110 protein-coding genes and 1 pseudogene (1 of these 111 only partly in view) are annotated in these 110,688 nt (G+C 63.7%); 48 read left to right on the plus strand and 63 right to left on the minus strand.

Annotation, left to right across the window (positions count from 1 at the left end; all coding sequences use genetic code 11):
• Positions 1 to 103 (plus strand): formate--tetrahydrofolate ligase (locus tag PVV74_RS12515; RefSeq protein WP_274593577.1); only part of this gene is annotated, 103 nt, incomplete at its 5' end.
• 70 nt (positions 104 to 173) lie between these two features.
• On the plus strand, positions 174 to 1,064 hold the full coding sequence (gene folD, locus PVV74_RS12520) for a bifunctional methylenetetrahydrofolate dehydrogenase/methenyltetrahydrofolate cyclohydrolase FolD (RefSeq protein WP_103764810.1): 891 nt from the start codon (positions 174 to 176) through the stop codon (positions 1,062 to 1,064).
• Between the two features lie 128 nt (positions 1,065 to 1,192).
• Here folD and PVV74_RS12525 read toward each other — a convergent pair whose 3' ends face one another.
• The 16 genes from PVV74_RS12525 to PVV74_RS12600 form a co-directional block, all read right to left on the minus strand.
• A complete protein-coding gene (locus PVV74_RS12525; RefSeq protein WP_103764811.1) occupies positions 1,193 to 1,612 on the minus strand; it encodes a PaaI family thioesterase in 420 nt (139 codons plus the stop codon).
• Between the two features lie 68 nt (positions 1,613 to 1,680).
• Positions 1,681 to 2,355, minus strand: a complete 675-nt coding sequence (gene pdeM, locus PVV74_RS12530) for a ligase-associated DNA damage response endonuclease PdeM (RefSeq protein WP_103764812.1) — start codon at positions 2,353 to 2,355, stop codon at positions 1,681 to 1,683.
• A gap of 50 nt (positions 2,356 to 2,405) precedes the next feature.
• Positions 2,406 to 4,808 carry a ligase-associated DNA damage response DEXH box helicase gene (locus PVV74_RS12535; protein WP_274593428.1) on the minus strand — a complete coding sequence of 801 codons (2,403 nt, stop codon included), beginning with the start codon at positions 4,806 to 4,808 and terminating at the stop codon, positions 2,406 to 2,408.
• A 76-nt stretch (positions 4,809 to 4,884) separates the two neighbouring features.
• Entirely contained in the window at positions 4,885 to 6,195 is a 1,311-nt protein-coding gene (locus PVV74_RS12540) for an ATPase (RefSeq protein WP_103764814.1), read from the minus strand.
• A 131-nt stretch (positions 6,196 to 6,326) separates the two neighbouring features.
• The gene (locus PVV74_RS12545; RefSeq protein WP_103764815.1) at positions 6,327 to 6,833 is read right to left on the minus strand and encodes a prepilin peptidase; all 507 of its coding nucleotides are present in this window, start codon (positions 6,831 to 6,833) and stop codon (positions 6,327 to 6,329) included.
• A gap of 21 nt (positions 6,834 to 6,854) precedes the next feature.
• Positions 6,855 to 7,712: a tetratricopeptide repeat protein gene (locus tag PVV74_RS12550; RefSeq protein ID WP_274593429.1), complete on the minus strand. Its 858-nt coding sequence runs from the start codon at positions 7,710 to 7,712 to the stop codon at positions 6,855 to 6,857.
• A 27-nt stretch (positions 7,713 to 7,739) separates the two neighbouring features.
• Positions 7,740 to 8,300, minus strand: a complete 561-nt coding sequence (locus PVV74_RS12555; protein WP_103764817.1) for a tetratricopeptide repeat protein — start codon at positions 8,298 to 8,300, stop codon at positions 7,740 to 7,742.
• Between the two features lie 68 nt (positions 8,301 to 8,368).
• Positions 8,369 to 9,325: a type II secretion system F family protein gene (locus PVV74_RS12560; protein WP_274593430.1), complete on the minus strand. Its 957-nt coding sequence runs from the start codon at positions 9,323 to 9,325 to the stop codon at positions 8,369 to 8,371.
• Between the two features lie 35 nt (positions 9,326 to 9,360).
• The gene (locus tag PVV74_RS12565; RefSeq protein WP_274593431.1) at positions 9,361 to 10,329 is read right to left on the minus strand and encodes a type II secretion system F family protein; all 969 of its coding nucleotides are present in this window, start codon (positions 10,327 to 10,329) and stop codon (positions 9,361 to 9,363) included.
• Between the two features lie 5 nt (positions 10,330 to 10,334).
• Positions 10,335 to 11,780, minus strand: coding sequence for a CpaF family protein (locus tag PVV74_RS12570; protein WP_103764820.1), 1,446 nt, complete (start codon positions 11,778 to 11,780; stop codon positions 10,335 to 10,337).
• 13 nt (positions 11,781 to 11,793) lie between these two features.
• Complete coding sequence (locus PVV74_RS12575) at positions 11,794 to 13,032, minus strand: AAA family ATPase (protein WP_103764821.1); 1,239 nt, start codon at positions 13,030 to 13,032, stop codon at positions 11,794 to 11,796.
• A 248-nt stretch (positions 13,033 to 13,280) separates the two neighbouring features.
• Positions 13,281 to 13,946 (minus strand): OmpA family protein, encoded by a 666-nt coding sequence (locus tag PVV74_RS12580; protein WP_274593432.1) that lies wholly within the window; start codon positions 13,944 to 13,946, stop codon positions 13,281 to 13,283.
• 14 nt (positions 13,947 to 13,960) lie between these two features.
• The gene (locus PVV74_RS12585) at positions 13,961 to 15,382 is read right to left on the minus strand and encodes a type II and III secretion system protein family protein (RefSeq protein WP_274593433.1); all 1,422 of its coding nucleotides are present in this window, start codon (positions 15,380 to 15,382) and stop codon (positions 13,961 to 13,963) included.
• 199 nt (positions 15,383 to 15,581) lie between these two features.
• Positions 15,582 to 16,454, minus strand: a complete 873-nt coding sequence (gene cpaB / locus PVV74_RS12590) for a Flp pilus assembly protein CpaB (protein ID WP_274593434.1) — start codon at positions 16,452 to 16,454, stop codon at positions 15,582 to 15,584.
• A gap of 183 nt (positions 16,455 to 16,637) precedes the next feature.
• Positions 16,638 to 16,823, minus strand: a complete 186-nt coding sequence (locus PVV74_RS12595; protein WP_274593435.1) for a hypothetical protein — start codon at positions 16,821 to 16,823, stop codon at positions 16,638 to 16,640.
• Between the two features lie 160 nt (positions 16,824 to 16,983).
• Positions 16,984 to 17,172: a Flp family type IVb pilin gene (locus PVV74_RS12600; protein WP_274593436.1), complete on the minus strand. Its 189-nt coding sequence runs from the start codon at positions 17,170 to 17,172 to the stop codon at positions 16,984 to 16,986.
• 359 nt (positions 17,173 to 17,531) lie between these two features.
• Between PVV74_RS12600 and PVV74_RS12605 the strand changes: the two genes are divergently transcribed.
• On the plus strand, positions 17,532 to 18,368 hold the full coding sequence (locus tag PVV74_RS12605; RefSeq protein WP_274593437.1) for a lytic transglycosylase domain-containing protein: 837 nt from the start codon (positions 17,532 to 17,534) through the stop codon (positions 18,366 to 18,368).
• Positions 18,369 to 18,377: 9 nt separating this feature from the next.
• Here the strand turns inward: PVV74_RS12605 and topA are convergent, their stop codons facing one another.
• From topA to tldD, 4 genes are all read right to left on the minus strand, one after another.
• Entirely contained in the window at positions 18,378 to 20,909 is a 2,532-nt protein-coding gene (gene topA, locus PVV74_RS12610) for a type I DNA topoisomerase (RefSeq protein WP_103764826.1), read from the minus strand.
• A gap of 126 nt (positions 20,910 to 21,035) precedes the next feature.
• Complete coding sequence (gene dprA, locus PVV74_RS12615; protein ID WP_103764827.1) at positions 21,036 to 22,178, minus strand: DNA-processing protein DprA; 1,143 nt, start codon at positions 22,176 to 22,178, stop codon at positions 21,036 to 21,038.
• A 177-nt stretch (positions 22,179 to 22,355) separates the two neighbouring features.
• The gene (locus tag PVV74_RS12620) at positions 22,356 to 23,174 is read right to left on the minus strand and encodes a class I SAM-dependent methyltransferase (protein ID WP_274593438.1); all 819 of its coding nucleotides are present in this window, start codon (positions 23,172 to 23,174) and stop codon (positions 22,356 to 22,358) included.
• A gap of 95 nt (positions 23,175 to 23,269) precedes the next feature.
• Positions 23,270 to 24,697: a metalloprotease TldD gene (gene tldD, locus PVV74_RS12625; protein WP_274593439.1), complete on the minus strand. Its 1,428-nt coding sequence runs from the start codon at positions 24,695 to 24,697 to the stop codon at positions 23,270 to 23,272.
• A 193-nt stretch (positions 24,698 to 24,890) separates the two neighbouring features.
• Between tldD and coxB the strand changes: the two genes are divergently transcribed.
• From coxB to PVV74_RS12670, 9 genes are all read left to right on the plus strand, one after another.
• A complete protein-coding gene (gene coxB, locus PVV74_RS12630; RefSeq protein ID WP_103764830.1) occupies positions 24,891 to 25,790 on the plus strand; it encodes a cytochrome c oxidase subunit II in 900 nt (299 codons plus the stop codon).
• Between the two features lie 86 nt (positions 25,791 to 25,876).
• Positions 25,877 to 26,824: a heme o synthase gene (cyoE, locus tag PVV74_RS12635; RefSeq protein WP_274593440.1), complete on the plus strand. Its 948-nt coding sequence runs from the start codon at positions 25,877 to 25,879 to the stop codon at positions 26,822 to 26,824.
• Positions 26,825 to 26,827: 3 nt separating this feature from the next.
• A complete protein-coding gene (locus PVV74_RS12640; RefSeq protein ID WP_170067268.1) occupies positions 26,828 to 26,986 on the plus strand; it encodes a hypothetical protein in 159 nt (52 codons plus the stop codon).
• The gene (locus tag PVV74_RS12645; protein WP_103764832.1) at positions 26,986 to 27,573 is read left to right on the plus strand and encodes a cytochrome c oxidase assembly protein; all 588 of its coding nucleotides are present in this window, start codon (positions 26,986 to 26,988) and stop codon (positions 27,571 to 27,573) included. Before PVV74_RS12640 ends, PVV74_RS12645 begins: the two co-directional genes overlap by 1 nt.
• A gap of 26 nt (positions 27,574 to 27,599) precedes the next feature.
• Entirely contained in the window at positions 27,600 to 28,400 is an 801-nt protein-coding gene (locus PVV74_RS12650; protein WP_103764833.1) for a cytochrome c oxidase subunit 3, read from the plus strand.
• 102 nt (positions 28,401 to 28,502) lie between these two features.
• Positions 28,503 to 29,192 carry an SURF1 family protein gene (locus PVV74_RS12655; RefSeq protein WP_274593441.1) on the plus strand — a complete coding sequence of 230 codons (690 nt, stop codon included), beginning with the start codon at positions 28,503 to 28,505 and terminating at the stop codon, positions 29,190 to 29,192.
• Positions 29,189 to 30,577 (plus strand): threonine synthase, encoded by a 1,389-nt coding sequence (thrC, locus tag PVV74_RS12660; protein WP_274593442.1) that lies wholly within the window; start codon positions 29,189 to 29,191, stop codon positions 30,575 to 30,577. Before PVV74_RS12655 ends, thrC begins: the two co-directional genes overlap by 4 nt.
• Positions 30,574 to 31,836 carry a M16 family metallopeptidase gene (locus PVV74_RS12665; RefSeq protein WP_274593443.1) on the plus strand — a complete coding sequence of 421 codons (1,263 nt, stop codon included), beginning with the start codon at positions 30,574 to 30,576 and terminating at the stop codon, positions 31,834 to 31,836. Before thrC ends, PVV74_RS12665 begins: the two co-directional genes overlap by 4 nt.
• Positions 31,836 to 32,420 carry a GNAT family N-acetyltransferase gene (locus PVV74_RS12670; protein WP_103764837.1) on the plus strand — a complete coding sequence of 195 codons (585 nt, stop codon included), beginning with the start codon at positions 31,836 to 31,838 and terminating at the stop codon, positions 32,418 to 32,420. The genes PVV74_RS12665 and PVV74_RS12670 overlap by 1 nt, the downstream gene beginning before the upstream one ends.
• 303 nt (positions 32,421 to 32,723) lie before the next feature.
• On the opposite strand, the gene PVV74_RS12675 is transcribed toward PVV74_RS12670, so the two are convergent.
• Positions 32,724 to 33,575 carry a DUF4394 domain-containing protein gene (locus tag PVV74_RS12675; RefSeq protein ID WP_274593444.1) on the minus strand — a complete coding sequence of 284 codons (852 nt, stop codon included), beginning with the start codon at positions 33,573 to 33,575 and terminating at the stop codon, positions 32,724 to 32,726.
• Between the two features lie 210 nt (positions 33,576 to 33,785).
• On the opposite strand from PVV74_RS12675, the gene PVV74_RS12680 reads away from it, so the two are divergent.
• The 3 genes from PVV74_RS12680 to PVV74_RS12690 all read left to right on the plus strand — a co-directional run bounded on the left by PVV74_RS12680 (position 33,786) and on the right by PVV74_RS12690 (position 35,582).
• On the plus strand, positions 33,786 to 34,382 hold the full coding sequence (locus tag PVV74_RS12680) for a hypothetical protein (RefSeq protein WP_274593445.1): 597 nt from the start codon (positions 33,786 to 33,788) through the stop codon (positions 34,380 to 34,382).
• A 145-nt stretch (positions 34,383 to 34,527) separates the two neighbouring features.
• Complete coding sequence (locus PVV74_RS12685) at positions 34,528 to 34,878, plus strand: hypothetical protein (RefSeq protein ID WP_245890571.1); 351 nt, start codon at positions 34,528 to 34,530, stop codon at positions 34,876 to 34,878.
• Complete coding sequence (locus PVV74_RS12690) at positions 34,875 to 35,582, plus strand: class I SAM-dependent methyltransferase (RefSeq protein ID WP_274593446.1); 708 nt, start codon at positions 34,875 to 34,877, stop codon at positions 35,580 to 35,582. The genes PVV74_RS12685 and PVV74_RS12690 overlap by 4 nt, the downstream gene beginning before the upstream one ends.
• A 2-nt stretch (positions 35,583 to 35,584) precedes the next feature.
• On the opposite strand, the gene PVV74_RS12695 is transcribed toward PVV74_RS12690, so the two are convergent.
• Positions 35,585 to 36,388, minus strand: a complete 804-nt coding sequence (locus PVV74_RS12695; protein ID WP_103764841.1) for an ABC transporter permease — start codon at positions 36,386 to 36,388, stop codon at positions 35,585 to 35,587.
• Positions 36,389 to 36,513: 125 nt separating this feature from the next.
• Between PVV74_RS12695 and PVV74_RS12700 the strand changes: the two genes are divergently transcribed.
• A complete protein-coding gene (locus PVV74_RS12700; protein WP_103764842.1) occupies positions 36,514 to 37,101 on the plus strand; it encodes a GcrA family cell cycle regulator in 588 nt (195 codons plus the stop codon).
• A 3-nt stretch (positions 37,102 to 37,104) separates the two neighbouring features.
• Here PVV74_RS12700 and PVV74_RS12705 read toward each other — a convergent pair whose 3' ends face one another.
• Both PVV74_RS12705 and PVV74_RS12710 read right to left on the minus strand, forming a co-directional pair.
• Complete coding sequence (locus PVV74_RS12705) at positions 37,105 to 37,950, minus strand: MBL fold metallo-hydrolase (RefSeq protein WP_274593447.1); 846 nt, start codon at positions 37,948 to 37,950, stop codon at positions 37,105 to 37,107.
• A 191-nt stretch (positions 37,951 to 38,141) separates the two neighbouring features.
• On the minus strand, positions 38,142 to 38,423 hold the full coding sequence (locus PVV74_RS12710) for an acylphosphatase (RefSeq protein ID WP_103764844.1): 282 nt from the start codon (positions 38,421 to 38,423) through the stop codon (positions 38,142 to 38,144).
• A 102-nt stretch (positions 38,424 to 38,525) separates the two neighbouring features.
• Here PVV74_RS12710 and lepA point away from each other — a divergent pair, with 102 nt between their 5' ends.
• Entirely contained in the window at positions 38,526 to 40,325 is a 1,800-nt protein-coding gene (lepA, locus tag PVV74_RS12715; protein WP_274593448.1) for a translation elongation factor 4, read from the plus strand.
• An 87-nt stretch (positions 40,326 to 40,412) separates the two neighbouring features.
• Here lepA and PVV74_RS12720 read toward each other — a convergent pair whose 3' ends face one another.
• Both PVV74_RS12720 and PVV74_RS12725 read right to left on the minus strand, forming a co-directional pair.
• Entirely contained in the window at positions 40,413 to 40,889 is a 477-nt protein-coding gene (locus tag PVV74_RS12720) for an REP-associated tyrosine transposase (protein ID WP_338020423.1), read from the minus strand.
• A 144-nt stretch (positions 40,890 to 41,033) separates the two neighbouring features.
• Entirely contained in the window at positions 41,034 to 41,321 is a 288-nt protein-coding gene (locus PVV74_RS12725) for a hypothetical protein (RefSeq protein ID WP_146050097.1), read from the minus strand.
• A 977-nt stretch (positions 41,322 to 42,298) separates the two neighbouring features.
• Between PVV74_RS12725 and PVV74_RS12730 the strand changes: the two genes are divergently transcribed.
• Positions 42,299 to 42,484 (plus strand): CTP synthetase, encoded by a 186-nt coding sequence (locus PVV74_RS12730; protein WP_103764848.1) that lies wholly within the window; start codon positions 42,299 to 42,301, stop codon positions 42,482 to 42,484.
• Between the two features lie 44 nt (positions 42,485 to 42,528).
• Here the strand turns inward: PVV74_RS12730 and PVV74_RS12735 are convergent, their stop codons facing one another.
• On the minus strand, positions 42,529 to 43,302 hold the full coding sequence (locus tag PVV74_RS12735) for an alpha/beta fold hydrolase (RefSeq protein ID WP_103764849.1): 774 nt from the start codon (positions 43,300 to 43,302) through the stop codon (positions 42,529 to 42,531).
• A gap of 72 nt (positions 43,303 to 43,374) precedes the next feature.
• Here PVV74_RS12735 and PVV74_RS12740 point away from each other — a divergent pair, with 72 nt between their 5' ends.
• Positions 43,375 to 43,749, plus strand: coding sequence for a hypothetical protein (locus PVV74_RS12740; protein WP_274593450.1), 375 nt, complete (start codon positions 43,375 to 43,377; stop codon positions 43,747 to 43,749).
• 53 nt (positions 43,750 to 43,802) lie between these two features.
• On the opposite strand, the gene glyA is transcribed toward PVV74_RS12740, so the two are convergent.
• Complete coding sequence (gene glyA / locus PVV74_RS12745) at positions 43,803 to 45,110, minus strand: serine hydroxymethyltransferase (protein WP_103764851.1); 1,308 nt, start codon at positions 45,108 to 45,110, stop codon at positions 43,803 to 43,805.
• Positions 45,111 to 45,271: 161 nt separating this feature from the next.
• On the opposite strand from glyA, the gene PVV74_RS12750 reads away from it, so the two are divergent.
• A complete protein-coding gene (locus PVV74_RS12750) occupies positions 45,272 to 46,039 on the plus strand; it encodes an NAD kinase (protein ID WP_274593451.1) in 768 nt (255 codons plus the stop codon).
• 3 nt (positions 46,040 to 46,042) lie between these two features.
• On the opposite strand, the pseudogene prpE reads toward PVV74_RS12750, so the two are convergent.
• Positions 46,043 to 47,931: pseudogene (gene prpE / locus PVV74_RS12755) on the minus strand (propionate-CoA ligase PrpE).
• 122 nt (positions 47,932 to 48,053) lie between these two features.
• Positions 48,054 to 50,333, minus strand: a complete 2,280-nt coding sequence (locus PVV74_RS12760; RefSeq protein ID WP_274593452.1) for an NADP-dependent malic enzyme — start codon at positions 50,331 to 50,333, stop codon at positions 48,054 to 48,056.
• 140 nt (positions 50,334 to 50,473) lie between these two features.
• Between PVV74_RS12760 and PVV74_RS12765 the strand changes: the two genes are divergently transcribed.
• From PVV74_RS12765 to PVV74_RS12785, 5 genes are all read left to right on the plus strand, one after another.
• The gene (locus tag PVV74_RS12765) at positions 50,474 to 50,881 is read left to right on the plus strand and encodes a cytidine deaminase (RefSeq protein ID WP_274593453.1); all 408 of its coding nucleotides are present in this window, start codon (positions 50,474 to 50,476) and stop codon (positions 50,879 to 50,881) included.
• Positions 50,882 to 50,884: 3 nt separating this feature from the next.
• Positions 50,885 to 52,192 (plus strand): thymidine phosphorylase, encoded by a 1,308-nt coding sequence (locus PVV74_RS12770; protein ID WP_274593454.1) that lies wholly within the window; start codon positions 50,885 to 50,887, stop codon positions 52,190 to 52,192.
• On the plus strand, positions 52,189 to 53,376 hold the full coding sequence (locus tag PVV74_RS12775; RefSeq protein WP_274593455.1) for a phosphopentomutase: 1,188 nt from the start codon (positions 52,189 to 52,191) through the stop codon (positions 53,374 to 53,376). The genes PVV74_RS12770 and PVV74_RS12775 overlap by 4 nt, the downstream gene beginning before the upstream one ends.
• Positions 53,377 to 53,450: 74 nt before the next feature.
• Positions 53,451 to 54,083 carry a uracil phosphoribosyltransferase gene (gene upp / locus PVV74_RS12780; RefSeq protein ID WP_103764857.1) on the plus strand — a complete coding sequence of 211 codons (633 nt, stop codon included), beginning with the start codon at positions 53,451 to 53,453 and terminating at the stop codon, positions 54,081 to 54,083.
• A 64-nt stretch (positions 54,084 to 54,147) separates the two neighbouring features.
• Positions 54,148 to 55,602 carry an SPOR domain-containing protein gene (locus PVV74_RS12785; protein ID WP_274593456.1) on the plus strand — a complete coding sequence of 485 codons (1,455 nt, stop codon included), beginning with the start codon at positions 54,148 to 54,150 and terminating at the stop codon, positions 55,600 to 55,602.
• Positions 55,603 to 55,620: 18 nt separating this feature from the next.
• Here the strand turns inward: PVV74_RS12785 and PVV74_RS12790 are convergent, their stop codons facing one another.
• Both PVV74_RS12790 and PVV74_RS12795 read right to left on the minus strand, forming a co-directional pair.
• Complete coding sequence (locus PVV74_RS12790; protein ID WP_103764859.1) at positions 55,621 to 56,646, minus strand: hypothetical protein; 1,026 nt, start codon at positions 56,644 to 56,646, stop codon at positions 55,621 to 55,623.
• A 145-nt stretch (positions 56,647 to 56,791) separates the two neighbouring features.
• Positions 56,792 to 58,414, minus strand: a complete 1,623-nt coding sequence (locus tag PVV74_RS12795) for a long-chain-fatty-acid--CoA ligase (protein ID WP_274593457.1) — start codon at positions 58,412 to 58,414, stop codon at positions 56,792 to 56,794.
• Between the two features lie 131 nt (positions 58,415 to 58,545).
• On the opposite strand from PVV74_RS12795, the gene PVV74_RS12800 reads away from it, so the two are divergent.
• Both PVV74_RS12800 and PVV74_RS12805 read left to right on the plus strand, forming a co-directional pair.
• Positions 58,546 to 59,190, plus strand: a complete 645-nt coding sequence (locus tag PVV74_RS12800) for a sulfotransferase family 2 domain-containing protein (protein WP_274593458.1) — start codon at positions 58,546 to 58,548, stop codon at positions 59,188 to 59,190.
• A gap of 175 nt (positions 59,191 to 59,365) precedes the next feature.
• A complete protein-coding gene (locus tag PVV74_RS12805) occupies positions 59,366 to 60,028 on the plus strand; it encodes a Hint domain-containing protein (RefSeq protein WP_274593459.1) in 663 nt (220 codons plus the stop codon).
• An 85-nt stretch (positions 60,029 to 60,113) separates the two neighbouring features.
• On the opposite strand, the gene PVV74_RS12810 is transcribed toward PVV74_RS12805, so the two are convergent.
• The 8 genes from PVV74_RS12810 to PVV74_RS12845 all read right to left on the minus strand — a co-directional run bounded on the left by PVV74_RS12810 (position 60,114) and on the right by PVV74_RS12845 (position 68,592).
• A complete protein-coding gene (locus PVV74_RS12810) occupies positions 60,114 to 62,309 on the minus strand; it encodes a 3-hydroxyacyl-CoA dehydrogenase NAD-binding domain-containing protein (protein ID WP_274593460.1) in 2,196 nt (731 codons plus the stop codon).
• Between the two features lie 23 nt (positions 62,310 to 62,332).
• A complete protein-coding gene (locus tag PVV74_RS12815; protein WP_274593461.1) occupies positions 62,333 to 63,544 on the minus strand; it encodes an acetyl-CoA C-acetyltransferase in 1,212 nt (403 codons plus the stop codon).
• 62 nt (positions 63,545 to 63,606) lie between these two features.
• Entirely contained in the window at positions 63,607 to 64,245 is a 639-nt protein-coding gene (locus PVV74_RS12820) for a glutathione S-transferase family protein (protein WP_103764865.1), read from the minus strand.
• Between the two features lie 145 nt (positions 64,246 to 64,390).
• Positions 64,391 to 65,530 carry an acyl-CoA dehydrogenase family protein gene (locus PVV74_RS12825; protein WP_274593462.1) on the minus strand — a complete coding sequence of 380 codons (1,140 nt, stop codon included), beginning with the start codon at positions 65,528 to 65,530 and terminating at the stop codon, positions 64,391 to 64,393.
• An 11-nt stretch (positions 65,531 to 65,541) separates the two neighbouring features.
• Entirely contained in the window at positions 65,542 to 65,754 is a 213-nt protein-coding gene (locus PVV74_RS12830; RefSeq protein WP_274593463.1) for a hypothetical protein, read from the minus strand.
• Between the two features lie 59 nt (positions 65,755 to 65,813).
• A complete protein-coding gene (locus tag PVV74_RS12835; RefSeq protein ID WP_274593464.1) occupies positions 65,814 to 67,592 on the minus strand; it encodes an acyl-CoA dehydrogenase C-terminal domain-containing protein in 1,779 nt (592 codons plus the stop codon).
• Between the two features lie 40 nt (positions 67,593 to 67,632).
• Positions 67,633 to 68,034, minus strand: a complete 402-nt coding sequence (locus PVV74_RS12840; RefSeq protein WP_103764869.1) for a MerR family transcriptional regulator — start codon at positions 68,032 to 68,034, stop codon at positions 67,633 to 67,635.
• A 189-nt stretch (positions 68,035 to 68,223) separates the two neighbouring features.
• Positions 68,224 to 68,592: a MerR family transcriptional regulator gene (locus PVV74_RS12845; protein ID WP_103764870.1), complete on the minus strand. Its 369-nt coding sequence runs from the start codon at positions 68,590 to 68,592 to the stop codon at positions 68,224 to 68,226.
• A gap of 114 nt (positions 68,593 to 68,706) precedes the next feature.
• Here PVV74_RS12845 and PVV74_RS12850 point away from each other — a divergent pair, with 114 nt between their 5' ends.
• The 4 genes from PVV74_RS12850 to PVV74_RS12865 all read left to right on the plus strand — a co-directional run bounded on the left by PVV74_RS12850 (position 68,707) and on the right by PVV74_RS12865 (position 72,063).
• A complete protein-coding gene (locus PVV74_RS12850) occupies positions 68,707 to 69,129 on the plus strand; it encodes a PaaI family thioesterase (protein WP_103764871.1) in 423 nt (140 codons plus the stop codon).
• On the plus strand, positions 69,126 to 69,635 hold the full coding sequence (locus tag PVV74_RS12855; protein ID WP_103764872.1) for a PaaI family thioesterase: 510 nt from the start codon (positions 69,126 to 69,128) through the stop codon (positions 69,633 to 69,635). Before PVV74_RS12850 ends, PVV74_RS12855 begins: the two co-directional genes overlap by 4 nt.
• Positions 69,628 to 70,980 carry an MATE family efflux transporter gene (locus PVV74_RS12860; RefSeq protein ID WP_274593465.1) on the plus strand — a complete coding sequence of 451 codons (1,353 nt, stop codon included), beginning with the start codon at positions 69,628 to 69,630 and terminating at the stop codon, positions 70,978 to 70,980. The genes PVV74_RS12855 and PVV74_RS12860 overlap by 8 nt, the downstream gene beginning before the upstream one ends.
• 87 nt (positions 70,981 to 71,067) lie before the next feature.
• On the plus strand, positions 71,068 to 72,063 hold the full coding sequence (locus tag PVV74_RS12865) for a type I glyceraldehyde-3-phosphate dehydrogenase (protein WP_274593466.1): 996 nt from the start codon (positions 71,068 to 71,070) through the stop codon (positions 72,061 to 72,063).
• A gap of 72 nt (positions 72,064 to 72,135) precedes the next feature.
• On the opposite strand, the gene PVV74_RS12870 is transcribed toward PVV74_RS12865, so the two are convergent.
• The 3 genes from PVV74_RS12870 to PVV74_RS12880 are packed head-to-tail and all read right to left on the minus strand — an operon-like array spanning position 72,136 to position 75,609.
• Positions 72,136 to 72,801, minus strand: a complete 666-nt coding sequence (locus tag PVV74_RS12870) for an SOS response-associated peptidase (protein WP_274593467.1) — start codon at positions 72,799 to 72,801, stop codon at positions 72,136 to 72,138.
• 4 nt (positions 72,802 to 72,805) lie between these two features.
• Positions 72,806 to 73,993, minus strand: coding sequence for a class I SAM-dependent methyltransferase (locus tag PVV74_RS12875; protein WP_274593468.1), 1,188 nt, complete (start codon positions 73,991 to 73,993; stop codon positions 72,806 to 72,808).
• Positions 73,994 to 74,049: 56 nt separating this feature from the next.
• Complete coding sequence (locus tag PVV74_RS12880) at positions 74,050 to 75,609, minus strand: bifunctional metallophosphatase/5'-nucleotidase (RefSeq protein WP_274593469.1); 1,560 nt, start codon at positions 75,607 to 75,609, stop codon at positions 74,050 to 74,052.
• A gap of 101 nt (positions 75,610 to 75,710) precedes the next feature.
• Here PVV74_RS12880 and PVV74_RS12885 point away from each other — a divergent pair, with 101 nt between their 5' ends.
• Genes PVV74_RS12885 through arsC form a run of 3 tightly spaced genes read left to right on the plus strand, consistent with a single transcriptional unit; the run spans position 75,711 to position 77,442 of the window.
• Positions 75,711 to 76,049 carry a DUF952 domain-containing protein gene (locus tag PVV74_RS12885; RefSeq protein ID WP_103764889.1) on the plus strand — a complete coding sequence of 113 codons (339 nt, stop codon included), beginning with the start codon at positions 75,711 to 75,713 and terminating at the stop codon, positions 76,047 to 76,049.
• On the plus strand, positions 76,046 to 77,104 hold the full coding sequence (locus PVV74_RS12890; RefSeq protein WP_274593470.1) for a quinone-dependent dihydroorotate dehydrogenase: 1,059 nt from the start codon (positions 76,046 to 76,048) through the stop codon (positions 77,102 to 77,104). Before PVV74_RS12885 ends, PVV74_RS12890 begins: the two co-directional genes overlap by 4 nt.
• Positions 77,095 to 77,442, plus strand: a complete 348-nt coding sequence (arsC, locus tag PVV74_RS12895) for an arsenate reductase (glutaredoxin) (RefSeq protein WP_103764879.1) — start codon at positions 77,095 to 77,097, stop codon at positions 77,440 to 77,442. Before PVV74_RS12890 ends, arsC begins: the two co-directional genes overlap by 10 nt.
• Positions 77,443 to 77,687: 245 nt before the next feature.
• Here arsC and PVV74_RS12900 read toward each other — a convergent pair whose 3' ends face one another.
• The 3 genes from PVV74_RS12900 to PVV74_RS12910 form a co-directional block, all read right to left on the minus strand.
• Positions 77,688 to 78,284, minus strand: a complete 597-nt coding sequence (locus PVV74_RS12900; protein WP_274593471.1) for an outer membrane protein — start codon at positions 78,282 to 78,284, stop codon at positions 77,688 to 77,690.
• A 330-nt stretch (positions 78,285 to 78,614) separates the two neighbouring features.
• Positions 78,615 to 79,214, minus strand: a complete 600-nt coding sequence (locus PVV74_RS12905) for an outer membrane protein (protein ID WP_274593472.1) — start codon at positions 79,212 to 79,214, stop codon at positions 78,615 to 78,617.
• Between the two features lie 317 nt (positions 79,215 to 79,531).
• A complete protein-coding gene (locus PVV74_RS12910) occupies positions 79,532 to 79,957 on the minus strand; it encodes a DUF1489 family protein (protein ID WP_274593578.1) in 426 nt (141 codons plus the stop codon).
• 271 nt (positions 79,958 to 80,228) lie between these two features.
• Between PVV74_RS12910 and PVV74_RS12915 the strand changes: the two genes are divergently transcribed.
• Positions 80,229 to 82,487 (plus strand): adenosylcobalamin-dependent ribonucleoside-diphosphate reductase, encoded by a 2,259-nt coding sequence (locus tag PVV74_RS12915; protein ID WP_103764882.1) that lies wholly within the window; start codon positions 80,229 to 80,231, stop codon positions 82,485 to 82,487.
• A 328-nt stretch (positions 82,488 to 82,815) separates the two neighbouring features.
• Here PVV74_RS12915 and PVV74_RS12920 read toward each other — a convergent pair whose 3' ends face one another.
• Entirely contained in the window at positions 82,816 to 83,625 is an 810-nt protein-coding gene (locus tag PVV74_RS12920) for a metallophosphoesterase family protein (protein ID WP_103764428.1), read from the minus strand.
• Entirely contained in the window at positions 83,622 to 84,539 is a 918-nt protein-coding gene (locus PVV74_RS12925; protein ID WP_274593473.1) for a diacylglycerol/lipid kinase family protein, read from the minus strand. Before PVV74_RS12925 ends, PVV74_RS12920 begins: the two co-directional genes overlap by 4 nt.
• Before the next feature lie 377 nt (positions 84,540 to 84,916).
• Here PVV74_RS12925 and PVV74_RS12930 point away from each other — a divergent pair, with 377 nt between their 5' ends.
• Positions 84,917 to 85,057, plus strand: a complete 141-nt coding sequence (locus PVV74_RS12930; protein WP_274593474.1) for a PAS domain S-box protein — start codon at positions 84,917 to 84,919, stop codon at positions 85,055 to 85,057.
• Positions 85,058 to 85,633: 576 nt separating this feature from the next.
• Here the strand turns inward: PVV74_RS12930 and PVV74_RS12935 are convergent.
• The 11 genes from PVV74_RS12935 to PVV74_RS12985 are packed head-to-tail and all read right to left on the minus strand — an operon-like array spanning position 85,634 to position 95,217.
• A complete protein-coding gene (locus PVV74_RS12935) occupies positions 85,634 to 86,239 on the minus strand; it encodes a chemotaxis protein CheD (protein ID WP_103764425.1) in 606 nt (201 codons plus the stop codon).
• 36 nt (positions 86,240 to 86,275) lie between these two features.
• Positions 86,276 to 88,198 carry a methyl-accepting chemotaxis protein gene (locus PVV74_RS12940; protein ID WP_274593475.1) on the minus strand — a complete coding sequence of 641 codons (1,923 nt, stop codon included), beginning with the start codon at positions 88,196 to 88,198 and terminating at the stop codon, positions 86,276 to 86,278.
• Between the two features lie 25 nt (positions 88,199 to 88,223).
• A complete protein-coding gene (locus PVV74_RS12945; protein WP_146050067.1) occupies positions 88,224 to 88,835 on the minus strand; it encodes a PDC sensor domain-containing protein in 612 nt (203 codons plus the stop codon).
• 40 nt (positions 88,836 to 88,875) lie between these two features.
• Positions 88,876 to 90,093, minus strand: coding sequence for a hypothetical protein (locus PVV74_RS12950; protein ID WP_274593476.1), 1,218 nt, complete (start codon positions 90,091 to 90,093; stop codon positions 88,876 to 88,878).
• A gap of 47 nt (positions 90,094 to 90,140) precedes the next feature.
• Complete coding sequence (locus PVV74_RS12955) at positions 90,141 to 90,491, minus strand: hypothetical protein (RefSeq protein ID WP_274593477.1); 351 nt, start codon at positions 90,489 to 90,491, stop codon at positions 90,141 to 90,143.
• Between the two features lie 33 nt (positions 90,492 to 90,524).
• Positions 90,525 to 90,911 carry a response regulator gene (locus PVV74_RS12960; RefSeq protein WP_274593478.1) on the minus strand — a complete coding sequence of 129 codons (387 nt, stop codon included), beginning with the start codon at positions 90,909 to 90,911 and terminating at the stop codon, positions 90,525 to 90,527.
• Positions 90,908 to 91,888 (minus strand): CheR family methyltransferase, encoded by a 981-nt coding sequence (locus PVV74_RS12965; RefSeq protein ID WP_274593479.1) that lies wholly within the window; start codon positions 91,886 to 91,888, stop codon positions 90,908 to 90,910. Before PVV74_RS12965 ends, PVV74_RS12960 begins: the two co-directional genes overlap by 4 nt.
• A complete protein-coding gene (locus PVV74_RS12970; RefSeq protein WP_103764418.1) occupies positions 91,885 to 92,355 on the minus strand; it encodes a chemotaxis protein CheW in 471 nt (156 codons plus the stop codon). Before PVV74_RS12970 ends, PVV74_RS12965 begins: the two co-directional genes overlap by 4 nt.
• Entirely contained in the window at positions 92,348 to 94,540 is a 2,193-nt protein-coding gene (locus PVV74_RS12975) for a chemotaxis protein CheA (RefSeq protein ID WP_274593480.1), read from the minus strand. The genes PVV74_RS12970 and PVV74_RS12975 overlap by 8 nt, the downstream gene beginning before the upstream one ends.
• A 15-nt stretch (positions 94,541 to 94,555) precedes the next feature.
• Positions 94,556 to 94,918: a response regulator gene (locus tag PVV74_RS12980; RefSeq protein ID WP_103764416.1), complete on the minus strand. Its 363-nt coding sequence runs from the start codon at positions 94,916 to 94,918 to the stop codon at positions 94,556 to 94,558.
• Positions 94,915 to 95,217 carry an STAS domain-containing protein gene (locus PVV74_RS12985; protein WP_170067250.1) on the minus strand — a complete coding sequence of 101 codons (303 nt, stop codon included), beginning with the start codon at positions 95,215 to 95,217 and terminating at the stop codon, positions 94,915 to 94,917. The genes PVV74_RS12980 and PVV74_RS12985 overlap by 4 nt, the downstream gene beginning before the upstream one ends.
• A gap of 258 nt (positions 95,218 to 95,475) precedes the next feature.
• Between PVV74_RS12985 and PVV74_RS12990 the strand changes: the two genes are divergently transcribed.
• The 4 genes from PVV74_RS12990 to PVV74_RS13005 are packed head-to-tail and all read left to right on the plus strand — an operon-like array spanning position 95,476 to position 98,813.
• On the plus strand, positions 95,476 to 96,396 hold the full coding sequence (locus PVV74_RS12990; protein WP_274593481.1) for a branched-chain amino acid ABC transporter permease: 921 nt from the start codon (positions 95,476 to 95,478) through the stop codon (positions 96,394 to 96,396).
• 8 nt (positions 96,397 to 96,404) lie between these two features.
• Complete coding sequence (locus tag PVV74_RS12995; RefSeq protein ID WP_274593482.1) at positions 96,405 to 97,388, plus strand: branched-chain amino acid ABC transporter permease; 984 nt, start codon at positions 96,405 to 96,407, stop codon at positions 97,386 to 97,388.
• Positions 97,381 to 98,130 carry an ABC transporter ATP-binding protein gene (locus PVV74_RS13000; RefSeq protein WP_274593483.1) on the plus strand — a complete coding sequence of 250 codons (750 nt, stop codon included), beginning with the start codon at positions 97,381 to 97,383 and terminating at the stop codon, positions 98,128 to 98,130. Before PVV74_RS12995 ends, PVV74_RS13000 begins: the two co-directional genes overlap by 8 nt.
• The gene (locus tag PVV74_RS13005; protein WP_274593484.1) at positions 98,127 to 98,813 is read left to right on the plus strand and encodes an ABC transporter ATP-binding protein; all 687 of its coding nucleotides are present in this window, start codon (positions 98,127 to 98,129) and stop codon (positions 98,811 to 98,813) included. Before PVV74_RS13000 ends, PVV74_RS13005 begins: the two co-directional genes overlap by 4 nt.
• A 263-nt stretch (positions 98,814 to 99,076) precedes the next feature.
• On the opposite strand, the gene PVV74_RS13010 is transcribed toward PVV74_RS13005, so the two are convergent.
• Positions 99,077 to 99,931 carry a LysR family transcriptional regulator gene (locus tag PVV74_RS13010; protein WP_274593579.1) on the minus strand — a complete coding sequence of 285 codons (855 nt, stop codon included), beginning with the start codon at positions 99,929 to 99,931 and terminating at the stop codon, positions 99,077 to 99,079.
• A 105-nt stretch (positions 99,932 to 100,036) separates the two neighbouring features.
• On the opposite strand from PVV74_RS13010, the gene PVV74_RS13015 reads away from it, so the two are divergent.
• Genes PVV74_RS13015 through PVV74_RS13035 form a run of 5 tightly spaced genes read left to right on the plus strand, consistent with a single transcriptional unit; the run spans position 100,037 to position 104,829 of the window.
• Complete coding sequence (locus tag PVV74_RS13015) at positions 100,037 to 100,636, plus strand: amino acid synthesis family protein (RefSeq protein WP_274593485.1); 600 nt, start codon at positions 100,037 to 100,039, stop codon at positions 100,634 to 100,636.
• Entirely contained in the window at positions 100,608 to 101,396 is a 789-nt protein-coding gene (locus PVV74_RS13020) for an alpha/beta fold hydrolase (protein ID WP_103764409.1), read from the plus strand. The genes PVV74_RS13015 and PVV74_RS13020 overlap by 29 nt, the downstream gene beginning before the upstream one ends.
• Positions 101,393 to 102,304 carry a flavin reductase family protein gene (locus tag PVV74_RS13025; RefSeq protein WP_103764444.1) on the plus strand — a complete coding sequence of 304 codons (912 nt, stop codon included), beginning with the start codon at positions 101,393 to 101,395 and terminating at the stop codon, positions 102,302 to 102,304. The genes PVV74_RS13020 and PVV74_RS13025 overlap by 4 nt, the downstream gene beginning before the upstream one ends.
• Before the next feature lie 3 nt (positions 102,305 to 102,307).
• Positions 102,308 to 103,342 (plus strand): LLM class flavin-dependent oxidoreductase, encoded by a 1,035-nt coding sequence (locus PVV74_RS13030; RefSeq protein WP_274593486.1) that lies wholly within the window; start codon positions 102,308 to 102,310, stop codon positions 103,340 to 103,342.
• Between the two features lie 8 nt (positions 103,343 to 103,350).
• Complete coding sequence (locus tag PVV74_RS13035) at positions 103,351 to 104,829, plus strand: aldehyde dehydrogenase (protein WP_274593487.1); 1,479 nt, start codon at positions 103,351 to 103,353, stop codon at positions 104,827 to 104,829.
• 24 nt (positions 104,830 to 104,853) lie between these two features.
• On the opposite strand, the gene PVV74_RS13040 is transcribed toward PVV74_RS13035, so the two are convergent.
• Both PVV74_RS13040 and PVV74_RS13045 read right to left on the minus strand, forming a co-directional pair.
• Positions 104,854 to 105,846, minus strand: coding sequence for an NAD(P)H-quinone oxidoreductase (locus PVV74_RS13040; protein WP_274593488.1), 993 nt, complete (start codon positions 105,844 to 105,846; stop codon positions 104,854 to 104,856).
• Between the two features lie 9 nt (positions 105,847 to 105,855).
• Entirely contained in the window at positions 105,856 to 107,232 is a 1,377-nt protein-coding gene (locus PVV74_RS13045; protein ID WP_274593489.1) for a hypothetical protein, read from the minus strand.
• Between the two features lie 536 nt (positions 107,233 to 107,768).
• Between PVV74_RS13045 and PVV74_RS13050 the strand changes: the two genes are divergently transcribed.
• The 3 genes from PVV74_RS13050 to PVV74_RS13060 are packed head-to-tail and all read left to right on the plus strand — an operon-like array spanning position 107,769 to position 109,780.
• Positions 107,769 to 108,188, plus strand: a complete 420-nt coding sequence (locus PVV74_RS13050) for a methanogen output domain 1-containing protein (RefSeq protein WP_274593490.1) — start codon at positions 107,769 to 107,771, stop codon at positions 108,186 to 108,188.
• Positions 108,172 to 109,350 (plus strand): sensor histidine kinase, encoded by a 1,179-nt coding sequence (locus PVV74_RS13055; RefSeq protein WP_146050066.1) that lies wholly within the window; start codon positions 108,172 to 108,174, stop codon positions 109,348 to 109,350. The genes PVV74_RS13050 and PVV74_RS13055 overlap by 17 nt, the downstream gene beginning before the upstream one ends.
• Complete coding sequence (locus PVV74_RS13060) at positions 109,343 to 109,780, plus strand: response regulator (protein ID WP_274593491.1); 438 nt, start codon at positions 109,343 to 109,345, stop codon at positions 109,778 to 109,780. Before PVV74_RS13055 ends, PVV74_RS13060 begins: the two co-directional genes overlap by 8 nt.
• 297 nt (positions 109,781 to 110,077) lie before the next feature.
• Here the strand turns inward: PVV74_RS13060 and PVV74_RS13065 are convergent, their stop codons facing one another.
• On the minus strand, positions 110,078 to 110,688 hold the final stretch of the coding sequence (locus tag PVV74_RS13065) for a TRAP transporter large permease subunit (RefSeq protein WP_274593492.1). It continues 2,035 nt past the right edge of the window; 611 of the gene's 2,646 nt are visible here — the last part of the coding sequence; its start codon lies beyond the right edge, outside the window — the gene reads right to left on this strand; the stop codon is at positions 110,078 to 110,080.

Consider the following 110,688-nt stretch of genomic DNA (forward strand, 5'->3'; position numbering starts at 1 on the left):
CGTCGTCTGCGGCGAGATCATGACCATGCCGGGCCTGCCCAGCCGCCCCGCGTCCGAATCCATCCGCCTGAACGACCAGGGCGAAATCGAAGGATTGTTCTAAAGGACCGGTTTTCCCCACCCCATGCGAGCGGTATAGGGTGGGGGACCATTTTCGGGCCGGGAGGAAAGACATGACGGCAGAGATTATCGACGGCAAGGCGTTTGCCGCAAAAGTGCGCGAGAAGGTGGCGGGCCACGTGGACCGCCTGAAGGAAGAACACGGCATCACGCCGGGACTGGCCGTGGTGCTGGTGGGCGAGGACCCGGCAAGCCAGGTCTACGTCCGCTCGAAGGGCAAGCAGACCGTCGAGGTCGGCATGAATTCCTACGAGCACAAGCTGGAGGCGGACACCTCGGAAGAGGATCTGCTGGCGCTGATCGACAAGCTGAACAACGACAAGGACGTGCATGGCATCCTTGTGCAGCTGCCGTTGCCGGACCACCTGGATTCCGACCTGGTGATCAACTCGATCGACCCGGCGAAAGACGTGGACGGGTTTCACATCTCGAACGTGGGCCTGCTGGGCACGGGACAGAAAAGCATGGTGCCCTGCACGCCGCTGGGCTGTCTGATGATGCTGCGCGAACACCACGGGAGCCTTTCCGGCATGGACGCGGTGGTTGTCGGGCGGTCGAACATCGTGGGCAAGCCGATGGCGCAGCTTTTGCTGGGCGACAGCTGCACCGTGACCATCGCGCACAGCCGCACCAAGGACCTGCCCGAGGTCGTGCGCCGCGCCGATATCGTGGTGGCCGCCGTGGGCCGGCCCGAGATGGTGCCGGGTGACTGGATCAAGGAAGGGGCCACCGTGATCGACGTGGGCATCAACCGGGTCGAGCGCGACGGCAAGAACAAGCTGGTGGGCGATGCCGATTACGAGAGTTGCGCGGCGCGCGCGGGGGCGATTACGCCCGTTCCCGGCGGCGTCGGGCCGATGACCATCGCGTGCCTGCTGGCCAACACGGTGACGGCCTGCTGCCGTGCCAACGGGTTGTCGGAGCCGGAAGGCTTGACGGCGTAAGACCTCTTGCCCGGCGGCCTCCGCCGGGCAGCCCCCGACCGCCCCCGCGGGCGGGGGCTTCACCCCCACCCTCGGTCGGGGACTGCCCTCATTTCTTTTCGGCCTTGTCGCAGGTCTTGCGCACGTCGCTAAAGGTCCACCGGAATCATGGTGCCGACCATCATGGCGATGTGGCGTTCCGCACCGTCTGTCACGGCAAAAATATCCGATTGCACCACCATCAGGCGGCGGCCCGGCTTGATCACCCGGCCCCGGGCCACAAGGGTGTCGCCCGCGCCGGGAGCCAGCAGGTTGATCTTCATCTCAGTGGTCATCACCTCCATCCCCTCGGGGATCAGGGTCAGCGCGGAATAGCCCGCGGCACTGTCGCCGATGGCGAAGGTCAGGCCGGCATGGGCGACCCCCTGCTGCTGGCGGCTGCCCTCGAGGATGGGGGCGGTGATCTCGACCCGGCCCTCGGCGATGCCGGTGAGCGTGGCGCCCAGCGTCTGCATCATGGATTGCCGGGCAAAGCTGTCGCGGATGCGGGTCTCGAAGGGAGCAGACATGGGGCTGGGGTCTCCGTAGGGTGTCCGGACAGTCTAGGCCGTGCGCGTATGAATAGGAACCGCGCCGGTCATGCCTTTGCGCCGCGCGGCATGGGCGCGGGATGGGGGGTCTTGCCCGTCAGGATCGCCAGCGCCTCGGGGCGCATGAGATCGCAGAGCGCGGTGTCGTGGCTGCGCAGGCCGCCAGTATAGGTGCCGTAGGCGGGCATCACCAGCCGGTCGCTGTCGAGCAGGAAGGCGGGCCGGGTGATGGCGCGGCCCCGGACAGGCAGGGTGACCTTGGGGTGATAGTGCCCTGACACCTCGCCGGAAAAGCCCTGTTGCGCGATGTGGCGGAAGGTGAGCGGCGGGACGGGCAACTCGAACAGATGCGCGCCGCCAAGGTCGACGGGGCCGGGATCGTGGTTGCCCTCGATCCAGACCCAGCGGCGGCCGGCCTGAAGGCGGCTGATCCAGAGTTTTTCGGCATCGAGAAGGGCGCGGGCGGCCAGCGCGTCGTCGAAGCTGTCGCCAAGGCAGATGACGGTATGGGCGCCGGTGGCTTCCAAGTCGGCCTGCAGCCGCGATAAGGTGTCGTGGGTCTCGTAGGGGGGCAGTTGCGCCTCGCCCAGGCGGGCCCGGCGTTCGGTCTTGCCCAGGTGCATGTCCGACACGCAAAGCAGGTTCAGGTCACGCCAGAAAAGCGCGCCGGAGCCGAGGGCGGTGAGACGGGCGCCTGCCAATGTGAACTCGTAGCCGTTCATGCTTCGTTCATCACGCGGGGCGACTGATTTTGCAAGGGCTTTTCCGGGTGTCAGGCGAGACCGGCAGCCTGCATCAGGCGTTGGGTTTCTTCCTCAATCAGGCGGTCCTGTGCGCTGCCTTCGACGGGGGTGCGTCCGGCCTCGAGGAACAACGGCGCTGCAAAGGGCGTGACGCGGGGCAGGCGGACAAGGTCGACGCGGTTGCCGATGCGGTCGAGCATCTCCTCGATCCGGCCAAAGTCGATCAGGCCGCGCATTGCCTCTTGCCTTGTGATGTCCAGGAGCAGGTGATCGGGGTCGTATTTGGCCAGCGTGTCATAGAGGATATCGGAGGAAAATGTGGCCTGCCGCCCGGATTTGCGGACCTGGGGCAGGTTGCGCTGGATCAGGCCCGCGATGGTGGCGGAGGCGCGAAAGGTACGTTTTATCAGCTGGTTACCGGCCAGCCACTTGTCGAGGCCTTCGCGCAGGGCGGCGCGGTCCAGAAGGCCGGTGGCATCGGTCAGCGGTTCCAGCCCCCAGATGAGGGTGGCGTAATCGGTCGAGACGAAACCCATGGGGGCGAGGCCCATCTCCTCCATGCGTTTGCTGAGGATCAGGCCCAGCGTCTGTTGCGCGTTGCGGCCGGCGAAGCCGTAGATGCAGGCATGTTCGCGCCCGTCATGGGGAAAGCTTTCGATGAGCAGGCGACCCGCTTTGGGAAGTTGCGAGACGTCTTGCTGGAGCGCAATCCAGTCGGCGGTGTGGGCCGGAAGGGCGGAGTGGTCGCCGGAATGCAAGAGCGACAGGATGCGCTGGCTGAGCTGGGTGGAGGTGGCGAACTTCGTCCCGGCGAAAGTGGCGATCTTGGGTTTCTTCGCGGCGTCGCGGCTGACCTCGACCACGGTTTCGCGCAGGCCTTCGTATTTCACGATCTGCCCCCCGATCAGGAACGTGTCGCCGGGGGTGAGGGAGGCGGCGAAGCCTTCCTCGACCTCGCCCAGCGGCTTGCCGCCGCGGTTGCGGCGCATCCGGACCTTCAGCAGATCGGCGTCCTGGATGGTGCCTATGTTCATGCGGATCAGGCGGGCGCTGCGTGGATCGCGCAACTGCCACAGGCCGTCGCGATTGAGCAGGCGCTGCCATTGGTCATAGGCGCGCAGGGCATAGCCGCCGGTTGCGCAAAAATCGAGGCAGGCGTCGAACTGGGCGCGGGTGAGGGTGGCATAGGCGCCGACGGTTTGGACTTCCTCGAAAAATGCATCTGCATCGAACGGCCCGGCGCAGGCGCGGATGAGGATGTGCTGGCAGAGCACGTCGCGGGGGCCGGGGCCGCGTGGCTCGCCGTCGAGGTCGTGGTCACGGACGGCCTCCAACGCGGCATGGCATTCGATGACCTCGAACCGGTTGGCGGGGACCAGAAGCGCCTTTGATGGCGCGTTGTAACGGTGGTTGGCGCGGCCGATGCGCTGCACCAGGCGCTTGACGTTCTTGGGCGCGCCGACCTGGATCACGAGGTCCACATCGCCCCAGTCGATGCCGAGGTCCAGACTGCCGGTGCAGACCACGGCGCGCAGCTCGCCGCGCTGCATGGCGGCCTCGACCCGCTCGCGCTGTGCCCGGTCGAGTGAGCCGTGGTGGATGCCGATCGGCAGGGCCTCTTCATTGGCGAGCCAGAGGTTGTGAAAGAAGATCTCGGCCTGGGCGCGGGTGTTGTGGAAGATGAGGGTGATGCGGTGGCGTTTCACCTCTTCCAAAACGGCGGGGATCGAATAGGCTGCACCACCCCCGGACCAAGGTGGGGTGGCATCGGTTTGCAGCATTGCGATATCGGGCTCGGGGCCGGGATCGGCCATGAGGATTTCACAAGGGTCGGGGTGGCGGGCGAGCAGGCGCGCGATGGCGGCGGGGTCCTCGACCGTGGCCGAGAGGCCCACGCGGCGCAGGCCGGGACACATGGCCTTAAGGCGGCTGAGGGCGAGGAAAAGCTGGTCGCCGCGCTTCGACTCGGCCAGCGCGTGGATCTCGTCGACGACGATGCGTTTCAGCCCTGCAAAGATGCGCGGCGCATCCTCGTAGGACGTGAGGAGTGCCAGGCTTTCGGGCGTCGTCAGCAGGATATGCGGCGGGTCGGCGCGCTGGCGGCGCTTGGCCGACGAGGACGTGTCGCCGGTGCGGTCCTCGATGCGGATGGGCAGGTCCATGTCTGACACAGGCGTGGTGAGGTTGCGCTTGATGTCGGCCGCGAGCGCCTTGAGGGGCGAGATGTAGAGCGTGTGCAGCCCCTCGTGGCCGTGCTCGGCGATGTCCACCAGCGTGGGCAGGAAGCCCGCCAGTGTCTTGCCGCCGCCGGTGGGGGCGATGAGCAGCAGGGCGGGGTCATCGGCGCGGTCCAGCATCGCCTGCTGGTGCGGGTGGATGGACCAGCCGCGCGAGGCGAACCATTCAGTGAACACGGGGGGTAACGACGTCATCCGCCAGATGTAGGCGGAACCGCAAAACTTTTCAGGAAAAGTTTTGCCCGGAGTTTTCAAAAACTCCGGGCGGCGCTTACTTCACGATGGTCTCGTCCTTGACGAACATGTTCGCCCAGGCACGGTCCAAGAGATCGGGACGCATCTGGTAGGGAATGCCCTCGAATTCGCAGATCGAAATCATCTGGTCGATCAGGAAGATCGGCTGGTAGTTGGCGTAGACGTTGTTGATCGTCGGGTACTTGACCTTGAGCAGATGCAACAAGGTGTCCTCGTCCAGCGGCATGCCGCGTTTCTTGGCCACCATGGCGAAGATCTTGAGGAAGTCCTGCTGGTTCGGGCCGTCGATCTTGATCTTGAAGAAGATCCGGCGCAGGGCGGCCTGGTCGAAGATCTCGTTGGGGTGGAAGTTGGTCGAGAAGATCACCAGCGTGTCGAACGGCACCTCGAACTTTTCGCCCGATTGCAGCGCGAGGATGTCCTTGGATTCCTCGAGCGGGACGATCCAGCGGTTGACGAGGCTTTGCGGCGGCTCTGCCTGGCGGCCAAGGTCGTCGACGATGAAGATGCCGCCCGTCGATTTCAACTGCAGCGGTGCCTGGTAGGTCCGCGCGGTCGGGTTGTAGACCAGGTCGAGCATCGACAGGCTGAGCTCGCCCCCGGTGATGACCGTGGGCCGTTCGCAGCGCACGTAACGCGTGTCGAAGGTGCGCTTTCGGCGCAGGGAGTTGGGGTCGTCGACCTCGACCTCGGCCTTGGAATGGACGATCGGGTCGTAGACGGTGATGACTTGGCCCGCGTATTCGATGGCGCGGGGGACATAGATCTTGTCGCCCATGGCGTCGCGGATGCCGTTCGAGATCGAGGATTTCCCGTTGCCGGGCGGGCCGTACATCAGGATCGAGCGGCCGGCCGACACGGCAGGGCCGAGGTGATCGAGCAGATCGTTGGGCAGCACGAGGTGGCCCATGGCGCCGGTCAGCTCGTCCCGGGTGATCTGGATGTTGCGGATCGACTGGCGCTTGACCTGTTCACGGTAAACCGCCAGCGGCACGGGCATGGCGCCGAAATATTCCGATTGCGACAGCGCGTCGAGGGCGCGGGACTTGCCCGCGTCGGTCAGCTGAAAGCCCATCTCGCCGCCCGAATTGGCGTTGAGCGTGCCGGTCGCCTCGAGCAGGCGTTGCTGGCGCGCCATGTCCACCAGTTCCTGCGTGACGGCGCGAGGCAGGCAGATCGCCTCGGAGATTTCGCTGACCATGTCGAGGTTCTTGCGGAACATGGTCTTCAGCAGGATGTCCCGCATCATGACGATGGGGAGCTGCATTTCGTCGAGCCCGGAGGGTGGCGGGGGCGGCTGAACGCCGTTGGTCACTTGCATATTCATGGTTTTCTGCCCGTTTTCTTCGACAAGTTGACATGTCTCAGGCACCGCATACTGCGGCGCAATCCGGGGCAGGATGGCATCAAATCATGCGGAAATTGTGGTCGCGCGCGGGCGTGGTTGGGGCAGGCGCCTCAGGCGCCGTAGGCGGCGCCGAGGCCGAGATAAATCACGAGTGTCGCGCCCAGGGCGAAGCCCATGGGAAACTTCTTGCCGCGGTCCCAGCTGATCCAGTCGGGGGCGAGCCGGCGCAGCGGCGTGTGTTTCGCCAGCCGGTGCGTGACGAAACAGGCCAAAAGGTTGGCGGTAAAGAGAAACATGATGATCCGCCAGTCGGCTGGGGCGATGAAGGGCGCCGCGGCGGCGATGAACTTGCTGTCGCCCGCGCCCATCAGCCCGCCGGCATTGGCGATGAAGCCGATCACGAGGGCGATGAACATGATCGCGATGCGCCACGCATAATCGGGCCAGAAGGGGGTGACGGCCCAAAGGCCGACGATCACGAAGATCCCCGCCAGCGTCAGCACCGAGGTGTTGGGAATACGCATGGCCTTGAGGTCACTCCACATCACCCAGAGACAGACCGGGGTGACGAAAGGCAGGAACCAGAGCGCCGCCCAACTGGTGATTTCAAGGGGCATGACCCGCGCCTCGCACGTCTTTTATTCGACGTTGTTTTCCAGCGCATTCAGGCTGCGCGCGGCGGCCTCGAAATGCTGGGGATGCGTGTCGATGGCGTCGCGCAGAAGGCCCTTGCCGATATTGGTGTCGCCCTGCTTGATGGCCGAAAGACCCAGCGTGTAGAGCAGTTGCGCGCGCTCTTCCTGGCTGGTCTGCAGGACAGGCATGGAATATTTCTTTTGCGCGCCGCGCGCCAGGACAAGGTTGTTCTTGGCGGTGAACAGGCTGTCATCCTGTCGGATCGCGTCGGTGAACAGGCGCTCGGCGGCGGCGAAGTCGCCGCGGGTCAGCTTGGAATAGCCCCAGTTGTTCATGACGCTGGCGGGCTGGGTCGTGAGGCCGACGGCGGTCTCGTAGAAGCTGTCGGCTTTCTTCCAGTTCTGGTTGCTGTCGGCGATCATCGCCTCGAGCCGGTAGCGCTTGAAGGTCTCATGGGTCGGCGGGACGGAATCCAGCACCTCGTCGGCGCGTTTCCATTCGTTGTTGCGAATGAGCGCGTCGGCGTATTCCACCTGGTCGTCATTGGTGGACTTTTCATGCTCGACCACGTTTTGCCAGGCCGCGACGGCCTCGGTGTGGCGCTTGGCGCGAATGAGCGATAGCGCGAGGCCGCGGCGCACGTCGATGCGGTCGGGCTTTTCGCCCAGCGTGCGCTGGAAATATTTCACGGACTCGTTTGGGTCTGCCACGGTCAGCATGACATCGCCGAGGTTGCTTTCGTCGACGACGTTGAGATCGGACAAGGCCCGGTCCACATCGGCCTTGCCGGCCTTTTCATCACAAGCGGAAAGGGCAAATGCGCTGCCCACGCAGATGCACATAAGAATAGGGTGGCGCATTTTTTGCGTCCTTTTACTGCCTTTGCCTCAACCTGGTATACTGCGGATCAGGTAGTCGCTGCTCCCGCGCCGCACCAGTTTATAATCTTGCTCTAACTCTTCACTATAAAGAGAATTTTCCGATTTTGCGAGAACTAACCGCAAATTGTCTCGGATTGAGTCACTTTGGCCATTGTCGAGCGCGTAGGCCTTTTTGAACACCTGTTCGGCCTCGCCGTTTTCGCCCTTTTCCAGCAGGACAACGCCAAGGTTGTTCCAGACCTCGGGCGAGAATTCGTCTTTTTCGATGGCCTGTCGGAGCAGGCGTTCGGCGGTGTGCAGACGCCCCAGGCCGAGATTGGCGGTGCCCAGGCCGCCAAGCACATCGGCGCTCATGCCCTCGTCGAGGGCGGCGCGGGAAAAGGCGTCGATGGCCAGTTCGTACTCGCCGGCGGCCACGAGGCGGTGGCCGACCAGCTTGGAGTCGACGGCCTCGCCATCCTTTGCGACGCCGGGGGCGTAAGGGCTGTCGGGATCACGCGAAGCGCCTTCGCCGCAGCCCGCGACGAGAGCGAAGGAAACCAGAAGCCAGACACCTGCTCGTGCCATGCCGGTTATGTCGCCTCTTCGTTGTGGCGGCAGGCCCGCGCGGGACCTGCCTTTCGTTGGTCCGGCCGTTACTGGCCCGCCATCGTGAAGAGTTCCATGATCCCCAGCACCGACGGGCCGACCAGAATGATCAGCAATGGCGGCACTGTAAGCATCATCGTGGCCAATGTCATCTTCGTCGGCAGCTTGTTGGCCTTTTCTTCAGCCCGCATGACCCGTTTGTCACGCATCTCGCCGGCATAGACGCGCAGGGCGTCGGCGATCGAAGTGCCGAAGGATTGTGATTGCACCAGCACGGTCACGAAGCTGGAGATATCCTGCACGCCGCAGCGTTCGGCCATTTCGTTCAGGACCGAGGGTTTGTCCCGTCCGGCCTTGATCTGGTGGGAGACGATCTCGAATTCCTCGGACAACGCAGGATAGGAAGCGCGGATTTCCTTGGACACCCGGATGATTGCCTGGTCGAGCGACTGGCCCGCCTCGACGCAGGTCAGCATCATGTCGAGGCTGTCGGGGAAGCCTTCCTCGATTTCCTGCTGGCGCTGCTGCTGACGCTTGGTCACCCAGTATTTCGGTATCAGGTAGCCGATCCCGCCGGGGCCGAGGATATACATCATCGTTTGCGTCGTGGTCGTGTCCTCGGCACCCGCCAGGAACACCAGGAAGTACAGCACGCCCAGGATCAGGAAACCGATACCGAGCGCGAACTGCGCGAAGTGGAAATAGCGCACGGCGTCGCGGCTGCGATAGCCGGCCTGCATCAGGGTCAGGCGGATCTGGCTGAGTTGCTTTTCATCCTCGGGTTCGAGGAACTTCGCATACCTGTCCAGCTTCTCGTTGCGCTGGCCGGTGCGCAGCTTCTTCTTCTGGTCCTCGGTCGACAGGCCGCTGCGCGACTGCTTCTTGATCTTGTCCAGCGGGTCGTTCGACTCGCGGATCAGGATCGGGATCGTCAAGAGGACCAGAAGCAGGCCCAGTGTGCCCACCGCGATCAGCGGGCCGAACGGGCCCAGCGTATCGGTCATGAACTGTGAAATCCTGTCCAACATGGTCGTGGCCTTTACACTTTGATGTTCACGAGGGCGCGCATCACGAAGAGGTTCGCCACGAGGAAGAAGCCGACAGCGAGGCAGGCCGGTATGAAGTAGGGGTGTTCCATCGCCTCGTCGTAATAGTCGGGCTTGATCATCTGGATCGCGATCAGCGCGAGGATCGGGAAGGCGGACAGGAACTTGCCCGACCACTTGGCCTCGGCAGTGATGGCCTTGACGCGGCGGAACAGGCGGAAGCGGGCGCGGATCACCTTGGCCAGACCATCGAGGATCTCGGCCAGGTTACCACCCGATTGCTGCTGGATGGTCACGGCCACGGCGAGGAAGCGCAAATCCTGCATGTCCAGCCGTTCGGCCATGTCCTTGAGCGCCTCACCCATGTCGCGGCCATAGGCGGCCTCGTCGGCGATGACGCCGAATTCGGTGGCCAGCGGGTCGGCGACCTCGTTGGCGACGATGGAAATGGCCGAGCTGAACGGGTGGCCGACACGCAAACTGCGCACCATGAGTTCGATGGCGTCGGGCAGCTGTTCTTCCAGCATGGCCATGCGTTTGCTGGCCTTCATGTTGACCCAGACAAAGATGCCGCCCACGCCCATCGCGACGGAGACGAGAATGCGCACGGGCAAGGCGGTGCTGGTGCCGACCGACAGGCCGATAAAGGCGATGAAGCCGCAGGCCACCATCAGCATCATCAGCTGCTTGGGCGAGAACGCGATGGCCCCCATCTGGGCCTTGGTGGCGAGGATCGAGTAAAGCGGGATCTTGCGCGCCTTGAGATGCTGTTCCATCTCCTTGCGCAGCTTTTCCATCACCTCCTCGCGATTGCCGGTCTTGTCGAGCATCTCCAGCCGGCGGTTGACGCGGTTGTTGAGGCTGATGGAGCGTCCGAAGACGGTCAGGTAAAGACCCTGAACGAGGACCATGATCCCGATGAAAATCAGGCCGTAAATGATTGGCTCTGCACTGATAGACATAGCGTTTACTCTCCCACGGGTTCATAGATGCTGGGCGGCAGGTCATACCCCCACAAGCGGAACCGTTCTGAAAAATTCGACCGCACACCTGTGCCGGTGAAATGGCCGATGATCTTGTTGTCGGGCGACAGGCCGACGCGCTGGAAGCGGAAGATCTCCTGCATGGAAATCACGTCGCCCTCCATGCCGGTGATCTCGGTGATCGAGGTCATCCGGCGCGAGCCGTCTTGAAGGCGGCTGGCCTGCACCAGAAGGTTCACGGCCGACGCGATCTGCGAGCGCACCGCCTTGAGCGGCATCTCGATCCCGGCCATGGCGACCATGTTTTCCAGGCGGCTGATCCCGTCGCGCGGGTTGTTTGCGTGGATCGTGGTCATCGAGCCGTCGTGGCCGGTGTTCATGGCCTGCAGCATGTCGATCACTTCCTCGCCGCGCGTCTCGCCGACGATGATGCGGTCGGGGCGCATCCGCAGGGCGTTTTTCAGACAGTCGCGCGGGGAAACTTCGCCTTTGCCCTCGACGTTGGGCGGGCGGCTTTCCATTCGACCCACGTGGATCTGCTGCAGCTGAAGTTCCGCGGTATCCTCGATCGTCAGGATGCGTTCGGCATTGTCGATGAAGGACGACAGCGCGTTGAGCGTGGTCGTCTTGCCCGAACCCGTACCGCCCGAGACGATCACGTTGAGGCGCGTGGCAACGGCGGCCTGAAGATAGGCGGCCATTTCCTCGGAAAAGGCGCCGAAATTCACCAGGTCGTCGATGCCCAGCTTGTCCTTCTTGAACTTACGAATGGACACCAGGCTGCCATCCACCGCCACGGGCGGGACCATGGCGTTGAAACGCGAGCCATCCTGCAGGCGGGCGTCGACGTAGGGGTTGGATTCGTCGACGCGACGGCCCACGGCCGACACGATCTTGTCGATGATCCGCAGAAGGTGCTTTTCGTCCTTGAAGGTCGTGTCGGTCAGTTCCAGCCTGCCCGCACGTTCCACGAACACCTGCTGCGGGCCGTTGACCAGAATATCGTTGACGGTGTCGTCCTTCAGGAGCGGTTCCAGCGGGCCAAGGCCGCGCACCTCGTCATAGAGGTCCTGTGTCAGCGTGGACCGGTCCTCGCGATTCAGAACGATGCTGCGTTCTTCCAGCGCCTCGCCTGCAATCGACGCGATCTCCGCGCGCAGGTCAGCCTCCGTCGCACTTTCCAACGCGCCGAGGTTCAGGTTGTCCAGAAGCGCGCGGTGCAGTTCGATCTTGATCTCGGACAAACGTTCCTTGCGCTTGCGGTCCTTGTCCTGCGGCGACGTAGTTGCCGCCGCTTTCTGAAGCGGTTTGCGCAGCGAGACGCTTTGCGCCTCTTCCACGGGGGCGGTCCGGGGTGCTTCGGCGACGGGCGTCTTGTTGGCCTTGACCGGCTGGGCGCCTTCGGTCGTCTTCTTGTATCGCGAGAACATTGGTTAACTTCCTTTATGCGGCCTGATCGGCGTCGCTTTGGCCAAGCGCGTGCAGCGAGACCGCCAGCTTGGCGATTTCCTTGCGCAGCGGGTTCTTGCCGGCGGCGCTTGCCAGCGGCGTGCCGTGGTCGCCCGCCTGCATCACCGGCTTGCCGCCGTCGGGCAGCTGCACCTCGATGCTGATTTCCAGGCTTTCGGCCATGCGCTTGACCCGGCTTTTGCCGTTCAGGTCGGTGAACTTCGGCGCGCGGTTCAGGCAATAGCGCAGCTTCTCGACCGGCAGGTCCTCGGAGCGCAGCGCCCGCTTGAGGCGCAGGGCGTTCTGGGCCGAACGCATGTCGAGCTCCAGCGTGGTGAAGTAGATCTGCGCGGAATGCAGCACGGTTTCGGTCCACTGGACCAATGTGCCGGGCATGTCGACGATGACATAGTCGAACTTGGCACGGGCCATGTCCAGCACGCGCTGTACATCCTCGGGCGTGATCATGTCGAGCGGCAGGATGTCGGTGGGTGCGGTCAGAACCCAAAGCTTGTCCTCGTAGGAGACCAGCGCCTGCTTGAAGATATCCTCGTCCATCGAGTCGGTGTCGGCCCACATTTCATAGACGACATCCTTGCGCGGCAGGTCGAGATAGGTGGCGACCGAGCCGGTTTGCAGGCCGAGGTCCAGGATGCAGACGCGCGGGGCGTCGTTCTTGGTGACCGTGGCCAGTTCCCATGCAAGGTTCACCGCCAGGGTCGTGGCGCCGGTGCCGCCGGCAAGGCTCTGAACCGCCAGCAGAACACCGTCGCCCGGGCTGCTCGAATTGCCGAATGGGGCGGCGGCGGCGGCAGAGGCAGAGATGTCGGTGCGCTGCAGGCGGTCGATCGCGGCCTGCAGCTCGTTCTCGGGCAGAGGGTAGGGGACGAATTCATCCGCGCCCTGCCGCAAAAGCTGGTGCAGGGACGAGGGGCTGACATCCTCGGCGATCAGGATCACCTTGATCCCGCGTGCCTTGGCCATGGTGATGATTTCGCTGAGCAGGCCGATCTCGTCCTCGTCGCTGGCGTCGATCGCCAGCGCCACGAATTCCAGACCGTCGGCTTCGGGCTGGTTGAAGAAGGCCAGCGCCTCGGCAAAGCCAAGATCGCCCCAAGCCTCGCCCAGGGCGGTTTCCATGTCCTCGATCAACAGGTCGAAATCCTGCACGTCACGGCTGACGGTGCAGGCCGTGATCGGGCTGGACTCGGGTTGTTTTTGCACACTACTCATCTCAGGTCGGACCCATGCTTGTTGCGACGTCGATGCGTCGGAAACCGTTATCTTTCGGACTTCGGGACGATGCGCATACACGCACGGACCCATTGCCATGCGCTGAAACTGCTGGAAAATCTGGGCAATAATTGGGCCAAAAGATCGTAATTGTGCGATATCTCAGGACAAAAAAAACCCGCCCAACAGATTGTTTCGGGCGGGTTCTTGAGGTGGCCCGGCCTGTGGCCGGACAGGGAGAATTCAGATCATTCCGAACTACCGCTGGTGACTTCACCACCTTCTTGGACCATGATCAGTTCCGAGCGCGGTACGGCGCTGGCGACGTATTCGCGGTAGACCACCTCGGCATATTTGCCGTCCATCACGATGGGATGCGACGCGACAAAACCGGTGACCTCGGTCACGGTGCGGCGGTTGCGGCGTTCGCGGCCTTGCGTGACGACCAGCGGCTGTGCCTCACCGAAGGAGACGACGGCCTCGAGGCGGCTGCGGCTGATGCCCTGCGAAACAAGGAAGTTGACCACCGCGTTGGCGCGTTGCTGTCCGAGGCTCTTGTTATAGCCGGCGGACCCGACAAGGTCGGTGTGGCCGTAGACCCGGAAGCGGACCTCGGGGAACTGCCTGATCCAGCGGGCCTGCTCGCGCAGCGTGTCACGGGCGCCGGCATCGAGTTTTGCGCTGTTGAAGGCGAAGTTGACCGTGCTCAGAACCTCGTTAGAGAAGCGGTTGGCCAGATCGTAGACGTAGCCTTTCTCGCCGCGCATTACCAATTGGTTGTGGACGGTGGCATTGCCGAAGTTGCCGCCATCGACGAGGCCGCCCGCTTCGCCGAAGTAGGACTTGTAGACCTGCCCCTGCTGCGAACACCCGGCGAGGGCGAGAACCGACGCTGTTATAAGAAACTTTTTCATGGCCTTGTCTCTCCTCAGTCCATCACGTAGCCGTAGGACCCGTTGAAATCCTGCCGGGCGACTTCGCCAGTCGAGCCGCCTGACTGGCGCACGTCCTTGGCGACGCGACCGTTCAGGAACAGGTCTTTTTCCGTCGGCAGCTTGACCCGGTCGGTCGGCAGGGCAAGAACCGTGCCGCTGGTCGGGGTCACGAGATGCGCGGTGACGATGATCACCAGCTCGGTCTGGGCGCGTTCGTATTCCGCGCTGCGGAAAAGCGCGCCGAGGATCGGGATGTCACCCAGCCACGGGATCTGGCCCGCATTGTCGCGGAAGTCGTCCTGCAGCAGGCCCGCGATGGCAAAGCTTTGCCCGTCCCGCATGACAACGGTGGTCGAGGCGTCGCGGCGGCGGAAGGCGGAGACGTTCAGACCGTTTGTCGTCAGGCCGTTGGAGGGGTCGAGCGAGGAGACGGCGGCGGCCATTTCCAGGTTGATGACCTCGTCGTCCAGCACGCGCGGGGTGAAGTTGAGCTCGACGCCGAAGGGCTTGAACTCGATCGTGGTGGTGCCGTTTTCCTGGGCTACCGGGATCGGGAATTCGCCGCCTGCGAGGAACTTCGCCTCCTGGCCCGAAAGGGCGGTCAGGTTGGGTTCCGCAAGGGTGCGCACGACGCCTTTTTCTTCCAGTGCTTCCAACAGGATACCGACCTCGGTCGAGCCGATGTCGAAGCCGATGGCAAGCGCGCCGAAATTGTTCTGAACCGTCGGGATCGCGCCCGCCAGTGTGCCCAGGACGCCGCCCTGGGTGTTGGTGGTGCCCGAGCCGCCGATGAAGCCGGCGCTGCCCGCCGACCGAGCATCAAGGGACAGCGAGGTGCCCAGTGCCTTGGACACGGTGCGCTGCATCTCGGCAAAGCGGACTTTCAGCATGACCTGCTGTTTGCCCGAGACCGACATCAGGTTCGACACGCGCTCGGGCGCGTAGCGGTTGGCCAGTTCCAGCGCGCGGTCCATCTTGCCGGCGCTGGTGACGGTGCCCGACAGAACGATGCCGTCATTGGCCGACCGGACCTCGATCTTTTCGCCCGGCATGATCTGTTGCAGCCGTTCCTTGAACTCGGAGATATCGGGGCTGACATGCACCTCCACGTTGGTGATCAGCCGGCCCGTCGCATCCAGAAGGGTCAGGGTGGTGCGCCCGGGCGCCTTGCCCAGCACATATACGGTGCGGTCCGACAATGTCGAAAAGTCCGCGATGGAGGGGTTCGCGATGCTCAGTTCCGCGAAGGGCACGTCACTTTCTATGACGACGGCCCGGTTCATCGGGATGCTGAGATCACGGTTTGCGCCCTTGCGGATCACGGTGATGGATTCCGCCATGGCCATTTCCGCGAGGGGAGAAATCAATACAGCCAGCCCCAACAGGGCAGCCTTACACAAGCTCGAATTTTTCATGTGACCTGCCTTTCCGATCACGCCTCATTAATCGGGTCTTTTCGCCCGGAATTGGCAAGACTGTGGGCCAGTTCAAAAATTTTTTCAAGAATCAACCACTTTCGAGGCGCTGTTGCTGTGGATTTTTGGGGACAGTTGCCGGAAAGAAACGAGGCGCCCTGTGGTGGGGGCGCCTCGGGTATACAAGATGTTGTGTTGATCAGTTCGTGGCGCAGGGGATCGGTGTCGAGATCACTTCACCGCCGCGGCGGGTTTTGATCGTGCAGATCTCTTCCTTTACCTGCGGCGCGGGCGCGGCGGCCCGTTCGATGCCCAGCAGCATGTTCTGGTCGACTTCGATCGCCTGGGCCACGGTTTCGTCGTCTGCGCCCACCAGCGACAGCGACAGGCTGCCGGTGGATTGAGCCTGGGCGAGGGCGGCGACCTGTTGCGGTTTGATCGCCACGGTGACGGTGCGGGCGATGATCGCCTCGGTGGTGTCGCCATTGGCGACCTGATCGACAGCGATCAGACGCACACCGGTCTCGATCAGCTTGGTGACCTCGGTGCGGCTGCGGCTGCCGTCCATGCCCTGGGCCACGTTGGCAGAGCCGGTCCAGTAGATATCAACGCGGTCGCCCGGACGCAGAAAGCCCGACACGCCGCTGGACACGTCCACCTCGATCGCGAAGGCGCGCATGCCGCGCTTGAGCTGCGAGGTGATGCCGGCATCTTCACCCGGCCCGGTGACCTTGACATCAAGGATCGCTTCCTTGGGTTCCATCGCGCGCAGCACCGTGCGCGGTTCGTCCTCGCCTTCGGGGAACAGCTCTTCCATAGTGGAATAGGTGCCCTCGGGCAGTGAACCCACGGGGTAAGCCACCAGCGACACGTGATCCTTCAGCAGGCGCTGGCCGTATTCCAGCTTCTGCGTGGCCACGTAGACGTCGACCGTTTCAAAGGCAGGGGCGCTCTTGGCGCGTTCCTGTGCAAGCTGGGCCTGATAGCCCTGGATGTAGTTCTTGGCCATGTAGACGGCAAAACCTGCCAGACCTAGGCCGAGAATGAGTACAAGTCCAAACACCAAACGCATGGCGTGTCCTTTCAAGTTTTGCTGCTCTCGTGGCGCTTCGAGCGCCTTATGATTTCTAAGTACAATCCAATGTCTTCAAGCAAAGATCACAGGGTATAGCCTCACCGGATTGACGCCGGAAACGCTTTTGAACTGGAATTGCACACCCTCAGGCCACCGTACGTTCGTGCGCCTCTTCAAGCTTCATTCTTCACCGACTGACTGGGCGGCGACCTCATCGGAAACGGACGTTCCGAGCGCGTTGTTGGCGGCACCGATAGTTTGAATGGTCCCCACAGCCAAACCGACGATCGCGGCTGTCAGAACAACCCAGTCCACGCTGACAGCGCCGTCTTCCGAGTACGAGAAATGCTTCAGCATCTTCAACATTTTAGACCTCACTCGTTTGTTCGATAACCCGACACTGCTTAATGAATGTGACCTTAGTTAGGCCCAGGATTGACAATTTCGCCTGAATCCCCTGATCCAAAAGGAAAACGCCGCATACCCAAAGGTGTGCGGCGTTTTTATCAGTCAGCAGACTGATTGATTATCCGCCGGTGCCAACGCTTTGGCCTTCGACGCCGGACGAGATCTTGTCGGCCAGCAGGCCCACACCGTCGGAAACGCTGGCAACGCCAGCAACGCCCAGGCCCACGACAGCTGCGGTCAGCACGACCCAGTCAACAGTCACGGCACCTTCTTCGTCCTTGCGGAATTTTTTGATGAATTTGATCATGGTTGGTCCCTCCAAAGGATCAGTTTTACTCAAGTTGCAACCGCTTGCAGTTGAGTGGGCCGCCTCTCTCTTTGGCCCGCTGCGTTGCGGTATGGGGAGAATATAGCCGTCCGATTCCGGCAAGATTTGGGCGGCATTTGAGCGTTTTTGGACCGCGTTAACTTTTCCGCGAAGAGCTTGCCTAAGGCATTGATTTGCAATGTTTAAAAAAGGTTAAATTTTTTGAATCATTCGTTTGATCGGGGCTTTTCCTGCCGAAAGGCCGGGTTTGGCGTTCGTTATAGAACGACAATTATAGGCAAATGGCGCGATTGGTGTCATACTGGCAAAAAATCAACCGAGGCAGAGCAGGCCCGACCATGCGATTCAAACGACTTCTCGCCCTCGGCGTGTGCCTGGCGTGTGCATTCCCCGTTCATGCAGGCGATCCGCCGCCGTTTCCGGAGTTCACGTTCAAGAAAGGCAAGCCGCCCAAGAAAGGCGGTGGCAAGCTGATCACGGTGCAGATCGATCCCGAAGACCAGGCCCACCTGAAACCCAGCGGCAAAAGCAAGAGCGGCGACGACGGGGCCGCGGACATTCCCGTCGTGCCGAGCGTTACCGCCGCCTATGGCTGGTTCTGGACGAAAGTGCCCACCGATGACAAGACCAGCGGGCCGGACCGGCTGCGCCTCGCGTTCGAGAACCTGCGGGACGGGCCCGGCGGTGCGTCGGTCAAGGGGCCACGGTTGCAGCATATGCAGGAGATCGCCCGTGTCCACGGCGCCGACATCCTGCGCGCCACGATCGGGACCGAGGTGTCGCCGGCGCTGGTGCTGGCGGTGATCTCGGTCGAGTCGGGCGGCCGCACGGATGCGGTCAGCGGCGCCGGTGCCCAGGGACTGATGCAGCTGATCCCGGCCACGGCGGAGCGTTTCGGCGTGGCGGACTCGCTGCAGGCGGGGCAGAACATCAAGGGCGGGGTGGCCTACCTCGACTGGCTGATGAAGGAATTCCGCGGCGACGCGGTGCTGGCGCTGGCGGGCTACAACGCGGGCGAGAACGCGGTGAAGAAGCACGAAGGCGTGCCGCCCTATGCCGAGACCCGCGATTACGTGCCCAAGGTTCTGGCGGCCTTCAAGGTGGCCAGCGGGTTGTGCAAGACGCAGCCCGAACTGATCACCGATGCCTGCGCGCTGACGCTGGCGTCTTACTGAGAACCGGCGTCACGCTTTCTTCTTGGCGCGGCTTGTTCCCTTCTTCGTGCCTTTTTTCGCGGCCTTCTCGGCGATCAGTTCCACGGCCATATCCATGGTCACGTTGGCTGGCTCTACATCCTTGGGCAGGGTGGCATTGACCTTGTCCCATTTCACGTAGGGGCCATAGCGGCCTTCCATGACATTGACCGGCCCGCCGCTTTCGGGGTGCTCGCCCAGTTCCTTGAGCGGCTTGGCGGCGGTGCGCCCGCGTCCGCGCCCCGGGTTGGCGCGCTTTTCGGCCAGAAGTTCGACCGCGCGGTTCATGCCGATCTCGAAGACGTCCGCAGGATCCTTGAGGTTCACGTAGACCGGCTTCGCCTCGTCCTCGGCCTGGTGCATGACATAAGGTCCGAACCGCCCGAAATTGGATTTGACCTCGCCGCCGTCGGGATGCTCGCCCACGATGCGCGGCAGGCTGAGCAGGGTCAGCGCCTTTTCCAGCGTCATCTCGTCCTTGTCCCAGCCCTTGGGCAGCGACGCGCGTGGCGGCTTCTTGTTCTCTGGCGTCGGCTCGCCGCGCTGGACGTAAGGCCCGAAGCGCCCGGACTTCAGCCAGATCTCGTCGCCCTGATCCTCGCCCAGCAGGCGCTCGTCGCCCTCGGCGCCTTCGCCGGCGATGGGGCGGGTATAGGTGCATTCAGGATAGTTGCCGCAGCCCACGAAGCCGCCGGTGCGCGAGGTCTTGAGATGCAGGCGTCCTTCGCCGCATTTGGGGCAGATGCGCGGATCGGACCCATCCTCGCGCGGGGGATAAAGCTGCGGCGCCAGCACCTCGTCCAGCTTGTCGAGCACCTCGGCGATGCGCAATTCCGACGCTTCCTCGACAGCGGCGTGGAAATCGCGCCAGAACTCGGCCAGCACCTTTTTATAGTCCGCGTCGCCGGCCGAGATGACGTCCAGCTCTTCCTCGAGGTTGGCGGTGAACTCGTAGCCCACGTATTTGCGGAAGAAGTTAAGCAGGAAGATCGTGACGATCCGGCCCTTGTCCTCGGGGATCAGGCGGTTCTTGTCCTTGCGGACATATTCACGCTCCTGGATCGTGGTGACGATACTGGCATAGGTCGAGGGGCGGCCGATGCCCAGTTCTTCCATCTGTTTCACCAGCGTCGCCTCGGTATAGCGGGGCGGGGGCTGGGTGAAATGCTGTTCGGGGGTGACCGAGCGCTTGTCGGTCTTGTCACCCTCGGCCAGTTGCGGCAGGCGCTTGTCGTCGTCATCGACGACGGCGTCGTCACGGCCTTCCTCGTAGACCCGCAGGAAGCCGTCGAACAGCACGACCTGCCCCGTTGCGCGCAGGCCGACCTGGCCGTCCTTCGAGCCGATCTCGACCGTGGTGCGTTCCAGCCGCGCGCCTTCCATCTGGCAAGCCAGCGTGCGCTTCCAGATCAGGTCATAGAGCTTGCGCTGATCCGGCTCGCTGAGTTTCAGGCTGTCCACGTCGCGCGTCATCTCGGTGGGACGGATGCACTCGTGCGCTTCCTGCGCGTTCTTGGCCTTGTTCTTGTAGATGCGGGGGCTGGACGGAACGTAATCCTTGCCGAAGCGCTCGCCGATGGCGTCGCGGGCGGCCTCGACCGCCTCGGGCGCCATGTCGATGCCATCTGTCCGCATATATGTAATGTGTCCCGCCTCATACAGACGCTGGGCCGCGCTCATGCATTGCCGGGCACCCATGCCGAACTTGCGGCTGGCCTCTTGTTGCAGGGTCGAGGTCATGAAAGGCGGGCTGGGGTTGCGGCTGCCCGGCTTGGCCTCGACGCTCGTGACCGTGAGGTCGCGGCTCTCGATTGCCTGTTGCGCCATCTCCGCCTGCGTGGCGTTTTCCAGATCGTATTTGTCGAGCTTGTCACCGGCCAGGCTGACCAGCCGCGCCTCGAACTCTTGCCCGCGGGGCGTGGTGAGCAGGGCCTTCACGCTCCAGTATTCGCGGGGATTGAACGCCTCGATCTCCATCTCGCGTTCTACGATCAGGCGCAGGCAGACCGATTGCACCCGGCCCGCGCTGCGTGCGCCGGGCAGTTTGCGCCAGAGCACGGGAGACAGGTTGAAGCCCACGAGATAGTCCAGCGCGCGGCGGGCCAGATACGCCTCGACCAGCGGGCCGTCCACGTCGCGCGGGTTCTGCATCGCCTCGGTGACGGCGGTCTTGGTGATGGCGTTGAACACCACGCGTTTGACGTCGGTGTCCTTCTTGATGGCGCGGCGCTTGCGCAGGGCCTCTTCCAGGTGCCAGCTGATCGCCTCGCCCTCGCGGTCGGGGTCGGTGGCGAGGATCAGGGAATTGTCGTCTTTCAGCGCGTCGGCGATGGCCTTGATATGTTTCTTGCTGTCGTTGCCGACCTCCCAGGTCATCTCGAAATCCTGGTCGGGATCGACCGAGCCGTTCTTGGCCGGAAGGTCGCGCACATGCCCGTAGGAGGCCAACACGGTGTAGTCCTTGCCCAGGTACTTGTTGATCGTCTTGGCCTTGGCCGGGGATTCGACAACAACGACTGGCATGAACACTCCTATGGTCTGAAAAACGGGGCGGGCGACTCGGCCCGGCCCCATGGCGGCGCAACATGTGGTGTCTGTGCGGGGATTGTCAATGCGGCGCGGAACGCGTGGTTGTCGGGACGCTTCGTCTCAGTTCAGCGAGACGAGCCCGCCGGGATGGCGCCGGATCTTGCCGTCGACCTCGAGATCGGTGAGCACCGGCGACACTTGCGCGGCGGGGGCGGAGAGGTCGCGGATCAGCTGATCCTCGGCCAGCGGGGCGGGGCCGAGGCGGTTCAGGATGTCGGTATGAAGCCGGGCGGTTTCGGTCAGGCTGCGCTTTTCCGGCGGCGGGGCCAGCCGAAGTTCGGGCTGCGGCGGTGGCGCCGTGTCCGAGAGGGCGGGCAGGGCGGCGAGCACGTCATCTGCGTTGCGTACCAGCGTGGCCCCGTCGCGGATCAGCATGTTGCAGCCCGCGGCGCGGGCGTCGAAAGGATGTCCCGGCACCGCCAGCACGTCGCGCCCCTGATCCAGCGCGTTGCGGGCGGTGATGAGCGATCCGGACTTGGCCGCGGCCTCGACCACCACGACGGCCTGCACGAGGCCGCTGATGATGCGGTTGCGGGCCGGGAAGTGCCGCGCCTGCGGGGTCATGGCGATGGGTTGTTCCGACAGGCGCAGGCCGGTCCGGGCGATATCCTCTGCCAGCTTGGTGTTCTCGGCGGGGTACATGACGTCGACGCCGCCCGCGACGACTGACAGCGTTCCGTGATCCAGCGCGGCCAGATGCGATGCCGCGTCGATTCCCCGGGCGAGGCCGGAGACAACGACATGACCCTGCTCGGACAGCGCGCCCGCCAGCGCCTTGGCCATGCGCAAGCCCAGCGAAGACGCGTTGCGTGCGCCGACAAGCGCCACCATGGGGCGGTGCAGCAGTTGCATGCCCTGTCCGGCGGCCCACAGGAAGGGCGGCGCATCGGGGATGCCTGCCAGAAAGTCGGGGTAATCGGGGCTGCCCATGAAGATCAGCCGGGCGCCAATGGCGGCGCCGGCCTTCAGTTCAGCCTCGGCCACGCCGATGGGGCAGGGGGTATATTTCTCGACGCCCGCGGCACGGGCGACCTCGGGCAAGGCCTCCAGCGCCGCTTGGGCGCTGCCGTGTTCGTTCATCAGCCTGTGGAACGTCGCCGGGCCGACCCGGCGAGAGCGCAACAGACGAAGCCACGCTACCCGATCATCTTCCGTGGTGGGTGGGAGTGGGGGGTGAGTGGAAGGATGTGTTTCCTCGGACATCGTGACTTCGCCTGATTGCCCGATCATTGGTACGCGCGGTTGGTTAATAGGGGGTAAACCAAAACGCTTCCTGTTGAAGATATTTTGAGCGCAGGTGTAAAGACTTGCTTTCGCGCCAAAATTTCCTTTCAAGCAGGTGCGCCAGCGCCGGAATGTATCCGACAGGGCCGTGCGATGTCAGGATTTCAGCAAACCTGTCACTAGCCAGACCCGGTGCGGCACCTGCAAGGTGTCGTCGGGGAAGTCGCGCGCCAGCAGGGCTGCGAGGTCGGCGTCGAATCGCGCCGTCGCCTTGGCGTCAAGCGAAGCGGCGACGCCGGCGCTGGCCCGGATGCGCCCGCGCCAGGCGGTATGCGTGTAAGGCTGCAACACATCGAAGGAGGCGGTTTCCAACGCGGTGACGCCTGCGCTGGCAAGATCCGTCAGCCACGCGGGATAAAGACCTGTGCCGCCCGCCCCGGCCCAGCCGGGAGTGTAGTGCAGGATCAGCGCCTCGGTCGCCGCCACCACGTTGCCGGGCAGAGGAAGCCAGTCGAAATGGGCAATCACGACCCGCCCGCCGGGGCGCAGCAGGCGCACGACCTCTGCCGCGGCGGCGGGACGGTCGAACCAGTGCCAGCTTTGGCCCGCAGTGATGAGGTCGGCCGAGGCGGCGGCAAGTCCTGTCGCCTCGGCCTTGCCCATCTTGTAGGTGATTTCGACATCCGCAGCCGTGTCCAGCCTCGCCGCTTCGTCGAGAAGCGGCTGCGCCGGGTCTATGCCGGTGACCTGAAGCCCGCGCGCCGCCAGTCCACGCGCGACGGTGCCGGTGCCGCAGCCCAGGTCGATGGCGGTCTGGCCGGGGCTGGCCCAGCCGCGCTCTGCGAGAAGGTCGAAGAAGGCAAGCGGGAAGCCGGCGCGATGGGTGGCATAATCGGTGGCGGTGCGGCCGAAATCGACGTTTTCGCCGAAGGTACGCAGGGCGTCGGTGTCTAGGTTTTGGGTCGGGTCTGTCATTGGGCTATCGGCTCAAGCTGGGCGCGTCGCGCGGTGGCGCGGCAGGGCCGCGCCTCGAGGCCGCGCGAAAGAGCGTTGGCAGGGGGGCTGCGTTCTCAACTCCCCGCCTGCGAGCCGCCCACGGTCAGCCCGCCGATCATCACCGTGGGCTGGCCCACGCCCACCGGAACCCATTGCCCCTGCTTGCCGCAATTGCCCATGCCGGGATCGAGCGCCATGTCGTTGCCAAGCGCCCTGATCTGTTGCAGCGCCGTGGCGCCGTCGCCGATCAGCGTGGCGCCCTTGACCGGCGCGCCGATCTTGCCGTTCTTCACGCGGTAGGCCTCGGTGCAGGAAAAGACGAACTTGCCGTTGGTGATGTCGACCTGCCCGCCGCCGAAGCCCACGGCATAGATGCCGTCCTTGAGGTCCGACACGATCTCGTCCCGCGTCGCCTCGCCGCCCAGCATGTAGGTGTTGGTCATGCGCGGCATCGGTGCGTGGGCATAGCTTTGGCGGCGGCCGTTGCCGGTGGCCTCGACCCCCATCAGGCGGGCGTTCTGGCGGTCCTGCATGTAGCCCACCAATATGCCATCCTCGATCAGGACGTTCTTGCCCGAGGGCGTGCCCTCGTCATCCACGGTGATGCTGCCGCGCCGGTCGGGAATGGTGCCGTCGTCCAATACCGTGACGCCCGGCGCGGCGATGCGCTGGCCCATCAGACCGGCAAAGGCCGAACTGCCCTTGCGGTTGAAATCGCCTTCCAGCCCGTGGCCGATGGCCTCGTGCAGCAAGATACCGGGCCAGCCGGGGCCAAGGACCACGTCCATCACGCCTGCGGGCGCGGCTTCGGCCTCGAGGTTGACCAGCGCCACGCGCAGCGCCTCGCGGGCCTTGGCCTGCCAGTCTTCGGGGGCGATGAGCCCGTCGAGCATGACGCGCCCGCCGCCGCCGACACTGCCGGTTTCGCGGCGGCCGTCCTTTTCGACGATGACACTTATATTGAGGCGCGTCATGGGCCGGGTGTCGGAGACCTCGTGCCCGTCGGCCCGCAGGATCACGACCTCCTGCAGAGAGGCGGCGATGGTGGCGGTGACCTGCACCACGCGCGGGTCCATGTCGCGCAGGTAGGCGTCGATCTCGCGCAGGGTGTCGAGCTTAACCGGGAATTCATGCCCGGCAATGGGGTCGGCGTCGGAATAAAGCCGCTTGTTGGTGGGCGAAGGGGCGTCGGCCATCGTGCCACCGCCATCGCCCACCGCAAGGCGTGCGGTTTCCACCGCGCGGCCCATCGCGGCCTCGGAAATCTCGGACGAATGGGCATAGCCCGCCACCTCGCCCCGCACGGCGCGCAGGCCGAAACCTTGCGCGGCGTCGTAGGAGGCGGTCTTGACCCGGCCATCGTCGAAGACCAGCGATTCCGCCCGGCGGCGTTCCAGGAAAAGCTCGCCATCGTCCGCGCCGGCCACCGCCTCGCGCAGCTTGGTCAGGGCCGCCTCGCGCTCGATCTGGGTCTCGAAGGGGCGAAAAACGTCTGCTGTCATCTGCTTGCTCCTGCTCCTGGCGGCTGAAACGCCAATATTTTAACGGTTTCAAAAGCGTCCGTTTGCCGCAACGCATTTCCTTGTACGCCCCGTAAGAATATTGTTATTTACACCGCGAACAACGGGATTCCATGGCCTGCGCCTTGGAACGTTCTGCAAAGACAAAACCGAACTAACGGGATCAGGGTGCAACATGCGCAAATTCACCAGCTTTCTGGCGACCATGATGGCCGCCGCAACGGCGCTTCCGGCGATGGCTCAGGAAAATCTTGAAATCATCGGCAAGCCCGAAACGGGCGGGATTGGTTTTCAACCGGCGGCAACCGAGCTTGCGCGGGACCTGCAATGGCTGGACGGCATGGTGCTGGTGATCATCACCGCGATCACCATCTTCGTCTGCGGCCTGCTGGGCTATTGCATCGTGCGCTACAACGCGAAAGCCAACCCGAAACCGGCCAGCTTTACCCACAACTCGCCGATCGAGGTGGCGTGGACCGTCGTGCCGATCGTGATCCTGGTCTTCATCGCGGCGTTCTCGCTGCCGGTGCTGTTCAAGCAGCAGGAAATCCCCGAGGGCGACGTCAACATCAAGGTCACCGGCTACCAGTGGTACTGGGGCTATGAATACATGGACCACGACTTTGCCTTCGACAGCTACATGATCGGTGCACCGGCCACGGGCGGCGACAACCGCCTGACCGACGACGTGCGTGCGCAGCTGGAAGAGGCAGGTTACTCCGAGGACGAGTTCCTGCTGGCCACCGACACCGCCGTCGTCGTGCCCGTGGGCCAGACGGTCGTGATGCAGGTCACCGGCGCGGACGTGATCCACAGCTGGACCATCCCCGCCTTCGGCGTGAAGCAGGATGCCGTTCCGGGCCGGATCGCGCAGCTTTGGTTCACGGCCGAGAAGGAAGGCATCTATTTCGGCCAGTGCTCGGAACTGTGCGGCCAGGCGCATGCCTACATGCCGATCACGGTCAAGGTCGTCAGCCAGGAAGAGTATGACGCGTGGCTGGAAGGCGCGATCGACGAATACGCCGGCGACCCCTCGACGCTGCCCGACCGCGTGAAACTGGCCTCCGCCGAGTAAAAGACAGCCGGGGCGCGCAGCACGCGCGCCCCATGCCATCCCCCGCAGGATGCGCCCCCGGGCGCATCCCGTGTTTCGGAGACGACATGAGCGACGCAAGTCTGAACACCACCAGTGTGAAGAGCCTCGAGGACGAGGCCACCTTCGGCGATTTCTTCGCGTTGCTGAAGCCGCGCGTGATGACGCTGGTGGTATTCACCGCCTTTGTCGGACTGATCGCCGCGCCCGTGTCGGTGCACCCGGTGGTGGGCTTTGCCGCGATCCTGTTCATCGCCGTGGGCGGCGGTGCGTCGGGCGCGCTCAACATGTGGTGGGATGCCGATATCGACGCGGTGATGAAACGCACCGCCAAGCGCCCCATCCCGGCGGGCAAGGTCACGCGGGACGAGGCGTTCGCCTTCGGCGTGGCGCTGTCGGGCTTCTCGGTGGTCATGCTGGGGCTGGCGACCAACCTGCTGGCGGCCGGTCTGCTGGCCTTTACCATCTTTTTCTACATCGTGATCTACACCATGTGGCTGAAACGCTGGACGCCGCAGAACATCGTGATCGGCGGCGCGGCGGGCGCCTTTCCCCCGATGATCGGCTGGGCCGCGGCCACCGGCTCGGTCTCGGTCGAGGCGGTGCTGATGTTCTGCCTGACCTTCATGTGGACGCCGCCGCATTTCTGGGCCTTGGCGCTTTTCACCAAGATGGATTACGACAACGCGCAGGTGCCGATGCTGACCGTGACCCGCGGCCGCCGGTCGACCCGCGTGCACATCCTGGTCTATACCATCCTGCTGGCCGCGCTGGCCATCGGGCTGGGCTTTACCAGCGTGGGCGGGCCGCTTTACCTGGCCGTTGCCGTGGTGCTGAACCTCAACTTCCTGAAAGGGGCCGTGGACATCTGGCGCCGGGACGAGGCCGCCTCGGAGGCCGACAAATATCTGGCCGAGCGCAAGTTCTTCAAGGCGTCGCTGCTGTATCTTTTCGCCCATTTCGGCGCAATTGCCGCCGAGGCGCTGCTGGCGCCCTACGGATTGGGAGGCTGGTAAGCCATGTCCCTGTCGCGCCAACACGAAATGCACAAGCGCCGCTTTTCGCGGAACCTTGGTCTTGGCCTCGTGCTGGCCGCTTTTGTCGCACTTGTGTTCGGGCTGACCATTGCCAAGGTTTCTGACGACGATTTCGCGGTGACGACGGAGGAGGCAAGCTGATGGCGATGGACCGGAATACCAAGACGGTGATGCGGCTGGTGGCGGTGGGCGTTACAATGGGGGCGCTGGCCTGGGCGTCGGTGCCGCTGTACGACTGGTTCTGCCGGGTCACCGGCTATGGCGGCGAGACCAACGTGGCGGATCTCGGCTCGGACGAGATCCTGGACCGGACGATCAAGGTGCGGTTCGACGCCAGCAACGAGCGCGGCTTCCCGTGGGAGTTCAAGCCGGTGCAGCGCGAGATGGAGATCCGCATCGGCGAGACGGGCCTTGCCTTCTACGAGGCGTATAACCCGACCGATCGTCCGATTGCGGGATCGGCCACCTATAATGTCACCCCGTTCGAGGCCGGCGGCTTCTTTACCAAGATCGATTGCTTCTGCTTTACGCAGCAGGTTCTGCAACCGGGCGAGCGCGTGCAGATGCCGGTGACGTTTTTCGTCGACCCCGAGATTGTCGACGACCGCGACGCCAAGTACACCAAGACAATTACTTTGGGCTACACGTTCTACGAGACGGAGATGCCCGAAGACGAAACGCAGGCCGCGCTCGACAAGGGCGAGACACCTGATAATAACGTGAACTGAGAGCCACCGACGAGGGACCAAGCCAGATGGCACATGAAAAAAATCACGACTACCACATTCTGAACCCCTCAATCTGGCCCTTGCTGGGCGCACTTGCCGGGTTTGTCATGCTGTTCGGCGCGGTGCTGTTCTTCCACGGCAGCGGGCCGTGGATGCTGCTGGCCGGCTTCGTGGGCGTCGCCTACGTGATGTTCGGCTGGTGGGCCGACACGATCAAGGAGAACCACGCAGGCGATCACACGCCGGTGGTGCGGATCGGCCTGCGCTACGGCTTCATCATGTTCATCATGTCCGAGGTCATGTTCTTCGCGGCCTGGTTCTGGAGCTTCTTCAAGCACGCGATCTACCCGATGGGCGAGATGTCCCCGATCCAGGACGGCGTCTGGCCTCCGGCGGGGATCGAGACGTTCGACCCCTGGCACCTGCCGCTGATCAACACGCTGATCCTGCTGTGCTCTGGGATGGCGGCGACCTGGGCGCACCACGCGCTGGTGCACGAGGACAACCGCGACGACATCAAGTGGGGCCTGACCATCGCCATTGCGCTGGGCGCGATCTTTACCGTGTTGCAAGCCTATGAATACAGCCACGCGGCCTTCGGCTTCTCCGGCAACATCTACGGCGCCAACTTCTTCATGGCGACGGGCTTTCACGGGGCGCACGTGGTGATCGGCACGATCTTCCTGTTCGTCTGCCTGATGCGGGTGCTGAAGGGCCATTTCACCCCGGAAAACCACATCGGCTTCGAGGCCGCCGCCTGGTACTGGCACTTCGTCGACGTGGTGTGGCTGTTCCTGTTCGCCGCGGTCTACATCTGGGGCGGCTGAAGAATTTTCGTACGAAAATTCTCTGTCTCCGGCGGGGATACTTGAAGCCAGAGGAAGATGCGGAGGGGGTGCCTTCCGCATTTTCGCGTCAGATGGGGCGTCATGCAAAGAAACCTGGTTCTTCCGCTGATCTTCGGCCTGGCCGGTGCGGCCGTGCTGATCTGGCTGGGCGTGTGGCAGATGCAGCGGCTGGACTGGAAGGAAGGGATCCTGTCGCAGATCGAGACGCGGATCGCCGCTGAGCCTGTGGCCCTGCCCGAGAGTTTCGATCCCGAGGCCGACAGGTACCTGCCGGTTACCGTGACCGGGCAATTCGGCGAGGGCGCGCTGCGGGTTCTGGTCAGCCGCAAGCAGGTGGGGGCGGGATACCTGGTGATCTCGCCGTTCGAGACCGCGGCGGGGCGGCGCATCCTGGTGGATCGCGGCTTTATCCGGCAAAGTGACACGCTGGAGGCTGCGCCCGACAGCGAACTGACCGTCGCCGGCAACCTGCACTGGCCCGAAGACCGCAACAGCTCGACGCCCGAGAACGATGTCGCGGGCAACACGTGGTTCGCAAGGGACCTGGGCCAGATGGCCGACGTGCTGGACACCGAGCCGGTGTTGCTGGTGGCACGTGAATTGTCGCAACCTGAGGACGCCGTGACGCCCTTGCCGGTGGACACCGCGCACATTCCGAACGATCACTTGCAATATGCGATCACCTGGTTCTCGCTGGCCGCCATCTGGCTGGGGATGACCGCATTCTATATCTTCCGCGGCCGTGGCGCCGCAAAAGGACTGGACCGATGAAATACATCTCGACCCGGGGCAACGCGCCCGTCTTGAGTTTCGAGGAAGCCATGCTGACCGGGCTGGCGCGGGACGGGGGGCTGTATCTGCCCGAGAGCATCCCGGCGCTTTCGGCGGACGACATCAAGGCGCTGCACGGCGTCAGCTACGAAGAGGCGGCGTTTCGCATCATGCGGCCCTTCATTGGCGACGCCTTCACCGACGACGAGTTCCGCGCCATCATCGCCAAGACCTATGCCGGGTTCGGCCACGCCGCACGCGCGCCGTTGAAGCAACTGGACGCCGGACATTTCCTGCTGGAGCTGTTTCACGGCCCCACGCTCGCGTTCAAGGACTTCGCGATGCAGCTGATCGGCCAGCTTTTCGAGGCGTCGCTCAAACGCTCGGGCGACCGGGTGTGCATCGTGGGCGCGACCTCGGGCGATACCGGCTCGGCCGCGATCGAGGCGTTCCGGGGGCTGGACAAGGTGGATGTCTTCATCCTCTACCCCCATGGTCGGGTCAGCGAGGTGCAGCGGCGGCAGATGACCACGCCCACCGAGGACAACGTGCACGCCATCGCCGTCGACGGCGATTTCGACGCCTGCCAGGCGCGGGTGAAGGACATGTTCAACGATTTTCAGTTCCGCGATGCGGTCGGCCTGGCCGGGGTGAACTCGATCAACTGGGCGCGGGTTCTGGCGCAGGTGGTGTACTATTTCACCTCCGCCGTGTCGCTGGGCGCGCCGGAGCGCAAGGTCAGTTTCACCGTGCCCACGGGCAATTTCGGCGACATCTTCGCAGGCTACATCGCCAAGCGCATGGGCCTGCCGATCGATCAGCTGATCGTCGCCACCAACCAGAACGACATCTTGCATCGCTGCCTGACCACGTCGGAATACAGGCCCGACGGCGTGATCCCGTCGATCAGCCCGTCGATGGATATCCAGGTCAGCTCCAATTTCGAGCGGGCGCTTTACTATGCCTACGATCAGGACGGCGCGGCCGTGGCGCAGCTGATGGACGAGCTGAAGGCCGGCGGCTTCTCGGTCAGCCAGGGCGCGCTGGAGGCCTTGCAGGAGAGCTTCGCCTCGGGCCGCTGCGCCGAGGACGAGACCCGCGCGACGATCCTGGAGACGTGGAACGCCGCCGGGGAACTGCTGTGCCCGCATTCCGCCGTGGGCGTGAAGGTGGCCGAGGAAATGCGCGACGCGGCCACCCCGATGATCACGCTGGCGACGGCGCACCCGGCGAAATTCCCGGCGGCGGTGGAAGAGGCCAGCGGCCAACATCCCCCCTTGCCGGAACGTATGGCCGACCTGTATGAGCGGTCGGAACGCGTGACGCGGGTCGAGAACGACCTTGCCGCCATCGAAACCCTCATCAAGGACCGCATCCCGAATTGACCGTCAACCTGACCACTCTCGACAACGGATTTCGCATCGTCACCGAACATATGCCCGGCCTGCAATCGGCGGCCATCGGCGTGTGGGTTCTGGCTGGCGCCCGGCACGAGGACGCCGCGCAGAACGGTATCGCGCATTTCCTCGAACACATGGCCTTCAAGGGCACCAAGCGGCGCAACGCGCTGGAAATCGCAGAGGCGATCGAGGATGTGGGCGGCTATATCAATGCCTATACCAGCCGCGAGGTGACGGCCTATTACGCCCGCGTTCTGGCCGATGACGTGCCGCTGGCGCTGGACGTGGTGGCCGATATCCTGCGCAACCCGGTTTTTGACGCGCGCGAGATCGAGGTGGAGCGGGGCGTGATCCTGCAGGAGATCGGGCAGGCGCTGGACACGCCCGACGACATCATTTTCGACTGGTTGCAGGAGCAGGCCTATCCCAACCATCCGCTGGGCCGCACCATCCTTGGCCCCGAGGACCGGGTGCGCAGCTTTTCGCGGGATGACCTGACGCGGTTCGTCGATCAGCGCTATCGTCCGGGGCAGATGATACTGTCCGCTGCCGGTGCCGTGGATCACGATGCGCTGGTCAAACTGGCCGAAGAGGCGTTCGGCGACATGCAGCCCTCCAAAACCATCGCGCCGCCGACTGCCAAGTTCGCCGGTGGCGAGACGCGCACCGTGCGCACGCTGGAGCAGGCGCATTTCGCCATGGCGTTCGAAAGCTCGAACTATTCCAGCCCGGACATTCACACCGCGCAGATCTATGCCTCGGCGCTGGGCGGCTCGATGTCCTCGCGCCTGTTCCAGGAGATCCGCGAGCGGCGGGGGCTGTGCTATACGATCTTCGCGCAGGCCGGGGCCTATTCGGATACCGGGATGCTGACGATCTATGCCGGGACCTCGGCGGACGAGATGGCAAGCCTTGGCTGGCTGACGGTGGACGAGATGAAGCGCGCAGCCGAGGATTTCAGCCAGGCCGAGCTGGACCGGGCGCGCGCGCAGATGAAGGCCGGGTTGCTGATGGGGCTGGAAAGCCCGTCGAACCGGGCCGAGCGGTCGGCGCGCATGATGCAGATCTGGGGCCGGGTGCCCGACCTCGACGAAGTGGTCGAGCGGATCGACGCGGTCACGCTTGCAGATCTCAAATCCCATGCCGAGGTGATCGCGACGCAAGCGCCTGCCGCGCTGGCGCTTTACGGGCCCGTGAGCCATGCACCGTCACTGCAGACCTTGCAGGAAAGGCGCGCGGCCTGATGTTCCTGCCGCGCCGGAAAATCCGGATCGAGACGGAACGCCTGACCTTGCGCGAGCCCGTCCTGACCGACTTCCGCGAGTGGTCTTCCTTGCGCGAAGGCAGCGCCGATTTCCTGACCCCGTGGGAGCCGCAATGGGCCGCCGACCACCTGTCGCGCAAGGGATTTGCGAACCGGGTCTACTGGTCGCAGCGGTCAATCTCCTCGGGGTCGGCGGTGCCGCTGTTCCTGTTCCGGCGCGAAGATGATGCGCTGGTGGGCGCGATCACGCTGGACAATATCCGCCGTGGCCCGGCTCAATCGGGGACGCTGGGTTACTGGACAGGCCAGCCCTATGCGCGGATGGGTTACATGCGCGAGGCATTGCAGGCGATGTCGCATTATGCGTTCGAGCGGTTGGACCTGTCACGGCTGGAGGCGGCCTGCCTGCCGGAAAACGCGCCGTCTCGGAGGCTTTTGGAAAGCTGCGGGTTCAAGTACGAGGGCGTGGCGCAGAGTTACTTGCAGATCGCAGGGCGCTGGCGGACGCATGTTCTGTATGCCGCGCTGCGCGGCGACCGGCGCGGGCGGACGGATGTGGGGTAGGGCGGGGTTTCACCCCGCCGCGACGACTAACTGATCCTTCGCGCGGAATAAAGGCGCGGCATTGCCGCGCCGCCGCGCGATCGCCAGACCGCCCCCCGGGCTGGCGATTGGTTGCAGTCAGCGCCTCGATTGGAAGTTTCGCGGATGTTTCCGGGATAAAGGGCCTTGAACAACTGCCAGTCGCCATCCCGCGGTCTGGCAATCCCGCGACTTTCTCGGGATCGCATAAAAAGAGGGGAGCCCGAAGACCCCCCTCATCACTCGTTACGAACCCAACAGAGAACTCGTTACGCAAGTCTTGGCTTAGCGCGCCTGTGCGATGGCCAGCGCGGTGAAGCCGCCCATGCCCAGATCGGCCTGCATCATGGCCTCACCCGTTTCCAGGTTGATGGTGTAGAAGCCGGCGCTGTCTGCGCCTTCCATCTGCAGGATGGCATAGGCCATGTCCTCGCCCTCGGACGGCGACATGATGTCGAAGCCGCCCCAGTCGCTCAGGTCAACGGCTTCGCCGTCGACGGTGACTTCGGCGATGGTTTCCAGCGTGCCTTCGTTGTTGGCCAGGCTGACCAGCGAATCCGTCTCGGCATCCAGCGCGTACTGGAACGTGCTGCCGGCGGTCTCGCCGTTGATCGCGTTGGTATAGGCGTTGGCATAGATCACCGGGTCGGCGCCGGCATTGGCGTCGCCTTCGGCATAGGCCAGATCATTCACGCGAACGACCTTGCCGGCCTTGTCCTCGGCGCTGAAATCCTTGGGAAAATAGACCAGGTTGTCTTCTTCCGAAGACACGGCGCGGACGGCGTCGATCTTGTTGTTGAAGTCGAACGCGACCTTGGAGCCGTCAGCGACCATGGCGTCTTCGTTGAACGACGCTTCGAGATCGGTCATTTCACCGCTCGCGGGGTCGATGGTGACGACCATGCCGTTCTTGAAGCCCAGAAGTTCGCCGGTGACGGGGCGCCATGCGATGGCATCCAGCGCCTCGCTCAGGTCCATGGTCTGCACGTCGGTCGGCGACGTGATGTCGGCCATGGAAACAAGGGTCATGCCGTCATTGGCAAGGGCAAAGCCCATATCTGCGGCATGATCGTCTGCAAGAGCGGCACCCCCCAGCATCGACAGGGCGGAAACAGCGGTAATGGTACGAGTATACATTGTAATCCTCTCTCTTTCTTAGCTTGCGCAACCAGCCTTCCTGGCCGGCGCTTGATCCGATACACGGACGGTGATCGAGAGAAGTTTCAGTGCGCACAATTTTTTTTCGGCACTACACGTTCGCGGTTTCACGCAGGGGTGTTGACGGTCCTGTTGAAGCGCATGGAAAGGCTGTGTAGCGTTGGGCAACTCACAACGGAGAGCTGCATCATGTCATTCCGCGCCTTTCTAACTGCCGCGTTGGCCGCGTTCAGCGTGTCTGGGAGCGCCATGGCCGCGCCCGACACCGTGCCGTTGACCGACGATATCACGCTGGGCGGCGGCGATTTCAGCACCGGCGGCGGCATCACCGTGGCGGTCGAGCCGCGCCGGGCCATCGACGGGCAGTTGGCGCTTTGCGGTGTCTGGGCGCAAAGCGAGCGGCTGACAGCCTATGTGCGCCCGCATGTGCGCGACCTTCTGGCGCCCGGATCGTTGGCCGTGGACGGGCAGGTGGTGCTGCACGATCTCAGGGTGTTCAACGAGGTTGCGCCGGCCGAAAGCTATGTCGGCGCCTCGGCCACCTGCATGGGCACGGGCCAGCCGTATCGCGATGGTGTCCGCGTCGAAATCCGCATTCCGCGCCGCGCCGTGGTGCGCGAGCGCGACAGCGACGGCATCGGGGCCGAGATCTGGTTCATGCCGGCCAACGGCGAAAACCTGGCGCTCACTTCGGGCTCGATCCTGCCGGCGCGGTGGACACGCTTTACCTCGCCCGGCGATCAGTACGACACCACGCGCCCCGAAGAGAACCCGTCGCAGGACTGAGCGTCGCGGCCTGCGTCATCCCGATTGAAAAACCCCGGGCGATGGGGCAATATCAACCTCATTGAAGGTTAACGAAACGGTGCGGCCAAGACGGGGCAAACCCGCGATCCCGCCGCCACCTCGAGGACAGAGCAGGACAGTCCTGATGAAAAAATTATTGATGACTCTCATGGCGCTCGGTCTTGCCGGCTGTGGCCAACCAGACCGCTTCGACGGGCGCAGCGGAACGGTCAGCCGGGCCGCGCCGATGGCGTCCGGCCCGATCGCCAATGCATGCATGGCGTCGGACCGAAAGGGCCGGTCGCGCGCGCTCTGCGGCTGTATCCAGGCGGCGGCGGACCAGACACTGAACGGTTCCGACCAGCGCCGTGCGGCGGCGTTCTATCGCGACCCGCACAAGGCACAGGAAATCCGCCAGTCGAGCCGGACCCGGGATGAAAGCTTCTGGAAGGCGTACCGCGCCTATGGAGAACGCGCCGAGCGCCTGTGCCGATGAGCGGATTGTTCGACTTTCTGGCCGAGCTCCCCCCCTATGACGACAACGCAACCACGATCTACCGGCTGAACCAGCGTCACAAGCTGATCATCGAGCCGTTCCGGCCGCAGATCGAAGGCGCCCGCGTGCTGGACATCGCCGCCCATGACGGGCGGTGGTCCTACGCGCTGGCCGCCGCCGGCGCGTCCGAGGTCGTGGGGGTCGAGGCGCGGTCCGAACTGGTGGCGCGGTTCGACGCCTTCCCGGACACCGACTTCAAGCCGCGCGTGCGGCTGACCTGCGGCGATCTTTTCGCCGATTTGGAGGCGCGGGGCGCGGCGGGCGAGCGGTTCGACGTGGTGGCGCTTTACGGTATCTTTTACCACGTGATGGACCACTTCCGCCTGTTGTCGCTCATTCGCGCGCTGGCGCCCGGGCTGGTCGTCATCGACAGCGAGTTCATCGTCCTGGACAACGCCATGATCCAGGTGCTGAAGGAAGAAGTCTCGAACCCGCTGAACGCCGTGACCGAGGTCGAGGGGCGCAGCCATACCGTGGTTGGCGTGCCGTCGCGCAAGGCCACCGATTTTATGGCCGAGGCGCTGGATTACGAGACGAGCTGGATCGACCACGAATTGATCCTGGGCGAGGACCGGCGGGGCATGCACGACTATTTCCGCGACGGCCGCAAGGTGCGCCATGTCTGCGCGCTGAGCCCGCGATAGGCTCAGGCCTTCAGGCGGTACCCTTTGCGAAAGAGCGCCCAGGCCAGGGCCGAGACGACCAGTGTCGAGCCCAGCACGATCACCGCGCCCAGCGACACGCTGCTGTCCGACACGCCGATCATGCCGTAGCGCCCCCCGTCCATCAGGTAGAAAACCGGGTTCACGTGGCTGATCGTGTAAAGCGCGCCGGGCAGCGCCTCGACCGAGTAGAACGTGCCGGACAGGAACGCGAGCGGCGTGACGATGAAGTTGGTGATCGCCGCCATCTGGTCGAACTTCTGCGCGAAGATGCCCGCGACCATACCAAGCGCGCCCAGAAACGCCGCGCCCAGCGTCACGAAGCCCAGCCAGATTAGCGGATGCGCCGGTACGATCCCCAGGAACAGCGCCAGCCCCACCGCGATGGCCAGCGCCACCAGTACGCCTCGCGCCACGGCCCCGGCCAGGTAGCCCAACACCAGCTCGGCCGGCGACAGGGGCGGCATCAGCGTGTCGACGATATTGCCCTGCACCTTGGAAATCACGATCGAGGACGACGTGTTGGCGAAGCTGTTCTGGATCACCGTCATCATCAGGATGCCGGGCGCGATGAAGGTGGTGAAATCCACGCCCATCACGTCGCCCCGGCGCTCTCCGATGGCGATGGAAAAGATCACCATGAAAAGCCCCGCCGTTGCCAGCGGCGCCATCAGCGTCTGCGTCCAGACGGCGAGAAACCGCTGCGTCTCGCGCTTGGCCAGCGTGGCCAGGCCAAGCCAGTTGACCCGCCCGAAGCGGCGGCTGCCCATTTCGTGGAATTCCTGCATCTCTGCCTCGATTGTCGCCTTCGGACGCCTTGTAACTCAACGCCCAGTGATTAGAATAGGGCAACTGGAAAAAAGACCACGCCCCCGATGCATCGGCGGCGTGACGAACCAATGAAAGGTGGCTCATGTCCTGGAGTGACGAGCGCGTCGAACTGCTGAAGAAGATGTGGGGCGAGGGCCAGTCGGCCAGCCAGATCGCCAAGGAACTGGGCGGCGTGACCCGCAACGCGGTGATCGGCAAGGTGCACCGCCTTGGCCTGTCGAACCGCAGCGGGTCGGGCAACGGGGCCGCGGCCTCGGACAGCACGGCCAAGGCCAAGCCCGCCGCCAAGGCCAAGCCCGCTCCCAAGCCCAAGGCCGCCGCTCCGAAGGCTGAACCGAAGGCGCCCGAGCCCAAGGAAGAGCCGGCGCCGACCGCCGCGGCAAGCCGCATCAAGGCGATCATCCCGGCGGGCCAACCCCTGCCGCCGCAGCCGTCCGCGAACGAGATCGACCCCGAGGCGCTGGCCAAGGTCAGCGAAATCGAGAAGAAGGCGAAGAAGCTGTCGCTGATGGAACTGACCGAGCGGACCTGCAAATGGCCCGTGGGCGACCCGGCGACGCCGGATTTCTGGTTCTGCGGTCTGCCTGTGAAATCCGGCAAGCCCTATTGCGAGGCCCATGTCGGCGTCGCCTTCCAGCCCATGAGCTCGCGCCGCGACCGGAAACGCTAGGCATTAGTCCGGCTCTGACAGCCACCGGGGCCGCAGCACCATGACGGTGGGCTGCCCCGGAAGCGTATCCAGCGACACGGTCAGCGCGCTGTCCTCGGTGCGCACCACGGCGAACTCCTCTTCCATCGCGGCCAGAAACGCCTGAAGCGTGCCGTCGCCGAACCAGTGCATCGGGATGACGATGGACGACCGCAGGCGTTTGACCGTCTCGATCATCCGGGGCAGGGGCAGCGTGTAGCCCCCGTCGACCGGCGCCAGCAGCACATCCACCCGGCCCAGGGCCGCGAATTGCTCATCCGTCGGCATGTGGTGCAGGTGGCCCAGGTGGCCGATGCACAGCCCCGCCGTTTCGAACACGAAGATCGAGTTGCCCTCGGGCTCGGCCGGCGCGCCATAGCGCGAGCGGATATCGGTCGAGACATTGCGGATCACCATGTCGCCCAGATCGACATAATGATCGACCCCTGCGCCATGCTCTTCGCCCCAGCCGGGCAGGACGTTGGGGATGGCGGGGTCGGGGAAGGGCGTCCAGTGGGTTTCGTGGGCGTGGTTCATCGTCACGACATCCGGCAGGAAATCCACGTTGCCGATAAAGCCTGTGAAGTCAGTGATGGCACTGGTGCCGGTATGAGCCTGGATCAGGAAAGAGGCGTGGGCGATGTAATGCAGGCGCACGCGGTCCTGCGGCACCGGATCGCGAAAACTGGCCTGTTGGATATACTCAAGCCCCGGCGCGGACTGGGCGATCGACAGACAATGGCTGGGCTTGCGCTCGGCCTCCTGCGCCACGACGTCCTGGACCAAGACTGGCGTTGCAAGCGTGGCGAGCAAAATGGCGAGTCGGACCATCGGCAGTACCTCCTGCCGAGAAGTGTAGCGCATGGGGCGCGAAAGTCAGCTTTACGCGGGCGGCGACGCTGCACGGTGTGGTGCGATGCCTGTTTCAGAAGCATATCGGTGGCGCGTTGGCCGTAGCGTCGTGCCCACGAGCAGGAGATCCCGGATCAAGTCCGGGATGACGTCGCGCCAAGGACGCGCCGTCAGCGCAGGATCTCGAACCCGTCCTGATCCGGTGCCTCGGCGGGCTCCGGCTCCACCCGCGCGACATTTGCCGCCGGTGGGCCCTTTTCCATCGCGCGCAGCATGTCCGCCACGGCCTCTTCCGGCCCTGACAGAACGGCCCGGACCGACCCGTCCGCCTCGTTCTTGACCCAGCCGCGCAGACCGCGTGACCGCGCCTCTTCCTGCGTCCAGGCGCGGTAATTCACGCCCTGCACCTTGCCGGTGACCAGAACGCCGGTCAGTGTCGTCTCGTTATGCATGGTCGCCTCCTGTTCTCGGGAATGACATAGGGCGTTTCGCACTCGTGTCCCGCGTGCTCAAGCCACCTTGACCACCTTTGATTTCCGCTACATACCCTGCCCATGACACCGCTTTCGCATATCCGCAATTTCTCCATCGTGGCGCATATCGACCACGGGAAATCGACGCTGGCCGACAGGCTGATCCAGGCCACCGACACGGTGCCGGACCGGGACATGAAGGAACAGCTTCTGGACGCGATGGATATCGAGCGCGAGCGCGGCATCACCATCAAGGCCAACACGGTGCGCATCGAGTATACCGCGCTCGATGGCGAGGATTACGTGCTGAACCTGATCGACACGCCCGGCCATGTCGATTTCGCCTACGAGGTCTCGCGCTCCATGCGGGCGGTCGAGGGCTCGCTGCTGGTCGTGGATTCCACCCAAGGCGTCGAGGCGCAGACCTTGGCCAACGTGTACCAGGCGATCGACGCCGATCACGAGATCGTCCCGGTGTTCAACAAGATCGACCTGCCCGCCTCGGATATCAGTCGCGTGGCCGAGCAGGTCGAGGATGTCATCGGCATCGACGCCTCGGGCGCGATCCCGGTGTCGGCCAAGACGGGCGAGGGCATCCGCGAGGTGCTGGAGGCCATCGTCAAATTGCTGCCTCCGCCCACGGGCACCCGCGACGCGCCGCTGAAGGCCATGCTGGTGGACAGCAAGTACGACCAGTACCTAGGCGTGATCTGTATCATACGCATCGTCGACGGCGTGCTGAAAAAGGGCGACCGCATCCGCATGATGAAGACCGGCGGCATCTATGACGTGGACGATATCGGCGTCTACCGCCCGTCGATGAAGGCGGTCAAGGAACTGGGACCGGGCGAGATCGGCTATCTCAACGCCTCGATCAAGCAGGTGCGCGACACCCGTGTGGGCGACACCATCACGCTGGAAAAGAACCAGACGCCCGAGCCGCTGCCGGGCTTCAACCCGTCGCAACCCGTGGTTTTCTGCGGGCTTTTCCCGGTGGATTCGGCAGAGTTCGAGGACCTGCGCGACGCCATCGAGAAGCTGGCGCTCAACGACGCGTCATTCAGCTACGAGATGGAAAGCTCCACCGCGCTGGGCTTCGGGTTCCGCTGCGGTTTCCTTGGCCTTCTGCACCTCGAGGTGGTCCGCGACCGGATCGAGCGGGAATACGATATCGAACTGATCACCACCGCGCCTTCGGTGATCTATCACGTCTACATGAAGGACGGCACGCAGATCGACCTGCACAACCCGGCCGACATGCCCGACCCGTCGGTCGTGGCCCATGTGGAGGAGCCGCGCATCAAGGCGACGATCCTGGTGCCAGACGAATTCCTGGGCGATGTGCTGAAGCTGTGCCAGGACCGGCGGGGCATCCAGCTTGACCTGACCTATGCCGGCAGCCGCGCGATGGCGGTCTATGACCTGCCGCTCAACGAGGTGGTGTTCGACTTCTACGACCGGCTGAAATCGGTGACGCGCGGCTATGCGTCCTTCGATTACCAGTTGGAAGGCTACCGCGAGGACAACCTGGTGAAGATGTCCGTGCTGGTGAATGACGAGCCTGTGGACGCGCTGTCGATGATGGTGCACCGCGACCGGGCCGAGATGCGCGGTCGGGCGATGTGCGAAAAATTGAAGGACTTGATCCCGCGCCACATGTTCAAGATCCCGATCCAGGCGGCCATCGGCGGCAAGGTGATCGCGCGAGAGACGTTGTCGGCCCTGCGCAAGGACGTGACCGCCAAGTGCTATGGCGGCGACGCCAGCCGGAAGCGCAAGCTCTTGGACAAGCAGAAAGCCGGCAAGAAGAAGATGCGCCAGTTCGGGAAGGTGGATATCCCGCAGGAAGCGTTTATCAGCGCATTGAAAATGGACAGCTGAGGGCGCGCACCCCGGTGAAAAATTGGCGTAGGGTGGGTGATAACCCACGCGGCGCGACGTTCCTTAGCGCGTGGGTTATCACCCACCCTAGGCAGCCGCGCGGATAGTTCGATGTACCGTCGAATAAGGCCAATCCTCAGGGTGCTCGACCAATCCGTGTTTTACCGGGTTGAAATGGCAATAGTTCACATGCGCGACAAAGTCCGCGTCATCGCGGATCGCGTGTTCCCAGAATCGCCGCTGCCAGATCCCTTTCTCACCTTTGCGCATTCGGCTTCGGTTGGCATATCCGCTGGTCACGCAGTGCCGTGAAAACACGGACTTGATCTTTTTCCACCGTATCGAGAAATCAGCGTCGTCGGGCGGCAACGTCCAGACCGCATGGATATGATCGGGAAGAATGACCATCGCGTCGCAGTGCACAGGGTGTTGCGCGGTGACCGAGGCATAGACCGACCGCAGAAGATCTATTTCATCGGTGAGGGTCGTCGCGGACCTGTCTGCAAGTGTGACAGTGAAGAAGTATGTCCCAGCTGGAACATGAAGGCGTCGGTATCTGGGCATACGCCCATAATTCCGCGACAAGGTTAATAAACCATGTAGGGTGGGTGATAACCCACGCGCGATGACGCGTTTTGCTTCGTGGGTTTTCACCAACCCTACGAATGCGGGAAATTGAAACCGGGCGTCACCGCCCGGCCTTATCCCTCACCCCCGCGGCGCGGCCCTCACAGCTGCCCGCACTTCCTTCGCCAGCGCGATCGGGTTGTCCACCAGCCTTGGATCGCGACAGATATAGTCGGCGATGCTGGTGGCCTCGGTCGTATTGTAGCCCGCGTCGATCAGTGACTGGACGAAGTTCGGGTTCGCCTTGTCCCAGATCACTTCGTTCCACGGGCCGCGATAGCAGCTGACCAAGATATACGAGTCCGCCTTGGCCGTGTCGGCCATGACCAGAAATGCCGCTGTCGCGGCGCATAATGTTGTTTTAAGCATGGGTCCCCACCCTGGTGTAGTGTCTCACCAACATATCACGTGAGTCGTTCTTCTCTGAGTCAATTTTGCGAGAAAGGTTAATTTGCAACTGCAGAATCCTTGTCGGTGCATGCGCTCTCCGAATGATTGCGTTTGTCCCCGACCAAGTGTGCTGGATCACAAGCGTTTTCTGACTTATCCACAGAAATTCCCGCTGGGATATCAACAGGTTATCCCCAAGAAATTTTGATGCCGCAGTGCTTTTTTCTTGCCCGACGGCGGTTTCGGGTGTGTCATTCCATTGACTGCAACGGGTCGCTGACCCAACGCAGTGCCGCAAAGGCCCCTCGGGACCGGCGCGGGCGGAACCGGGGGCCGCAGGGCCTTAGCGACCGCTCAAGCCAGTTCAGGCCGATGCCCGGGATGTCCGTCGCTTTCGAGAGAAGGACAAGCCGCGTGTCGCGCCGGGTCGATGCAAACGGACCGGGGCCTGCCCCGTGTTCGTGGCCAAGGCGCCTTCGGGTGCCAAGGCGGCCATGTCCGGCGACGGGGATGGTACGATGTCGTTGCCTTCGGGTGGCGGGATCGCCAAGGGTCTCTTAGAGGCCGGCGGCAAAGCCGGGCCGGATGCCCCTCGGGGTGGTCAGTTCGGCAAAGGCGTCAGGGTGCGGGGTGACCCCCGCGATGCAAAGACCGCGTCTGAGCACCTGGCGCCTTTATTTCTTCCGATGCGCCGAATGGCAGTAGGTCGGAACGCGAACGGGGTCCGTGGCAAATGGCCGCCGGACCCCGCTGTCAGTTGATGCTACCGCGTCTAACACCTGTACCATCGCGATATAGCGCGCTTTGTCGGCGGTCAACCAGATCTGGCGGCTCGGATTGCAAAATTCACCATATCTGCGCAATTTGGTCACAGATCACGTGACCCAGATCAAGGTTGCTGCGCCGCTGTCGCGCTATGGTCCGGCTGCGCAACATCCTGACTGAGGAGACCCATCATGATCTGGTTGATGGTTATCTTGCACGTTTTCATCGGATCCACCCTAGCCGGCTCGTTCGTCATCGCGGCGCTGGCCATGGGCTACGACACGCTGACGCCGATCCTGGTCACAGCGGCGGCGGGGTTCGTCGTGGCATTTCCGGTATCGTGGATCGTGGCGAAACAGCTTTATCAGGCCCGCTGACGCCGGGGATATCGCACCGACGCGATGCCACCCGGATACCGACGCTATACCGATGCGGTATTTTCCAGCCATCCGCGCACGGCGGATTCAAATTCGCGCGGCCGCTCGGCGTGCAGCCAGTGGCCCGCGTCCTTGATCTTGATGAAGGTCGCGTCGGGGAACAGGTCCTTGATACGGGCGCGGTACTCTCGCGCGACGTAGTCGGAATTCGCACCGGACAGAAACAGCGTCTTGCCGTCGAACCGGCCGTCCAAGTCGGGAAAGCTGAGGATCTTCGGCATCTCGGCCTCGAGCGTATCGAGGTTGAGGCGCCATTTTTTTTCTTTCACATCAAGCGATTGCGTGAAGAAGGGAATGAGCGCCGGATCATCGACGACGCCTTTCAACTGCGCCTCCGCATCCGACCGCTTGGTGATCGCCGACAGGTCCACGCTGCGCATCGCGTCGATATACTGCGCCTGGCTGTGACCATAGCTGACCGGCGCGATGTCGGCCACGATCAGGCGGTGCACAAGGTCGGGCCGGGTCAATGCCAGCACCATCGCCGCCTTGCCGCCCATGGAATGCCCGAGCACGTCAATCGGACCGTCAGTTTTGGCCTCGATCACCTCGGCGAGGTCAGCGGCCATGTCCTCGTAGGAATGCTCGGAAAACCAAGGGCTTGTACCATGATTGCGCATGTCGACGGCCATGACCGGGCCCCTGTCGGACAGCCGCTTGGCGATGACTCCCCAGTTGCGGCCCGAACCATAAAGGCCGTGAGCGATGAGAAGCGGCGGCTTCGTGCCTTGGGACGCGTGGTGAATGACATTCAGCATGGCACAAGCCAATACACGCCATTGCCCCCGCAATCAATTGCGCCTAGTGTGCGCCGCCGAGAGGTGGCTTAAGTGATTGATCGCAAACAATTTGGCACACGGCGCGAGGCGCTTGAAAAGCAGCTTCACGAAAAGCTGGGGCTTCGGGGCAAGACGCTTGCCACGCGGCTGCGCCGCGCCGGGCGGCTTTTGCCCAAGCGCCTTCGGGACGAAGGCCGGTTCCTGGTGGACGCGGAGCGGAAATTGGCGCATCCGCGGTTGGCCACTCAGGTCGATGAGGCGCGTGTCGAGAAGGCTTTCGAGGCTTTGGAGACGCACCTGAAAGCCATCGACGCGGCCGACCGGCGGCGCAGTCGACTGATCCACTGGCTGGCCGGTTTGGTGTTCAACCTATTGATCCTTGGCGCGCTGGTACTTATCGCGCTGCGCTGGCAGGGTGTCATATAAAAACCCGCGCAAGCAATGGCTTACGCGGGTTTCCAGGATAGGTCAGACCGAGATCAGAGGTTCGGGTAAAGCGGGAAGCGGGCGCAAAGGTCCGCGACCTCGGCTTTGACTTTGGCCTCGGCATCGCCGTTTCCGTCCTCACCGTTGGCTGCAAGCCCGTCGACCACCTCGACGATCCAGTCGGCGATCTGGCGGAATTCCGCCTCGCCGAAACCACGGGTCGTTCCGGCGGGCGAGCCGAGACGGATGCCGCTGGTGACGGTGGGCTTCTCGGGGTCGAAGGGAACGCCGTTCTTGTTGCAGGTGATGTGGGCACGGCCCAGCGACTTCTCGGTCGCGTTGCCTTTGACGCCCTTGGGTCGCAGGTCGACCAGCAGGACGTGGGTGTCGGTGCCGTGGGTCACGGTATCCAGCCCGCCCTTGATCAGTTGGTCGCTCATCGCCTGCGCGTTGGTGATGACCTGCTGGATATAGGACTTGAACTCGGGCCGCAGGGCCTCGCCAAAGGCGACGGCCTTGGCGGCGATCACGTGCATCAAGGGACCGCCCTGGATGCCGGGGAAGATGGCGGAGTTGAACTTCTTCGCCAGCGCCTCGTCATTGGTCAGGATCATGCCGCCGCGCGGGCCGCGCAGTGTCTTGTGCGTTGTGGTCGTGGCGACATGCGCGTGCGGGAAGGGCGAGGGGTGCAGGCCTGCAGCCACCAGGCCGGCAAAGTGGGCCATATCCACGTGCAGGTAGGCGCCGACCATGTCAGCGATCTCGCGCATGCGGGCAAAGTCGATCTGGCGCGGTACGGCGGAGCCACCGGCGATCAGCATCTTGGGCTGGTGTTCCTTTGCCAGCGCCTCGACCTGGTCGTAGTCGATCAGGTTGTCTTCCTTGCGGACGCCGTATTGCACGGCGTTGAACCACTTACCCGATTGGTTGGGGGCCGCGCCGTGGGTCAGGTGGCCGCCTGCGTCGAGGCTCATGCCCAGGATCGTGTCGCCCGGTTGCAGAAGGGCGGTGAACACGCCCTGGTTCGCCTGGCTGCCCGAATTGGGCTGCACGTTGGCAAAGCCGCAGTCGAAAAGCTTGCATGCGCGCTCGATGGCCAGATTCTCGGCAATGTCGACGAACTGGCAGCCGCCATAGTAGCGCCGGCCGGCGTAACCTTCGGCGTATTTGTTGGTCATCACGCTGCCTTGCGCTTCCATCACGGCGGCAGAGACGATGTTTTCCGATGCGATAAGCTCGATTTCGTCGCGTTGACGACCGAGCTCTTTCTGGATGGCTTCGGCGATATCGGGGTCGCGAGACGTCAGCGATTCCGTGAAAAAGCCTTCTGAAACAAATTCTTGATTTCCGTCGTGCGCCATTTTTGATGTCCTCCACATTGCGAGCCAAGCGATTTCGTATCGGATACACCGTCTTTTTGAAAGGCGGTAATGCGACACATGTCACCTGCGGACCGGCATCGCTGGTACGAAGGCGCATTTTATGCTTCGATCAACTTCCGGAACAAATCAAGGTAGCCAAAATGGGCAATCCGCAGAAAATCGCCTTTGTCGCCAGCAACGTGCCCATTGCACAGACCGCCCGAGCGGCGCTTGCTGCGCGGTTCGGCGATGCCACGCCCGAGGACGCGGATCTGATTGTGGCGCTGGGCGGCGACGGGTTCATGCTCGAGACGCTGCACGCGGTACAGAAGCTGGGAAAGCCGGTTTACGGGATGAATCGCGGTACTGTCGGCTTCCTGATGAACGAATACAGCGAATCGGATCTGCTTGAGCGGTTGGAAGAGGCCGAAGAAGAAGTCATCAACCCGCTGTTCATGTCTGCCACGGATAAAAACGGGCAAACGCATGAGGCGTTGGCGATCAACGAGGTGTCTCTGCTGCGGGCGGGACCGCAGGCGGCCAAGCTGCGGATCACGGTGGACGGGCGGTTGCGCTTGGAAGAACTGAGCTGCGACGGCTGCCTGTTGGCGACGCCTGCCGGGTCCACGGCCTATAACTACAGCGCGCACGGACCGATCCTGCCGATCGGGTCGGACGTTCTGGCGCTGACCGCGGTGGCGGCGTTCCGGCCCAGGCGGTGGCGCGGGGCGCTCTTGCCCAAGAACGCGCATGTGCGGTTCGACGTGTTGGACCCCGAAAAGCGGCCGGTGATGGCGGATGCGGACAGCAGTTCCATCCGAAATGTCCTGTCGGTCGAGGTGCGGTCCGATCCTACCATTCAGCACCGGATATTATTCGATCCGGGACACGGGCTGGAGGAACGGCTGCTGCGGGAGCAGTTCAGCTAAGCCCTACTTCGCCAGGCCGATGGTTTGCAGCGCGTCGCGGATCTCGTCCAGGATGGCGGGATCGTCGATCGTCGCTGGCATCTTGTAGTCCTGATTGTCGGCGATTTTGACCATGGTGGCGCGCAGGATCTTGCCCGAGCGGGTCTTGGGCAGACGGTCCACGACCACGGCCAGCTTGAAGGCCGCGACGGGGCCGATCTGGTCGCGCACCAGCTTGACGCATTCGGCAGTGATCTCTTCATGCGGGCGGTCGACGCCCTTGGTCAGGCAAACGAAGCCCACGGGAAGTTGCCCCTTGAGTTCGTCGCTGACACCGATCACCGCGCATTCGGCCACGTCGGGGTGGCTGGCCAGAACTTCCTCCATCCCGCCGGTCGAGAGGCGGTGACCCGCGACGTTGATGACGTCATCGGTGCGCGCCATGATCCAGACATAGCCATCTTCGTCGACCATCCCGGCGTCGCCGGTCTCATAATAGCCTGGAAAATGGTCGAGGTAGCTTTTTCGAAAACGGTCCTCGGCGTTCCAGAGCGTGGGCAGGGTGCCCGGGGGCAGGGGCAGCTTGATGGCGATGGCGCCCAGTGTGCCGGGGGCCACGGGGTGACCCGCATCGTCGAGGATCTGGATGTCATAGCCGGGCATCGCCACGGTGGGCGAGCCGATCTTGACCGGCAGCGCCTCGATCCCCGCCGGCATGCCCGCGATGGTCCAGCCGGTTTCGGTCTGCCACCAGTGGTCATAGACCGGCTTTCCGGTCATTTTATGCGTCCATTCAATGGTATCGGGGTCGGCGCGTTCGCCAGCGAGGTAGATGGCGCCCAGACCTGACAAGTCGTATTTCTTGAGGTATTCGCCATGCGGGTCCTCGCGCTTTACCGCGCGGAAGGCGGTGGGCGCGGTGAAGAAGGACTTCACCTTGTGCTCCTCGATCACCCGCCAGAACGTACCGGCGTCAGGCGTGCCGACGGGTTTGCCCTCGAACACGATGGTGGTGTTGCCGTGAATGAGCGGCGCATAGCAGATATAGCTGTGTCCCACGACCCAGCCCACGTCGGACGCGGCCCAGAACACGTCGCCCGGATCGACATTGTAGACGTTCTTCATGCTCCAGTTCAGCGCCACGAGGTGGCCGCCCGTGGCCCGGACAACCCCCTTAGGTGCGCCGGTGGTACCGGAGGTGTAGAGGATATAGGCGGGGTGGTTGCCCTCGACCGGCAGGCAATCGGCGGGTTCGGTGCCTTTCTGGAAGTCGTGCCAGTCGACATCGCGCCCCTCGGTCAGGGTGGCCGTCTCCTGTTCGCGTTGAAAGATCACGCAGAAATCGGGCTTGTGCGAGGCTTGGTCCACTGCGCCGTCAAGCAGGGGCTTGTAGTGGACGACGCGGTCGGGCTCCAGCCCGCAGGAGGCGGCGATAATGCATTTCGGCTTGGCGTCGTCGATACGTACGGCCAACTCGTGGGCCGCGAAGCCGCCGAAGACAACCGAGTGGATCGCGCCGATGCGGGCGCAGGCCAGCATCGCCTCCAGCGCCTCGGGGACCATGGGCATGTAGATGATGACGCGGTCGCCCTTTTGCACGCCCTTGGCCCGCAGCGCCCCGGCAAGGCTGGCGACACGGTCCTTGAGTTCGGCATAGGTGATCTTGGAGATACTGTCGGTGATCGGGGTGTCGTGGATGATTGCCACTTGATCGCCGCGTCCGGCCTCGACATGACGATCAACTGCGTTGTAGCAGCCGTTCACCTTGCCGTCGCTGTACCACTCATAGAAAGGAGCCTCGTCATCGAAAAGCGCCTTGGAGGGTTTTCGTCCCAGTCGATAGCTTCGGCGGCCTGCATCCAGAAGCCTTCAGGATCGCTTTTCCAGCCTTCGTAAACATCATTGTATGCCATTGTATCCCCTCCACGGTCCTCGCGCCTCGTTTACGCCAGGGCAATGCGCCAAGACAAGGCTGTCCGGACGGCCCGTGGCACAATACCGCAAGCCGCCCGGATAAGGGAATATCCCGGATGCGTCAGCCGTAATGGGCCACCGGGGTGCCGGCGATGGCGGCCATGTTGAGCAATCCGCGTGCGGTGATCGACGGTGTCACGATATGTGCCCGATTGCCCATGCCCATCAGGATCGGCCCGACCTCGAGCCCGCCGGCCTTCATTTTCAGGATGTTGCGCACGCCCGAAGCGGTGTCGCCATTGGAAAAGAGAAGCACGTTGGCGGCGCCTTCCATGCGGTTGTCGGGCAGGAGCCGTTGGCGCAGGTCCGGGTCAAGCGCGGCGTCGAGGTTCATCTCGCCTTCGTAGCAGAAATTGCGCGGCTCGCGGTCGAGGATCTGAAGTGCCTCGCGCAGACGGTTGCCGGAATCGCTGCCCTGGTTGCCGAATTGCGACTGCGAGCAAAAGGCGACGCTGGGCTCGAGGCCGAAGCGCTTGACGTGGCGAGCCGCGCCGATGGCGGTTTCGGCCAGTTCCTCGGGCGTGGGGCGGATGCGCACATGGGTGTCGGCGATGAAAAGCGGGCCGTCCTCGAGAATCATCATCGACAGGGCGCCGTGCGGGTGATGTTCGGCGTCGCCCAGCACCTGTGAGACGTAATTCATGTGCCAGCGGTATTCGCCGAAGGTGCCGCAAATGAGCGAGTCCGCCTCTTCGCGGTATACCATGATCGCGCCGATGGCGGTGGTGTTGGTGCGCATGATCGCCTTGGCAAGGTCAGGCGTGACGCCGCGGCGTTTCATGATGTCGTGATAGGTGGCCCAGTAGTCGCGGTACCGGTGGTCACGCTCCGGGTTCACGATGCTGAAATCCTTGTCGGGGCGGATTTCCAGGCCGATGCGTTCGCAACGCGCGGCGATCACGTCAGGACGGCCAATAAGGATTGGCAGTTCGGTCGTTTCCTCGAGGATGGCCTGAGCGGCGCGCAATACGCGCTCGTCCTCGCCCTCGGCAAAGACGATCCGCCGGGCGGCCGTGGCCGCGGCCTCGAAGACCGGGCGCATCAGGAGGGCGGATTTGAAAACAGACGCCTGAAGGTTGGCCGAATAGGCGTTGAGATCCTCGATGGGCCGCGCGGCAACGCCCGATTCCATCGCCGCCTTGGCCACCGCGGTGGGCACGACGCTGGACAGACGCGGATCGAAAGGTTTCGGGATCAGGTAGTCGGGCCCGAAATTCATCTGCTCGCCTTGGTAGGCGGCGGCAGCCTCGGCTGACGTGGTGGCGCGGGCCAGCTCGGCAATGGCCTCGACGCAGGCGATCTGCATGGCGTCGTTGATGTCCGTGGCGCCCACGTCGAGCGCCCCGCGGAAGATGAACGGAAAGCAGAGCACGTTGTTGACCTGGTTGGGAAAGTCGCTTCGGCCCGTCGCGATGATCGCGTTGGGCGCAATCTTGCGCACTTCGTCGGGCATGATTTCCGGCATCGGGTTGGCCAGCGCGAGGATGATTGGGCTGTCGGACATCCGGGCGACATGCTCGGGTTTCAGCACGCCCGCGCCTGAAAGACCGAGGAAGAGGTCTGCGCCCTCGATCACGTCGTCGAGCGTGCGCAGATCGGTTTTCTGGGCGAAGGCGGCCTTTTGCGGGTTCATGTCTTCGGTGCGGCCTTCGTAGACCAGACCGTGAATGTCGCAGAGCCAGATGTTTTCGCGTTTCACGCCAAGCTTCAGCAGCAGGTTGAGGCAGGCGATGCCGGCGGCCCCGCCCCCGGTCGAGACGATCTTGATATCCTCGAAGGATTTGCCCGCCACGTGCAGCGCGTTGGTGGCGGCGGCGCCGACGACGATGGCGGTGCCGTGCTGGTCGTCGTGGAAGACGGGAATGTTCATGCGCTCGCGGCAGATCTTTTCCACGATGAAGCAGTCGGGCGCCTTGATATCCTCAAGGTTGATGGCGCCGAAGGACGGCTCCAGCGCGCAGACGATCTCGGCGAGGCGCTCGGGGTCCTGCTCGTCCAGTTCGAGATCGAAGCAGTCGATATTGGCAAATTTCTTGAACAGGACTGCCTTGCCCTCCATCACCGGCTTGGAAGCGAGGGCGCCGATGTTGCCAAGACCCAGCACGGCGGTGCCGTTGGTGACAACGGCCACCTGGTTGGCGCGGCTGGTATAGCGGCTGGCGTCGGTGGGATTGGCCTTGATTTCGAGACAGGCCTCGGCGACGCCGGGCGAATAGGCGCGGGCCAGGTCGCGCCCGTTGGCCAGCGGTTTCGTCGCACGAATCTCGAGTTTTCCGGGCTTGGGAAACTCGTGATAGGTCAATGCCGCCTGGCGAAGGCTTTCGTTCGCGTTGTCTGCCATGAGGTCCTCTGCAAGAATTAGTTTAAGGGTAAACTATATCCGATCGACCGGATGTTCCAGCCCTGTTGATGCCGGGCCACAGTTAGCTTGCATATCAGGGCGTGGCGACGCAATCTCAAATGAGCGAGGAGGCAGGCAGCATGCCGGGAGGCCGAATGAGTTTGCTGGACGAGGCGCAGCGTGTGCGGAAGAATGCCCATGCCCCGTATTCGGGCTTCAAGGTCGGGGCGGCACTGACGACGCGCACGTGCCGGGTGTTCGCCGGGTGCAACGTCGAGAACGTGGCCTATCCCGAAGGCACCTGCGCCGAGGCCGGGGCGATCGCCGCGATGGTCGCGGCCGGCGAAACAGAAATTGCCGAGATCGTGGTCGTCGCCGACAGCCCCGAGCCTGTGACACCTTGCGGCGGGTGTCGGCAAAAGCTGGCGGAGTTCGGCAGCGGCGAGATGCTCGTCACCATGGCAACGCTCGGCGGTGTCACCGTCACGCGGACGTTGAAGGAATTGCTGCCCGGTGCCTTTACAACACATCACATGGCGAATGGCTGACCCTTGGAGGCACGACAGGTCATAGCGGCGATACGCGACGGGGACGCGCTGTCCGGTGAGGCGATCACGAGTTTCGTGCAAGGTCTGACCGATGGCGGAGTGAGCGATGCGCAAGCCGGGGCCTTTGCCATGGCGGTTTTGCTGAAATCGCTTGCGCCCGAAAGCCGCCGTGCACTGACGCTGGCGATGCGAGACAGCGGGCAGATCTTGCGGTGGCGCACCGACCGCCCTGTCCTCGACAAGCACTCGACCGGTGGTATCGGGGATTGCATCAGCCTGGTGCTGGCGCCGGCGTTGGCGGCCTGTGGCGCGGCTGTGCCGATGATCTCGGGGCGCGGCCTGGGCCATACCGGGGGCACGCTGGACAAGCTGGAGGCCATTCCAGGCGTTTCGACCGAGTTGGAGACCGGGCGGTTGCAGAGGGTCGTCGAGGAAATCGGCGTCGTGATCGCTTCCGCTAGCGCCGAGATCGCCCCGGCGGATCGGCGGCTTTACGCGGTGCGGGACGTGTCGGGAACGGTGGAAAGCGTCGATCTAATCACTGCCTCGATCCTATCCAAGAAGCTTGCGGCGGGGCTGACAGGCCTGGTTCTGGACGTCAAGCAGGGCTCGGGCGCGTTCATGAAGGACATCGGCGCGGCGCGGGCGCTGGCCGAGTCACTGGTGGAGACGGCGAATGCGGCCGGATGCCGGTGCAGTGCGTTGATCACTGATATGAGCCAGCCATTGGCGCCGTCGGCGGGCAATGCCGTGGAAGTGGCCGAGGCGATGCGCGTCCTGTCCGGAACGATCGAGGGGCGGCTGGCGAAGCTGACCTGCTATCTGGGCGGCGCGGCGCTTTATCATGGCGGGCTTTGCGACAGCCCGGAAAGCGGCGCGCGCGAGGTGCTGAAAGTTTTGAAGAACGGGCAGGCGGCAGAAGTCTTTGGACGGATGCTGCGTGCGCTGGGCGGGCCGGTGCAGTTCGTCGATACGTGGCAGCGTTTCCTGCCCGAGGCGACGATCATCCGCGAGGTCCCGGCCGAAGCGCCGGGCTTTGTCGCCTCCATAAATGGCGAGGCTCTTGGCCATGCGGTGATCGCGTTGGGCGGCGGGCGGAAGCTTGAAACCGACCGGATCGACCCGGCGGTGGGTCTGTCCGACATCCTGCCCCTGGGCACGGAGGTGATCGCGGGACAGCCCTTGTTGCGCATCCACGCCAGCCGTGCGGCCCATGCCGATGCCGCCGAGGCCATCGTGCGCGACGCGATGGCCATCGGTCCGTCGGCCCCTGCCGAGAAACCCCTGGTGATCGAGCGTGTCGGTCCATGACCCGTGCGTTTCTGGTGGTGATGGACTCGGTGGGAATCGGCGGGGCGCCCGATGCCGACAGGTTTTTCAACGGGCCTGTTCCCGATACCGGCGCCAACACGCTTGCCCACATCGCGCAGGCGCGGGCTGGTGGGCTGAGATTGCCCAACCTTGACCGGATTGGGCTTGGGGCGGCGGTGACGCTGGCCTCGGGCGCGGTGGCGCCGGGGCTGGGCGCGACGCCCGAAGGATGCTGGGGTGCGGCACAGGAATTCTCGCCGGGTAAGGATACGCCGACGGGTCATTGGGAGCTGGCCGGGGTGCCGATGCCGTTTGCCTGGCACGTCTTTCCCCAGACGATACCGGCCTTTCCAGAGGCGCTGGTGGCGGCGGTCCAAGAGGCGGCAGGGGTCGATGGGATTCTCGGGAACTGCCACGCGTCGGGTACAGAGATCCTGAAGGCGCTGGGGGCTGAGCACATGCGTACGGGCTGGCCGATTTGTTATACGTCGACCGATAGCGTGTTCCAGGTCGCCGCGCACGAAGAGCGGTTCGGGCTGGACAGGTTGCTGGAGCTTTGCCGCACGATCGCACCGCGCTTGCACGAGATGGGCGTCGGGCGGGTGATCGCGCGGCCCTTCGTCGGGTCCGCCTCCGAGGGGTTCGAGCGCACGGGCAGGCGCAGGGATTACGCCATGGCCCCGCCTGCGCCGACCTTGTGCGACTGGGCCAGTGCCGAGGGGCGCGGGGTGCACGGGATCGGCAAAATCGGCGACATCTTTTCGATGCAGGGGATCGACGACGTTGTGACTGGCAGCGATGCGGCTCTGATGGAGGCGCTGGATGCGGCGGTGGCCAAGGCGGAAGAGGGCAGCCTGACATTCGCCAATTTCGTCGAGTTCGACAGCAAATACGGGCATCGGCGGGACGTGAAAGGCTACGCCGAGGCACTGGAGAGGTTCGATGCTGGCATCGGCCGGTGCCTGGCGTGCCTGCGGCCCGGAGATCTGATGATGATCACCGCCGACCATGGCAACGACCCCACCTGGCCCGGCACCGACCACACGCGCGAGCGGGTGCCGGTGCTGGCGGCCGGGGTCGGGCCGCATGAGGCGGGAATCGTGGATTTGGTCGATGTGGCCGCGAGCGTGGCCGCGCATCTTGGGCTGGCCGAGCGCGGACCGGGGCGGTCTTTCCTTCCCTGAGCTCTGCGTTGCCCTTCGCGGTTTTTTCTGGAAAGAACGCTCTAGCCATACCTGCCTTGCCGAACGGAGCCGAGATGAAAGAGCACCTGACCGTCGTGACCCACCCACTGGTGCAGCACAAGCTGACCCTCATGCGCGACAAGCATACCCCGACCGCCGTCTTTCGGCAGCTTCTGCGAGAGATCAGCCAATTGCTGGCCTACGAGGTTACGCATGAGCTGAAGATGACCACGCAGACCATCGAGACACCGTTGCAGGAGATGGACGCACCGGTTCTGGCGGGGCGCAAGCTGGCGTTGATCTCGATCCTGCGGGCGGGCAATGGGTTGCTTGACGGGATGCTGGAGCTGATCCCCTCCGCCCGGGTCGGGTTCGTCGGGCTGTACCGCGACGAGGAGACGCTGAAGCCGGTAAAGTATTACTTCAAGGTGCCTGAGCAGTTGGACAAACGGCTGACCATCCTCGTCGATCCGATGCTGGCCACCGGCAATTCCTCGGCGGCGGCGGTCGATATGGTGAAAGAGGCGGGCGCGACCGATATCCGGTTCCTGTGTTTGCTGGCCGCCCCCGAAGGCGTGGCCCGGATGAAGGAGGCGCACCCGGACGTGCCGATCGTGACGGCGGCGCTGGACGAGCGTCTGAATGACATCGGATACATTCTGCCTGGTCTAGGTGATGCGGGTGACCGGATGTTCGGCACTAAATAGGCTAAATGCTGTTTACTCAGCGAAAATAATAAGGCAATCTTTCCCCAACTGTCTTGGGGGCAAAATGAAACTGACGCGTGTTCTGGCGATAGCTGCAATCGCCACAACTGTCGTCCACGGCGGAGCCGTGGCGCAGAGTGATTCAGGGGCAAGAGTTCCGGCGGAGTTTCCACCGTCCAGTTACACCGGACGCCAATATGTCGACAGCCGGGGATGCGTGTTCATCCGCGCCGGGATCGACGGTCAGACAACCTGGGTGCCGCGTGTGACGCGGGGGCGCAAGGTGATCTGCGGGTTCAAGCCGTCACAGACACAGGGAACCGCCACCGCAGCTGCGCGGCCCGCCCCGGCGCAACCCGAGCCCGAGGTCATTACCGTACCGCAACAGCCCGCCGCGGCGCCGAAGCCGGCCCCGACGACCAGGCGCGTGGCCACTGCGCCGAAGAAAGTCGTACGCCCGGCACCGGCGTCGAAGCCCGCCGCGCCCAGCGCGGCTGCAACCTCGCCCAAGATCATCACGGTCTCGCCCAGAACGGCGGCCGCGCCGAAACCTGCGCCGAAGCCGGCCCCGAAAACCCGGCGCGTGGTGCAGAGCCAGCCCGCCTGTCCCGGCGCGAGCGCGATCTCGCAACGCTACGTCCAGAGCAGGCCCGGCCTTGCGGTGCGGTGCGGTCCGCAAACCACGCCGCATGCCAACGTGATTTCAGGCGGGTCCGGGACCGGTACTGCCATCCGCGTCGTCACAGCAACCCCGGCGCCGCAGACGCGGCCCGCGCCCACGTCGGTGGTACGGCCCGGGCAGGTGGTGACCCCAAGGGATGTGCCGTCGCCACCCGTGCGCGTGGCGCCGCGCCACGTCTACGAGCGGCAAGTCAGCAGTACGCGTAGCGTGTTCGTGCCCGAAGGCTATCAGCCTGTCTGGGAAGACGATCGTCTGAACCCGCAGCGCGCGCACCAGACCTTCGCCGGCAAGGCGATGATGGAGGTCGCCTGGACCAAGACCGTACCGCGCCGCCTGATCGACCGCCGCACTGGGCGTGAAGTGACGCATAACTATCCCGGGTTGCAGTATCCCTATACCAGTTTTGAACAGCAGCGGGCGGCGGGCGTGATTGTAGCGACGCGGGGCCAGATGGTGCCCGACCCGATCACCTTCGTGCGTGGCCGCGACGGGCAGGTCCGCACTGTCAAGCGGACCCGCAACGTCGCCAAGACCGCACCCCCCAGGGAGACCGTGAAACCAACCGTGTCGACACGGTCCTCGGCGCCCAAGGCGCCGGCCAAGGCGGCCAGCCACCGCTATGTGCAGGTCGGGATCTTCAGCGCGCCGGACCTGGCCCGCAGCGCGGCACAGCGGCTGGCCAATGCCGGGCTTCCCGCGCGGATGGGCAAGACGACGCACAAGGGGCAACCCTACACTTCGGTTGTCGTCGGCCCGTTCGGGACGCAATCACAGCTTCAATCGGGTATGCGGGCCGTGCGCCGCGCGGGTTATCCCAACGCCTATTTCCGTAAGTGACCCGGCAGATCTGCGGCCTCAGCCGCCGCAGATGCCTTGCAGCCGCAGCCAGTCCGCATCGCTGAGGATCGGCGGCGGCGCTTCGCTGGCGAAGGGGTCAGCCTCGATCAGCCCAAGCGTGGACTCGCCGGTCACATCCAGCGCGTAGGCGTAGGGCGTGGAGCGCACGGACCAGCTTTCGAAACCGTTCAGCAGCGTTTCGTCCGGAAGCGGCTCTTCGTCTTGCGTCAGCAGGTGACGGGCATAGTTCGACAAAACATCCTCGGACAACTCTCCAGTGGTCAGCAGGCGAATGCTGTCCCAGGTTCCGGCGTATTGCAGAAGGGCGTCGATCGGGTCGTGGACACTGGCGCGAAGGCGTTGTTCGATGACGAAGCCGGCCAGCACGTCGGGCTCTTCGAAATCTTCGACCAAGGCGCGGTCCAGCAGGATGGTCTTGCCGGGGAGGGCGACCGCGCCCTTCACGCCGTCGCGCATCACGTCGAGCGAGCCGGGGCTGTCCCCGGCCGGAAGCCGGCTGGCCAGTTCCGACAGGGCGCGGCGCCCGTCGGGGCCGTCACAGGCCGGTCCGGTAACCCGTTCAATATGGCGGCGCAGGGCCTGGCCGATCTCGTCACGTTTTACGTCTGGCAGGACCTTGGTGGCGTGATCGCGCAACGCCCCTGGCAGCCACAGGGTTGCCAGCGCGGCGACAGCGGCAAGGCTGCCCAGGAACATGACCAGCCGAAGCCGCCCCGGATGCGGGCGGGCCCGGTCGACGGCGGTGCGCAGCTTTTCGATGGCATCGATCACCTCGGATGCGTCGTCGCCCAGTTCTAGCACTTCGCCCGCGTCGCCGTCGGGATGATAGAGCGCCGGGCGCTTGCCCGGATTGGCCCGGGCGATGGCGGCAAGCGACCAATGGGTCAGCGGCTGTTCGCGCCGGTCGAGAATGGTGAGGGTGGCGTCACCAAGGGAGACGTAGACATCAACGCGCTGCGCGTCCGGGGACTCCCGCCACAGGCCGGATGCCTCCAGCCGTTCGTATTCGCTTAACGCCGTCATGTCGCGGGGGCCTGCTCTGCCTCGTTAGCGCGTTCGGGCCAGTGTATCACGACGAGCTGTGAACGGGCAATTGCCGATGACGCGGCACACAGCCGTTGCACGGGTTGTGGCTTTAGCCGTGGCCTCGGATTGAAGGCGAGATGCTCTATTTGAACGCCTTGCGCAATTCGAATTTCTGAATTTTGCCAGTGGACGTCTTGGGCAGTTCCTCGAACACGATCTTCTTGGGGCATTTGAACCCGGCCAGCCGCTCGCGGCAGAAGGCGATCAGGTCTTGTTCGGTCACTGTTGCTGTTTCCTTGACCTCGACGAAAGCGCAGGGCACCTCGCCCCATTTCTCGTCCGGCATGGCCACCACGGCGCACAAGAGCACGGCGGGGTGCATCATCAGCGCGCCTTCGATCTCGACCGAGCTGATGTTCTCGCCCCCCGAGATGATGATGTCCTTGGCGCGGTCGGCGATCTTGAGATAGCCGTCCTCGTGCTGGTAGGCGATGTCGCCGGAGTGGAAATACCCACCGCGGAAGGCCTCCTCGGTGGCCTTGGGGTTCTTGAGGTAGCCTTTCATCACGGCATTGCCCTTGATCATGACCTCGCCCTGCGTTTCGCCGTCCATCGGGACCTGTTCCATGGTCTCGGGGTCGAGGGCGGTGATATCCTCCATGAAGGGCATGAGGATGCCGGTGCGGGCCTTGATCGCATAGCGCTCCTCTTCGGGCAGATCGTCCCAGCGATCGTGCCACATGCATTCGGTGACGTGGCCGTAAGTTTCGGTCAGGCCGTAGACCTGCGTTACGTCGAACCCCAGCGGCTCGATCGCGCGCAGGGTCGCGGCGGGCGGCGGGGCGCCCGCGGTGAAGACATTGACCGCGTGGTCGAACTTGCGCCGTTCTTCGTCTTTGGCGTTGACGATCATGTTCAGCACGATGGGCGCCGCGCCGAAATGTGTGACACCCTCGTCAGCGATGGCGTTGTAGATATTGGCCGCGGTGATGTCCCGGCAGCACACGACCGTGCCGCCGACCATCGGCATCATCCAGGTGTGGTTCCAGTTGTTGCAGTGAAACAGCGGCACGATGGTCAAGTAGCATGCGTGGCGCGGCATCGGCCAGGTGACCGCGCTGCCCGTGGTCAGCAGGTAGGCGCCGCGATGGCTGTAGACCACCCCCTTGGGACGCCCGGTTGTGCCGGAGGTGTAGTTGAGCGCAAGGCTTTCCCATTCGTCCTCGGGCATGATCCACTTGAAGGCCGGATCGCCGGTGGCGAGGAAATCATCGTAGAGCATGTAGTCGCCGTAAGCCTTTACACCGGCTTGGTCATCCGGGACCTCGATCAGGGTGGGGGCAGGGCCCTCCATCATCTCGATCGCTGCGGCACAGGCGGGCAGAAACTGCGGGTCGACCAGAACGACCTTGGCCTCGCCGTGGTCGAGGATATAGGCGACGGTGTCAGGTTCCAGACGGGTATTGATCGTGTTCAGCACGGCACCGCAGGCTGGCACGCCGAAATGCGCCTCGGCATGGGCGGGGATGTTGGGCAGGAGCGTGGCCACAACGTCACCGGGGACGATGCCCAGCTTCTGAAGGGCGGAGGCAAGGCGGGTCGCGCGTTCGAAATACTCGGCATAGGTCTTGCGAAACGTGCCATAGACAACCGCGTCATGGTCGGGAAACACGTGGGCCGCGCGCCGCAGGTGCGACAGTGGCGTCAGCGGGACGTAATTCGCGGCGGTTCTTTCGAGACCGGTTTCATCCTTCATCCAACCCATGCCAGACGTCCTTTCGTGAAAGCGTATGTCCTGATCGGCAGGAGGTATCGCGTATTTCGAGGCCGAACGCAAAGCTGTTTCGCACTTGCGGCAATCTTTCCAAGCCCCGCGCGTTGGCCTAGCGTTCCTCGATGATAATCTCGCCCGGACGCAATTATATCTTCGTGCATATCCCCAAGACAGGCGGCACGTCCCTGGCGCTGGCGCTGGAAGGACGCGCGATGCGGGACGACATCCTGATTGGGGACACGCCGAAAGCGAAAAAGCGGCGGGGGCGGATCAAGGATGTGCAAAGCGCCGGCCGGTTGTGGAAACATTCCACGCTGGCCGATATCGACGGGCTGGTCTCAACCGGCTTCGTGGCGCAGGCCTTGTGCTTCACCTTGGTGCGCAACCCGTGGGACAGGATCGTCAGCTACTATCACTGGTTGCGGATCCAGGCCTTCGATCATCCGGCCGTCGCCAGGGCCAAGACCGCCGATTTCACCGGGTTTCTCAATGCGACGGACATGCAGGACGCAATCCGCGCCTGGTACTATGCCCGCTACATGCGCAGGGCGGATGGGCAGGATCAGGCCGGGCTTTTCATCCGGCTGGAGCATTTCGAGGAGGAGGCCGGGCCGCTATGGGATCATCTGGGATTCCGCCTTGACCTGCCGCATGAGAAGCGGTCGGCCCGCGTGCAGGACTATCGCAGCTACTACAACGAGGCTGACGCTGATGTGGTGTCGCGCCTGTGTGCGGTCGATATCGAAAGGTTCGGCTACCAATTTTGAACGGCTTTCGTTTCAAGTCTTAGGCTTGTTTTCTGAAGAGCTCCCGACTGGTCACGTTGCTGAAACAATGCCCAAATAGTGACACTTTTCCGACCAAGGAGCGTCCCGAGAATCACGGCACATGGATCTTGTCTGCTGACGCCGTCTGCCAACGGCACAAGAGGGGAAAAGACCAATGTTCGGATGGAAGTCCACGCTTGGGAAGCGCGATATTTTCGAGAACGCGAACGCAACGGCAGTCAAATCGGGGCTGATTTCGGGCACGAAAGTGGCAACCGGCATGGGCTGGCGCCCGGTCGAGGCGATTGCGGCGGGCGACAAGGTGCTGACCTTCGACGGCGGACTTCAGACGATCACGAAAGTAAGTCGCGTTGGCCTGTGGAGTGGGCAGGATCATTGCCCGCGCCAGTTCTGGCCGCTGGAGGTGCCCGCCGGTGCGCTGGGCAACCGCGAGGTGATGCGCGTGTTGCCGGGCCAGAATATCATGGTGGAAAGTGATGCCGCCGAGGACCTCTACGGCGATCCCTTCACCTTGATGCCCGCCGAGGCGATCGAGGGGCTTTACGGTGTCGCCCGCACGCCGCCAGAGTGCGATGTCGAAGTCGTGGTCCTGCATTTCGCCGCCGACCAGGTGGTGTTCGCGGAAAACGGGGCGTTGTTTTTCTGCCCCGCATTCGCCGACATGGTCGATGCGGCCTTCGCCGAAGAGGCCCGCCCGTTCTACTCGGTCCTGTCGATGGACGAGGCGCGGTTCCTGGCCGTGCAGATCAAAGAAGAGATTGGCACCGCTTGCTCCAATTCCTCCCAGGACATTTGGGCTGCGGCTGTTCCGGCATAGCGGCTTGCGGCTTTTCGCACCGGAACGAAGAAACCCGCGCGGTTGTCTGGCCGCGCGGGTTTCGCTTGTGCTCTAAAGGTCGCGGTTATGCCGCTTTTGCCTGGGTGCCGAAGCGTCCGTAGAAGGACTGGTTCTTGCCCGCCATCTCGCGCAGCAAGTCAGGCGTGGCGAAGCGCTCGCCGAATTTGGCTGTCAGTTCGTCGCAACGCTCGGCCGCGTAAGGCGTGCCGATGATGTCGAGCCACGAGAACGGACCACCTGACCACGGCGCAAAGCCCCAGGCCAGGATCGCGCCCACGTCGCCTTCGCGGATGTCTTCCAGCACGCCTTCTTCCAGTGCGCGGACGGCCTCCAGCACCTGCGCGAACATCAGGCGATGCTGCACTTCGATCAGGTCGGGCTGGTCTTCGGCATGGGGGTATTTCTCTTCCAGCCCTTGCCAGTACCCCTGTCGCTTGCCCTTTTCATCATAGTCGAAGAAGCCAGCGTTGGATTTGCGGCCCAGCCGGCCCTCTTTTTCCATCCAGAAGATCACCTCGTCCACGGCAGCATCGGGATAGTCGTCGCCCATCGCGGCCTTGGTCGCGCGGGCGATCTTGGCGCCGAGGTCGATCGAGGTCTCGTCGACCAGTTGCAGCGGTCCCACCGGGAAGCCCAGCTGACGCGCGGCGTTGTCTATCAGTGCGGGCGTCACACCCTCGGCCACCATCCGGATGCCTTCGTTGATGTAGGGGATGATGCAGCGGTTGCAGTAGAAGAACCGCGCGTCATTCACCACGATGGGCGTCTTGCGGATTTGCCGGACGTAATCCAGTGCTTTCGCCACTGCCCTTGGGCCGGTTTCCGCACCCTTGATGATCTCGACCAGCATCATCTTCTCGACGGGCGAGAAGAAGTGGATGCCGATGAACTGCCCGGGATTGTCCGACGCCTTTGCCAGTTCCGTGATCGGCAGAGTCGAGGTGTTGGTGGCGAAGATGCAATCGTCGCCGACGACTTTCAGCACTTCCTTGGTGACCTCGGCCTTGACGCCCGGATCCTCGAACACGGCCTCGATGATCAGGTCCGCGCCTTTCAGCGCGTTGTAATCGGTGGTCGCGGTGATGAGGTCCAGCGTCGCCGCCTTCTTGTCCTCGGTGGCCTTGCCGCGCTTGATGCCCTTGTCCATGTAGTCGGCGGTGTAGGCCTTGCCCTTGTCGGCGGCTTCCTGTTTCTGGTCGATCAGCACGACCTCCATCCCTGCCATGGCCGAGACGAGCGCGATGCCCGCGCCCATCATGCCGGCACCCATGACACCGACCTTCTTGACCTTCTGGTCGGGCACGTCGGGCCGGTTGGCGCCTTTTTCCAGCGCTTCCTTGTTGATGAAAAGGCTGCGGATCATGGCCGCCGAGGAGGGGTTCATCAACACGTTGGTGAACCAGCGCGCCTCGATCTTGAGCGCGGTGTCGAAGGGTACGAGCGCGCCTTCATAGACCGCGCTTAGCAGCGCCTTGGCCGCCGGGAAGGCACCTTGCGTCTTGCCGTTGACCATGGCAGAGGCACCGACGAAGGTCATGAAGCCCGCCGGGTGGTAGGGCGCGCCGCCGGGCATCTTGTAGCCTTTCTCGTCCCACGGCTTGACGAAGCTGGGCTCGGAAAGGACCCATTCCTTGGCCTTGGCAATCAGCTCATCGGCGGGCACGACCTCGTCCACCACGCCGGCGGACTTGGCTTTCTTGGGATCGTTCAGCTTGCCTTCGAGCAGCAGGGGCGAGGCGCCCATCGCGCCCAACTTGCGGACAAGGCGGGTGGTGCCGCCCGCGCCGGGGAAAATGCCGACCATGATCTCGGGCAGGCCGATCTTGGCCTTGGGATTGTCGGCGGCAAAGATGCGGTGGCAGGCCAGCGGAATTTCCAGCCCGATGCCAAGCGCGGTGCCGGGCAGGGCGGCGGCGATGGGCTTGCCGCCCTTGTTCTTGTCGTCCATGCCGCCGCGCTCGATCTTGCGCAGGATGGAGTGCATGTTCATCAGCCCGTCCATCAGGCCCTGCGCCGGATTGTCGCCGGCCATTTCCTTCATCTTGGCGATCACGTTGAGGTCCATGCCCCCGGCGAAGGTGCCTTCCTTGCCGGAGGTGATGACGATGCCCTTGACCGCATCGTCCGCCAGCGCGTCGTCCACCAGGCTTTCCAGCAGGGGCCAGCCTTCCATGTTCATCACGTTCATGGACTTGCCTTGGGTGTCCCAGGTGATGATCGCGACGCCGTCGGCGCCTTTTTCCATCGTGAAGTCAGTCATGTCTCTAATCCTCGTATCCCGGGTTACACGCGTTCGATGATCGTGGCTGCGCCCATGCCGGACGCGATGCAGAGCGTGGCGAGCCCGACTTCCTTGTCCGAGCGCTCCAGTTCATCAAGCAGCGTGCCAATGATGATGGCACCGGTGGCGCCCAGAGGGTGGCCCATGGCGATGGAGCCGCCGTTGACGTTGACCAGCTCGGGATCGACATCAAAGGCCTGCATGAAGCGCAGCACGACCGAGGCGAAGGCCTCGTTCACCTCGAAAAGGTCTATGTCGCCGATGTTCATGCCGGAATCCGCCAGGATCTTCTGTGTCGCCGGAACAGGCCCGGTCAGCATGATCGTCGGGTCGGTGCCGATCTTGCAGGTCTGCCGAATACGCGCGCGGGGCTTCAGGCCCCATTTCTCGCCGAATTCCTTGGAGCCGATCAGCACACCGGCAGAGCCGTCCACGATGCCAGAGCTGTTGCCGGCGTGGTGGATGTGGTTGATCTTTTCCAGGTGCGGGTATTTCAGCTTGGCCACGGCGTCGAAGCCGGGCATCACCTCGCCCATCTGCTGGAAGCTGGCATTGAGCGCGCCCAAGGCATGCATGTCGGTGCCAGGGCGCATGTATTCGTCATGGTCGAGGATGGTCAGGCCATTCTGGTCTTTCACCTCGATTATGGATTTCTCAAAACGGTTGTCCTTCCACGCCGCCGCCGCACGGTTCTGGCTCTCAACCGCCAGCGCATCGGCTTGGTCGCGATTGAAACCGTATTCGGTGGCGATGATGTCCGCGCTGATGCCTTGCGGGACGAAGTAGCTGTCCATGGCCACGCTGGGGTCAACGGCAATCGCCGCACCGTCGCTGCCCATGGCCACGCGGCCCATCATCTCGACGCCGCCTGCAATATAGGCCTCGCCCGCGCCGCCCTTGACCTGGTTCGCGGCCAGGTTCACGGCTTCCATTCCACTCGCGCAGAAGCGGTTTATGGCCAGGCCGGGGATGGATTCGTCGAGGTCGGAGGCCAGCACGGCGGTCCGCGCAAGGCAGCCGCCCTGTTCCATAACCTGCGTGACGTTGCCCCAGATCACGTCTTCGACGGCGTGACCGTCAAGGCCGTTGCGGTCTTTGAGCGCGTTCAGCACATGGGTGCTGAGGCGCACGGCGGTCACTTCGTGCAGCGCGCCGTCCTTGCGGCCCTTGCCGCGCGGCGTGCGGACCGCGTCATAGATATAGGCTTCGGTCATGTCCGGACTCCTTTAGTTGTCCTGTCGTGTCGGATTGTTTTTCGTGTGCGCCGATGGTTTGTTCAGGCGCGGTCTGCCGGAGAGCCCGGCATCAGGTCATAGGGATGTTTCCAGCCGGGCAGCGCCTCGATGCTGGAAAGCCATCTGTCGATATTGGGCCATTCGGCGCGGTCGAAGCCGAAGGGCTCGGGGTAAAAAAGGTAAGCGCAGCAGGAAATGTCGGCATTGGTCAGCCCGTCAGCGACGATCCAGTCGCGCCCCTCAAGCCGGTCGTTCAGGGTGGTGTAGGCGGCTTTCAGGCGGCCTTGGGTAAAGCTGATGACCTCTGCCGGGCGCTTGTCCTCGGGCAGGAAGTTCATCAGGAAGCGGGTCATTCCGGCTTGACTGGAAAGCTTGTGATTGTCCCATAGGACCCAGCGCAGAACCTCGTATTTCTCGGCCTGGTCGCGACCGCCGAACTTTCCCGTCTGGTCGGTGACGTATTGCTGGATCACGCCCGACTGGGTCAGGCGGATATCGCCGTCGATCATCACCGGCGCTTCGCCCATTTCGTTGACGTCACGGCGATACGCGTCGCCACGGGTTTCGCCGCCGAAGAAATCGACCTTCACCGGCTCCCAGTCCAGACCGGAAAGTTCCAGCGCCAGCGCCGCCTTGTAGGCGTTGCCGCTTTCGCCGAAGCAGTGCAGCTTGATCGTCATGTCCTAACTCCCAGTTTCGTTCTCTTGGCAGGCGTCGGATTTGAGTATTTTTGGAACGATGAAAAGCGGGGTGCTCTTTCACTGTTCCCCAAATACTCTCGCCGAAGGCGTCCGGCGATTTGCGGCAGACGCGCGGGCCGAATTTTCATAGCGACCTCGAAATCAGTTCTTTCATGATCTCGTTGGTGCCACCGTAGATGCGCTGCACCCGCGCGTCGGCCCACATTTCGGCGATGTCGTACTCGGCCATGTAGCCGTAGCCGCCATGCAGTTGAACGCAGGCGTCCAGCACTTCGAACTGCGTGTCCGTCAGCCAGTATTTGGCCATCGCGGCTTTCTCGACGCTCAGCTTGCCGTGGAGGTGTTCCTCGATGCACTCGTCGAGGAATGCGCGGCAGACCTTGGTCTTGGTCAGGCACTCGGTCAGGGTAAAGCGGATCGTCTGGAACTTGTCGAAGATCGGCGCGCCGAATGCCTCGCGTTCCTTTGTGTAGGCAATGGTGCGGGCGACGCCGCCCTCCAGCGCGCCCTGTGCCCCGCACGCGATGATCAGCCGTTCCTGTGGCAATTGCTCCATCATCTGGTAAAAGCCGCGGCCCTCTTCGCCGCCAAGGATGTTTTCCGGCGGGATCTCGACATTGTCGAAGAAAAGCTCGGAGGTGTCTCCGGCCTTGAGCCCGTTCTTTTCCAGGTTGCGGCCGCGGGTGAAGCCCTCGGTGTCCTCGGTTTCGACCACGACGAGCGAGATGCCTTTTGCGCCCTGCTTGGGATCGGTCTTGGCGGCGACGATGACCAGGTCGGCGTGCTGGCCGTTGGTGATGAACGTCTTTTGGCCAGTGAGGCGATAGGAATTGCCCTCGCGCAGGGCCTTGGTCTTCATGCCTTGCAGGTCCGAGCCCGCGCCGGGTTCGGTCATGGCCAGCGCGCCCACCATGTCGCCGGAGACCATCTTGGGTAGCCAGCGCTTCTTTTGTTCTTCGCTGCCATAGGCCAGCAGGTAGTGCGCCACGATGCCGGAATGGATCGGGTTGCCCCAGCTCGCAAGGTTGGCACGGCTTTGCTCGATGCAGATCACCGCTTCGTGGCCGAAATCGCCGCCCGCGCCGCCGTATTCCTCGGGGATCGAGGGGCAGAGCAGGCCCAGCGCCCCGGCCTGCTGCCAGATCTCGCGGTCCATGATGCCGGCCTTGCGCCAGCGTTCGAAATGCGGGCCCCACTCCTCGGTGATGAACCTGGCCGTCATCTCGGTGAGCATTTCGTGCTCGTCGGTCATCCATGCGGACATGAGGTGCCTCCCTAGCGTTTGCGGGCGTCGAGTTCTGAATTGAAAATACGCAGCCGGTGACCGAACGTGTCCTCGTCGATCACGCTGTCGAAATTCTCGAAGAGGAAGGACAGCGCCTCGCCTTCGTCGAGCCCGGAGTCCTGCGCGAATTTCCGCAGCCGGCGATAACCGTCCTCGGTCATCGCGGCGTTGAAGCGGCGGGTCAGGCGAAAGCGTTTCGGCATGATGTCCTCCCAGTCATCGTGGCGTGCGTAGGGTGGGTTTGAAACCCACCCCAAGGTGTTCAGAATGCCTCGGCTTCAAGCTCCATCACGGGCTCGGCGCCGGATTCGATGCGCGCAAGGTGCATCCCGGTCGCGGGCAGGCGGCGTTTCATGTAGAAGCGGCCCGTGGCGATCTTGGTCTTGTAGAAGGCCGTGTCGCCGTCACCGGCCTCGATCGCCGCGTGCGCGGCCTTGGCCATCTGTGCCCACATCAGGCCCAGGCAGACATGCCCGAAAAGGTGCATGAAGTCATAGGACCCCGACAGCGCCGCGTTGGGGTTCTTCATGCCGTTCTGCATGAAGAACATGCCGGCCTGTTGAAGGTGCTTCGAGCTTTCCTTGAGCGGATCGAGGAAGTCCTGCTTCAGCGCCGGGTGCCTTTCGTTCTCCTTGATGAACGCCTTGACCATGTCGAAGAAGGCCATGACGTGCTTGCCGCCATCCTGCGCCAGCTTGCGGCCGACGAGGTCGAGCGCCTGAACGCCGTTGGCGCCTTCGTAGATCATGGCGATCCGGGCGTCGCGGGCGAACTGGGACATGCCCCATTCCTCGATATAGCCATGGCCGCCATAGACCTGCTGGGCGAGGATCGTCATGTCGAAACCCTCGTCGGTCAGGAAGCCCTTGATGATCGGGGTCAGCAGGCTGACCATGCCCTCAGCGGCCTCGTCATTGCCGCGATGCGACTGGTCGATCATCTGGCTGCCCCACAGAAGGAACGCGCGGGCGCCTTCGACAAAGCTTTTCTGGTCCAGGAGCGCGCGGCGGATGTCCGGGTGGACGATCAGCGGGTCGGCTGGGCCGTCGGGGTTTTTCACGCCGGTGACGTCGCGGCCTTGCAGCCGGTCCTTGGCATATTCGAGCGCGTTCTGATAGGCCACGTCGGCCTGCGCGAGGCCCTGCATGCCGACACCGATACGGGCCTCGTTCATCATGGTGAACATGGCGCGCATGCCTTTGTGCTCTTCGCCCAGCAGGTAACCCGTCGCCTCGTCATAGTTCATGACGCAGGTCGAGTTGCCGTGGATGCCCATCTTCTCCTCGATCTTGCCGCAGGCGACGCCGTTGCGTTCACCCAGGGTGCCGTCTTCTTTCACGAGGAACTTGGGCACGATGAAGAGGCTGACGCCCTTGATGCCCTCGGGGCCGCCGGGGATCTTGGCCAGCACGAGGTGGATGATGTTGTCGGCCATGTCGTGTTCGCCCGACGAGATGAAGATCTTCTGGCCGGTGATCTTGTAGCTGCCGTCGCCCTGCGGTTCCGCCTTGGTCCGCATCAGGCCCAGGTCGGTGCCGCAATGCGGCTCGGTCAGGTTCATCGTGCCGGTCCAGTCGCAGGACGCCATCTTGGGCAGGTACGTGGCCTTCTGATCCTCGGACCCGTGCGCCAGGATTGCCGAAGCCGCGCCATGGGTAAGGCCCTGGTACATTGTGAAGGCCTGGTTGGCGGCCGAGAACATTTCGCCCACCGCGGTGCCGAGGATATAGGGCATGTTCTGGCCACCGAATTCCTCGGGCAGGTCCAGCGCGGTCCAGCCGCCCTCGCGCACCTGGTCGAAGGCATCCTTGAAACCTGTAGGCGTGCGGACCACACCGTTTTCCAGTTTGCAGCCCTCGGTATCGCCGACGACGTTCAAGGGTGCCAGAACTTCGGATGAGATCTTGCCGGCCTCTTCCAGAACGGCGCTGGTAAAGTCACGGTCCAGTTCGGCATAGCCGGGGGTGTCGGTGGTGCTGACCTTCAGAACATCGTGAAGGATGAACTGCATGTCCTTGGTGGGCGGGGTGTAGCTCGGCATGTGGTGGTCTCCCTACATCATCACAGTGTCGGGCCGGGGATCATTCCGCGGCTTTCGGTGTCTGGCGGAGCGAGGAGATCATCTTCTCGCCCCATTTCATCTGGTCGCGCAGGTCGTCGATGGCCGCGGTCAGCTCGTCGCGTTGGCGTTCAAGCTCTTCCAGCCGGTCCTTGGCGATTTCATATGTGCTTTCCAACTGCGTCAGCTGCTGGTCGCCCCGGTCATAGAGGTTGAGAAGCTGGCGGATTTCCTCGAGGCTGAAGCCAAAGCGCTTGCCGCGCAGGATCAGCTTGAGCCGCGCGCGGTCGCTTTTCGTGAACAGCCGCTTCTGACCTTCCCGGCGCGGGAAGAGCAGTTCTTTCGCCTCGTAGAAACGCAGGGTCCGCGGCGTCACGTTGTACGCGTCGCACATCTCGCGAATGGTCATCGTTTCGTCGGTCATGTCGGTTTCCGTAAATCTCGTTGCGTGGCCGGAACATGTGAGGCGATAGCCATCGGTACAACACGTAAGCAGGTTTACGTAACCACTACGTAACGTCACTTTGTGCTTTACGTAAGATCAGGCAAGGTCAACCTGCGACCCGCGCAATTATTTTGCGGAAATATCGAGGGAGGCCAGACGGCCGAAGGTCTAGCCGAGCGACTTTTCGGTCGAATCGCGGGCCTCTTTCAGCTCCGCGATGGACTGTTCCAGCTGTTCCTTCTGGGTGCGCAGTTCTTCCAACTGGCGGTCGGCAAGGTCGATCCAGGTACGCAACTGCGTCTCGGTGCCCTTTTCCTCGTAGATTTCCAGCCACTGTCGAATGTCTTCGAGGGCAAAGCCCCAGCGGCGACCGCGCAGGATCAGTGTCATGCGAGCCACTTCGCGCGGACCATAGTAGCGCGAGCGCCCTTCACGTGTCGGACTGAGTAACTCGATATACTCGTAGTACCGCAGCGTGCGCGGCGTCACGTCGAACTTGGCGCACATCTCCTTGAATGACAGGCGTTGCTCTGACATCGCGGGTCCTCCTGAAGTCTACTTAAGAGACTTAGGGCGGATCGCGCAACAGGCACCCTTGCAGCGCGCGGGCATTAGAGACCATAAAGAGGCGAGCAAGCCGCAGGACTTTTCATGACCGACAACAACAAGATCGCCGCGCAGTTCATGGGCGCCATTCCGCATGCCAAGGCGCTGGGGATGGAGATCACGCATGTCGGTGACGGTGTGGCCGAGATGAAGATGGACTATGCAGACCACCTGGTGGGCGACCCGGAAACCGGGGTGATCCACGGCGGCGCTGTGTCGGCGCTGATGGACACGTGTTGCGGAGCGGCGGTGATGAGTCACCCGGACTCGCCCGGGGCCACGGCCACGATCGACCTGCGCATCGACTACATGCGACCGGCAAAGCCCGGCCAGACGATACGGGCGCGGGCGGAGTGCTATCACATCACCCGTTCGGTCGCCTTCGTCCGGGCGCAGACGCTGGACGACGATGCCGACCGCCCCGTGGCGCAGGCCACCGGCACCTTCACAGTGGCGCGCAAATCATGAGCCGCTCGCGTCCCGAACCCGTGCAGGTCATCAAGCAACGCCGCGACGCGGCGCTTCACGCCCTTGTGGATCACGTGCCCTATATCCGTTTCATGGGGATCGAATTCGACCGTCGCGGGGACGAACTTACCGGGGTGATGCCCTTTGATGAAAAGCTGATCGGCAACCCGCTCTTGCCCGCGTTGCATGGCGGTGCCACCTCGGCGTTTCTGGAGGTGACGTCGATCATCACGCTGAGCTGGGCGATGCTGTGGGACGAGATGGAATCCGGCGAGCTGGCGGTAGAGGCGTTCGAAGCCGGCGACTTGCCGCGCCTGCCCAAGACGATTGATTTCACCGTGGATTACCTGCGTTCGGGCCTGCCGCGGGATGCCTATGCCCGCGCGGTGGTTACACGGTCGGGCCGGCGCTATGCGTCTGTTCGGGCCGAGGCGTGGCAAGACAACCGGGCCCGTCCCTTTGCACAGGCAACCGGGCACTTCCTGATGCCGCGCCGCGATGGCTGAGACACCGGCGGAGATCACGCATAAACGCGTGCTCAACATCGCCATACCGATCGTGCTGTCGAATGCCACAGTCCCGATCCTGGGCGCGGTGGATACAGGCGTCGTGGGGCAGTTGGGCGAGGCCGTGCCCATCGGCGCAGTCGGTATCGGCGCGATCATTCTGACCGGGCTTTACTGGGTCTTCGGTTTTCTGCGGATGGGCACGACGGGCCTCACGAGCCAGGCGCACGGGGCGGGACAGACCGGCGAGGTGGCCGCCATGCTGACCCGGTCGCTGATGATCGGCATCACGGCAGGCGTGGGCATAATCGTTCTTCAACTGCCGTTGTTCGCGGGGGCCTTTCTCGTGTCGCCCGCCAGCGCGGAGGTCGAGGCGCTGGCGCGGGACTACATGGCGATCCGGGTCTGGAGCGCGCCTGCCTTAATCGCCCTGTATGGTGTCACCGGCTGGCTGATCGCGTTGGAGCGGACCCGCGCGGTGCTGGTGCTTCAAGTCGCGATGAACGGGATCAACATTCTGTTGGACATATGGTTCGTGCTAGGGCTGGACCTTGGTGTGACCGGGGTGGCCTGGGCGACCTTTATTGCCGAATGGTCGGGCCTGATTCTTGGTCTGTGGCTGTGCCGCGACGTCTGGCGCGTGGACGCCTGGCGCGACTGGGGCCGGGTGTTTGACAGGGTGCAGCTGGCGCGAATGATGTCGGTGAATCGCGATATCCTGCTGCGGTCACTGATGCTGCAGGCGATTTTCATTTCCTTCCTGCTGATCGGCGGCGACTTTGGAGACGTTACGCTGGCCGCGAACCAGGTCCTGTTGCAGTTCCTGAACATCTCGGCGCATGCGCTGGATGGCTTCGCGTTCGCCGCCGAGGCGCTGGTCGGTCAAGCGTTCGGGCGGCGCAGTGTTGCGCGTCTGCGCCGGGGGGCTATCTTGGCCAGTGTCTGGGCCTTGACGATCGTGGTTCTTATGGCCTGTGCCTTCGCTCTATGGGGCGGGGCGATCATTGACCTGATGGCGAAGGCGCCCGAGGTGCAGACCGAAGCGCGGGCCTTTCTGGTCTACGTCTGTATCGCGCCGGTGGTCGGCGTGGCACCTTTCATGCTGGACGGGATATTCATCGGCGCGACACGGGCCGGGGACATGCGCAACATGATGGCGCTGAGCCTTGTGATCTATGTCGCCGCCGTCTTGGTGTTGGTGCCGTGGCTGGGCAATCACGGGCTGTGGCTGGCGCTTCTGATCAGCTTCGTGGCGCGGGGTGTGACGCTCTGGCTGCGGTATCCCGCGCTCGAGGATTCGGTCGCTCCGGGTGCACCGCCGGCGACCACGGCGGCGGATGCATAATTTGATCAAGTATTGTTTCACGGTTGGCAAACGTCCCCGGTCGCGGCAATTGTTCGAAACAGAAATGACGTCTCAGGAGGCACCGAAATGTCGAACCCGCCGATCCGTGTTGCGATAAACGGCTTTGGCCGCATTGGACGGACCCTGCTGCGGATCCTGCTGCGCGACACACGAGATTTCGAACTCGTCGCGATCAACGATATCGAGCCGCTGAGCACCTGCGCCTATCTCTTTCAGTTCGACAGCGTCTTCGGCCCGTGGCCGGAAGAGGTCGGCACGGGCGATGCCACCCTGATCGTGGGCGGACGGCGCATCCCGTTTCATGCCGAACCGGACCTGCGCAGCCTTGATCTGCAAGGGGTGGATATCGTTTTGGAATGTACCGGCATGGGCGGCAAGCGGGCCGTCGCCGAACGCGGGCTGGCAGCGGGTGCGCGCAAGGTGCTGGTGTCCGGACCGTCGCCCGAGGCGGACGTGACGCTCGTGATGGGAGCGAACGAAGGCGATCTGTCCGATCACCGGATCGTCTCCAACGCTTCCTGCACGACCAATGCGCTGGCCCCGCTCGCGCGGCTTCTGGACGAGGCGTTCGGATTGGTCAACGGGCAGATGACGACGGTGCACTGCTATACCGGCAGCCAGCCGACGGTGGACAAGCCCCGCGCCGCGCCGGAGCGCAGCCGCGCTGCGGCTTTGTCGATGGTGCCCACGACGACCAGCGCGCAAGATCAGACCGGGCTTGTCCTGCCGCATCTTAAAGGCCGGATCGAGGCGCGGGCGATCCGCGTGCCCACGGCCAGCGTGTCCTGCATCGACCTGACCGTGCAGACCCGCGAGACGGTAAATGCTGCAACGGTGAATTCCGTCCTTCAAGGGGCGGTGCGGCCCGGCGGTGTGTTCGGCTGGACCGAGCAACCGCTGGTCAGCTCCGACCTGCGCGGACGACCGGAATCCCTGATCCTCGTCGGACCCGAGACGAGCGTGTCTGCCGGCGGCCTCCTGCGCGTCTTCGGCTGGTACGACAACGAGTGGGGCTTTTCCTGCCGAATGCTCGACATGGCGCGGCTGATGGCGCCGCGGTGACAAGATTATTCGTACGAATAATCTCGGGCACGGGGATGCGTCGTGTAACCTGCTGATTATTTTTACGAATAATCAGTCGTCGAGCGGCTCGATCAAGCCAGGTCCAGAGGCCCGGTTGGAATTGACCTTCGGGTCCACGCGGTAGAGCCGCAGCGTGTCATCCGGTGCCGCTGTCATCAACGTGGCCGCACCGTGGCCCGCCTCGCCCAGCCAGAGCGGCCAGTCCTTTTCGGCCAGGATCACTGGCATCCGGTGATGGATCTTTCGCATCGGCTCGTTCGACCCGGTCGTGACGATGGCACAGGTGGTCATCGGCTCGTCACCCTTGTCCCAGGACTGGTAGATTCCGGCGAAGGCCAGCGCGTCACCTTCGGCCGGATGGATGAACCAGGGCAGGCGATTTCCGTCCTCGTCCTTGGTCCATTCGTAGAAACCGCTGGCCGGGATCAGGCAGCGCCGGTCGCGGGCGGCCGACCGGAAGGCGGGTTTTTCCGCGATGGTTTCGGCCCGCCCGTTGATCAGCAACGGGCCGTCAGCGGGCGTCTTGTACCAGTGCGGGATGAAGCCCCAGCGCATCGACCCAAGCTGCCTGTCGGTGCCGTCCGAGGTCACCACGTGCACATCGTTTGTCGGACAGACGTTGTAGTTGGGAACCATCGGCAAATCGTTAACGGGGCGCGCGGCAAAGAGTTGTGCCATGGCGTCCTGCGGCAGGGTGACGGCGAAACGTCCGCACATGGGATTACCTCAGCACGTTCGAGTAGACCAGCAAGCCCCAGGGCAGGAGGGCCTTCTCGACCTTGGTCCAGAGCCCGCCGAAGCTGATCGGGTCGATACCGGTCTGCGCGGCTATCTGTTGCAGATTGCGGCGCCCGTCGATGGCGGCAATCACAGGCGCGGCCTGTTTCGGCAGGGCGAGCTTGCCCTTGATGCCGTCCGTGTCGAGCGCGGGTGCTTGCCCCTGTGCCACGGCGCGGGCCAGTTGCGCGGCTTGCAGGCCCTTGATGTGTGGCACCAGCGTGCGGGTCTTGCCTGTGGCCGGCGCGCGCGGCGTGTCGGTGGCATAGCCGGTGTGCGTGCGGATCGTGCCGTTCAGTTTCTCGGCCACGGCCATCGCCTGTACAGGGCTCATTCCGTCGGGGACGGGGGCCAGACGGGCGAGGTCATAGAGGATTGGGACGGTGAAGCCCGCGAAGGACCAGCCGGTGCCGTCGAGCGTGTCGGCCAGCGCCTGCACGTCATAGGCGCGGTCGGTGCTGTGCAAGAGCAGGTCGTAAAAGCCCGCATCGCCGCTCTTGTGATCGTTGAGATTGGGGTTGGACCTGAACGGATGGCCTTCGGGCAGACTGTCGACGATATGCTTTGCAGACTTGAGCCGGTCTTTCGGTGGTGTGTCGCCGTAGAGCGCGGCGAATGCTTCCTGCAAGGGATAGACGCCGGACCGGCCATAGGGTGCGTAGACCATGAAGCCCATGCCGCCGCCGGGGGCGAGTGCGGCGCGCAGGGCGCTGAACCCGGCATCTGGGTCGGGCAGGTGGTGCAGCACGCCGCAGCAGTCGATATAGTCAAACGGGCCATGATCTGGGGCGTCGAGCAGGCTGCCGGTGACAAAGGTGATGTTCTTCAGTCCGCGCGTCTTTGCCCGCGCCTCGGCCACTTTCCGCGATGCGGTGGAGAGGTCGATATAGGTGGCCTTGTAGGGCTTGCCGTACTGGCTGAGAAGGGCGGTCAGCTGAATGAGGCCATCGCCGGTGCCGCCACCCGCCACGAGGATGCGCAGCGGCTGCGACCAGTCGCGCTGACCGCCGAAGACGTAATGGTCGATCTCCTGCGGCAGAGAAGGCGACCCGAGGATCAGGCGCTTTTTCTCGTCCCGCGGATCCCGCTCGGGATAGGGAAAGGCCTCGTACTGGTCGCGCACCGTGTTCATGGTGCCTTTATGCCGCGCGCCGCCCGGATTGCAAAGCCGAAGCGGCGGGGTGAGGTCTATTGACCGGCCTGGCGAATGCGCCCGTCGGTCTTGGGCGTGTAAGGTGAGTTCTGCGCAAGGTATTCGGCCAGAACTTCGGCCACGTCCGGCCCGAAATCATAGGCATCGGTGGCATCGCGCAGCATGGAATAGCCGTCGCCACCATTGCGCAGGTAGTCGTTCGAAACGGCCAGATAATCGCGTTCGGGATCAAGAGGTTCGCCCCCGACGGTTACCTCGGTGATACGGCTGCCGACCTCGGCGGAGGAGTCGAACACGAAAGTCATCCCGGCCACTTGAGGAAAGCGCCCCGCGCCTTCGCCGAATTGGCTCACGCCGTTTTCCAGCGCCTCTTTCAGCGTGGCGCCGTCGATGCGGAAGGTGGAAAGCGTGTTCTGGAAGGGCAGCACGGTCAGCACTTCGCCCATCGTGATCGGGCCTGCGTCAATCGACGCGCGCACGCCGCCGCCGTTCATCAGCGCGATCTCGACGCCCTGGTCCGCGACGCGGGCCAGCATCGCCTCGGCCACGGCATTGCCCATGGCGCATTCGCCCGCGCGGCAGGCGTCGCGGTCACCGCTGATGGCGTCCGCCGCCTCGGCGACGACCTTGTTGCGGATTTCGTCGAGGGGCTTTGCGGCCTCCTGGATGCGCGAGACGATCTCTGCATCCTCGGCCACGGCGGCGTCCATGATCAGCGGATTGCCTGTGGCGGAGGTGACCTCGCCCGCGTCGTTGAAAACAACGTCGAGACGGCCCAGGAACTTGCCGTAGGCATAGGCCTGCACGATGGCCGTGTCACCCACCATCGTGGGGTAGGGGCCGGCGGCGTCGGGGTCGTTGTTGGAGAGGTAGGTGTTGGAATGCCCGCCGACGATGACATCGACGCCGGTGGTGGTTTCGGCCACGTGCTGATCCACCCCGTAGCCGGAATGCGACAGCACGATGATCTTGTCGACGCCCTGTTCGGTCAGCTTGTCGACCTCGTGCTGTACGGCATCGGCGGGTGGGGTGAAGATGATGTTGGGTCCCGGGCTGGCCAGTTCGTCTGTGTCCTGCGGGGTCAGGCCGATCAGGCCGATCTTCTCGCCGTCACGCTCGATAACGGTTGATTTCCGGATGACGTCGGCAAGCAGGGGTTCGCGGCTGGTATCGGCGTTGGACATCAGCACGGGAAACTCGACGGCGTCCATGAAACCGCGCAACACCTCGGGGCCGTCGTCGAACTCGTGGTTGCCCACGGTCATCGCGTCATAGCCCAGCCGGTTCATCATTTCGGCGGCCAGCTTGCCCTTGTAATAGTTGTAGAAAAGCGTTCCCTGGAACTGATCTCCGCCATCGACCAGCACCGGGTTCGGGGCGTCGGCGCGGGCCTCTTCGATGGCCGTGGCGAGACGCGCGGAACCGCCGAAGCATTCGCCGGCATCGTTATCTTCGGGCGCGCAGGTCGAATTGTACTTGCTGATCGGTTCGAACCGGGCGTGAAAATCGTTCGTGTGCAATATGTTGAGCGTGTAGTCGGCCTGTGCCGCAGTGGCCGTCAACAGGCCGGAAAGGGTAAGGGCAATGACTCTCATGGATGTGCCTCCTAACGAATGCGCAAAGATTGCAGGATGTCGCGCGATGCGTCAAAGGCAATCCTCTTGACCAAGCGCGTGTGGCGGGGCATCACCAAGGCATGCTGATTTACAAGATCTTCCGGGCAGAGGAGTGGGCCGCGCTGCGGTCCGAAGAGGAAACGCGCGGCGCGCCCGTGGACTTGGCGGATGGCTACATCCATTTCTCGACGCCGATGCAGGCGCCTGAAACGGCGGCGAAGCATTTCGAGGGGGCAGAGGACCTTTTTCTGGTGGCGGTGGAAACTGACCGGCTGGGCGATGACCTGGCATGGGAGGTGTCGCGCGGCGGCGAGAAATTCCCACATCTTTACAGAGTTTTGCGACTGGACGATGTCGTCTGGGCACAGCCGCTGCCGTTGGTTGACGGGGTGCATCAGTTCCCGGTCGGCGCGGTATGAGACTTAGCGACAGGATTGGCCTTGGCCTGATGCACCGGCTGGAGCCGGAGCGGGCGCATGGCCTTGCCTTGCAGGCGTTGCGTGCGGGGCTGGTGCCGTTGCCGGGGCTGGTTACCTCGGGCCGATTGCGCTGTGAGGTGGCGGGTCTTCGGCTGGCCAATCCGATCGGGCTGGCGGCGGGGTTCGACAAGAACGCGGTGGCGTTGTCCGCTCTGTCGAGAGCTGGTTTCGGGTTCATCGAGGCCGGCGCGGTGACGCCGAAGGCGCAGGCGGGCAACCCGAAGCCACGGCTGTTCCGGCTGACAGGCGATCGGGCCGTGATTAACCGTTTCGGCTTTAACAACAACGGGATGGAGGACGTGGTGCAAAGGCTGGCGACGCGTCCCAGGGACGCGGTGATCGGGCTGAATCTTGGCGCCAACAAGGACAGCGCGGACCGGGCCGAGGATTTTGCCAGGGTACTGTCGCGCTGCGGGCCGTACCTTGATTTCGCGACCGTGAATGTCTCGAGCCCCAACACCGAAAAGCTGCGCGACCTGCAAGGGGCAGAGGCGCTGGCGGCGCTGCTGAAAGGCGTGATGGAGGCTCGGAACTGGCTGGAAAAACCGATCCCGATCTTTTTGAAAATCTCGCCTGATCTCAGTGACTTGGAGATGTCAGAGCTGGCAGACGTCGCTCAGGCGGGCGGCGTTGCGGCGATCATTGCGACGAACACCACGCTCAACCGGGACGGGCTGCAAAGCCCGATGAGAGAGCAGGCGGGCGGGCTGTCCGGGGCGCCGCTGTTCGAGCGGTCGACACGGGTGTTGGCGCGGATGGCGCAGCTGACCGGGGGGACGATGCCGTTAATTGGCGTAGGCGGGGTCGGAAGTGCCGAACAGGCGCTGGAAAAGATCCGGGCCGGGGCAAGCGCGGTGCAGCTCTATTCGGCGATGGTTTTCGAGGGCATCGGCCTTGTTGAACGGATTGCGCGAGACCTGGACAAGCTTTTGGAAGAAAAGGGATTTTCCAACGTGAGCGATGCGGTTGGCACGGGGCGGGAGGCATGGCTGTGATCGAGATATGGCACAATCCGCGCTGTTCGAAATCACGGCAGACGCTGGCCCTGCTGGAAGAGCGCGGGATCGCACCGAAGGTGCGGCGCTACCTGGAGGATGCGCCGGATGAGGTGGAGCTGCGGGCGGCGCTGTCGGCCTTGGGCATGACAGCTAGCGCGTTGATCCGAAACAAGGAAACGATGTATCGCGAGCTGGGCCTGGGCAAGGACAGCGACGATGCGGCGCTGCTGGCGGCCATGGCGGCGCATCCGATCCTGATCGAGCGGCCCATCGTGTTCGCCGGGGACAAGGCCGCCATCGGACGACCACCCGAAGCGGTTCTGGACATCCTGTAGCCGGCGTATTTCGACTCGATCGTTAATCCGGACGAAAGCCCGAAAACCGCGTCGGTATCGCGTCGGTATTCGAGTGGTATCGCGACGGTGCCGTGGTCGGAGACCCAGAAATGAAGAGACCGCGCGGTGCCCGCATCCCGTGTACCGGACATCCAGTACGAAAAAAGCGGGTCCCCGGCATTTCGGGAACCCGCCTGTGACAGAGCCCGCCCGGTGCACCGGGCGGCAAGACCCAATGTCTCGGATCAGAAGCGGAACGTGCCGCGCAGTTGAACCGTGGTCGGCTCGACATCGGCATTGGAGCCGTTGAAATTGTCGAACTCGTGGTAGAGCAGTTCCCCGCCGAGCGAGAAGCTGTCGGTGACCATCGTCTCATAGCCTGCGCCGACGAAGTAGCCGTCATCGTCGCCCAGGTTGTCCGTGAACGCCTTGGCGTAGCCGCCGGTGCCGTAGATCAGGCCATTGCCCAGCTTGTAGCCGGCGCGCAGCTTGGCGCGGAAGATGTTCTCGAGGTCGACCTGCGGATTGGGCGCGGTCGAGATTTCGGCGTCGGTGAAGTCGTAGTCGAGGCTGCTGCCCAGCACGAAGTTGCCGAAGTCGTAGTCGTAGCCGACGAAAAGACCGCCGATCACGGCATCGTCGCCGCCGGAGATGTTGGAATCGAGGTTGTTGTAACCCAACTGCGCACCGCCATAGAGGCCGGTCCAGTTCGGGGTCGTTGCGACCGGCGCCGGCGGCGGCGGGGTGACGACGTCGTCCTCCACCGGCGTCAGGTTGCCGGCGAATGCGGGCGCGGCACCAAGCGCGAAGGCGGCCGCGAGAAGGGGCGTTGCTCGTTTCATGTTCTTATCCTTTCAGGACCATTTACTTACATTAAGACGCGGCAAGGTTGCAGATGCGCCGTTGTGCTGGGCATATGGTCTGATGCCCCGCCTGTGCAAGGGATTGTACCTGAAAGACGGGATTTGCGGAGACTAATTCCCAAAGGCGATGCGCGCGGGATACACCTTGAGCGGGAATCCGCTTTATTCTGCTCTCGCGGTTTTGTGATTGGAACTTTTGGAGGCCTGAAACGCTACAAAAGGTTAGGCCCGGGCAGGCAAATTGCGCGCCCGGGCCTTGGTTTTCCGTTCGTCCGTCGCCAGCATGCGGAAACGCCCTGGCAGTCGGAACTAGAAGCGGTAGGTGCCGCGAACTTGCAGGGTCGTCGCTTCGACGTCGACCGCGGTGTTGTTGTAATCGTCGAACTCGTGATAGAGCAGTTCGCCACCCATAGAGAAGTTCTGGGTGATCATGTGCTCGTAGCCGCCGCCGATGAAATAGCCATCGTCGCTGCCGAGGTTGTCGGTGTCGGCCTGGGCGTAACCGCCGGTGGCATAAAGCAGGCCATCACCCAGCTTGTAGCCGCCGCGGACCTTGGCGCGGAACACGTTTTCCAGCGTCGCCGCGTTGTTGGCCACGCCGATATCGGCGAAGTCATAGTCAAGGCCGCCACCGACCACGAAATTGCCGAGATCATAGTCGTAACCCGCGGTCAGACCGCCGATCACGCCATCGTCATTGCCCGACACGTTCGTGTCGACGTCACCGTAGCCAAGTTGGACACCGCCATAGGCGCCGGTCCAGTTGGGGCCGAAATTATTGGTCGGCGCAGGTGCGGGTTGCGGCGCGGCAACGATCGTGTCGTCGACCGGGGCCGACGTGTTGCCTGCAAATGCGGGGGCGGCGCCAACGGCGAGGGCGGCCGCGAGGATCGGTGTTGCTCGTTTCATCATGCTGTCCTTTCGGCATGTCTGTTTCGTTCCGCAGCGCGTCTTCTTGGCGCTGTGTTGGGCTGATATGGTTCGCGCCGGGCGCGCCGCAAGGGGGGGGCCGGCACACGCAGGATCACCTGCGCGTGAGTGGCGGCGCGGCGCTTGAAACGGGACGGGTTTCAGGCGGAAAGCCGCTGAATACGTCCCGTTTTTCAATACTTCAGCGCGGAAATTTGCCTGTTTCGAGGTGTTTGGTTTGCAAACGATCAAGTGGGTGTGCGCCTGTGCAGGGCGCCTTTGGTCATGCGTCGTGCAGGCGCGCCAAGACGGCGCGGTCAGAGCACGCCGATATCGGCCAACGCGGCGCTGAGATCCGCAGGCAGCGCGTCTTCGTCCTGGCGGTTTTCAGGCAGGTCGGCCGGCGCGTCAGTGGGGGACAGGTAGCGCCAGCCCTGGAACGGGCGCTTGCGGGCGGTGGTGGTGCGGATGATCTGCGGCTCCAGCACGATGCCGCAGCGGCGGATGCCGTCGGCGCGGATCACCTCGTCGAGGCGCAGGATGCGCTGGCGGCACTGGATCAGTCCCTGGATCACCCAGTAGATCGAGCCGCCCTCGAGCAGCTCGGCCTCGCGCCGGGGCCACATGCGGGTGACGTGGCGGGGCAGGCCGTCGGGGCCATGCGCCTGTTTGCTGGATTGCCAGGCGATAAGGCTCTCGACGGTTTCCGTGCCGACCGAAAGCTTGACGAGATGTATTTTCAGGTCTGCCAAGACTGCCCCCATTTCTACCGACCCATATCCTATGGCCGGGGCGGGGGATTTCAAGCGGATGCGACCTTGTGGGGTGCCCCTGGCACGCAGTTTCAGTTGCGTTCGGGCCACGCAGGCCCTGGGGGCGCTGCCCCCAGACCCCCGGAGTGTATGGAGCAAGAAAAAGGCGGTGGTCGGGGGATTGTGCGGCATGGCCGGATTGACCGAGGCGAGCGCAATCTGTAGTGTCTTCGGTCTGTTCCTCTACCATAAGTGTGCTGCCATGACTCGATTCGCTGCCCCCATCGCCGAGGCTATCTGGGATATGAAATATCGCCTTAAAGAGGCGGACGGCACGCCGGTGGATGGTACGGTGGAAGACAGCTGGCGCCGGATTGCGCGGGCGGTGGCGCAGGCCGAGGCCGAGCCCGATGCGTGGGAGGAGCGGTTCTATCACGCGCTGGAGGACTTCAGGTTCCTGCCCGCCGGTCGGATCACGGCGGGGGCCGGGACGGGCCGGGCGGTGACGCTGTTCAATTGTTTCGTGATGGGGACGATCCCCGACAGCATGAGCGGGATATTCGAAGGGCTGCGCGAGGCGGCGCTGACCATGCAGCAGGGGGGCGGGATCGGGTACGATTTCTCGACCATCCGGCCCAAAGGCGCGTTGGTCGAAGGAGTGGCGGCGGATGCCAGCGGGCCGCTGAGCTTCATGGATGTGTGGGATGCGATGTGCCGCACGATCATGAGTGCCGGTAGCCGGCGCGGCGCGATGATGGCGACGATGCGGTGCGATCATCCGGATATCGAGGATTTCATCGCGGTGAAGAGCGACGCGGCGCGGCTGCGGATGTTCAACCTTTCCGTGCTGGTGACGGATGATTTCATGGAGGCCGTGAAAGCGGACGGACCGTGGGAACTGGTCTTTGGCGACAAGGTTTATAAGACGGTCGAGGCGCGGCACCTGTGGAACCGGATCATGCAGGCGACCTATGATTTTGCCGAGCCGGGCGTGATCTTCATCGACCGGATCAACACCGCCAACAACCTGCATTACGCCGAGACGATCGCAGCGACCAACCCCTGTGGCGAGCAGCCGTTGCCGCCGTATGGTGCGTGTCTGTTGGGGTCGATCAACCTGGCGCGGCTGGTGACGGAACCGTTCGAGGAGGGTGCAGGGATAGACGCGGACGCGCTGGCCGATCTGGTCGCGACCGCGGTGCGGATGATGGACAACGTTGTGGACGTGTCGAAATTTCCTCTGCCCGAGCAGCGCGCCGAGGCGCAGGCCAAGCGGCGGATCGGGCTGGGGGTCACGGGGCTGGCCGATGCGCTCTTGATGTGCGGGTTGCGCTATGGCGACGACGAAGCGGCGGCGCAGTGCGAGGCCTGGATGAAGGCGATTGCGCGGGCGGCTTACCTGGCGTCCGTGGAACTGGCAAGGGAGAAGGGAGCGTTTCCGCTGTTCGAGGCGGAGCCCTATTTGCAGAGTGGCATGATGCAGGCGATGGACGAGGATGTGCGTGCGGCGGTCGCCGAACATGGCATCCGCAATGCGTTGCTGACCAGTGTCGCGCCCACGGGTACGATCAGCCTTTATGCCGGCAACGTCAGTAGCGGGATCGAGCCGGTCTTTGCCTATTCCTATACCCGCAAGGTGTTGCAGAAGGATGGCAGCCGCACCGAGGAAGAGGTGGTGGATTACGCCGTGCAGATGTGGCGCGAGCGGTTCGGCGACAGGGAATTGCCGGACTATTTCGTCAATGCCCAGACGCTGGAGCCGCAGGCGCATGTCAAGATGCAGGCGGCGGCGCAGAAATGGGTCGACAGCAGCATTTCCAAGACGATCAACGTGCCCGCCGATATCGGGTTCGAGGCGTTCAAGGAAGTCTACATGCAGGCCTGGGATACGGGCTGCAAGGGGTGCACGACGTACCGGCCCAACGACATCACCGGCAGCGTGCTGAGCGTGGAGTCGGAAGAAAAGGTGCCGATGCCGGTGGAGGGCGGCGAGGTGGTTTACATGTCCGAGCCGCTGGATCGGCCGACAGAGTTGGAAGGCGCGACGTACAAGCTGAAATGGCCGGACAGCAGCCACGCGATTTACGTGACGGTGAACGATATCGTGCTGGAAGGGCGGCGGCGGCCCTTCGAGGTGTTCATCAACTCCAAGAACATGGAGCATTTCGCCTGGACCGTGGCGCTGACGCGGATGATCAGCGCGGTGTTCCGACGGGGCGGCGACGTGTCTTTCGTGGTCGAGGAGCTGAAGGCGGTTTTCGACCCGCGCGGCGGCGCATGGATGAACGGGAAGTATATCCCCTCGATGCTGGCCGCGATCGGTGGCGTGCTGGAGAACCACATGATCAATATCGGCTTTCTCGAAGGCGAGGGCCTGGGCCTGAAGGAAGATCCGACGGCCAATGTGGTTAATCTGGACGCGCCGCGCGGCCCGGCCTGCCCGTCTTGTGGCAGCTATGACATGCGCAAGGTCGAAGGGTGCCTGACCTGTGCGTCCTGCGGGCACTCGAAGTGCGCGTGATGCTATAGGGTGTTGTGTTCTGATCTCCTTTTCCCCAAATTTGGGAGATTAAGGAAAAAGTCTCGCGATTGACGGCATACCTACAATGTCCTTGAGGAGATGGACTGAAAGCAGTCAAACTTTGGCGGCATGCCGAACAGCAGATCCGGGCCCTTAGCGACCAAAAGAACCTGTTGTGTCGCACACGCTGGTATCCGCATGGTCAACGGTGGTCCGTGGCGTTTGACGTCAGCATCCTGCATAGGCTGGCCTCGTTGGCGTCCCACGCCGACCGAAGCCTCGGATGTCGCATTTGAGGGCGTGGTGTCCGACGTCGGGCCGGCTTCACTCATCGCTCGATTTGTGTCCCCTGTCTTTCCCACCCGTGGTTACCGACCAAGTACCGGGTGCGCGCGGAGCGCCGAAATTCTCTGTCTTCGGCCACCATCCGTGTCACCGTGACCTCTGCAGCACCGCAATCGAGCACGGCGAAATCGTTCGGGTGCCCGCGCCGTCGTGTCGAAAGGCCGGTGCCGCAGTGCAGTTGCAGTGTCATGTCCGCGCCCTTGCGGCGCACGAAAGGTTCGACGAGCCACTGGTGAAGGTGGCCCGACATGATGACGTGGGGCCCGCATTGGGCCCAATGCTCCAACGCCTTGGACGCGCCGACCATCAGGTTCTTCTCGATGTCGGGCGTGTGGTGAAACGGATGATGGGCCGCGATCACTGTCAGGCCGCCCTTATGAGAGGAAATGGCGTCACCCACCCTGTGAACGTCGCGTTCGCTGACGCGGCCCCGCTGGTGTGCCCACCGATCGGTGGTGTTCAACCCCACCACCTTCACGTCTCCAAGATCGACGGTGGGATCGAGGTCTTTGCAAATCCAGCGCCGGTATCTGCGAAACGGGTCCACGGCCCGCAGCAGAAGGTTGTAGAGCGGGATATCGTGGTTGCCCGGAACCCCCACCCAGGGCCGACTGAGCGAATTCATGAAGTCGGCCGCCGGCCGGAACTGCGACGCACGGGCGCGCTGGACGAAATCGCCGGCCATCACGACGAGATCCGGGTCGGCGTTCTGTATCGCAGCCCGAAGCGGATGCAGAAGGTCAGGGTCCTCGCGACCGAAATGCAGGTCACTGATCTGGACAAGGCGGATCATTCTGCCGCATCTTCCTGCGCCGGGGCGGCGGGCAAGCGCACATGAATGGCGTCTTTCAGGATGCTGAAATTGAACGGTCCCGTCATGCGCTGGCGCTCTCCGTCCAGGGCGACGTCCCTGGCGGATCTTCTGGTCTCGACAGTTGCATGCTCGCCGGTGAACAATGTGAAATCCCGGCCTTTCTGCAAGTCGCGCAGAGCAACGAGAAAGGCCTTCCAGATCAGCATGAAGCGGCCAACATCGGGCGCGAGCAATATTGCGAACTTGCCGTTTCTGACCGCGTCAGCCCCTTCTATTCCGAATTCATCCAGCTGATATGCACTCATCGCGACAAACACCGTGGGAGCCTTTGCGCTTTGCAACGTGCCGTCAACCTCGATGCGCATCGTCAGGGGCCGGTAGACCGTGACCATCGCCACGAGAACGGACCAGTAGGCGGCCAGTCGCGACCGTCCCCAACGTCGATAAATGCTCTCTCGCTGTTTCAGGATGGTGGGGTACAGCCCGATGCTTGCGTTGTTGATGAAGACACGCCCGTTGACACAGCCAAGGCTGATCGGCGCGCGATGCCCGCTGCAGATTGCGTCGATCGCCTGTTCGGCGTTCTCGGGAACGCCGAGGCGGCGTGCGAAATAGTTGAACGTGCCGAGCGGAAGAACACCAAGGTCAATGCCGCTGTCCGCAAGCGCCCCCGCGACGGCACAGATGGTTCCGTCGCCGCCTGCTGCCACGACGCATTCGATCCCGGGCGTCTCTATGGTCTTGGCGACTTTCGCAGCGATGTCATCGCCGCTTGTAACAGGCACGATCGTCACGGGCGTTCCATGAGCGTCGAACAGTGACTGGATCGTATCGGCCCCCGGATTGTTGTCGCCCTTTCCGGAGTCGGTGTTCAGGATCACTATGTGGGACATGTCAGCTTTCGCGAGCCTTGGGTTCTTGGTTCTTGCCATGCGTTTCGTCGCGGCTTCAGCAGGCTCAACGGCGAACGGACGGTATCTGTTCCCCTGGCAGAGCAGGAACGTCTGCGCGGCGGCTATCCGGATGAATTTCCTGGTCCGCGGGTGTCAGCAGTACGGAGACATGCGCAAGCGACGCGCCGGATCAGGCGGTGACCCGGGCCGCGACGGGTACGCGCGTAAGGAGTAGTCACGGAAAGCAATTGAGAAGCCACGGTCGTTATTGTGCTCGATAATCTGATCTGAAAAAGGAGCGACCGGTGTTCGGCAGCAGGAATAAGCGCGGGAAATCGCAAGGTCACGCAGACCTCGCGACTGCGTTGGCGTCGGCCGTGGATCCGACCCAAGCGACGATCCGGTTCACACGTGACGGAAATATCCTGCACGCGAACGAGAATTTTCTTGGCACGATGGGCTATGCACTGGACCAGGTGGTCGGACAGCACCATTCGATGTTCGTGACACCGGACTGACTTTGCCCGCAGCGAGGCCTATCGCAGCTTCTGGGCAGCGCAGGCAAAGCAGTGTGGATCAGTGGAACCTATGCGCCGATTTTCGATGCCGATGGCAATGTCGAGGCGGTGATCAAGGTCGCCACAGACATCACCGCGCCGCACCGGGATAGAGCGGATTGCAACGGCGCTGAGCGACCTCAGCGACGGCAATCTGGAACAGGAGGTCGCGCCCTGGGGCGTGGCCGATATCGATCGTTTGTGCGACGCTTTCACCGCTATGCCGCGGTTTCCGATTCAAAAACCGAAGGTCTATTTTCAAGCATAAGCGGCAATTAGGCTGTGGAGGCGCGCTTCGCGATGAGCAGTGCGCTTTCATATGTCATAGATGCAGTGGAAAGCGGCTCTGATTTGCCGTCACGAAAGCGTGGGTCAGTTTGCCTGCGAAGAAATGGCGTTCGGGTGCCCGGTGGAGCGGATCACGATGGACCAGGCCGGATCACGCCTGTGAAGGCAGCCCCGGCACGATCAGAATGCAATCTCGGGCAAGTCCGCATGTTGAAAAAACTTGGCCGGGGCTGCGCGGCCGGCGAGAGATCAGAAAAGCTGTATATCGCCCTGTGACGCACCGTCGTCACGTTTCGGACGCGCTGGTACCGGGACGGCTGGATCGCTCATGTTCGACATGAAGCTTTGCTGGACGCGGCCCGAGACAGGCCAGAACCGTATCTTGCGCCCCCGGGTGCCGCCCAGACAGCCACCGGTCACGGTGAAGCCTTCGTTCTCCATGTACCATTTGGCGAAGGTGGCATTCTTGGCGCCGATCTCGGCGCCTCCTTCGAACATCTTGGCACCGCCGAACAACTTGACCTCGAGGCGCCGGCGGTCGGCACCCTTTTTAAGAAGGCCGTTGACCAGGAGCTCCATGGCATTCACGCCATAGCGCATGTTGTCGCCACGATCGCTGGTCGCGCCCGGCAACAGGAAGTGGTTCATGCCGCCCACGCCAGCCACCGCGTCCCACATGCACGTGGCGATACACGAACCGAGAATCGTGGTCATGATCTCGTCGTGTCGGTCCGAGATCCGGGTCTCGCCCTGGAACAGCGGTATGAAGACAGCACCCTCGATCGAGCCCGGAGCCTGGCCGTTCGGACCGGCCGGGTTCGGCCGAGCTCTGTTGCGGTTGCCGATATGTGTCATGCTGCCTCCTGGTGCCGCGTAGTGGCGGGGGCGCGATCAGAAATCATGCCAGTCTTCCTGGCCGTTTACCGCGACCGAACTGGCGGCAGGCACGGTTGCGTTGGCGGCGATGCCCGTTTGGGCCGGCGCGGCGTCTCGCGTTTCCGCTCGGGCGATTTCGTCTTCCCAGCCGGTCGTGGCCTGTGCCGCGCGAAGCGGGGGCGCGGTATCGGCACCCGAGTCATGCAGCTCGTCGAGGTTGAACTGGCGCAGAATCTCGGACATGCGCCGTGCCTCGTGACTCAGGCTGCGGCTGGCAGCGGAGGACTCCTCGATCACGGCTGCGTTCTGCTGCGTCACCTTGTCTAGCTCGGTCACGCTATCCTTGATCTCGGCGAGGTTGGTCGCCTGTTCGCTGGAGCCGGTGGCGATGCGCGACACCAGGTCCGAAACATGGTTGACGCCGTCAATGATGTCGCTCAAGGCCGACCCGGCCTGATTGGCAAGCCCGCTGCCTTCGGTGACATGCTCGCTGGAGCGCGTGATCAGTTCCTTGATTTCGTTTGCGGAATCCGAGGCGCGCTGGGCCAGTGCCCGCACCTCGGAGGCGACGACGGCAAAGCCACGGCCAGAGTCGCCCGCACGTGCAGCCTCGACGCCCGCGTTTAGGGCAAGAAGGTTGGTCTGAAACGCGATGTCGTCGATCACACCGATGATCGCGGTGATCTGCTGAGAGGAATCCTCGATGTCGCGCATCGCCTTGACCGTGCGTTCGACGACCGCGCCGCCGGTCGCGGCGCGCTTCTTATTGTCGGCAATCCGTTCGTTGGCGTCGACCGCAAGGGTGGCGGTCATCTGCACACTGTTGTTCAGCTCTTCAATGGCGGCGGCGGATTCCTCGAGAGTCGCGGCCTGGGCCTCGGAGCGCTTCGACTGGTCCTCCGCGACTTCGGAGATCTCCTGAGAGCTGGTGCGGACGCTTTCGGCGGTGGAGACGATGGTGGACAGCATGCTGCGCAAGTTCGAGACGACGTCGTTATAATTGTCGCAGATTTCGATGTGATCCGTATCGAGCCCATCGAAATCGGCCGTCTTGATCATGCAATCGGTCTGACCGGAGGCGAGCAGCGACATACGTTCGCCCAGGTGGTGCAGCAGCTTTTGCCGCATCGCTGTCCGTTCCTGCCGCTCCCGGGCTTCGGTTTCGTCACGCAGTAGAGTGTCGCGGAACCCTTCGAGGCCTTGTGCCATGGTGCCGATCTCGTCCCCGCGGCGGGCGCCGGGGATCTCGGTGGTGTAATCGTGGTCGGCAACTGCCTTCATGGCATTGCTGAGCGCCTTGATCGGGCCGGTTACCAGGTGCGAGATCGCGAGGAAGATCGCTACAAGTCCAGCCACGGCCACAACGGCACTTAGGCCGAGGATTTGCAGGATCTTTGTGTTCTGGGCGGCGAGAAAAATGCCGTTGTCCCAGGCGAAGCCCGCGACGCCCAGAACGGTCACTCCGTCCTTGGCGAAGACCGGCACGGCGACGATGTCGATCTCACCGCTTAGAATCTGGGTGACGGTCTTGGTTTCCAAAGACTCTTTCAGCGCCTGCGGCAGAAGCGCAGGTGGGGCATTGCGCGCGTTATAGACGGCCAACTGTTCGCCCGAGCCGTGCAGGATCTCGACCGCGATGAGAGATTCGTCACTTTCTGTGGCCGTCGCGTAGATATCCGCCAGGCGGGCGCCATCCTTGAACTGCATCGGACCGCGCATCTGATTGGAGAGCATCGCGGCGAAATCCGCCTGGTCCGCGGCTTGTTCTTCGAGGCTCATGGAGTTCAGGTTTTTGCTGAGCAATGCAAAGCAGACCCCGAAGGTGAGGAGGAAGCCGATGGCAACGGCGACCGCGAGTTTCGATCGGATGCTGAGCGCCGACAGGGCGGCGGGGATCCGGCCGGGACCGGTATCGGTGGTTGGTGCGGTCGTTGTCATCACGGGCTCCCGTTTGGTGGAAGGGTCAGTTTGCGGTGGCGAGCATTTCGACGTTGACGCCGACGGTGATCACGCCGACGAAGCTGCCGTCGTCCATGATCGGAACGCTGACATGGCTTTGGTAGGATTGAGTGGATTCGTCGAATTCGATCTCGCCGATATGGATGCCGGAAGTGTCATGCGGCACCTGCCACTTCGCCTCATCTCCTTGCCAGTAATCGGAGGTGACGCCGCTCTGGCCGACATTGAGACCGCGGATATCGGTAATAAAAATTTCGGTGTAACGCCCGGCGCCCTGCATATGGATGTCTTTGAGATGAGCCGAAAGCGCGTTCGACAATACGGTGTCGATCAGGTCGCCACCCGAGACGACCTGCTGGCGCCAGGTCGCGTCAAGCGCGATGATCTCATGCTCGGTCAGGGTGGATGTCGAGACGTTCTGGGCCCGCACGGCGCCAAGGACGACGGGATCGGCGACCCAATCGGCGATCGTGCCTTTCGCGAGGTCGGTCAGGGCGCCGTCGTATTCGCCGGCAGCATGGGCGCCGGTGACGGCAAGCATCGCCGCGGCAAGAGTGGTGAGTGTGTGTTTCATGAATATCTCCGGTGGTTGGAAATGGTCAGGTTCGACCGGCATGATCGTGCATAAGATTTAAGATCCTCTGAACCCCGGCGGATCACAGTGCTTTTGAAGTGGCATCAATCTTGAATGCGGTGGCGGAGAGCGCGGCGAGGTGTCGGTCGGTCTGGTGATGGGCCTCTTCCAGACGGTGAATGATACCGACAAGGCCGCTGTCAACTTCGCTCATCCGGCCGCTTTCGACCCGGCAGAGCAGCTTGACCAGATCGAGGCCGTTGATGCGGCGGCGCAGCTGGCGGCAGACATCCGGAATGAGTTTGCCCAGTGCCGCCACCTCGGCGACGGCAGCGCGGCTGATTTCAGATAGCTTTTCGGCTTGGGCATGAAGGATTTCGCGGCCGTCCTGATTTCGGCTCACCGCATCGTGTTTCGCTGCCGACTGGCGCGCTGTCAGGTCCATCAGGTCGGCGATCTGCGCGGCGCTGTGGGCGTGAACAAGGGCGCCGCGCATACGTACCAGCAAGCCGGTATCGTCGCAGCGCAGGCGCTCGATCATCTGGTACATGTCAGCGGACATTGTCTCGTAATTCTTGGAGATCGTACCGATCGCCACGCCCGCCCCCTCCAGCCGGCCGGAGAGAATGCGCAGGTTGATAGGTTCGCCGCGAACCTGTTGGAATATGTTGATGATTTGTTGAACGAGCTTGTCGGATTCGTTCAACATTTCGGCCAGTTGGGCAATTCTTAGCAGTTCGGAATCCGCCGACCGGTCGATGTCCTCTCGCAGGGAGTACTCGGCGGTGAGGGCGGCGTCGGAGAAAGCGCTGAAACTGGAGTGACCCTGTTCGGCAAGCCGGTCCAGAAACCACTCGGCGCTCTTGTCGGGCGGCAGGCCGCGGGCCTCCTCGGCGAGCATGGCGGTGTAAATCTCGCGGGTCAACGCGAAGAAGTCCGAGCGCGGCTTGATCCGGACCGAAAGAAAGCCGTCGCGCGTCGGCGTGATGGTGGCGAAGACCCAGTAGAAGCGGCCGTCGCCGGTAGAATTCTTGACGTAGGTGCAGACCGGAAGCCCGGCGTGAAGCCGCTCCCACATGAGGTGAAAGATACCGCGGGGCATTTCGGGATGGCGCACGACCTTGTGCGGTGCGCCAGTGAGATAGTCCCTGGACATGTGGGCGACATTGCAGAATTCCTGGTTGGCGTAAGCGATAACGCCGCGGGTGTCGGTCGCCGAGGCAAGAAGCTGTTCCGAGGGATAGTCGACCTCTGTCTCCGGAGGCGGCGTGAGATCGGTTGCGGTCGCCGTTTGTTGCATCGCGAGAAGTCCTTTCAGGGGCGTGCGCGTCGAGCGCCGCCATGGTTTCAGAAGAGGATCGGCTGGCCGTCGCCGAGCCCGAGATGGGGTTTCACCGGGTCATCCAGCAAGCGATGCCGGAAGTAGTCGAGGCGGACCTGCTCGAGCAGGAGAGAGATGTCGACGCGCGCTTCGCCTTCGACCAGGCCCGCGATGGTTTTCAGGACCCGCGAAATATCACGTAGGTGCTGCCAGAGCGCGTCGACCCGCTGCAGGTCACGCAGATGTGCCGTGCCGTCTGCGGGCAGGTGCGCGACCATTTCAGGGATCAGCGCATCGAGGCGTTGCGCGATCGCCGCGAGGTCGTCGGTCTCTTCGGCGAGAATGTCGAGAATGCGGGAGGTGGGGCGCGGCGTCACGGAAAGCTCCTGGTTGTTGACGGGTGCGGCGGGTCAAAGCCGGCCTACGACCTTCTCGATGCAGGCCTTGAGTTGCGCGGTCTCGAACGGCTTCTTGAGGTAATTGTTCATGCCGAGCCGGGTGCCGCGCTCGATGATTTCCTTGTCGGCCCGGCCGGTGACCAAGATGAAGCCAGTCCGGGCGGTGGCGCGGTGCGAGCGGATTGCCTCGAGCAGTTGCAGACCGTCCATGCGCGGCATGTTGAAATCGGAGATCACAAGGTGCACGGGCTTGGAGGCAAGGCTGCTCCACGCGGTGTGACCGTCGGCCTCGGTGCGATAATTCTTGATGCCGAGTTCGTCGAGCGCCTGGGTCAGCAGGCCACGGCTGGTGGACATGTCATCGACGACGAGAATATGCAGTTTGTCTCTCAGGCTCATCCGAGGCCTCCGTTGTTGTCTGGACGATGGGCGTCAGCCGGGGTCAGGTTAGTCAGTTCGGTATGCGGTGGCGCGGGTGTGACCGCAGTGTCGTGTCGGGTGATGGAAGCCGCCTTTGGCGGAGCGTCGGGCGGCAGGCAGAAAGCGCCACGCTCCTGCTGCGTAAAGCGTATGGCGATCGCCTCTGGCAGCAGTTCTGAATGGCCAACATAGAGCGCACCGCCGGGGGCAATCCGGTCGGCGAGACGCCGCCACAGGCGGACTTGCGTGTCCTCGTCGAAGTAGATCGTGACATTGCGGCACATGATGACGTCGAAAGCGCCATTGAACGGCCAGTCGCCGTTGAGGTTCAGACATCTGAAGGTCACAAGATCGCGCGGTGCGTCCGCCACGCGCACCATGTTGCCAGCACCTTTGCCGCGCTCAAGATGGCAGTCGGCGAAGCCGTGTGGCAGATCGGACAGGCTGGCGGCGGGGTAGACGCCGGCGCGGGCGGTTCCGAGCGCAGTCTTGTCGATATCGGTGGCCAGTATGCGTATGTCGAGCCGCGCGGCCTCGGGGCAGGCATCGAGCACGCGGAAAGCAAGGTCATAGGCTTCTTCTCCGGTGGAGCACGCGGCAGACCACAGTCGCACGCGCCGTCCAGACCGTGCTGCGGCGGCAAGGCCGGGCAGGATATGGTCGGTGAGGTGTGTGAAGTGACGATCCTCTCGGTTGAAACGGGTCATGTTGGTGGTCAGCGCAGAAATGAACGCGTCTTGCTCAGCGGCGTTGCCGGGTCGTTGCAGCCAGTCGCAATAGGCGTCGACAGAGCTGATCCCCAGCGCCTTGAGCCGCTTGGCCAGACGACCTGAAACCATGGCCCGCTTGTTGCTACTGATATGGATGCCGGTCATGCGCTTGATCAGGTCGGCGACGGTGGCGAACTCATGCGAGCTGATCAGGGGCGGTGCCGCCGAATGCGGTTGGTCGTTCATGCGCTCAGCGGGGCCTCTTGTGGCAGGACTTCGCGAACGTCGATCGCGCGCACGAGCTTGTCATCAAGGGAGTGGACACCGCGGATGAACGCCTGGGTTCGGGAAGAGGAGACATCGGGTGTGGCCTGCATCTCGGCCTCGTCGACAGTGATGATGTCGGAGACCGCGTCAACAAGGAAGCCGACGATCTTGTCGTCGATCTGGGCGATGATGATGACGTGACGTTTGCCCGGTTCGGTCTTGCCGAAGCCTAGTCGCAGCGAGAGGTCGACCACCGGCAGGACCGTACCGCGCAGGTTCATCATGCCGACGACGAAGGCCGGTGCGTGGGGCAGCGTGGTGGTGCTTGTCCAGCCGCGGATCTCGAGCACATGGGAGATCTCGATGCTGAAATCTTGGTCCTCGACAGTGAAGCACACGATCTCGACCCGGTTGGCGGCCCTGGTTTCGGTTTCGGTGTCATGCATGATGGGCGTCTCCTGTGGCATCTGGCCAGGCGCGGTCGACCCATCCGCCCTGGCCCGGGGGGGCGATCATCTGGTCGGTGTCGACGATAAGCGCAATTTTCCCGTCACCGAGGATCGTTGCCGCCGCGATTCCGGGGATTTTCTGGTAGTTCTGTTCAAGCCCCTTGATCACGACCTCCCGCTGTTCGGCGATTCCGTCGACGGCGAGAGCGTAACGGTGACCGGACTCGCCCTCGATCAGCAGAAGGGATTGGCTTCCGAGGCACATGGGGGTGGAGCGAAAGCCGAGCGCGGCGCCGAGATCCTTGATCGGGACCATCTCGCCGTTCAGAGCCAGCACGTTGTCGCCGTCGCAAAGCGTGTGCACCTTGGCCTGGCCGGGTTGCAGCATCTCTCGCAGGGGCAAGGTTGGCACGATCAGGGATTGGTCGGCGACCTTGACGACCATGCCTTCGAGAACGGCGAGGGTCAGCGGCAGGGACACGGTCACCGAGGTGCCGCGACCGGGGAGCGATTGCAGGCTGACGCGGCCGCCCAGGGATTGGATCTCGTTTCGCACCACATCCATGCCGACGCCGCGGCCCGACAGGTTGGAAATCTCTCCCGCAGTCGAGAAACCGGGGCGAAAGAGCAGGTTGTCGATATCGCCGTCGCTGAGGTCGTCCTCGGGGCGAATGAGGCCCTTGTCGATGGCGATCTGGCGTACTTTCTCGCGGTTGATGCCGGCACCGTCATCCTTGATGACGATGACAACGCGGCCCGAGCGGTGGCTGGCCTCGAGCGTGACGGTGCCGCGCTCGTCCTTGCCGACGTCGCGCCGCGCCTCGGGCGTTTCAAGCCCATGGTCGATGGCATTGCGGATCATATGGGTCAGGGGTTCGACCAGGCGTTCGGTGACCGTCTTGTCGACCTCGGTGGCGTCACCGACCGTGACGAGCCGCGCCGATTTTCCGGCCTCGCGCGCGGTTTCGCGGACGATGCGCGACATGCGCTGAAACAGACTTCGCACGGGCTGCGCGCGGATCGCCATGACGCTTTCCTGGATCGCCCCCGAAAGCGTCTTGAGCTGGCTCATGGCCTCGTCCACGCCGCTGTTGGCGGAGCTGGGCATTTCGTCCATCGACTGGCGCAACATCGCCTCGGCAATGACAAGCTCGCCCACGAGGTTGATCAGCCGGTCGACCCTGTCCAGGTCGACGCGGATCGTGCTGGTGCGGGAACTGGCGGGGCGGGACGCGGCCGGGGGGGCGCTGGTGGCGGGCGCCGCTGCATCGGATTGGTCGGGCGCCGGAGCGTCGCCGGTGGGTTGCGCGACTGCAGATGCCGTGCCCGTGTCTTGGGCCATGGCGTCGGGGGACAGCTGGATATCGGACGGCGCGGGCAGGGGCGGCAGGCCGCCAGGGCCGGTCGCGGCTGCGGAAATCTCGAGTTCGCACAGTCCTTCGACGAATTCGAAGACCTCGCGAATGGCGGCCTCGTCGACGGAATCGTCGGCGGTGAAAGTCAGCGTCCAGCTGAGCGCGGGGTCCGACCAGGGGCCGTCGCGAAGGGGCGTGAGCGCGGAGAGATCGGCCTCGATTTCTAGCGTGCCGAGCGTTTCGAGGCTGCGGAACAGGATCGCGGGATCGTGACCGTTGGCAAAGAGCTGTTGCGAGGCCTTGAACCGGATCGTTACCGGCGCGTCCGCCTCGGGGGCCGCCATGTCGTCGAGCGAGGGCAGGTCGCCATCGATCGCGAGGAACGTCGGTTGAAAATCGGCTTCGTCGACCTCTTCAACGGTCTCTTGCTCGTCGCCGGATGTGCCGTTGGCGGCATTGCTGACATGTTTGAGGTCGCTGAGGATTGACGCGCCCTGTTCGGGCGGCAGTTCGGTGCCCTGGCTGGCGGCCTCGACGAGATCGGCGAGGTGATCGCTGGCGGTCAGCAGGAGGTTGACGACATTGTCGCCCACCAGCAGCCTTTGGCTGCGTATGTCGTCGAGCACGTTCTCGAACGCGTGGGCGAAGGAGACGAGTTGATCCAGGCCGAAGGCCCCGGCGCCGCCCTTCATCGAATGGACGGCGCGGAACATGCTGTTGACGGTTTCCTCGTCGCCTGCGCCCGCCTCGAGGTCGTTCAGGCCGGAGGAGAGCTGTTCGAGCAGGTCGTCGCATTCCTGAAAGAACATCTGGTTGAGGTCGTTCATGTCTTTATCCCTTCCTCAGACGACGAGACGCTGGATGATCTGAACGAGTTTCTCCTCGTCGAACGGCTTGACGATCCAGCCGGTGGCGCCGGCGTCGCGCGCCCGTTGCTTGAGCGCGTCGCCGCTTTCGGTGGTCAGCACCAGGATCGGCACGGTCGAGACCCGATCGCCCTTGCGCACCCCGTCGATGAAGCCGAACCCGTCGAGCCGCGGCATGTTGATGTCGGTAATGATCAGGTCGGGATCGGCAGTTTCGAGACGTTCGAGTCCGTCAACACCATCCTCGGCGAGTTCGACCTCGAACCCGGCGCCGGCCAGGGCCTGTTGCAACATGCTGCGCATCGTGCGCGAATCGTCGACTGCCAGAATGCGGGTCATGCGATGTCCTCTTGAACCAGGGCGTTTCTGGGGATGCCGAGAAGAGCCAGCCCCTTGAGAAAATCGGGCGACGGGTCGATCAGGTCGAACGCGGTGCCGTCGGCCTGCCATTCCTGCCGGGCGCGCAGCAGAATCTCGGCCGCAAGGGCGCCGAGAAAGCCGACATTGCCGGCGTGAAGACAAAGACGCGCGCCGCGGCGGTCATCGAGGCTGGCCGCCAGGGTTTCACAGGCGGCGAAATCCATGCGCTCGGGAAGGTCAAGCGGCGCGTCATCGGCTGGAGTGTCTGGTTCTGTCATGCGGGGCCCTTCACACTGCATATGCGTTACTGGCCGGATGCTAGGAGGGCCGGCTTAAAATGGCGTTAAGCGGCAACCGATTGTTTTCCGGAGAAAACCCGGGCCGGCCGTTCTGCATAAGGGAGAACGGCGCGAGTCGGGCCGTACCGCATCGGGGCGCGCAGTGCGCGCGTGCCGCGGGGGCTTGGCCTTGGGCGCCGGGCGTGGTTTAACCCCGCGCCATCGGGCAGCGGATAGCGGCAGGGGAAAGCGGCGCGGATGTCGAGCATTCTGATCATCGAACAGGTTCTGAACGGGCTTCAGTTCGGGGTGATGCTGTTCCTGATGGCCGCGGGCCTGACGCTGATCTTCGGGGTGATGGGGCTGATCAACCTCGCGCACGGGTCGCTTTACATGGTGGGCGCCTTTGCCGCCGCGGCGGTGGCGGCGGCGACGGGGAGCTTCCTGCTGGCGCTGGGCGCGGCGCTGGCCGTGGCGGCGGCGGTCGGCGCGGTCGTGGAAGTGGCCGTGATCCGGCGATTATACGCGACCGATCATTTGGACCAAGTGCTGGCCACTTTCGCGCTGATCCTGATCTTCTCTGAGGGCACGCGGTACCTCTTTGGCTCTTTCCCGCTGTACCTGGACATTCCCGACGCGCTGTCGGGGCCGGTGACGCTGCCGGGAGGCATCCAGTATCCGCTGTACCGGCTGGCGCTGATCGGCGTGGGGCTGGCCGTGGCGTTGGGTCTGTGGCTGTTGATCGAACGCACGCGGATCGGCATCCGTATCCGGGCAGGGGAGAACGATAGGGAGATGATCGCGGCGCTGGGCGTGGATATCTCGAAGCTGTACACGCTTGTCTTTGCGCTGGGCGCGGCGCTGGCGGGGCTTGCGGGCGCGCTGGTGGGTGCGATCCAGTCGGTGCAGGTGGGCATGGGTGAGCCGGTCCTGATCCTGGCGTTCGTCGTGATCGTGATCGGGGGGATCGGGTCGATCAGGGGGGCCTTCGTGGGCGCGATCCTGGTGGGGCTAACGGATACGCTTGGAGGGATATTCCTGCCCGAGTTCTTCAAGCTGTTCATGGAGCCGGCGGCGGGCACGCAGGTCGGGGCATCGCTGGCGTCGATGGCGATCTACATCCTGATGAGCGCGGTGCTGGTGTGGAGGCCCACGGGCCTGTTCGGAGCGCGGGCATGATTGGGGGCATGAGCCGGGAATTCTGGGTCAATTTCGCGGTTCTGGCCGGGCTGGTTGCGGTGCCGCTTTGGGCGCTCGTGGCGGACGAGCCCTTCACCATCACGCTGGCGACCCGTGTGGCGATTTTGGCGCTGGCCGCGGTGGGGCTGAACATCGCGCTGGGGCTGGGCGGGCTGGTCAGCCTGGGGCATGCGGTGTTCTTTGGCATCGGCGGATATGCGATGGGCATACTGGCGCATCATGCGCAGACCTACACCGCGGTGACCGAATGGCCGATGCTGATCGAAGGCACCAAGAGCATGCCGGTGATATGGCTGGTGGCCGTCGTGGCCTCGGCACTGGCGGCGCTGGTGATCGGGGTTTTGAGCCTGCGCACGAGCGGGGTCTATTTCATCATGATCACGCTGGCCTTTGGCCAGATGTTTTTCTACTTCGCGATCTCGTGGAGCGCCTATGGTGGCGAAGACGGCCTGTCGATCTATGTGCGCAACGGCTTTCCGGGGCTGAACACGCTGGTGCCGATCCAGTTCTTCGGGGTTTGTTTCGCGATCCTCTGCGCGGTGCTGTGGCTGAACGCGCGGCTGATGCGGTCGCCTTTCGGTTTGGCGTTGAACGCGGCACGGCAGGTGCCGGTGCGGGTGGAGACGGTGGGGCTGAACCCGATGCGTCTGAAGCTGGTGGCCTTCGTGATTTCGGGCGCGATCACGGGGCTGGCTGGGGCGCTCTTTGCCGATCTCAACCGGTTTGTCAGCCCGACGATGTTCAGCTGGCAGTTCTCGGGCGAGATCATCATCCTTGTCATCCTGGGCGGAGTCGGGCGGCTGTTCGGTCCGGTGGTGGGGGCGGCGGTGTTCGTCGTGCTGGAGCATTGGCTGGGCGGGCTGACGGAGTTCTGGTTGATCTGGCTGGGGGTAATCCTGCTGCTGATCGTGCTGTTGGCGCGGGGTGGCATCGTGGGGCTCTTGGCGGGCAGGGCGGTCGCGCATGACTGAGCCGGTGCTGGAGACGCGGGGGATCACGAAGCGGTTCGGCGCTTTGACGGCGAGCGAGGACGTGTCGCTCGACCTGAAGGCGGGAGAGATTCACGCCATCATCGGGCCCAATGGCGCGGGCAAGTCGACGTTGATCCAGCAGGTTTGCGGGCTTTTGCGCCCGGATGCCGGACAGGTGTGGCTGGGCGGGACGGACGTGACCCGAACGGGGGCTGCGGCGCGGGCGCGGGCCGGGCTGGGCCGCACGTTTCAGGTGTCGCAATTGGCGATGGAAGACACGGTGCTGCAGAACGTGGTGCTGGGCGCGTTGGGGGCCGTGGGGCGGCCCTGGCGGTTCTTCGGGGCGGCGTTGCGCCAGGCCGATTTGCGCGACAGGGCAGAGGCGGCGCTGGCGCAGGTGGGGCTGGAGGACGTGGCGGCGACGCGGTGTGCGGACCTGTCGCACGGGCAGCGGCGGCAGTTGGAAGTGGCGGTGGCGCTGAGCCTTGGCCCGCGCGCCTTCGTGATGGACGAGCCGATGGCGGGGCTGGGCGCGGAAGGCTCGAAACGGATGACGGGATTCCTGAGCGAATTGCGCGGCACGGCGCCGATCCTATTGGTGGAGCATGACATGGACGCGGTCTTTGCCCTGGCGGACCGGATCAGTGTGCTGGTCTACGGGCGGATCATCGCGACGGGGACAGTGGCCGAGATCCGGGCGGACCGGGCGGTGCGCGACGCCTATCTGGGGGAAGAGGCATGAGCCTGTTGCGGGTCGAAGGGCTGGAGGCAAGCTATGGCGCTAGCCAGGCGCTGTTCGGCGTGGACCTGAAGGTGGGCGCGGGCGAGGCCGTGGCGCTGATGGGGCGCAACGGGATGGGCAAGACCACCACGGTGCGGGCGATCTGCCGGATGATCCCCAGCCGGGGTGTATTGCGCTTCGACGGCCAGGATTTGCACAATCTGCCGAGCCACCGGGCCGCGCGGCTGGGGATTGGCCTTGTGCCCGAGGGGCGGCGGTGTTTCCGGGACCTGACGGTTGCGGAGAACCTGTTGGCAGCGGCCCGGCCCGGCCCATGGGACCGGGCGCGGGTGGCGGACTTGTTTCCGCGGCTGGAAGAGCGTGCGGGGCAGGTGGCGGCGTCACTGTCGGGGGGCGAGCAGCAGATGCTGGCGATTGGCCGGGCGCTGATGACCAACCCAAGGCTGATGATCCTCGACGAGGCCACCGAGGGGCTTGCACCGCTCGTTCGGGCGGAAATCTGGGCGGCTTTGGGACAGGTGCGCGGCGCGTCGGGTATGGCGCTGCTGGTGATCGACAAGTCGGTAAAGGAACTGGCGCAGGTGGCGGACCGCGCTGTGCTGCTGGAGCGGGGTAAAACGGTGTGGGCGGGTAACATGGACGCGCTGACGCCGGATATCACGGAGCGGTTCGTGGGCGTTTGAACGGCGCGGGGCTTTAATATGGGGCGTCAGGTCGGCCTGTGGGCGGTCGGGACAGTCAAAGTCATGGCGCTGGCGGTCGTCGGTTCGCTGGGCCCTATGTGACAACGTCTTGCCGCACATGAAGGTGCCCGGAGTTTCGAAGAGCGCGCCGTACCATCTGCTGGTCCGTCAGGCAGAAAAGAGTGCTCATCACACCCTCCCATTACCGGAGAGCATGATTCAGGCCGCCAATGCCGTCACAAGTCGATCAATGGAACCTGAGCCTATCGCGCGCTGTGATCGGGATCGCCTTGCATCAGCCATGCGCGCATCTCTGCAGCCGCTGGCTTGCTTTGGTCAATCGACAGGTAATACCCCTCGTGAGCCGGGATTGACGCGGGGTGGGCGCGCTCGACCAGTCCGGTTTGCAACGCGTGGCCCGCCAGCCACTCGTTGACCAATGCGACGCCGTTGCCAAGCGACGCGAGATGCAGTGCCATTCCGTAGGTATCGGTTTGCAGGGCCGGCTGCGGCGTCTTCCCGATCGCCTTGGACCAGCTTTGCCAGCCGCTGGAGGTGCCGACCGCTTCGATAAGGGGCAGGTCCTGCAAGCCCCCCGCAAGTTTCGGGGATTTCACGGCAATCAGACGGTTCGGCAAAATGGCGTCGGCATCGGGCCCGACTTGTCGAGCCGACCCGAAGCGTATCTCGATATCGGCGCGGAACGAATGATAATCGTCCGGCCAGATCGCACTCAGCAGCCGGATATTGGTGGTCGGATGGCGGAGACGAAACTCCGGCAGCCACGGTGCGATGATCCATTGCGCCACGCTGACCGAGGCCGCAATCGTAAGTATCCCCCCCGGCGGTTCCGTGTCCATACCAACCATTGCGGTCGCCAAGGCTTGAAGCGGCGCTTCGACATTGGGCAGCAGACGCCGGCCGACATCCGTCAGGGCAAGTCCGCGCGCGCGTCGCGTGAAAAGTGGGACACCCAGCCGTGTCTCCAGGGACTTCACCTGCTGGCTTATGGCGGATTGGGTCAGGCCCAGTTCCTCGGCCGCGGCCGTAAAGCTAAGATGACGCGCCGCGGCCTCGAAAGAGCGCAGCCAGCCGAGAGGAGGAAGGGATTTTGCCATGATCAAGCGAGATATAAGTGTGGCTAATACCTAAGCACATGAATCGATCATTTGTCAAAAAATCCGCCATTTTCTAACTCTGGTTCAAAGCGAACGGAGGATGAGATGACGCCCGAGATCAGGAAGATAGTGACCTATGACGAGGAGGTTCTTGTCGAGGGGTTCCGTGCGGCCGAGGCGCCTTGGCGCATGTTCGCGGTTGCCGCTGTCCTGAAAAACCCGTGGGCCGGGCGCTTCGTGCCGGATCTTAAGCCCGAGATACAGGCCTATGGGCCGGTCCTGGGCAAGATGTTGGCAGAGCGGATGATCGGCCTTGCCGGCAGCGGCGCCGCGATCGAGGCTTATGGCAAGGCCGCCGTCGTGGGGTTGGATGGAGAGATCGAGCACGCGTCGGGCCTGATCCACACGCTGCGCTTCGGCAATCATTTCCGAGAGGCGGTAGAGGCCAAGTCCTATCTCGCTTTCACCAACACCCGCGGCCCCGCCAACGCGCCTATCATGGTGCCGTTGATGGACAAGAACGATGCCGGGAGGCGGTCGCACTATCTGACTATACAGTTCTCAATCCCCGATGCGCCGCGCGATGACGAGGTCATCGTCGTGCTGGGCGCGGCATTGTCCGGCCGGCCGCATCACCGGATCGGGGATCGCTATCAGGACCTGAAGGATTTGGGCCATGACGTCGACAATCCTGCCGCGGTCTGAGGTTGCCGGCCTGTCGGCGATCGACGTCGGCGAGGGGCACCCCGTGGTGTTGCTGCACGGGGTTGGCCTGAACGCCGATGCCTGGGGGCCGCAGGTCGACACGCTGGGGGGCGACTATCGCGTCATCGCACCGGACATGCCGGGCCATGGCGGCAGCCAGTGCCCGGACGGAACGCCGACATTGGAGACCTACGTGGAGGCCGCCCTGGCGGTGGTCGAAACCTTGCCGCAAGCCGCGATGCTGGTGGGACATTCCATGGGGGCGATGATCGCTCTCGACGTGGCCGTACGCGCGCCGTCGCATGTCTGCGCGGTCGCCGCGCTCAACGCCGTCTTCGAGCGCACGCCGGAGGCCGATGCGGCGGTTCGGGCGCGGGCCGCCAGTTTTGACGAAACGCGCGCGCCAGATCCGTCGTCGACGCTGCACCGCTGGTTCGGCGATGCGGCCTCGCCCGAGAGGTCCGCCTGCGAGACCTGGCTGCGCAATGTGGACCCGCGAGGCTACAAACTGGCCTACACGGCGTTTGCGGAGTCCCGGGGACCGAGCCGGACGGCACTGCGGTCGCTGGCCTGTCCCGCGCTCTTTGCAACCGGGGCGCTGGAGCCGAATTCCACGCCTGATATGTCGCGCGCCATGGCTGTGCTGGCGCCGCGCGGCCGTGCACTGATTGTCGAGGGCGCGGCGCACATGATGCCTATGACCCATGCCGATGAGGTGAACGCCGCGATGCTCGACCTCGCGCGGGAGGTATGGCCATGAGCGCACTCGATCCGCGCGCGCTGCGCCGGGCTTTCGGCAGCTTCATGACCGGCGTCACGGTCGTGACCTGCAAGGCGGCGGATGGGACGCCGCTGGGGTTCACGGCCAATTCGTTCTCTTCGGTTTCGCTTGATCCGCCGCTCCTGCTGGTCTGCCCGGGCAGGTTCCTGTCGTCCTACGACAGTTTCGCAAGCTGTTCGCACTTTGCCGTCAACGTCCTTGCCGAAGGGCAGGAAGACGTGGCCAATACCTTTGCGACCTTCAAGGGAGACCGCTTTGCCCGCACCCCGCACCGGGCGGACCCGCATGGCAACGTCCTAATTGACGGGGCGCTCGCGCAATTCTCCTGCACGACGCACCAAGTGGTCGACGCGGGCGATCACGCCATCCTGCTCGGCGAGGTGCGTGCCTTTCATCACGACGCCGGACGCGGCCTTGGCTATGCAGGCGGGCAGTTCTTCAGCCTCGGCCTTGAGCGCGCCGCGCTCGACCCTGCGGGCAACACGGCCCTGCTGGGGGCGATCATCACTGAAGGCGATGAGGTCCTTCTTGAAAAGACCGATGCCGGCTATCGCCCGCCACAGGTGATCTCGACCGAGCGGCAACATGTCCGCCGAACACTTGCGGGAAACCTCGGTTCGCGCGGCCAGCCCGTCCGCCTGGGGCCTGCCTACGCGGTGTTCGACGACGGCAATGTCCAATGCTCCTATTTCCTGGCGAATGCCTCGGCCGCAGGTTCGGCATTCACCCGTCATCCGATCCGCGACATTCCCGGGCTGACCTTCGCAACGGCGGCGATCACGCAGATGATGCACCGCTTCGCAGAGGAGGCCGAGACCCGCAGCTTCGGCCTCTATGTTGGCGATGCCCGGCGCGGAGATGTTCACCATTTGCCTGAAAGGACCTGACGCATGGATTTCTCTCTTTTCGTGCACATGGAGCGCCTTACGCCCGAACAATCACACCGTCAGCTGAACGAAGAGTTGATCGCGCTTTGCAAGATGGCGGACGAGGCCGGTATGCGCGCCATATGGACCGGCGAGCATCACGGGATGGAATTCACCATCGCGCCGAACCCGCTGACGACACTGGTCAACCTGTCCCACCACACCCGAAACGTGAAGCTGGGGACGGGGACGATCATCGCGCCGTTCTGGCACCCGATCAAGCTGGCCGGCGAGGCCGCGGCGGCGGACCTGATGACAGACGGACGCATCGAGCTTGGCATTGCCCGCGGTGCCTATTCCTACGAATATGAGCGGCTGATGCCGGGCATGAATGCCTGGGAAGCGGGGCAGAGAATGCGCGAGAGCACGCCGCTGCTGCCCAAGCTCTGGGCTGGCGACTGCGCCCACGAAGGCGCATTCTACAGCTTCCCCGCCACAACCGCCGCGCCCAAGCCGGTGCAGGATGGCGGCCCGCCGATCTGGATCGCCGCACGCGACCCCAACAGCCACGAATTCGGCGTGCACAACGGGTTCAACATACAGGTGACGCCGCTCTGGCAGGGGATGGACGAGATCGAAACACTGATGGCCCGCTTCAACGCGGCCTGCGAGAGCCACGATGGCCCGCGCCCCAAGATCATGCTCTTGCATCATACCTATGTCGGCGCGGATGCCGATGACGTTGACCGGGCGGCGCGGGAGTTCTCGCGGTTCTATTGCTATTTCGGGGCATGGTTCCAGAACAAGCGCCCCGTCGAACAGGGCCTGCTTGCGCCGCTTTCGGACGAGGAGATCGCGGGCAACGCCATGATGGCGCCGGAGAACATGGCCCGGGACCTGACCATCGGTACCGCCGAAGATGTCATTGCCAAGATCAGGAAATACGAAGACCTTGGCTATGACGAGTATTCCTTCTGGATCGACAGCGGCATGAGCTTCGAGCGTAAACGCGCGTCGCTCACCCGCTTCATCGACGATGTCATGCCCGCCTTTACGTGAGGACCGATATGAACGCCCGATCGCACTACCAGCTTTTCATCGACGGGTCCTGGACCGAAGGGTCCGACGGCCAGATCATGACCTCGCAGAACCCGGCAACCGGCGAGGACTGGGCGACGTTCGCCTGCGCCTCGAAATCGGACGTCGACCGCGCGATCCTTGCGGCCCGCCGCGCGCTGAACGATCCCGTGTGGCGCGACATGACCCAGACGCAGCGTGGCAAGCTGCTGTACCGGCTGGCCGACCTGATCGAGGAAAATGCCGCCGAGATCGGACGGATCGAGACCACCGATAGTGGCAAGCTGCTGGCCGAGACGTCGAGCCAGACTGCCTATGTGGGCGATTACTATCGCTATTACGCGGGGCTGGCCGACAAGATCGAAGGTGCCGTCCTGCCGATCGACAAACCCGACATGCATGTGTTTACGCGGCGCGAGCCGATTGGTGTCGTGGCCGCCATCGTGCCGTGGAACGCGCAGATGTTCCTGACCGCGACAAAGCTTGGACCTGCGCTTGCGGCGGGCTGTGCCGTGGTCTTGAAGGCGGCCGAAACCGCGCCTGCGCCCATGCTCGAATTCGCACGTCTGATTGAGCGCGCCGGCTTTCCTGCGGGTGTCGTCTCGGTCATCACGGGCGACGCGGAGAACTGTGCCATCCCGCTGACCCGCCATCCGGATGTCGACCGCATCGCCTTTACCGGCGGACCCGACACGGCACGCCACGTGGTGCGCAATTCGGCTGAGAACTTCGCGGTCACGACGCTGGAACTTGGCGGCAAATCTCCCATCCTGGTTTTCGAGGATGCGGATCTGGACGGTGCCGCGAACGGACTGATCGCGGGCAATTTCGGCGCGTCCGGCCAAAGCTGCGTGGCCGGATCGCGCGGGTTGGTGCACCGCTCGGTTCTGGATGCGGTGGCGGGAAAGATCGAAGAAAAGATGAAGGGGGTGGTCATCGGCGACCCGCTTGACGCCGGAACACAGATTGGACCGCTCTGCACGACGGAGCAGGTTCACAAGATCGAAAAGACCCTTGCTGCGGCTGTGGCCGGGGGCGCGACTATTCGCTTTGGGGGTGCGCCGTTGGACCGGCCCGGAAATTACATGGCGCCGACGCTTGTGGAATGCGCCGATGCGGAGACGGAGACGCTGAAGGTCGAAATGTTCGGCCCTGTGATGTCGCTCTTGCCCTTCGACACCGAGGAAGACGCCATCGCGCTTGCCAACGGCACGCCCTTCGGCCTTGGGTCCGGGGTTTTCACCGAGAACCTGGCGCGTGCGCACCGGGTGTCATCGCGGCTCAAGGCGGGGATTTGTTGGGTGAATACCTATCGCGCCGTATCTCCGATCGCGCCCTTCGGAGGGGTCGACCGCTCGGGGTATGGGCGCGAGGCGGGTCTGGACGCCATCCATGACTACACGCGCACCAAGACGACGTGGATCAACACGTCCCGCTCCCCGATGGCAAATCCCTTCGTGATGCGTTGACGCGTTCGGCGCGCCTGCGCGTGGTCAGTCGACCGTCAGGACGATCTTGCCCACGTGATTGCCTGCCTCAAGCTCGGCATGGGCATCGCAGGCGCGGGCGAGCGGGTGGACGGAGTTGATCAGAGGGCGGACCGTGCCCTGTTCCAGCAGCGGCCAGACCTGTGCCGACAGGTCGGCCGCGATAAGGCCTTTTTCCTGAGGCGATTGCGGGCGCAAGGTGCTGCCGCACAGGGTCTGGCGCTTGCTGACCAACGCCTTGATATCGACCTGTGCCTCGCCGCCTCCGAGAAAGGCGATGACGACCAGCCGCCCCGAGAGCGCGAGCGAGGCGAGGTTGCGGTCGAGATACTCGGCGCAGATCATGTCGAGGATGACATCGACGCCCCGGCCGTCCGTGAGGCGGGTGATTTCGTCCTCGAAGCGTGCGGTCTTGTAATTGATCGCCTCCGTGGCGCCGAGATCTCGGCAGGCCTGGCATTTGTCGTCGGTGCCGGCGGTGGCGTAGACGGTGGCGCCCATGGCGCGCGCGAGCTGGATCGCGGTGGTGCCGATGCCGCTTGCGCCGCCGTGGATCAGAACGCTTTCGCCCTGGGCAAGGCGCGCGATGCGAAAGAGGTTGGTCCAGACGGTGAAGTAGGTTTCGGGCAGGGCTGCGGCCTCGACTGCCGACAGGCCGGTGGGCCAGGGTAGCACCTGTGGCGCCGGGGCGACGCAGTATTCGGCGTAGCCGCCGCCCGCCACCAGCGCACAGACCTTGTCGCCCGGCGAGAACGACAGCACCTCGTCGCCGCAGGCCACGATTTCGCCGGCGACTTCGAGGCCGAGCACTTCGGTCACGCCGGGTGGCGGGGGATAGGCGCCCTCGCGCTGAAGCAGGTCGGGGCGGTTCACACCGGCGGCGGCGACGCGGATCAGCACCTCGTCCGGGCCGGGCTGCGGAACCGGGACCTCACGGGGGTGCAGAACGTCGGGGCCGCCGGGCTTACTGGCGAAGATGGCTTGCATGGTCGAGGTCATCGAGGGCTCCTAGGCTTGGAGTGCGAGAAACGTGCCGGTGGCCAGGAAAAGACCCAGCGCGGCGAGCGACAAAACGGTCAGCTTCAGGTTGCCGCGGCGCAGGAGCGGGGTCGGTTCGACCTGCATGATCCGGGTCGTTATCAGCACGTTGGCGGTGAAGGGGGTCGAGCTGGCGGTGACACCCCAGCCGAGGATCGCGGCCAGCGCCAGCCAAAGGAGGGCCGGGGTCGGCACCAGCGGGTGCAGTACGCCCAGCAATATGCTGGCCGAAACGATTGGATTGAGCGCCAGGAGGCCGCCCGTCACCATCGCCAACGGCACCAAAGCGACAAGCAGGGGCAGTAGCGCGGTGGGCGGCGTTGGCAGGGCGCCGTCGACGTTGCTCACGAACCAGGCGATGACGGCGCCAAGAAAGCCCGCGCAGGAAACGACGACAAGCTCGTTGACGCCTGATTGCGCGGTGACGGCCAGTTCGCGCTGCAGTCCGGGGGCATTGCCGGAGACGATCTGGATCGCCCACCAGGCCAGCGAAAAGACCACCACCGCCACCAGCACAGCGGCGGGCATGGAGAGGCCTGCAAAACGGTGGAGCGTGAAGGCGACCGCAACCAGCGCCGCAACACGGGCGACGACGCGCAGGAGGATGAGCTGTTCGGGAAGGGTTGGCATGGCGCGTGTCAGGGTCTTCTGGTCAGGGTCGGCGAGGGTGCTTCGCGACGCGATATAGCCCGCGAAGAGATACAGGCCGGCGGCGACCAGACCATAAGGCAGGATCTGAAAATAATCGACCTCGGGCAGGATCGAGAGGGTGACGATGGTCGACAACGCCAGGGGCGACCACATCGGCATGGCGCCGAAGCCGCGCAGCATCGCGAGGGTCAGGTTCCCGACCGCGTTCTGTTGCTCCAGCTTGTCGCGAATCTGGGCTAGCAGGGTGGCCATCAGGCTGGCGGCGCCGAAATTGAGGAAGATCCCGAAGATGTGGGTGCCGAGAGACACGAAAAGGTAGCGCGCCCCGCGCGGGCGGCTTGCCATCACGGCGGCGGCCCGGCGGATGTCGGGCGCGCGAGAGGCCGCGCGACTGAGCAGCCCGAGCGCGATGAGGAAGGCCGACAGGAAAGTGAACCTGCCAAGGCCGCCCGTCGCCGTTAGCCAGCCGCCGATGCTGCCCCACAGCAAGAGCATCAGAACGATGCTTCCGATGATCCAGGCCGGGCGATTAAGGCCGTGACGGTTGAGCAGCGCCAACGCCAAGAGGGCAAAGACCGCCGGGAGTTCCGGCACCGGCAGCACGATGGCCGCGACCCCGGTGCCCAGAAGGTAGAGCGCCAGCAGCGAATTGAGAATGTCACGCCAGCGCCTTGATGTCACAAGAAAGTCAGCCATGAACGCGCGTACCGAAGGCAGTGTGCAGGGCCGCGCCGGATTTGCCGGGTGGACCGTGATGCGCATCCCGGGCGGGTCTGGAGAGATCACTCATGGCGACTTTCTTGAATGAGTCGGGCTGTGTCGGCCGTGCTGAGAAGGAAACCGCCGGGGCGGTGCGTTGTTCCCGCACGAGCATAGGTGCGTGTCCGGGGGCGTCTGGTGCGGTGTGGGTCATGGCTGTGTATCCTGCAGGGGCAACTTCCGCGAGGGGCGAGGCGAAGTCCAGATTGGAACGCGCGATTGGCCGATGTTTCCAGGTCCAGCAGGTGAAATTTAAGACAAGGTGTTGTTTTTGCGTGGTGAAATTTCGAGCAAGGTGGACCTTGGGGAGCCGCGCGCTCTTGGTGTTTCGTTAATCTCTTTGCCCTAGCATCGGTATACGAAACCAACAGCCGGAGAAGATTGGATGGAAATGGCGCCAATCGCGGGTGCTGACAAGGTGATCAGCCGCAATCGCGACGAATTCCTGAGAGCTACTGAGCGAACTTGCGAACGTGCTGGAATCCCGTGTTGGCCTGGAAGCGGCGGAAGGGTTCATTGGGCGGGTCGGATCGCGGATCGGCGAAACGATGAATGAGGAATACCGGGCGATCTTTGAGACTGATGCGCTTGATGTGACGCAGGTGGCGCAGGCGCTGGTGGACCTGAAAGAGCGGATCGAGGGCGCGTTCAAGGTTGAGTCGATCTCGCCCGAGAAGATTGTTCTGGTCAACAGCAGCTGTCCGTTCGCGGATCAGGTCGAGGGCCGGGAATCGCTGTGCATGATGACAACGAGCGTGTTTGGCCGGATTGCAGCCAGCAACTTGGGCTATGCGCGGGTGGAAAAGCCTCAGACCATCGCACGCGGCGACCTGGGTTGCCGGGTGATCGTGCACCTTACCGAAGGCGAGGCGGGCCGTGAGTTCTTTGGCTGACGCGGCGCGGCACCGCGACAACGAGGTAAGTGCCTTTCAAGCATTGCCGAAACACGCGATGCTTGTCGACCGCGCGGCGCGCGTGCATGTGGCGAATGCAGGAGCTGAAAAGCTGGTGCGTCACCTGTTCCAAGACGAAGCCGTACCAGAGCGCTGGGCCTTGCCGGACGTGTTCGAGATATCGCTGGAAGACGCGGTGCGGGAAATGTTAATCGCAGCCTCCGGCGATGCGATGCTGCTGCCACTGCGCGCAAAGAGGCCCGGGCTGCCACGCCGCATCCGGTTCCGGGTTGGCGCGATCCGTAACGGGACACGCGCGCCGAACCGTTTCGTGCTGGTGTCGGAAAGCGGCGACGCGTTGGGCAAACCTTTTCGGGAGTTGAATGCCGAACTGGAGGGCGCCAATGAGAGGGCGCGCCGGGAACGCCAGCACCGTCTGTGTCTTGAGAAGGCGAACAATGACCTGAACGCCGCCAATGCGGAATTGAAGTCCTTTGCCTATGCGGTATCGCACGACCTGAAATCGCCGCTTCAGACGGTTTCGATGCTGTTGTCTGAACTGGACGCGTGCGGCAGTCGCGCGCTGGACCGAGAGAAGGCGGAACTGGTCGGGATGAGCCGAGAGACGCTGTCGCGCATGTCGGTTCTGATAGAGGACCTTTTGCACTACACGGAGCTTATCGGGTCGGTCATGCCCTGCGAGCCTTGCCCGCTGGAGGAGGTTCTCGCGGATGTGATCGCCGACCTCAGGGCCGAGATCACGGGCGCGTCGGCCACGGTGCGCACCGGCCCGCTACCGGTTGTTTCGGGCGAGCCAGTGATGCTGCGCGTGTTGTTCCAGAACCTGCTGTCGAACGCGATCAAGTTCCGCCACCCCGACCGGCCTGCCAAGATCGATATCGGTGCGGAAGAGGCCGACTCGGACGAAATGGTGACGATCAGGGTCGCGGATAACGGCGTCGGCATCGCGCCGGAGTACCGCGCCAGGATCTTCGACCTGTTCAGCCGGCTGCATCGGCATGACGAGATACCCGGCAGCGGCCTGGGCCTGACGATGTGCCGCCGGATTGTTCAGAATCTGAACGGGACGCTCGATGTCGACGAGAACCCGGACGGCGGGTCGATCTTTATCCTCAAGCTGAACGTTGCACGCGATGACTGACCTGACGGACGGCGCAAGCGCGGCCATCGAGACCGTGATGTTGATCGATGACGACACGTTTTTTCACGCGGCCTGCGAGCGGCTGATGCGACGCACGGGGCTGGTGAACAACCTGATCAAGTTTGCCATGGCCGAAGAGGCGCTGGCGTTCCTCGAACGGCCCGACAGGCCGGTGATCGACGTGCTGTTTCTGGACATAAACATGCCTAGGATGAACGGGTTCGAATTTCTGGAGGAAGCATTGGCGCGGTTCGGAAAAGATTTCTGCCGGATGATCATCGTGATGCTGACCTCTTCGGTCAATCCGCAGGATATCGAGCGGGCGAAGGCGTTTTGTGCCATCGACGAGTTTGCCAACAAGCCGTTGGTGCAGGCGCAGATCGAAGCGATCGCCGCACAATTGAAGGCGGCGGGCCGACCCGTGGTTTGACCCAAACACGGTGAAGACCTGCCTCCGATAGGGCCGGACTGGGGTCCGGCAATTTCGGAATGGACGACGGATCGGGCGGGCGTTGCGCGACATTTGGCCAGGCTGGCCATCCGGGGTATTACGTATCTGCGAACCGATCGGAAGCGACACCCCGCCACGCCGCCGATTGCCCCCGCCGTCGCGAATGCCTAGCGCAAGCTGAGCGGCCCGACGCGCGACGCCCGGACCGGTCGCTGACCGGAGCGCCATCGGCACTTCAGAGCATCGGCATTCAGGTTCGCGCGAGAGCTTATGCCATCAAAAGTTCAGCGAGATGTCACGATGCTCGGCGTTGCACGATGCGATGAAGAGCGCCTGTTCCCTTGGCAGTTTCGGTTGCTTGCGCAAGCCGATCGTATCGCGAATGGCCATGTCGTAGCGGTCAAGCTCGGGCAGCAACTCTTCGGCCGCGCGGGAGCGCCATGCCAGCTCTTGCTCGTAAAGGGCCTGTGCCTCTTCGATGAACTCCAGCGCGCGTTCGGGATTGGGCGTGCGGGCGTCGATCTCGCGGCGGGCGTCGGAGAGCAGGCCGCGGATCTCGTTGCCGCCTGCCACGTCGCCGAACATGCGTTCGACCTCCTTGAAGCGCGCGTCCGCGGTCTCGCGGTCCATGTCGGCCGCGTCACGGGCAAGGGGCTGCAGTTCGCCCTCGATCTCGGCCAGCGCGTCGGCTGACATGATGATCTGCCTCAGCTCCTGGACTGGCTCGTAGGCCTGGTCGACCGTCCGACGGTAGAGGTTGCGCGCGCGACGATCATTTGCGGTGATCTGGCTATAGGCCTGTTCCGCTTCGTCCCAGCTTTCAGGAATCTGGGCGAGGATCGCTTCGCGCTCGGCTTCCATTTCCTCGGCCCGCGCCTGCAAGGCCT

Source organism: Roseovarius sp. SK2 (assembly GCF_028807495.1).
Lineage (GTDB): Bacteria > Pseudomonadota > Alphaproteobacteria > Rhodobacterales > Rhodobacteraceae > Roseovarius > Roseovarius confluentis.

What these genes read in the sequence shown, in the direction of transcription:
- cpaB (WP_274593434.1), bottom strand. Translation starts at nt 16,454, where the DNA reads ATGCGTTTGGTGTTTGGACTTGTACTCATTCTCGGCCTAGGTCTGGCA.
- pdeM (WP_103764812.1), bottom strand. Translation starts at nt 2,355, where the DNA reads ATGAACGGCTACGAGTTCACATTGGCAGGCGCCCGTCTCACCGCCCTC.
- PVV74_RS13060 (WP_274593491.1), top strand. Translation starts at nt 109,343, where the DNA reads ATGACTGACCTGACGGACGGCGCAAGCGCGGCCATCGAGACCGTGATG.
- PVV74_RS12545 (WP_103764815.1), bottom strand. Translation starts at nt 6,833, where the DNA reads ATGCCCCTTGAAATCACCAGTTGGGCGGCGCTCTGGTTCCTGCCTTTC.
- PVV74_RS12945 (WP_146050067.1), bottom strand. Translation starts at nt 88,835, where the DNA reads ATGCCGGTCGAACCTGACCATTTCCAACCACCGGAGATATTCATGAAA.
- PVV74_RS12675 (WP_274593444.1), bottom strand. Translation starts at nt 33,575, where the DNA reads ATGTATACTCGTACCATTACCGCTGTTTCCGCCCTGTCGATGCTGGGG.
- PVV74_RS12995 (WP_274593482.1), top strand. Translation starts at nt 96,405, where the DNA reads ATGAGCCGGGAATTCTGGGTCAATTTCGCGGTTCTGGCCGGGCTGGTT.
- PVV74_RS12690 (WP_274593446.1), top strand. Translation starts at nt 34,875, where the DNA reads ATGAGCGGATTGTTCGACTTTCTGGCCGAGCTCCCCCCCTATGACGAC.
- topA (WP_103764826.1), bottom strand. Translation starts at nt 20,909, where the DNA reads ATGCCAGTCGTTGTTGTCGAATCCCCGGCCAAGGCCAAGACGATCAAC.
- coxB (WP_103764830.1), top strand. Translation starts at nt 24,891, where the DNA reads ATGCGCAAATTCACCAGCTTTCTGGCGACCATGATGGCCGCCGCAACG.
- PVV74_RS13030 (WP_274593486.1), top strand. Translation starts at nt 102,308, where the DNA reads ATGGATTTCTCTCTTTTCGTGCACATGGAGCGCCTTACGCCCGAACAA.
- PVV74_RS13005 (WP_274593484.1), top strand. Translation starts at nt 98,127, where the DNA reads ATGAGCCTGTTGCGGGTCGAAGGGCTGGAGGCAAGCTATGGCGCTAGC.
- PVV74_RS12730 (WP_103764848.1), top strand. Translation starts at nt 42,299, where the DNA reads ATGATCTGGTTGATGGTTATCTTGCACGTTTTCATCGGATCCACCCTA.
- PVV74_RS12880 (WP_274593469.1), bottom strand. Translation starts at nt 75,609, where the DNA reads ATGAGAGTCATTGCCCTTACCCTTTCCGGCCTGTTGACGGCCACTGCG.
- PVV74_RS12870 (WP_274593467.1), bottom strand. Translation starts at nt 72,801, where the DNA reads ATGTGCGGACGTTTCGCCGTCACCCTGCCGCAGGACGCCATGGCACAA.
- PVV74_RS12620 (WP_274593438.1), bottom strand. Translation starts at nt 23,174, where the DNA reads ATGACAGACCCGACCCAAAACCTAGACACCGACGCCCTGCGTACCTTC.
- PVV74_RS12990 (WP_274593481.1), top strand. Translation starts at nt 95,476, where the DNA reads ATGTCGAGCATTCTGATCATCGAACAGGTTCTGAACGGGCTTCAGTTC.
- PVV74_RS12850 (WP_103764871.1), top strand. Translation starts at nt 68,707, where the DNA reads ATGACCGACAACAACAAGATCGCCGCGCAGTTCATGGGCGCCATTCCG.
- PVV74_RS12750 (WP_274593451.1), top strand. Translation starts at nt 45,272, where the DNA reads ATGGGCAATCCGCAGAAAATCGCCTTTGTCGCCAGCAACGTGCCCATT.
- PVV74_RS12540 (WP_103764814.1), bottom strand. Translation starts at nt 6,195, where the DNA reads ATGAATATGCAAGTGACCAACGGCGTTCAGCCGCCCCCGCCACCCTCC.
- PVV74_RS13015 (WP_274593485.1), top strand. Translation starts at nt 100,037, where the DNA reads ATGACGCCCGAGATCAGGAAGATAGTGACCTATGACGAGGAGGTTCTT.
- PVV74_RS12860 (WP_274593465.1), top strand. Translation starts at nt 69,628, where the DNA reads ATGGCTGAGACACCGGCGGAGATCACGCATAAACGCGTGCTCAACATC.
- PVV74_RS12585 (WP_274593433.1), bottom strand. Translation starts at nt 15,382, where the DNA reads ATGAAAAATTCGAGCTTGTGTAAGGCTGCCCTGTTGGGGCTGGCTGTA.
- arsC (WP_103764879.1), top strand. Translation starts at nt 77,095, where the DNA reads ATGGCTGTGATCGAGATATGGCACAATCCGCGCTGTTCGAAATCACGG.
- cyoE (WP_274593440.1), top strand. Translation starts at nt 25,877, where the DNA reads ATGAGCGACGCAAGTCTGAACACCACCAGTGTGAAGAGCCTCGAGGAC.
- PVV74_RS12565 (WP_274593431.1), bottom strand. Translation starts at nt 10,329, where the DNA reads ATGTCTATCAGTGCAGAGCCAATCATTTACGGCCTGATTTTCATCGGG.
- PVV74_RS12845 (WP_103764870.1), bottom strand. Translation starts at nt 68,592, where the DNA reads ATGTCAGAGCAACGCCTGTCATTCAAGGAGATGTGCGCCAAGTTCGAC.
- PVV74_RS12695 (WP_103764841.1), bottom strand. Translation starts at nt 36,388, where the DNA reads ATGCAGGAATTCCACGAAATGGGCAGCCGCCGCTTCGGGCGGGTCAAC.
- PVV74_RS12810 (WP_274593460.1), bottom strand. Translation starts at nt 62,309, where the DNA reads ATGACTGACTTCACGATGGAAAAAGGCGCCGACGGCGTCGCGATCATC.
- PVV74_RS12785 (WP_274593456.1), top strand. Translation starts at nt 54,148, where the DNA reads ATGAAACTGACGCGTGTTCTGGCGATAGCTGCAATCGCCACAACTGTC.
- PVV74_RS12825 (WP_274593462.1), bottom strand. Translation starts at nt 65,530, where the DNA reads ATGTCCGCATGGATGACCGACGAGCACGAAATGCTCACCGAGATGACG.
- PVV74_RS12905 (WP_274593472.1), bottom strand. Translation starts at nt 79,214, where the DNA reads ATGAAACGAGCAACACCGATCCTCGCGGCCGCCCTCGCCGTTGGCGCC.
- PVV74_RS12920 (WP_103764428.1), bottom strand. Translation starts at nt 83,625, where the DNA reads ATGATCCGCCTTGTCCAGATCAGTGACCTGCATTTCGGTCGCGAGGAC.
- glyA (WP_103764851.1), bottom strand. Translation starts at nt 45,110, where the DNA reads ATGGCGCACGACGGAAATCAAGAATTTGTTTCAGAAGGCTTTTTCACG.
- PVV74_RS12855 (WP_103764872.1), top strand. Translation starts at nt 69,126, where the DNA reads ATGAGCCGCTCGCGTCCCGAACCCGTGCAGGTCATCAAGCAACGCCGC.
- PVV74_RS12795 (WP_274593457.1), bottom strand. Translation starts at nt 58,414, where the DNA reads ATGGGTTGGATGAAGGATGAAACCGGTCTCGAAAGAACCGCCGCGAAT.
- PVV74_RS12885 (WP_103764889.1), top strand. Translation starts at nt 75,711, where the DNA reads ATGCTGATTTACAAGATCTTCCGGGCAGAGGAGTGGGCCGCGCTGCGG.
- PVV74_RS12645 (WP_103764832.1), top strand. Translation starts at nt 26,986, where the DNA reads ATGGCGATGGACCGGAATACCAAGACGGTGATGCGGCTGGTGGCGGTG.
- PVV74_RS12570 (WP_103764820.1), bottom strand. Translation starts at nt 11,780, where the DNA reads ATGTTCTCGCGATACAAGAAGACGACCGAAGGCGCCCAGCCGGTCAAG.
- PVV74_RS12640 (WP_170067268.1), top strand. Translation starts at nt 26,828, where the DNA reads ATGTCCCTGTCGCGCCAACACGAAATGCACAAGCGCCGCTTTTCGCGG.
- PVV74_RS12925 (WP_274593473.1), bottom strand. Translation starts at nt 84,539, where the DNA reads ATGTCCCACATAGTGATCCTGAACACCGACTCCGGAAAGGGCGACAAC.
- PVV74_RS12965 (WP_274593479.1), bottom strand. Translation starts at nt 91,888, where the DNA reads ATGAACGACCAACCGCATTCGGCGGCACCGCCCCTGATCAGCTCGCAT.
- lepA (WP_274593448.1), top strand. Translation starts at nt 38,526, where the DNA reads ATGACACCGCTTTCGCATATCCGCAATTTCTCCATCGTGGCGCATATC.
- PVV74_RS12705 (WP_274593447.1), bottom strand. Translation starts at nt 37,950, where the DNA reads ATGGTCCGACTCGCCATTTTGCTCGCCACGCTTGCAACGCCAGTCTTG.
- PVV74_RS12560 (WP_274593430.1), bottom strand. Translation starts at nt 9,325, where the DNA reads ATGACCGATACGCTGGGCCCGTTCGGCCCGCTGATCGCGGTGGGCACA.
- PVV74_RS12580 (WP_274593432.1), bottom strand. Translation starts at nt 13,946, where the DNA reads ATGAAAAAGTTTCTTATAACAGCGTCGGTTCTCGCCCTCGCCGGGTGT.
- PVV74_RS12685 (WP_245890571.1), top strand. Translation starts at nt 34,528, where the DNA reads ATGAAAAAATTATTGATGACTCTCATGGCGCTCGGTCTTGCCGGCTGT.
- PVV74_RS12980 (WP_103764416.1), bottom strand. Translation starts at nt 94,918, where the DNA reads ATGACCCGCATTCTGGCAGTCGACGATTCGCGCACGATGCGCAGCATG.
- PVV74_RS12835 (WP_274593464.1), bottom strand. Translation starts at nt 67,592, where the DNA reads ATGCCGAGCTACACCCCGCCCACCAAGGACATGCAGTTCATCCTTCAC.
- PVV74_RS13035 (WP_274593487.1), top strand. Translation starts at nt 103,351, where the DNA reads ATGAACGCCCGATCGCACTACCAGCTTTTCATCGACGGGTCCTGGACC.
- PVV74_RS12765 (WP_274593453.1), top strand. Translation starts at nt 50,474, where the DNA reads ATGCCGGGAGGCCGAATGAGTTTGCTGGACGAGGCGCAGCGTGTGCGG.
- PVV74_RS13040 (WP_274593488.1), bottom strand. Translation starts at nt 105,846, where the DNA reads ATGACCTCGACCATGCAAGCCATCTTCGCCAGTAAGCCCGGCGGCCCC.
- PVV74_RS12725 (WP_146050097.1), bottom strand. Translation starts at nt 41,321, where the DNA reads ATGCTTAAAACAACATTATGCGCCGCGACAGCGGCATTTCTGGTCATG.
- PVV74_RS12805 (WP_274593459.1), top strand. Translation starts at nt 59,366, where the DNA reads ATGTTCGGATGGAAGTCCACGCTTGGGAAGCGCGATATTTTCGAGAAC.
- PVV74_RS12650 (WP_103764833.1), top strand. Translation starts at nt 27,600, where the DNA reads ATGGCACATGAAAAAAATCACGACTACCACATTCTGAACCCCTCAATC.
- PVV74_RS12555 (WP_103764817.1), bottom strand. Translation starts at nt 8,300, where the DNA reads ATGGCACGAGCAGGTGTCTGGCTTCTGGTTTCCTTCGCTCTCGTCGCG.
- PVV74_RS12900 (WP_274593471.1), bottom strand. Translation starts at nt 78,284, where the DNA reads ATGAAACGAGCAACGCCCCTTCTCGCGGCCGCCTTCGCGCTTGGTGCC.
- PVV74_RS13010 (WP_274593579.1), bottom strand. Translation starts at nt 99,931, where the DNA reads ATGGCAAAATCCCTTCCTCCTCTCGGCTGGCTGCGCTCTTTCGAGGCC.
- PVV74_RS13000 (WP_274593483.1), top strand. Translation starts at nt 97,381, where the DNA reads ATGACTGAGCCGGTGCTGGAGACGCGGGGGATCACGAAGCGGTTCGGC.
- PVV74_RS12935 (WP_103764425.1), bottom strand. Translation starts at nt 86,239, where the DNA reads ATGACACATATCGGCAACCGCAACAGAGCTCGGCCGAACCCGGCCGGT.
- PVV74_RS12595 (WP_274593435.1), bottom strand. Translation starts at nt 16,823, where the DNA reads ATGTTGAAGATGCTGAAGCATTTCTCGTACTCGGAAGACGGCGCTGTC.
- PVV74_RS12940 (WP_274593475.1), bottom strand. Translation starts at nt 88,198, where the DNA reads ATGACAACGACCGCACCAACCACCGATACCGGTCCCGGCCGGATCCCC.
- PVV74_RS12605 (WP_274593437.1), top strand. Translation starts at nt 17,532, where the DNA reads ATGCGATTCAAACGACTTCTCGCCCTCGGCGTGTGCCTGGCGTGTGCA.
- PVV74_RS12575 (WP_103764821.1), bottom strand. Translation starts at nt 13,032, where the DNA reads ATGAGTAGTGTGCAAAAACAACCCGAGTCCAGCCCGATCACGGCCTGC.
- thrC (WP_274593442.1), top strand. Translation starts at nt 29,189, where the DNA reads ATGAAATACATCTCGACCCGGGGCAACGCGCCCGTCTTGAGTTTCGAG.
- PVV74_RS12970 (WP_103764418.1), bottom strand. Translation starts at nt 92,355, where the DNA reads ATGCATGACACCGAAACCGAAACCAGGGCCGCCAACCGGGTCGAGATC.
- PVV74_RS12710 (WP_103764844.1), bottom strand. Translation starts at nt 38,423, where the DNA reads ATGCATAACGAGACGACACTGACCGGCGTTCTGGTCACCGGCAAGGTG.
- PVV74_RS13025 (WP_103764444.1), top strand. Translation starts at nt 101,393, where the DNA reads ATGAGCGCACTCGATCCGCGCGCGCTGCGCCGGGCTTTCGGCAGCTTC.
- PVV74_RS12525 (WP_103764811.1), bottom strand. Translation starts at nt 1,612, where the DNA reads ATGTCTGCTCCCTTCGAGACCCGCATCCGCGACAGCTTTGCCCGGCAA.
- PVV74_RS13020 (WP_103764409.1), top strand. Translation starts at nt 100,608, where the DNA reads ATGACGTCGACAATCCTGCCGCGGTCTGAGGTTGCCGGCCTGTCGGCG.
- PVV74_RS12950 (WP_274593476.1), bottom strand. Translation starts at nt 90,093, where the DNA reads ATGCAACAAACGGCGACCGCAACCGATCTCACGCCGCCTCCGGAGACA.
- PVV74_RS12800 (WP_274593458.1), top strand. Translation starts at nt 58,546, where the DNA reads ATGATAATCTCGCCCGGACGCAATTATATCTTCGTGCATATCCCCAAG.
- PVV74_RS12760 (WP_274593452.1), bottom strand. Translation starts at nt 50,333, where the DNA reads ATGGCAGACAACGCGAACGAAAGCCTTCGCCAGGCGGCATTGACCTAT.
- PVV74_RS12670 (WP_103764837.1), top strand. Translation starts at nt 31,836, where the DNA reads ATGTTCCTGCCGCGCCGGAAAATCCGGATCGAGACGGAACGCCTGACC.
- PVV74_RS12815 (WP_274593461.1), bottom strand. Translation starts at nt 63,544, where the DNA reads ATGACCGAAGCCTATATCTATGACGCGGTCCGCACGCCGCGCGGCAAG.
- PVV74_RS12915 (WP_103764882.1), top strand. Translation starts at nt 80,229, where the DNA reads ATGACTCGATTCGCTGCCCCCATCGCCGAGGCTATCTGGGATATGAAA.
- PVV74_RS12960 (WP_274593478.1), bottom strand. Translation starts at nt 90,911, where the DNA reads ATGAGCCTGAGAGACAAACTGCATATTCTCGTCGTCGATGACATGTCC.
- PVV74_RS12985 (WP_170067250.1), bottom strand. Translation starts at nt 95,217, where the DNA reads ATGACAGAACCAGACACTCCAGCCGATGACGCGCCGCTTGACCTTCCC.
- upp (WP_103764857.1), top strand. Translation starts at nt 53,451, where the DNA reads ATGAAAGAGCACCTGACCGTCGTGACCCACCCACTGGTGCAGCACAAG.
- PVV74_RS13045 (WP_274593489.1), bottom strand. Translation starts at nt 107,232, where the DNA reads ATGGCTGACTTTCTTGTGACATCAAGGCGCTGGCGTGACATTCTCAAT.
- dprA (WP_103764827.1), bottom strand. Translation starts at nt 22,178, where the DNA reads ATGTCCGAGGAAACACATCCTTCCACTCACCCCCCACTCCCACCCACC.
- PVV74_RS12975 (WP_274593480.1), bottom strand. Translation starts at nt 94,540, where the DNA reads ATGAACGACCTCAACCAGATGTTCTTTCAGGAATGCGACGACCTGCTC.
- tldD (WP_274593439.1), bottom strand. Translation starts at nt 24,697, where the DNA reads ATGACAGCAGACGTTTTTCGCCCCTTCGAGACCCAGATCGAGCGCGAG.
- PVV74_RS12790 (WP_103764859.1), bottom strand. Translation starts at nt 56,646, where the DNA reads ATGACGGCGTTAAGCGAATACGAACGGCTGGAGGCATCCGGCCTGTGG.
- PVV74_RS12720 (WP_338020423.1), bottom strand. Translation starts at nt 40,889, where the DNA reads ATGCCCAGATACCGACGCCTTCATGTTCCAGCTGGGACATACTTCTTC.
- PVV74_RS12550 (WP_274593429.1), bottom strand. Translation starts at nt 7,712, where the DNA reads ATGCGCCACCCTATTCTTATGTGCATCTGCGTGGGCAGCGCATTTGCC.
- PVV74_RS12865 (WP_274593466.1), top strand. Translation starts at nt 71,068, where the DNA reads ATGTCGAACCCGCCGATCCGTGTTGCGATAAACGGCTTTGGCCGCATT.
- PVV74_RS12680 (WP_274593445.1), top strand. Translation starts at nt 33,786, where the DNA reads ATGTCATTCCGCGCCTTTCTAACTGCCGCGTTGGCCGCGTTCAGCGTG.
- folD (WP_103764810.1), top strand. Translation starts at nt 174, where the DNA reads ATGACGGCAGAGATTATCGACGGCAAGGCGTTTGCCGCAAAAGTGCGC.
- PVV74_RS12830 (WP_274593463.1), bottom strand. Translation starts at nt 65,754, where the DNA reads ATGCCGAAACGCTTTCGCCTGACCCGCCGCTTCAACGCCGCGATGACC.
- PVV74_RS12735 (WP_103764849.1), bottom strand. Translation starts at nt 43,302, where the DNA reads ATGCTGAATGTCATTCACCACGCGTCCCAAGGCACGAAGCCGCCGCTT.
- PVV74_RS12600 (WP_274593436.1), bottom strand. Translation starts at nt 17,172, where the DNA reads ATGATCAAATTCATCAAAAAATTCCGCAAGGACGAAGAAGGTGCCGTG.
- PVV74_RS12875 (WP_274593468.1), bottom strand. Translation starts at nt 73,993, where the DNA reads ATGAACACGGTGCGCGACCAGTACGAGGCCTTTCCCTATCCCGAGCGG.
- PVV74_RS12535 (WP_274593428.1), bottom strand. Translation starts at nt 4,808, where the DNA reads ATGACGTCGTTACCCCCCGTGTTCACTGAATGGTTCGCCTCGCGCGGC.
- PVV74_RS12700 (WP_103764842.1), top strand. Translation starts at nt 36,514, where the DNA reads ATGTCCTGGAGTGACGAGCGCGTCGAACTGCTGAAGAAGATGTGGGGC.
- PVV74_RS12820 (WP_103764865.1), bottom strand. Translation starts at nt 64,245, where the DNA reads ATGACGATCAAGCTGCACTGCTTCGGCGAAAGCGGCAACGCCTACAAG.
- PVV74_RS12840 (WP_103764869.1), bottom strand. Translation starts at nt 68,034, where the DNA reads ATGACCGACGAAACGATGACCATTCGCGAGATGTGCGACGCGTACAAC.
- PVV74_RS12655 (WP_274593441.1), top strand. Translation starts at nt 28,503, where the DNA reads ATGCAAAGAAACCTGGTTCTTCCGCTGATCTTCGGCCTGGCCGGTGCG.
- PVV74_RS12890 (WP_274593470.1), top strand. Translation starts at nt 76,046, where the DNA reads ATGAGACTTAGCGACAGGATTGGCCTTGGCCTGATGCACCGGCTGGAG.
- PVV74_RS12775 (WP_274593455.1), top strand. Translation starts at nt 52,189, where the DNA reads ATGACCCGTGCGTTTCTGGTGGTGATGGACTCGGTGGGAATCGGCGGG.